The 101,927-nt window shown below is 69.4% G+C and carries 96 protein-coding genes, 1 tRNA gene and 1 pseudogene; 65 read left to right on the forward strand and 33 right to left on the reverse strand.

Annotated features, from left to right (window positions below):
* Positions 1-1,180: 1,180 nt before the first annotated feature.
* From BGN98_RS05570 to BGN98_RS05595, 7 genes and pseudogenes are all read right to left on the reverse strand, one after another.
* Positions 1,181-2,056, reverse strand: coding sequence for a hypothetical protein (locus tag BGN98_RS05570; protein ID WP_288120100.1), 876 nt, complete (start codon positions 2,054-2,056; stop codon positions 1,181-1,183).
* Positions 2,056-3,288, reverse strand: a complete 1,233-nt coding sequence (locus tag BGN98_RS05575; protein ID WP_288120102.1) for a glycosyltransferase family 4 protein — start codon at positions 3,286-3,288, stop codon at positions 2,056-2,058. Before BGN98_RS05575 ends, BGN98_RS05570 begins: the two co-directional genes overlap by 1 nt.
* Positions 3,288-3,656 carry a serine O-acetyltransferase gene (locus BGN98_RS05580; RefSeq protein ID WP_288120103.1) on the reverse strand — a complete coding sequence of 123 codons (369 nt, stop codon included), beginning with the start codon at positions 3,654-3,656 and terminating at the stop codon, positions 3,288-3,290. Before BGN98_RS05580 ends, BGN98_RS05575 begins: the two co-directional genes overlap by 1 nt.
* A 220-nt stretch (positions 3,657-3,876) precedes the next feature.
* Entirely contained in the window at positions 3,877-4,479 is a 603-nt protein-coding gene (locus tag BGN98_RS14745) for a glycosyltransferase (protein ID WP_353681701.1), read from the reverse strand.
* A 6-nt stretch (positions 4,480-4,485) separates the two neighbouring features.
* Positions 4,486-4,971, reverse strand: a pseudogene (locus BGN98_RS14750) (glycosyltransferase); the annotation flags it as partial.
* On the reverse strand, positions 4,968-6,071 hold the full coding sequence (locus BGN98_RS05590; protein WP_288120107.1) for a glycosyltransferase: 1,104 nt from the start codon (positions 6,069-6,071) through the stop codon (positions 4,968-4,970). The pseudogene BGN98_RS14750 and the gene BGN98_RS05590, both read right to left, overlap by 4 nt.
* A 14-nt stretch (positions 6,072-6,085) precedes the next feature.
* Positions 6,086-6,655, reverse strand: coding sequence for an LbetaH domain-containing protein (locus BGN98_RS05595; RefSeq protein ID WP_288120109.1), 570 nt, complete (start codon positions 6,653-6,655; stop codon positions 6,086-6,088).
* A gap of 54 nt (positions 6,656-6,709) precedes the next feature.
* Between BGN98_RS05595 and BGN98_RS05600 the strand changes: the two genes are divergently transcribed.
* The 4 genes from BGN98_RS05600 to BGN98_RS05615 are packed head-to-tail and all read left to right on the forward strand — an operon-like array spanning position 6,710 to position 10,300.
* The gene (locus tag BGN98_RS05600; RefSeq protein ID WP_288120111.1) at positions 6,710-7,969 is read left to right on the forward strand and encodes a glycosyltransferase; all 1,260 of its coding nucleotides are present in this window, start codon (positions 6,710-6,712) and stop codon (positions 7,967-7,969) included.
* A 36-nt stretch (positions 7,970-8,005) separates the two neighbouring features.
* Complete coding sequence (gmd, locus tag BGN98_RS05605) at positions 8,006-9,034, forward strand: GDP-mannose 4,6-dehydratase (RefSeq protein ID WP_288120113.1); 1,029 nt, start codon at positions 8,006-8,008, stop codon at positions 9,032-9,034.
* Positions 9,031-10,014 carry a GDP-L-fucose synthase family protein gene (locus BGN98_RS05610; RefSeq protein ID WP_288120115.1) on the forward strand — a complete coding sequence of 328 codons (984 nt, stop codon included), beginning with the start codon at positions 9,031-9,033 and terminating at the stop codon, positions 10,012-10,014. The genes gmd and BGN98_RS05610 overlap by 4 nt, the downstream gene beginning before the upstream one ends.
* Complete coding sequence (locus BGN98_RS05615; RefSeq protein ID WP_288120117.1) at positions 9,992-10,300, forward strand: Dabb family protein; 309 nt, start codon at positions 9,992-9,994, stop codon at positions 10,298-10,300. The genes BGN98_RS05610 and BGN98_RS05615 overlap by 23 nt, the downstream gene beginning before the upstream one ends.
* Here the strand turns inward: BGN98_RS05615 and BGN98_RS05620 are convergent.
* Together BGN98_RS05620 and BGN98_RS05625 are read right to left on the reverse strand one after the other, a co-directional pair.
* Positions 10,288-10,539 carry a hypothetical protein gene (locus tag BGN98_RS05620; RefSeq protein WP_288120119.1) on the reverse strand — a complete coding sequence of 84 codons (252 nt, stop codon included), beginning with the start codon at positions 10,537-10,539 and terminating at the stop codon, positions 10,288-10,290. The two genes, BGN98_RS05615 and BGN98_RS05620, sit on opposite strands and share 13 nt — an antisense overlap.
* A gap of 88 nt (positions 10,540-10,627) precedes the next feature.
* Complete coding sequence (locus BGN98_RS05625) at positions 10,628-11,122, reverse strand: DUF4916 domain-containing protein (protein WP_288120121.1); 495 nt, start codon at positions 11,120-11,122, stop codon at positions 10,628-10,630.
* 108 nt (positions 11,123-11,230) lie between these two features.
* On the opposite strand from BGN98_RS05625, the gene BGN98_RS05630 reads away from it, so the two are divergent.
* The 4 genes from BGN98_RS05630 to BGN98_RS05645 all read left to right on the forward strand — a co-directional run bounded on the left by BGN98_RS05630 (position 11,231) and on the right by BGN98_RS05645 (position 15,202).
* Positions 11,231-12,541, forward strand: coding sequence for a UDP-glucose dehydrogenase family protein (locus BGN98_RS05630; RefSeq protein WP_288120123.1), 1,311 nt, complete (start codon positions 11,231-11,233; stop codon positions 12,539-12,541).
* A gap of 3 nt (positions 12,542-12,544) precedes the next feature.
* On the forward strand, positions 12,545-12,934 hold the full coding sequence (locus BGN98_RS05635) for a hypothetical protein (RefSeq protein ID WP_288120125.1): 390 nt from the start codon (positions 12,545-12,547) through the stop codon (positions 12,932-12,934).
* Between the two features lie 76 nt (positions 12,935-13,010).
* Positions 13,011-13,805: a G5 domain-containing protein gene (locus BGN98_RS05640; RefSeq protein ID WP_288120126.1), complete on the forward strand. Its 795-nt coding sequence runs from the start codon at positions 13,011-13,013 to the stop codon at positions 13,803-13,805.
* Positions 13,806-13,891: 86 nt separating this feature from the next.
* On the forward strand, positions 13,892-15,202 hold the full coding sequence (locus BGN98_RS05645) for an HNH endonuclease signature motif containing protein (protein ID WP_288120128.1): 1,311 nt from the start codon (positions 13,892-13,894) through the stop codon (positions 15,200-15,202).
* A 67-nt stretch (positions 15,203-15,269) separates the two neighbouring features.
* On the opposite strand, the gene BGN98_RS05650 is transcribed toward BGN98_RS05645, so the two are convergent.
* Entirely contained in the window at positions 15,270-15,605 is a 336-nt protein-coding gene (locus BGN98_RS05650; RefSeq protein ID WP_288120129.1) for a DUF4406 domain-containing protein, read from the reverse strand.
* Between the two features lie 20 nt (positions 15,606-15,625).
* Here BGN98_RS05650 and BGN98_RS05655 point away from each other — a divergent pair, with 20 nt between their 5' ends.
* The 4 genes from BGN98_RS05655 to BGN98_RS05670 all read left to right on the forward strand — a co-directional run bounded on the left by BGN98_RS05655 (position 15,626) and on the right by BGN98_RS05670 (position 17,029).
* A complete protein-coding gene (locus BGN98_RS05655) occupies positions 15,626-15,880 on the forward strand; it encodes a DeoR/GlpR family DNA-binding transcription regulator (protein WP_288120131.1) in 255 nt (84 codons plus the stop codon).
* A gap of 330 nt (positions 15,881-16,210) precedes the next feature.
* A complete protein-coding gene (locus BGN98_RS05660; RefSeq protein WP_288120133.1) occupies positions 16,211-16,462 on the forward strand; it encodes a hypothetical protein in 252 nt (83 codons plus the stop codon).
* A complete protein-coding gene (locus BGN98_RS05665; protein ID WP_288120135.1) occupies positions 16,459-16,635 on the forward strand; it encodes a helix-turn-helix domain-containing protein in 177 nt (58 codons plus the stop codon). The genes BGN98_RS05660 and BGN98_RS05665 overlap by 4 nt, the downstream gene beginning before the upstream one ends.
* A 22-nt stretch (positions 16,636-16,657) precedes the next feature.
* Positions 16,658-17,029, forward strand: coding sequence for a hypothetical protein (locus BGN98_RS05670; RefSeq protein ID WP_288120137.1), 372 nt, complete (start codon positions 16,658-16,660; stop codon positions 17,027-17,029).
* On the opposite strand, the gene BGN98_RS05675 is transcribed toward BGN98_RS05670, so the two are convergent.
* Positions 17,015-17,881 (reverse strand): CPBP family intramembrane glutamic endopeptidase, encoded by an 867-nt coding sequence (locus BGN98_RS05675; protein ID WP_288120139.1) that lies wholly within the window; start codon positions 17,879-17,881, stop codon positions 17,015-17,017. The genes BGN98_RS05670 and BGN98_RS05675 overlap by 15 nt on opposite strands.
* Before the next feature lie 325 nt (positions 17,882-18,206).
* On the opposite strand from BGN98_RS05675, the gene BGN98_RS05680 reads away from it, so the two are divergent.
* Both BGN98_RS05680 and BGN98_RS05685 read left to right on the forward strand, forming a co-directional pair.
* Positions 18,207-18,464, forward strand: coding sequence for a hypothetical protein (locus BGN98_RS05680; protein WP_288120140.1), 258 nt, complete (start codon positions 18,207-18,209; stop codon positions 18,462-18,464).
* On the forward strand, positions 18,461-19,000 hold the full coding sequence (locus BGN98_RS05685) for a response regulator transcription factor (RefSeq protein ID WP_288120141.1): 540 nt from the start codon (positions 18,461-18,463) through the stop codon (positions 18,998-19,000). The genes BGN98_RS05680 and BGN98_RS05685 overlap by 4 nt, the downstream gene beginning before the upstream one ends.
* Before the next feature lie 151 nt (positions 19,001-19,151).
* Here the strand turns inward: BGN98_RS05685 and BGN98_RS05690 are convergent, their stop codons facing one another.
* On the reverse strand, positions 19,152-19,631 hold the full coding sequence (locus BGN98_RS05690) for a VanZ family protein (protein WP_288120143.1): 480 nt from the start codon (positions 19,629-19,631) through the stop codon (positions 19,152-19,154).
* A 134-nt stretch (positions 19,632-19,765) separates the two neighbouring features.
* On the opposite strand from BGN98_RS05690, the gene BGN98_RS05695 reads away from it, so the two are divergent.
* From BGN98_RS05695 to glmM, 5 genes are all read left to right on the forward strand, one after another.
* Complete coding sequence (locus tag BGN98_RS05695) at positions 19,766-21,463, forward strand: sensor histidine kinase (RefSeq protein ID WP_288120145.1); 1,698 nt, start codon at positions 19,766-19,768, stop codon at positions 21,461-21,463.
* A gap of 127 nt (positions 21,464-21,590) precedes the next feature.
* Positions 21,591-22,529: a UTP--glucose-1-phosphate uridylyltransferase gene (locus BGN98_RS05700; protein ID WP_288120146.1), complete on the forward strand. Its 939-nt coding sequence runs from the start codon at positions 21,591-21,593 to the stop codon at positions 22,527-22,529.
* Between the two features lie 392 nt (positions 22,530-22,921).
* Positions 22,922-23,368 carry a 50S ribosomal protein L13 gene (rplM, locus tag BGN98_RS05705; RefSeq protein ID WP_005050409.1) on the forward strand — a complete coding sequence of 149 codons (447 nt, stop codon included), beginning with the start codon at positions 22,922-22,924 and terminating at the stop codon, positions 23,366-23,368.
* Positions 23,369-23,395: 27 nt separating this feature from the next.
* Positions 23,396-23,893: a 30S ribosomal protein S9 gene (rpsI, locus tag BGN98_RS05710; protein ID WP_061682875.1), complete on the forward strand. Its 498-nt coding sequence runs from the start codon at positions 23,396-23,398 to the stop codon at positions 23,891-23,893.
* Between the two features lie 6 nt (positions 23,894-23,899).
* On the forward strand, positions 23,900-25,243 hold the full coding sequence (gene glmM / locus BGN98_RS05715; RefSeq protein WP_288120151.1) for a phosphoglucosamine mutase: 1,344 nt from the start codon (positions 23,900-23,902) through the stop codon (positions 25,241-25,243).
* 232 nt (positions 25,244-25,475) lie between these two features.
* Here glmM and BGN98_RS05720 read toward each other — a convergent pair whose 3' ends face one another.
* Complete coding sequence (locus tag BGN98_RS05720) at positions 25,476-26,417, reverse strand: Ppx/GppA phosphatase family protein (RefSeq protein WP_288120152.1); 942 nt, start codon at positions 26,415-26,417, stop codon at positions 25,476-25,478.
* 33 nt (positions 26,418-26,450) lie between these two features.
* Between BGN98_RS05720 and coaA the strand changes: the two genes are divergently transcribed.
* The 9 genes from coaA (at position 26,451) to BGN98_RS05765 (ending at position 34,219) form a co-directional block, all read left to right on the forward strand.
* Complete coding sequence (gene coaA, locus BGN98_RS05725) at positions 26,451-27,395, forward strand: type I pantothenate kinase (protein ID WP_288120153.1); 945 nt, start codon at positions 26,451-26,453, stop codon at positions 27,393-27,395.
* Positions 27,396-27,465: 70 nt separating this feature from the next.
* Positions 27,466-29,316 carry a glutamine--fructose-6-phosphate transaminase (isomerizing) gene (gene glmS, locus BGN98_RS05730; RefSeq protein ID WP_288120155.1) on the forward strand — a complete coding sequence of 617 codons (1,851 nt, stop codon included), beginning with the start codon at positions 27,466-27,468 and terminating at the stop codon, positions 29,314-29,316.
* A gap of 51 nt (positions 29,317-29,367) precedes the next feature.
* Positions 29,368-29,730, forward strand: a complete 363-nt coding sequence (locus BGN98_RS05735; RefSeq protein WP_005050400.1) for a holo-ACP synthase — start codon at positions 29,368-29,370, stop codon at positions 29,728-29,730.
* On the forward strand, positions 29,727-30,851 hold the full coding sequence (gene alr, locus BGN98_RS05740) for an alanine racemase (protein ID WP_288120157.1): 1,125 nt from the start codon (positions 29,727-29,729) through the stop codon (positions 30,849-30,851). The genes BGN98_RS05735 and alr overlap by 4 nt, the downstream gene beginning before the upstream one ends.
* Positions 30,852-30,944: 93 nt before the next feature.
* On the forward strand, positions 30,945-31,448 hold the full coding sequence (tsaE, locus tag BGN98_RS05745; protein ID WP_005050398.1) for a tRNA (adenosine(37)-N6)-threonylcarbamoyltransferase complex ATPase subunit type 1 TsaE: 504 nt from the start codon (positions 30,945-30,947) through the stop codon (positions 31,446-31,448).
* Positions 31,449-31,486: 38 nt separating this feature from the next.
* Positions 31,487-32,179 (forward strand): tRNA (adenosine(37)-N6)-threonylcarbamoyltransferase complex dimerization subunit type 1 TsaB, encoded by a 693-nt coding sequence (gene tsaB / locus BGN98_RS05750; RefSeq protein ID WP_288120158.1) that lies wholly within the window; start codon positions 31,487-31,489, stop codon positions 32,177-32,179.
* Positions 32,176-32,673, forward strand: coding sequence for a ribosomal protein S18-alanine N-acetyltransferase (gene rimI, locus BGN98_RS05755; protein ID WP_288120159.1), 498 nt, complete (start codon positions 32,176-32,178; stop codon positions 32,671-32,673). Before tsaB ends, rimI begins: the two co-directional genes overlap by 4 nt.
* Entirely contained in the window at positions 32,670-33,737 is a 1,068-nt protein-coding gene (tsaD, locus tag BGN98_RS05760; RefSeq protein WP_288120160.1) for a tRNA (adenosine(37)-N6)-threonylcarbamoyltransferase complex transferase subunit TsaD, read from the forward strand. The genes rimI and tsaD overlap by 4 nt, the downstream gene beginning before the upstream one ends.
* On the forward strand, positions 33,734-34,219 hold the full coding sequence (locus BGN98_RS05765) for a hypothetical protein (protein ID WP_288120161.1): 486 nt from the start codon (positions 33,734-33,736) through the stop codon (positions 34,217-34,219). The genes tsaD and BGN98_RS05765 overlap by 4 nt, the downstream gene beginning before the upstream one ends.
* 29 nt (positions 34,220-34,248) lie before the next feature.
* Here BGN98_RS05765 and BGN98_RS05770 read toward each other — a convergent pair whose 3' ends face one another.
* Positions 34,249-35,442: a class I SAM-dependent methyltransferase gene (locus BGN98_RS05770; RefSeq protein ID WP_288120162.1), complete on the reverse strand. Its 1,194-nt coding sequence runs from the start codon at positions 35,440-35,442 to the stop codon at positions 34,249-34,251.
* A gap of 220 nt (positions 35,443-35,662) precedes the next feature.
* On the opposite strand from BGN98_RS05770, the gene groES reads away from it, so the two are divergent.
* The 3 genes from groES to BGN98_RS05785 all read left to right on the forward strand — a co-directional run bounded on the left by groES (position 35,663) and on the right by BGN98_RS05785 (position 38,537).
* Complete coding sequence (gene groES / locus BGN98_RS05775; protein WP_005050391.1) at positions 35,663-35,959, forward strand: co-chaperone GroES; 297 nt, start codon at positions 35,663-35,665, stop codon at positions 35,957-35,959.
* A 140-nt stretch (positions 35,960-36,099) separates the two neighbouring features.
* On the forward strand, positions 36,100-37,032 hold the full coding sequence (rarD, locus tag BGN98_RS05780; protein WP_288120167.1) for an EamA family transporter RarD: 933 nt from the start codon (positions 36,100-36,102) through the stop codon (positions 37,030-37,032).
* A 170-nt stretch (positions 37,033-37,202) separates the two neighbouring features.
* Positions 37,203-38,537, forward strand: a complete 1,335-nt coding sequence (locus tag BGN98_RS05785) for an ABC transporter substrate-binding protein (protein ID WP_288120169.1) — start codon at positions 37,203-37,205, stop codon at positions 38,535-38,537.
* 256 nt (positions 38,538-38,793) lie between these two features.
* On the opposite strand, the gene BGN98_RS05790 is transcribed toward BGN98_RS05785, so the two are convergent.
* Genes BGN98_RS05790 through BGN98_RS05805 form a run of 4 tightly spaced genes read right to left on the reverse strand, consistent with a single transcriptional unit; the run spans position 38,794 to position 42,928 of the window.
* The gene (locus BGN98_RS05790) at positions 38,794-39,579 is read right to left on the reverse strand and encodes an ABC transporter ATP-binding protein (protein WP_016463528.1); all 786 of its coding nucleotides are present in this window, start codon (positions 39,577-39,579) and stop codon (positions 38,794-38,796) included.
* The gene (locus tag BGN98_RS05795; RefSeq protein WP_288120172.1) at positions 39,576-40,589 is read right to left on the reverse strand and encodes an ABC transporter ATP-binding protein; all 1,014 of its coding nucleotides are present in this window, start codon (positions 40,587-40,589) and stop codon (positions 39,576-39,578) included. Before BGN98_RS05795 ends, BGN98_RS05790 begins: the two co-directional genes overlap by 4 nt.
* Positions 40,582-41,577 (reverse strand): branched-chain amino acid ABC transporter permease, encoded by a 996-nt coding sequence (locus BGN98_RS05800; protein ID WP_036284236.1) that lies wholly within the window; start codon positions 41,575-41,577, stop codon positions 40,582-40,584. Before BGN98_RS05800 ends, BGN98_RS05795 begins: the two co-directional genes overlap by 8 nt.
* A 10-nt stretch (positions 41,578-41,587) precedes the next feature.
* Positions 41,588-42,928 (reverse strand): branched-chain amino acid ABC transporter permease, encoded by a 1,341-nt coding sequence (locus BGN98_RS05805; RefSeq protein WP_288120175.1) that lies wholly within the window; start codon positions 42,926-42,928, stop codon positions 41,588-41,590.
* A gap of 360 nt (positions 42,929-43,288) precedes the next feature.
* On the opposite strand from BGN98_RS05805, the gene guaB reads away from it, so the two are divergent.
* The 3 genes from guaB (at position 43,289) to BGN98_RS05820 (ending at position 47,772) form a co-directional block, all read left to right on the forward strand.
* Positions 43,289-44,791, forward strand: a complete 1,503-nt coding sequence (gene guaB, locus BGN98_RS05810; protein WP_288120177.1) for an IMP dehydrogenase — start codon at positions 43,289-43,291, stop codon at positions 44,789-44,791.
* A gap of 212 nt (positions 44,792-45,003) precedes the next feature.
* Positions 45,004-45,852 (forward strand): endonuclease domain-containing protein, encoded by an 849-nt coding sequence (locus BGN98_RS05815; RefSeq protein WP_288120179.1) that lies wholly within the window; start codon positions 45,004-45,006, stop codon positions 45,850-45,852.
* Between the two features lie 231 nt (positions 45,853-46,083).
* A complete protein-coding gene (locus BGN98_RS05820; RefSeq protein ID WP_288120181.1) occupies positions 46,084-47,772 on the forward strand; it encodes an ABC-F family ATP-binding cassette domain-containing protein in 1,689 nt (562 codons plus the stop codon).
* A 33-nt stretch (positions 47,773-47,805) separates the two neighbouring features.
* Here BGN98_RS05820 and BGN98_RS05825 read toward each other — a convergent pair whose 3' ends face one another.
* Positions 47,806-48,918: an FAD-dependent oxidoreductase gene (locus tag BGN98_RS05825; protein WP_288120182.1), complete on the reverse strand. Its 1,113-nt coding sequence runs from the start codon at positions 48,916-48,918 to the stop codon at positions 47,806-47,808.
* An 86-nt stretch (positions 48,919-49,004) separates the two neighbouring features.
* On the opposite strand from BGN98_RS05825, the gene BGN98_RS05830 reads away from it, so the two are divergent.
* Genes BGN98_RS05830 through guaA form a run of 4 tightly spaced genes read left to right on the forward strand, consistent with a single transcriptional unit; the run spans position 49,005 to position 53,008 of the window.
* Positions 49,005-50,126: a GuaB3 family IMP dehydrogenase-related protein gene (locus tag BGN98_RS05830; protein ID WP_016463524.1), complete on the forward strand. Its 1,122-nt coding sequence runs from the start codon at positions 49,005-49,007 to the stop codon at positions 50,124-50,126.
* Positions 50,123-50,947, forward strand: a complete 825-nt coding sequence (locus BGN98_RS05835; protein ID WP_288120184.1) for an SURF1 family protein — start codon at positions 50,123-50,125, stop codon at positions 50,945-50,947. Before BGN98_RS05830 ends, BGN98_RS05835 begins: the two co-directional genes overlap by 4 nt.
* 10 nt (positions 50,948-50,957) lie before the next feature.
* Positions 50,958-51,428 (forward strand): DUF3817 domain-containing protein, encoded by a 471-nt coding sequence (locus BGN98_RS05840; RefSeq protein ID WP_005050375.1) that lies wholly within the window; start codon positions 50,958-50,960, stop codon positions 51,426-51,428.
* Entirely contained in the window at positions 51,425-53,008 is a 1,584-nt protein-coding gene (gene guaA / locus BGN98_RS05845) for a glutamine-hydrolyzing GMP synthase (RefSeq protein WP_005050374.1), read from the forward strand. The genes BGN98_RS05840 and guaA overlap by 4 nt, the downstream gene beginning before the upstream one ends.
* 295 nt (positions 53,009-53,303) lie before the next feature.
* Here guaA and BGN98_RS05850 read toward each other — a convergent pair whose 3' ends face one another.
* A complete protein-coding gene (locus BGN98_RS05850) occupies positions 53,304-54,230 on the reverse strand; it encodes a Bax inhibitor-1/YccA family protein (RefSeq protein ID WP_005050373.1) in 927 nt (308 codons plus the stop codon).
* Between the two features lie 152 nt (positions 54,231-54,382).
* Here BGN98_RS05850 and BGN98_RS05855 point away from each other — a divergent pair, with 152 nt between their 5' ends.
* The 4 genes from BGN98_RS05855 to BGN98_RS05870 all read left to right on the forward strand — a co-directional run bounded on the left by BGN98_RS05855 (position 54,383) and on the right by BGN98_RS05870 (position 60,717).
* The gene (locus BGN98_RS05855) at positions 54,383-55,375 is read left to right on the forward strand and encodes a glycerophosphodiester phosphodiesterase family protein (RefSeq protein WP_288120186.1); all 993 of its coding nucleotides are present in this window, start codon (positions 54,383-54,385) and stop codon (positions 55,373-55,375) included.
* Positions 55,376-55,451: 76 nt separating this feature from the next.
* Entirely contained in the window at positions 55,452-56,384 is a 933-nt protein-coding gene (locus BGN98_RS05860) for an ABC transporter ATP-binding protein (RefSeq protein WP_204946580.1), read from the forward strand.
* Positions 56,381-57,466 carry an ABC transporter permease gene (locus BGN98_RS05865; protein WP_288120189.1) on the forward strand — a complete coding sequence of 362 codons (1,086 nt, stop codon included), beginning with the start codon at positions 56,381-56,383 and terminating at the stop codon, positions 57,464-57,466. Before BGN98_RS05860 ends, BGN98_RS05865 begins: the two co-directional genes overlap by 4 nt.
* A 128-nt stretch (positions 57,467-57,594) precedes the next feature.
* A complete protein-coding gene (locus BGN98_RS05870; protein ID WP_288120191.1) occupies positions 57,595-60,717 on the forward strand; it encodes a S8 family peptidase in 3,123 nt (1,040 codons plus the stop codon).
* A gap of 93 nt (positions 60,718-60,810) precedes the next feature.
* Here the strand turns inward: BGN98_RS05870 and BGN98_RS05875 are convergent, their stop codons facing one another.
* The 3 genes from BGN98_RS05875 to BGN98_RS05885 form a co-directional block, all read right to left on the reverse strand.
* A complete protein-coding gene (locus BGN98_RS05875) occupies positions 60,811-61,224 on the reverse strand; it encodes a DUF8738 domain-containing protein (protein WP_005050368.1) in 414 nt (137 codons plus the stop codon).
* A gap of 98 nt (positions 61,225-61,322) precedes the next feature.
* Positions 61,323-61,395: transfer RNA gene (locus BGN98_RS05880), tRNA-Met, on the reverse strand.
* 110 nt (positions 61,396-61,505) lie between these two features.
* Positions 61,506-61,904: a YccF domain-containing protein gene (locus tag BGN98_RS05885; RefSeq protein WP_005050364.1), complete on the reverse strand. Its 399-nt coding sequence runs from the start codon at positions 61,902-61,904 to the stop codon at positions 61,506-61,508.
* 97 nt (positions 61,905-62,001) lie between these two features.
* On the opposite strand from BGN98_RS05885, the gene BGN98_RS05890 reads away from it, so the two are divergent.
* From BGN98_RS05890 to BGN98_RS05910, 5 genes are all read left to right on the forward strand, one after another.
* Positions 62,002-64,425 carry an ATP-dependent helicase gene (locus BGN98_RS05890; protein ID WP_288120194.1) on the forward strand — a complete coding sequence of 808 codons (2,424 nt, stop codon included), beginning with the start codon at positions 62,002-62,004 and terminating at the stop codon, positions 64,423-64,425.
* Positions 64,426-64,553: 128 nt separating this feature from the next.
* A complete protein-coding gene (locus tag BGN98_RS05895; RefSeq protein WP_288120195.1) occupies positions 64,554-65,564 on the forward strand; it encodes an SseB family protein in 1,011 nt (336 codons plus the stop codon).
* A gap of 186 nt (positions 65,565-65,750) precedes the next feature.
* Positions 65,751-66,761, forward strand: a complete 1,011-nt coding sequence (ligD, locus tag BGN98_RS05900; protein ID WP_288120196.1) for a non-homologous end-joining DNA ligase — start codon at positions 65,751-65,753, stop codon at positions 66,759-66,761.
* Positions 66,762-66,863: 102 nt separating this feature from the next.
* Positions 66,864-67,238, forward strand: coding sequence for a hypothetical protein (locus BGN98_RS05905; protein ID WP_288120198.1), 375 nt, complete (start codon positions 66,864-66,866; stop codon positions 67,236-67,238).
* A 112-nt stretch (positions 67,239-67,350) separates the two neighbouring features.
* On the forward strand, positions 67,351-67,842 hold the full coding sequence (locus BGN98_RS05910; protein ID WP_288120200.1) for a type 1 periplasmic-binding domain-containing protein: 492 nt from the start codon (positions 67,351-67,353) through the stop codon (positions 67,840-67,842).
* Positions 67,843-67,854: 12 nt separating this feature from the next.
* Here BGN98_RS05910 and BGN98_RS05915 read toward each other — a convergent pair whose 3' ends face one another.
* From BGN98_RS05915 to BGN98_RS05925, 3 genes are all read right to left on the reverse strand, one after another.
* On the reverse strand, positions 67,855-69,021 hold the full coding sequence (locus tag BGN98_RS05915; protein ID WP_288120201.1) for an AI-2E family transporter: 1,167 nt from the start codon (positions 69,019-69,021) through the stop codon (positions 67,855-67,857).
* Between the two features lie 36 nt (positions 69,022-69,057).
* The gene (locus BGN98_RS05920) at positions 69,058-70,380 is read right to left on the reverse strand and encodes a threonine/serine exporter family protein (RefSeq protein WP_288120202.1); all 1,323 of its coding nucleotides are present in this window, start codon (positions 70,378-70,380) and stop codon (positions 69,058-69,060) included.
* A gap of 264 nt (positions 70,381-70,644) precedes the next feature.
* Positions 70,645-71,691, reverse strand: coding sequence for an ATP-dependent DNA ligase (locus BGN98_RS05925; RefSeq protein WP_204946593.1), 1,047 nt, complete (start codon positions 71,689-71,691; stop codon positions 70,645-70,647).
* A 152-nt stretch (positions 71,692-71,843) separates the two neighbouring features.
* Here BGN98_RS05925 and BGN98_RS05930 point away from each other — a divergent pair, with 152 nt between their 5' ends.
* Positions 71,844-73,571 carry an acyl-CoA dehydrogenase family protein gene (locus BGN98_RS05930; protein WP_288120203.1) on the forward strand — a complete coding sequence of 576 codons (1,728 nt, stop codon included), beginning with the start codon at positions 71,844-71,846 and terminating at the stop codon, positions 73,569-73,571.
* 146 nt (positions 73,572-73,717) lie between these two features.
* On the opposite strand, the gene BGN98_RS05935 is transcribed toward BGN98_RS05930, so the two are convergent.
* Positions 73,718-74,395 (reverse strand): TetR/AcrR family transcriptional regulator, encoded by a 678-nt coding sequence (locus BGN98_RS05935; RefSeq protein ID WP_061683905.1) that lies wholly within the window; start codon positions 74,393-74,395, stop codon positions 73,718-73,720.
* A gap of 190 nt (positions 74,396-74,585) precedes the next feature.
* On the opposite strand from BGN98_RS05935, the gene sucC reads away from it, so the two are divergent.
* Both sucC and sucD read left to right on the forward strand, forming a co-directional pair.
* The gene (sucC, locus tag BGN98_RS05940; protein WP_061683906.1) at positions 74,586-75,752 is read left to right on the forward strand and encodes an ADP-forming succinate--CoA ligase subunit beta; all 1,167 of its coding nucleotides are present in this window, start codon (positions 74,586-74,588) and stop codon (positions 75,750-75,752) included.
* A 30-nt stretch (positions 75,753-75,782) separates the two neighbouring features.
* Entirely contained in the window at positions 75,783-76,685 is a 903-nt protein-coding gene (gene sucD / locus BGN98_RS05945) for a succinate--CoA ligase subunit alpha (protein WP_039414217.1), read from the forward strand.
* A gap of 156 nt (positions 76,686-76,841) precedes the next feature.
* Here sucD and BGN98_RS05950 read toward each other — a convergent pair whose 3' ends face one another.
* Complete coding sequence (locus BGN98_RS05950) at positions 76,842-78,296, reverse strand: NCS2 family permease (RefSeq protein ID WP_061683907.1); 1,455 nt, start codon at positions 78,294-78,296, stop codon at positions 76,842-76,844.
* A gap of 95 nt (positions 78,297-78,391) precedes the next feature.
* On the opposite strand from BGN98_RS05950, the gene BGN98_RS05955 reads away from it, so the two are divergent.
* The 7 genes from BGN98_RS05955 to BGN98_RS05985 all read left to right on the forward strand — a co-directional run bounded on the left by BGN98_RS05955 (position 78,392) and on the right by BGN98_RS05985 (position 88,073).
* A complete protein-coding gene (locus BGN98_RS05955; protein ID WP_061683908.1) occupies positions 78,392-79,648 on the forward strand; it encodes a cell division protein PerM in 1,257 nt (418 codons plus the stop codon).
* Between the two features lie 4 nt (positions 79,649-79,652).
* The gene (gene purN / locus BGN98_RS05960; RefSeq protein ID WP_036285931.1) at positions 79,653-80,258 is read left to right on the forward strand and encodes a phosphoribosylglycinamide formyltransferase; all 606 of its coding nucleotides are present in this window, start codon (positions 79,653-79,655) and stop codon (positions 80,256-80,258) included.
* Positions 80,259-80,291: 33 nt separating this feature from the next.
* On the forward strand, positions 80,292-81,902 hold the full coding sequence (gene purH / locus BGN98_RS05965; protein WP_036285929.1) for a bifunctional phosphoribosylaminoimidazolecarboxamide formyltransferase/IMP cyclohydrolase: 1,611 nt from the start codon (positions 80,292-80,294) through the stop codon (positions 81,900-81,902).
* Positions 81,903-82,003: 101 nt separating this feature from the next.
* Positions 82,004-83,536: a DNA-3-methyladenine glycosylase 2 family protein gene (locus BGN98_RS05970; RefSeq protein ID WP_288120209.1), complete on the forward strand. Its 1,533-nt coding sequence runs from the start codon at positions 82,004-82,006 to the stop codon at positions 83,534-83,536.
* Positions 83,533-84,027, forward strand: coding sequence for a methylated-DNA--[protein]-cysteine S-methyltransferase (locus tag BGN98_RS05975; protein WP_288120210.1), 495 nt, complete (start codon positions 83,533-83,535; stop codon positions 84,025-84,027). The genes BGN98_RS05970 and BGN98_RS05975 overlap by 4 nt, the downstream gene beginning before the upstream one ends.
* 366 nt (positions 84,028-84,393) lie before the next feature.
* Positions 84,394-86,259, forward strand: coding sequence for an ABC transporter ATP-binding protein (locus BGN98_RS05980; protein ID WP_288120212.1), 1,866 nt, complete (start codon positions 84,394-84,396; stop codon positions 86,257-86,259).
* Positions 86,256-88,073 (forward strand): ABC transporter ATP-binding protein, encoded by a 1,818-nt coding sequence (locus BGN98_RS05985; protein ID WP_288120213.1) that lies wholly within the window; start codon positions 86,256-86,258, stop codon positions 88,071-88,073. The genes BGN98_RS05980 and BGN98_RS05985 overlap by 4 nt, the downstream gene beginning before the upstream one ends.
* Positions 88,074-88,210: 137 nt before the next feature.
* On the opposite strand, the gene BGN98_RS05990 is transcribed toward BGN98_RS05985, so the two are convergent.
* Positions 88,211-88,663: a GNAT family N-acetyltransferase gene (locus BGN98_RS05990; RefSeq protein ID WP_036291155.1), complete on the reverse strand. Its 453-nt coding sequence runs from the start codon at positions 88,661-88,663 to the stop codon at positions 88,211-88,213.
* A gap of 208 nt (positions 88,664-88,871) precedes the next feature.
* On the opposite strand from BGN98_RS05990, the gene BGN98_RS05995 reads away from it, so the two are divergent.
* Positions 88,872-91,088 carry an NADP-dependent isocitrate dehydrogenase gene (locus tag BGN98_RS05995; protein ID WP_288120215.1) on the forward strand — a complete coding sequence of 739 codons (2,217 nt, stop codon included), beginning with the start codon at positions 88,872-88,874 and terminating at the stop codon, positions 91,086-91,088.
* A 90-nt stretch (positions 91,089-91,178) separates the two neighbouring features.
* On the opposite strand, the gene BGN98_RS06000 is transcribed toward BGN98_RS05995, so the two are convergent.
* Positions 91,179-92,687: a L,D-transpeptidase family protein gene (locus BGN98_RS06000; RefSeq protein WP_036291151.1), complete on the reverse strand. Its 1,509-nt coding sequence runs from the start codon at positions 92,685-92,687 to the stop codon at positions 91,179-91,181.
* A gap of 106 nt (positions 92,688-92,793) precedes the next feature.
* The gene (locus BGN98_RS06005; protein ID WP_288120217.1) at positions 92,794-93,243 is read right to left on the reverse strand and encodes a hypothetical protein; all 450 of its coding nucleotides are present in this window, start codon (positions 93,241-93,243) and stop codon (positions 92,794-92,796) included.
* Positions 93,244-93,354: 111 nt separating this feature from the next.
* Here BGN98_RS06005 and BGN98_RS06010 point away from each other — a divergent pair, with 111 nt between their 5' ends.
* The 7 genes from BGN98_RS06010 to BGN98_RS06040 all read left to right on the forward strand — a co-directional run bounded on the left by BGN98_RS06010 (position 93,355) and on the right by BGN98_RS06040 (position 100,214).
* The gene (locus BGN98_RS06010; RefSeq protein ID WP_036289581.1) at positions 93,355-94,530 is read left to right on the forward strand and encodes an ROK family transcriptional regulator; all 1,176 of its coding nucleotides are present in this window, start codon (positions 93,355-93,357) and stop codon (positions 94,528-94,530) included.
* Positions 94,531-94,588: 58 nt separating this feature from the next.
* Complete coding sequence (locus BGN98_RS06015; protein ID WP_288120219.1) at positions 94,589-95,866, forward strand: extracellular solute-binding protein; 1,278 nt, start codon at positions 94,589-94,591, stop codon at positions 95,864-95,866.
* A gap of 135 nt (positions 95,867-96,001) precedes the next feature.
* Positions 96,002-96,928, forward strand: a complete 927-nt coding sequence (locus BGN98_RS06020) for a carbohydrate ABC transporter permease (RefSeq protein ID WP_036289584.1) — start codon at positions 96,002-96,004, stop codon at positions 96,926-96,928.
* The gene (locus BGN98_RS06025; RefSeq protein WP_288120220.1) at positions 96,928-97,767 is read left to right on the forward strand and encodes a carbohydrate ABC transporter permease; all 840 of its coding nucleotides are present in this window, start codon (positions 96,928-96,930) and stop codon (positions 97,765-97,767) included. The genes BGN98_RS06020 and BGN98_RS06025 overlap by 1 nt, the downstream gene beginning before the upstream one ends.
* Positions 97,767-98,723: an ROK family protein gene (locus BGN98_RS06030; RefSeq protein WP_288120221.1), complete on the forward strand. Its 957-nt coding sequence runs from the start codon at positions 97,767-97,769 to the stop codon at positions 98,721-98,723. The genes BGN98_RS06025 and BGN98_RS06030 overlap by 1 nt, the downstream gene beginning before the upstream one ends.
* Entirely contained in the window at positions 98,716-99,495 is a 780-nt protein-coding gene (locus BGN98_RS06035; RefSeq protein ID WP_288120223.1) for a glucosamine-6-phosphate deaminase, read from the forward strand. The genes BGN98_RS06030 and BGN98_RS06035 overlap by 8 nt, the downstream gene beginning before the upstream one ends.
* Positions 99,496-99,578: 83 nt before the next feature.
* Positions 99,579-100,214 (forward strand): hypothetical protein, encoded by a 636-nt coding sequence (locus BGN98_RS06040; protein WP_288120224.1) that lies wholly within the window; start codon positions 99,579-99,581, stop codon positions 100,212-100,214.
* Positions 100,215-100,224: 10 nt separating this feature from the next.
* Here the strand turns inward: BGN98_RS06040 and BGN98_RS06045 are convergent, their stop codons facing one another.
* Together BGN98_RS06045 and BGN98_RS06050 are read right to left on the reverse strand one after the other, a co-directional pair.
* Positions 100,225-101,586, reverse strand: coding sequence for an FAD-binding oxidoreductase (locus BGN98_RS06045; RefSeq protein WP_288120225.1), 1,362 nt, complete (start codon positions 101,584-101,586; stop codon positions 100,225-100,227).
* Positions 101,587-101,599: 13 nt separating this feature from the next.
* On the reverse strand, positions 101,600-101,920 hold the full coding sequence (locus BGN98_RS06050; protein WP_288120227.1) for a YrdB family protein: 321 nt from the start codon (positions 101,918-101,920) through the stop codon (positions 101,600-101,602).
* Positions 101,921-101,927: the final 7 nt, after the last annotated feature.

A 101,927-nucleotide genomic window follows, 5' to 3' on the forward strand; every position in this document is an offset into this window, starting at 1 on the left:
CTCACCCCATGACCCCCACCGAATGTCCGAAGAGCCGGATTAGGACGCCCGCAACGAGGACCACGAACGTCGTCGATGCGTCCCAGCGGGCAATCACGTCCCCACGACGGGCAGCTCGCCAGAAGCTCAGAATCATTGCGGAGGTTAGCGCTACAAACGCCGATGTTACAAATATCGGTTCCATAAGCGCCTCAAGCTCCCATTGGTTTTCTCATACTCTTGGGCCTGCCGCCCGGAGACACTGGGGCGAATGTGTGGACGGCTAATCGCGCGACGCTGTAGTCGCGGGCGGGCCGATTCTCCTCCCGGCAACTCCTCGCTGGGCGCGGCAAATCGATGCAAATCGTCATTGGTTCACAGAGGGTCGGTGTAACGCCGACCATTGGACCCCACCGGACTTGGTGCAGCCGGCAGTCGTCTCATTAGTCCGAAGATAACGCGGTCGGTCACGCGGGTGAGGGGCCGCGTCCAGCGTGAGCGCCGAGGTGAATATAGGGAACGCAAGCGTTCGCCCTCGTCGCTCCCGCTCCCGTTGGTTGTGATGCTGCTTCCGTGGATTCGGAAGGCGGCAACCTCGCCGCCCGCGTACAGGAGGCGCCCCTGTTTGCGTAGGCGCATGAACAAGTCCTGGTCCATGGCCGCGCGAAGCGACTCGTCGAGTGCTCCTGCGCCAATGATCGCCGTCCAACGAAAGAGGGAGCCAGGTTGAGGAACCAAATTCTTCCCTATCATCATGTAAGCCGGAGCCCAGCGTCCAGGACGCATGATCCAAAGAGTCTTGCCCGCTTCGTCTATGCTACGAACTTTTCCATATGCGGCAGGGGCTAGGCGCGATGACTCGAGTGCGGTGAGAGTGAGATGCAGCGATTCGGGGCTCAACAAATCATCATCGCCCAACCAAGCCACGTAGTCTGCATCGTGGGGACTGCTCCAGCCGTCATTTATCGCTGCTGATAGGCCGGGGCGATCGGAAACGAGCTGAGCTACGCTCGGGTTATCTCGGAAGAGCTGAGGATCCAGATTGACATTAGTCGGTGTGATGATCCGAATCAGAACATCAGCGTCGCAGTTTCTCGAGGAGAGGACAATCGAAGTGATGCTGGCGCGTAACCAATCCGGGCGGGTTCCAAGGGTGGGCACCGCCACGAGTACTCGCGGTCGGCGATCGCTTGGATTCTTATCAATTTTCATCTGTGGACTCCAGGTATGCATCTCGAGGAACCGTCAAGCGAAAGTGATCAAAAACAGCTTTGATGGCGGCGTCGTTTGCTCGATTATTGACGTTGACCTTGAAGAGTCCATCTTCTTGGGACGCACCGCTTGAAGGGTAGTCGCGACGAATAGGTACTCGCATGGAGGGGAAACCGGCCCTGATAGTGGCAGCCTTGAACCAGACATCATCGGCGGTTGGAGCGAGCTGAAGAGCGAGGCCTACATCCGCGACCGGAGGGGCCAAGGACCCGGATGGGTAAAGAATGCCGCCCCTGCCGGTGAGGAATGTGGCGAACGAAGGGGTATTGGCCGCAGCTTCAGGCCAGGACGAGTATGGACGGATATGACCCGAAGCGTCCGAGATCATCTCGTTCCCTCGAGTCCCAATTACAACGCCCGGATTATCCCTCGAAGCCTGAAGCAAGCGAGACAGCCACGTCGCATCGTAGAGCACGTCATCGTCCGCGGTGACAATAGTGCGTTCTCCATATTCCGCGAGCGCGGGCAAGAGTTTTTTATAGGAGCGGGTGTTCTGATTCACCCAGCGCAGAAGGACCAGGTTCGGGAAAGACTCCACGAGATGAGTCAGTCGTTTCGGCAAATTTTGGGTTCCTTGGGGGAAATCATCGGTCGCGAGATATAGGACAATCTTGGCTATATGCCTTTGCATCAGCAAGCTGATCACCGTTCGGTGAACGGTAGCAATCCGCGCCGGATACGTGGTTAGCGAAATAACGACGTCTTCGTCCAAATTGGGCGGATGCGGGCTCGGCTTTGCAAGGTGGACCCGCGTACGTGCTGCCAGACGATCCCATGCTCGCCCCAGACGCTTGTGCACAATCATTATTGCGCTTCGCCAAAATGCCGGTCCAGCGACTCGGAGAAGCGCTGCCAGGTAAAAGCGGAAGCTGCAGCTGCGGCTTGCTCCGACATCGCTCGATGGAGCTCAGGATTCTCAGCGATTATCGTGACACGATCTCTCATCTGATCAACATCGCGGGGATTAACGAGAAAGCCGTTCACCCCATCGACCACCGGACCCTCGCTGCCGTATACCGTATCCGACACCACCGCGGGCAGCCCACTTGCCAGCGCCTCGAGAGGTGTTTGCGCGAAGCCTTCGGCGAGTGAGGGAAAGATGAAGACACTTCCGGAGCGGTAAAGCTCCGCTAGTCGAGGGCGCGTTAGCGAGCCGACATAGGTGATTCTCTCATCCGCAGGGATAACACTCGGGTCTGGCGCGAAGCCTGCAATGGTCAAGTGATAATTCGTAGGTAAGGTTTGCATCAGTTGGAACAGGTAGCCGATTCCTTTGCGTTGCACGACTTGGCCGCTAAATATGAGATGGCGACGAGAGTCTCGCTCACTCCGCACTGTGTGTTTGAAAAGGCGAAGGTCCACACCTAGGGGAACCGTGATCAGTCGGCCGGGATCGACGCCAGCGTTGACAAATGACAGGCGATGCGGCTCCGATAGCGTGAGGACTCTATCGGCCGTTTGAATTTCCTCGTCAAGCTGCTTCCGCTCGTCAACAGACCGTACGTCACCGGCGAAAGTGTGAGCAAGTTGTGGGAAAGCGCGCGACTCTTCGCGAATGATTCGAGCCATCACATCGTGGTGAACGATTGGGTAGTCGAGAATGCCTTCACCCGAGCCCCTAACAGCCCGGAGCGTTTGGAGCCCGGCCGTTGAGCGCACGAGCACTCGTCCGACCTTGCCGTGTCGACGTACTCTCGCAGCAACGGCGGTGTCAAAGCGTTCGTTCCGTTGAGATAGCTGTCGTTTGGAGCCAGTGGGGGATACCCTGCGCGCTCGGAGGAACTGCAGCTCCTGAACGGTAGCGCATTGCCATCTCTCCTCCGCCTTCGAAAGATGATCCACCGACCGTGCACGCATCGACGCGCCGACGCGGCTCAACAGACTGACCTTCGAACCTTCCAACCGTGCAGAAGTTGCGGAGTTGATCGCGATCGGAGAAGCGAAGATGATGCGCCGATCGTTCGCAAGAGACCATTCTGCGAACTTCGTGAGTTCGGGAATAGATCCCGGATTGGAGATAACCGTGGTGGTATCCATTACTTGACTCTCTCGGGGCTCAAATTTCGCGCGGGATTGCCAACTGCAGTGTGCCCGGCCGGTACGTCCTTTATTACGACCGCACCCGCTCCGATTCTCGCTCCCTTTCCTATCGATATTGGGCCGATTATCACAGAAGTCGCCCCTATATCGACCCCGTCGCCAATTGTAGGACTACCACCAGCATCACCCTTGTTTCCGATGGTCACGTTCTGGCGGAGCGTGACATCTGATCCGATGACTGTGTCGACGTTGACGACTAATCCGTGTCCGTGCACTATCTTCAGCCGGCTGCCGACATTTGTCTTGACAGGAATCTCGATCGCTAGTATCCATTCTGAGATGAACTGATAGAGAAGTGTGATCATGCGGGAGAGCATGGATGGACTCTTGTCAAAGGGCCATCGGGCAGCTTGCGCCAATCGGAACAGGGTCAGGATAAGTCTAGTTCGCGGCCGGTAGCGATTGACTCTGTAGTCTTGAAAGATCCAGTCTTTCCGGAACGTTGGCGACCGGTGTTCATCTGCCATGCAAACTCCAGCTCTTTTGGATCGAAGGGGGAAATGACTGCACGCCTATTTGATCGCGTCAGTTCAGCAGTTTGTGAATTCCGCTGGCGAAGTTGCGCACCATGGCCTGAAGTGTAGGATAAGTCGCGGACGCTGCTCCCTGCCGATTCTGGGAGTTAACTACATCGACGATCGTGGCCGCGAAGGATTCCGGTTTTGGCTCTGTGAGGTAAAGGCTCTCACCCTCGGTTAGATACTCGATTTCTGGTGCGTGAAATGGCCATTTTGTCGACACCACCGGGACGCCTGCCACCAACGCGTCGACCGCCAGCAGACCGACTCTCCCCGGGTTCGCGATAGCCTTCGAGCATTTGAGGATCGCCGCTTTGGTCTTGCCTCCCACATGCCCCATCATGGTGGCCTGCCCTCGACGGACTGCGGGTTCGAGCAAGCTTGCGTCTTGACCTTGTCCCCCAACGATGAAGTGGATTTTTGGGTGTTCGGCCCAGAGGACCTCTAGCGCTCCAGCAAGCAGGTCAACTCTCTTGGAGGTGTCCAGCGCTCCCAGATACGCGACGAATGGCCCGTCTGGCAGCATTGTGTTGCGGCGGAATTGCTCCAGAGCAGCGGTGTCGAGCTGGTCGAGATCGTTCTTGAGTTGCGTCGTATCGATGGCGTTCATCACAGTGGTGACCTTCCCCGCGTCTGCGCCCGCAGCGATTGCGAAGTTTGCACCGCTTGGTGTGTACGCGAAAATGTGGTCTGCTCGGCGCAACTGCCACCTCTCGATTAGGGAGTCGATCGGGTTGGGGGTGGCGGTGTAGGACGCAATATGTCCCCATACACCGACTCTGAGTTGTGACTTCCGGCTAAGCGCCGAAAGTGCGTCGAATGAACTCCCCATGTGCGGAACTATTACCGCGTCGGCGGCTTGCCAGTACTTGCGGGTTGTGGTGAGGGTTGCACTCCGCCCGAGAGCGCTCACTCGTCGACCATCTACCTGAATCAGCCAAGGCGGTGAGACCGCATCTCCCCGTTCAGCTTGCGAGCGGTCGGGTCGTCCGGCCACGACGCGTAGGTTTACCCCCGATGCTTCGAGCGATGACCGCAGGCTCTCGAAGAATGCAACTCTGTATGCTGGGATGTATGGCTGAACCACCCAGATTTCGGTCATCCCCGTCCTCCAAGCATTGAGGCGTACGTCGACTCGAGCGCGTGGGCCACCATGGTGATGTCGAGTTCTGATCGAATGAAATCCAAGCCGCCTTGCCGCAAGCGAGCGCTTTCCCGCGGGTCGCTCAGGACCCGCTCTACGGCATTGGCAAGCTGCGTGGACGTGCCATCCGTGATGATGGCTGCGCCGTAGTGGTCGCATTTCGGCGCAATTCCGAGCGAATCAGTCGTCACGACAGGCGTACCGACGCGGAGAGCTTCCAGGATTGACATTGGAAACACTTCGTCGACAGCGGGAAGCACGTACACTCGGGCGGAGCTCAGGATCGTGTCGGTTGAATCTGGGGGTACGGCGCCAATCCATTCGAGTCGATCACCCATATCTGCGTCGCTGATGGCGCGTCGCACCGCTTCGCCTTGCCCCTCATCAGGACCCGCGAGGATGAACCTCGTCGAGGGCAGCCGATCGCGGAGTTGCGTGGCCATCTTCACGAACTCCAGCGGTCGCTTTCTGCTCGCGAGGCGCGCGAGGAACAATACCAAGTCTTCGCGGTTTTCATACGATCGAAGGTCGGTGACGCGGACCCCGTTGATGATCTTGCCCACTCTGGTGAGCGGCTGGATACCCGTCAGGTCGAGGGCTTCTTGATCCGTCAATGCAAGGGCCACAACCGCGTCGCGCAGCACTGGCTTGGTGAGCAAGGCGTCGAGTGGCCCTGAGAGAGGGTTGCGGGACGCGTCAATCATGCCGTGTGCCTGTAAAACATAGGGCACGTGGGAACGTCGAACGATGTGCGCTGCGGGCAACGTCACCAGGTCCCGCGCCAAATGGATGTGAGCCACGTCGAACTTAGTGATATCGGAGCGGAGCGCCGTCAACATCGACGGTGCGGCTAGTGACGCGAAGCCGCCTAGGGGTGCAAGCCGGCGCGCAGGGAACGTCCTCAGTGTGTAGCCGCCCCGGGCCACAGTTTGAGCGAGCCGAGGCGGTGCAGCCGCGTAAACAGTGACGTCGTGGCCGATCTCGGCCAGAGCTTCGGCTTGACCAAGCGCGACGCGCGTGGGGCCGCCGAAAGCTCCGTCCGGCGAGACATATGTCACGACGTGAGCGATTCTCATTTAGGTGCTTCCTGCGCGAACCGCACACCGATGGGGGTCGCGTCCGGGCCGTTGACGATGATGTTCGGCGGAATAACGCCTGAGACTACGGTCAAGGGCTTTGTGAGAGCGTTTCGGCCGATACTTGCTCCGCCTAAGATCACACATCGCGAGGTCACCCAAACACCCGCTTCGATTCGAATGGGGCGTGTCAGAAGGGCCATATCGCGTCGATGAGCGTGGCTTCCTGTCGTGAGGAATGTCTCTTGAGAGATCACGGCATCGTGACCGATGTAGATGTGATCTTGATTGTGGAACCACACTCCCTCTCCGATCCACGACCGGTCGCCGATGTGTAGCTTCCACGGGAATTTCACCCGGGTGCGTGGCCGGAAGATGACGCCGTTGCCGATCTCTGCGCCGAAGGCACGCAACACGCGGATACGCAGACCCGAGCTGATCTGCCACGCATTTGTTACGAAAAGCAACTCGCAGATGGCCCAGAGGTATACCTTCCACGCCGGCTGATCCCACGCGGCGCGCTCGCCCGGGGCCTTCGAGAGATCGATCACCGGAATGTCGCTCACGGCGTCCCTTTCTCGTAACTGTGTCGTAACGACGGCCGCTGTAAGGTCGGTGCCGTGCAGCAACGACCCTTGCGAACGCTCGTCTTCGGGCTCAACTACCCCCCGGAGACTACGGGGATTTCTCCCTACACAGGCGCCATGGCTGGGGGGTTGGCACGGCGCGGACGCGAGGTCCGCGCCATCACGGCGCACCCTCATTATCCAGATTGGAAGATCACCTCAGGTTACGGGCAGTGGTCGCGGAGCGAACAGATCGACGGTGTGCACGTCACGCGCCTGCGTCATTACGTGCCCTCGCAGCCGTCGCCGCTGCCGCGCGCGCTCTCGGAGGTGACCTTCGGCATCCGCCAGATTTTCGTCCGTTGGGGTCGACCAGCCGCGATCGTTGCCGTCTCCCCGGCGTTGCTGTCGTCTGCTCTCGTCCGACTTCGTTCGCGTCTCACACATCGCTCCACTCCGTTCGTCGTGTGGGTGCAGGATCTCTACGGGATCGGCATCTCCGAGACCGGGCAGGGCGGAGGGCTTGCGGCGCGCGTCATTCAGAAGGTCGAGGGCTGGTTGTTGCGCTCAGCCTCGACCGTCGTCGTGATTCATGACAGGTTCGCTGAGCGTGTGCATGATGACTTCGCTGTCCCGCGCGAGCGCATTGCCGTTGTTCGCAACTGGACGCATCTGCCGCCGTTGCCGCCTGTGGAAGTCCCAGCCGTGCGCGCGGCGCGCGGCTGGGCCGATGACGAGGTGGTTGTCGTCCACACGGGCAACATGGGCGTGAAGCAGGGTCTGCATCACGTGGTGGACGCGGGGCGGCTGGCGCACGACCGGGGAACACATGTTCGCTTTGTGCTCGTCGGTAACGGTTCGCAACGCGACGAGTTGCAGCAGCGCGCTGATGCACAACCGACGACGACGCAGTTTCTCCCGCCGCTCGGAGACCGTGATTTCACCGACATTCTTCAAGCAGCTGACATTCTGCTCGTCAACGAGCTTCCTGGTGTCGCCGAGATGGCTGTTCCGAGCAAGCTGACGTCGTACTTCGCGGCTGGCCGCCCGGTGCTCGCGGCAACCGATTCCACCGGAATCACAGCGCAGGAAGTGCGCGCGGCCGACGCGGGTCTCGTCGTCTCTGCGGGTGATCCATCCGCGCTGCTCGACGGCGTGTCAGCGCTCATGGCTGATCGTGCGGCCGCCGATCGTCTCGGTCAGAACGGCAAACGTTACAGAGAGACGGTGCTGGATGAAACATTCGCGATCGATCGGTTCGATAGTCTGCTCGCGGATCTGATCGCCACCGCCGCTGAGAAGCATCCTGCGTGACCTCCCCCCACCCACGATCAAGATAGGCAGAATCTCTTGACCAAGCGCGCACTCATCACCGGCATCACGGGCCAGGACGGCTCCTACCTCGCGGAGCTGCTGCTCGCGAAGGGCTACGAGGTTCACGGCCTCATCCGCCGAGCCTCGACGTTCAACACGCACCGCATCGACCATCTCTACGTCGACCCGCACGACTCCGAGGCGAAACTCTTCCTCCACTACGGTGACCTCTCCGACGGGGCGCGCATGGTCACCCTGATGTCGGAGATCAACCCCGACGAGGTCTACAACCTTGCCGCGCAGTCACACGTGAGGGTCTCGTTCGACGAGCCCGAGCACACGGCTGACACCACGGGTACGGGCACGATCCGTCTGCTCGAAGCGGTGCGACTCTCCGGCATCACGACCCGCTTCTACCAGGCGTCCACCTCCGAGCTCTACGGCGCGACCCCGCCACCGCAGAACGAGGAGACGCCCTTCTACCCGCGCTCGCCGTACGGGGTCGCGAAGCTCTACTCGTACTGGATCACCAAGAATTACCGCGAGGCATACGACATGTTCGCGGTGAACGGCATCCTCTTCAACCACGAGTCCCCCCGCCGCGGTGAGACGTTCGTCACTCGCAAGATCACGCGCGCCGTCGCCCGCATCAAGGCCGGCGTGCAGAAGGACATCTACCTCGGCAACCTCGAGTCGATTCGTGACTGGGGCTACGCCGCCGAATACGTCGAAGGCATGTGGCGCATGCTGCAGGCCGACGAGCCGGAAGACTTCGTGCTGGCGACGGGCGTCGGCTACACGATCAAGGACTTCCTCGAGACGGCGTTCGGACACGTGGGCCTCGACTGGCAGGAGTTCGTGAAGTTCGACGAGCGCTACCTGCGCCCGACCGAGGTCGACGCGCTCATCGGCGACCCGGCCAAGGCCGCGGACAAGCTCGGCTGGGTTCCCACGATCGACGGGAAGGAACTGGCCAAGCTCATGGTTGACGCCGACGTGGAAGCACTGGAAAAGGGCGCCGACTGGATCGACACGGTGAAGCTTGCGTCGTGGGGGACCCTGTGACGACGGCTGTTGACGGCGTGGAGTACACGCCGGGTGAGCTGGACCGCGACGCGACGTTCTACGTCGCGGGTCACCGCGGGCTCGTGGGGTCTGCGATCGTGCGCAGGCTCGAGTCGGCCGGCTTCGAGAACATCGTCGGCAAAACGTCGGCTGAGCTCGACCTCAAGGATCGGGACGCCGTCTTCTCGTACATGGGAGAGGTCAAGCCGAAGTACGTCGTCCTGGCAGCGGCGAAGGTGGGCGGCATCCTCGCCAACTCCACGTACCCGGTGGACTTCTTGAGCGACAACATGCGCATCCAGGTCAACGTCTTGGACGCTGCACTCGCGAACGACGTCGAGCGCGTTCTTTTCCTCGGGTCGTCGTGCATCTACCCGAAGTTCGCCGAGCAGCCGATCCGTGAGGACTCCCTGCTCACCGGGCACCTGGAGCCCACGAACGACGCCTACGCGATTGCGAAGATCGCCGGCATCCTGCAGACGCAGGCCGTGCGCCGCCAGTACGGCCTGCCGTGGATCAGTGCGATGCCGACGAACCTCTACGGGCCGAACGACAACTTCTCGCCGAAGGGCTCGCATGTGCTACCGGCGCTCATCCGTCGCTATGACGATGCGGCGAAGTCCGGAGCGCCGTCGGTCACCAACTGGGGAACCGGGACGCCGCGGCGTGAGTTCCTGCACGCCGACGACATGGCCGATGCCTGTCTCCACCTGTTGGAGCACTACGACGGCCCGGATCAGGTCAACGTCGGGACGGGCTCCGATGTCACGATCCGTGAGATCGCCGAGACGATCGCGGGCGTGACGGGTTTCACGGGGGAGACCGACTGGGACACCTCGAAGCCCGACGGCACGCCTCAGAAGCTGCTCGACGTCTCCAAGCTCGCCGAAGCGGGCTGGACGGCGAAGATCACGCTCGAAGAGGGGATGGAGCGCACCGTCGCCTGGTATCGCGACCATGTCGACAGCATCCGCGAGTAGCGCGCTGTTCCGGCATATCGTGCTCTTCCGAGTGCACGACGACATCAGCCATGACCGGGTGGAGGAGGCGATCGAACGTTTGCGATCGCTCGCCTCACTGCCCGGCGTGGTCGAGTGGCGCGTGGAACTCTCGCTCGACGCGCGAAAAGGGCGAGTGATCGTCGAAGATGCGACCTTCGTGGATCAGGACAGCTTCGAGCGGTTCCGCCTCGACCCACGCCACGTCCACGCAGCAGAAGCGATGTCCCACATCGCCGACTGGTGGAACGGCGATTACGCCGCCTGACGATACGCGGGCGCAGGTGCGCTGCGGATCGAGGACGTATGGTCTTGTACCTCCGAAGCCACCGGCGCCGATCCCACAAAGTCGCGGTCGCGGAACTCGTGAGCTATCGAGCAGTACGCATCGCGTCCGCTCCAGATAGCCTTCGCAGGCGACACACGGGAACCGCACTCGGCGCAGTTCACGCTCTCGATTCCCCAGATCAGCGCGTTGATGCGCTTCTTGACACGCTCGAGCATCATCCCCCCAGAGTGCTCACACAACCATTCCCCCCGGAATGGTGGGACGACTACGTCCAAGCGATGAAACTACGCCCAATCCCGGTAAAGATCAATTGGTAAGCGGCGCAAGCTTCAGGAGCGCGAACAACTCCCGGCATCCGGGCCAGAGGTTTGCGGGCAGTGCGCCTGGCGCGAAGTAGTCGAAGTCGAGACCCTCGTTGCGTGCTCGCGGCGCCCCCTCCACGTCGAGGACGAAGGAGAGACCGATCGCGTGCTTGCGTGGGTCGTCGCCCGACACCGTTCCGTCGGTCGGCGTCAGGTCGGGCGGGAACCACTCGTAGACATAGTCCGGCTGCGGATTCAGCGGAAGAGTCGGCTCGATGCCGATCGTCTCGCGGCTGTGTCTGCGGATGGCGCCGGCGATCGTCTCCCCGCGCTGAATGCGACCTCCGAGGTGGCACCACACCCGGCCATGAGGTGAGTCGCGGAGGATGAGGCCGAGCTGTCTGCGTCCGTTGCGTTCACGTACCAGGACGAAGTCGACGCAGGCGATCGGCATCGATTGCTCGATGAGGCGATAGGTGTCGGCGGGAAGGAACGTCACGTGACCTCTTTTACGACCGCGGTTTACAAGCCGGATACGCATCTCTGATAGGAACAGTCTTGCGTGTTCCACCTCCACTCGCGCACTGTCCCCCCACTTGGAGCTCCTATGAAGCTGTCCGTCATCGGTTGCGGTTACCTCGGCGCGGTACATGCTGCGGCTATGGCGTCCATCGGTCACGAGGTGGTCGGTATCGACGTCGACCAGCGCAAGATCGATGCGCTCTCCAAAGGTGAGGCGCCGTTCTTCGAGCCAGGACTGCAGGAGATCCTGACCGCGGGCATCGCGGCGGGCAACCTCCGGTTCACCACTGACATGGCTGAGGCCGCGGGCGCGAAGGTCCACTTCGTCGGTGTGGGAACTCCGCAGCAGAAGGACAGCTACGCCGCCGACCTCACGTACGTCAACGGCGCGTTCGACGGGCTGTTGCCGTACCTCGCGCCGGGTGACATCGTCGCCGGAAAGTCGACCGTCCCTGTCGGCACCGCGGCGAGCCTGGCGCCGCGGGTGTCGGAGACCGGTGCCACGCTCGTGTGGAACCCCGAGTTCCTTCGCGAGGGTTACGCGGTGCAAGACACTGTCGACCCCGACCGCCTCGTCGCGGGGGTGCCGGCGGGAGAAGAGGGTGAGATCGCGGCATCCGTGCTGCGTGAGGTCTACCACCCCTCCGTCGCAAAGGGCACGCCGTTCATCGTCACCGACTACGCGACCGCCGAACTGGTCAAGGTGTCGGCGAACGCCTTTCTCGCGACCAAGATCAGCTTCATCAACGCCATGGCAGAGATCGCCGAGGTCACCGGCGCCGACGTGACCCAGCTCGCCGACGCGATCGGCCATGACGCGCGCATCGGCCGGCGCTTCCTCGGTGCCGGGATCGGCTTCGGCGGTGGCTGTCTGCCGAAGGATATTCGCGCGTTCTCCGCCCGTGCGGAGGAGCTCGGGCGCGGTGAGTCCGTCGCGTTCCTGCGTCAGGTCGACGAGATCAACCTGCGACGCCGCGACCGCGCCGTGCAGCTCGTGGTCGACGGTCTCGGCGGCTCGGTCTATGAGAAGAAGGTGACGGTGCTCGGCGCGGCGTTCAAGCCGCACTCCGACGACATCCGTGACTCGCCCGCACTCGACGTCGCCGTGCGCCTGCACGGACTCGGAGCGATCGTCACAGTCACCGACCCGGCGGCGATCGAGAACGCCCGCCGCATCCACCCCCAGCTCACCTACGTCGAAGACCGTGACGAGGCCATTCGCGACGCGGACGCTCTCGTGCTCGTCACCGAATGGGACGAGTATCGTCGTCAGCTGCCTCCCGAGCACGCGTCGTCGCTCACGCGTGGACGCGTGGTCGTCGACGGGCGCAACGGGCTCGATGCGGCCGCGTGGCGCGCTGCAGGGTGGGCGTACTACGGGATGGGACGGCCGTAACCCATGGCGTTCATCGCCACGATCGTGCTGGCGTTAGCCTCGGTTCTCCTGGTCTTCGCTGACGGCCCGATCTCGCGACGACGCGACCGCGACAAGATCTCACCGCTCTCGCCCGTGCTCAGCGGGTTGTCGGCGGCCGCGTCGGTCGTCGCCCTCGTCGCTGCGGCGATCAGCATCGCGCGCGCCTTCGGCCCTGCCGCGCAGCCCGGTGATGACCTCGCGATCGCTGTGACGATCGTCGCGTTCGTCGCATTCGTCTGCGGCTTCGCTCCGGCGCTCGCCGCGGTGCGTCCCCGCAACCGTCAGACCTGGGGAACCTGGGCCGCGACGGTCGCGTTTCTCGCGTCGGGTGTCGTCCTGACGGTGGGCGCCGCGAGCGATCTTGCCGCCTGAGGATCATTCATGGTACCGCTCCCATTGCCGTGGTCACGCGGGTCGGAGTTCGTTCCGATCGAGCTGGGGAGAGTCGATGGCGAACGTGCAACAGGGGTGGTATCCCGACCCGAACAAGGCGGACACGGTCCGGTGGTGGGACGGCACGGCGTGGACCGCGCACGTCGCCGAGAAGACCGGGGTCGCGGCATCCGCAGACACCGTGGTGACCGCGGCCAAGCGTCCGGGACGGGGACTCTCTCGCCGCACGAGCATCATCGTCGGCGCGGCGGCGGTGCTCGGCATCGCGCTCGTCGGGGGAGCGGTCAACGCGGCCACGCTCGCCGCACGCTCGGCAGCGGAACAGAACGGTGCGGTCGCGTTCGTCGCGACGACCGGCACGGCAGCGGCATCCACCCCCACCCGCACGCCCACGCCGACGCACACGCCGGTCACCACCACCCGCGACGAGGCCGTCACCGAAGCCGTGCCGTTCGAGCGCACGTCGGTGGACGACTCCACGATGGTGCAGGGACAGAGCGCCGTCACGACCGCGGGACAGAACGGTGAACGCACGCGCACCTACCGCGTCACCCTCACCGACGGAAAGGAGACGAAGCGTGAACTCGTCTCCGACACCGTCACCGTGCCGCCCGTCACCGAGGTGACTTCCGTCGGCACGTATGTCGAGCCGGCCGCTCCTCCGCCCGCCGCCGCGCCCGGAGGCTGCGACCCGAACTACGCCGACGCCTGCGTGCCCATCGCCAGCGACGTCGACTGCGCGGGCGGAAAGGGCAACGGTCCCGCCTACTTCGACGGCGTCGCCCGCGTCGTCGGCCGCGACATCTACAAGCTCGACGGCGACGGAGACGGCTGGGCCTGCAACGGCTGACGCGTAACGGCGGGGGAGGAGGCGCGTGCCCTGCCCGGGCTCTCTTCATTCGAACAAATGTCCGAGGCTGTCGCTACCCTTGAGGCATGGAAGAGACCACGCCGATGAGCGAAGACAGCGACCAGCTGTCCGCGCTCGCGGCTCTGGTCGCCGAGACCGAGACGGTGCTGGCAGAGGTCTCGGCGGCCCAGGTGGCTGAGGTGCGGCTGCTCGCGCGGGCCGGCCAGCTCGCCGAGCGTCAGGCCGCCACCCAGCGGGGCTCGGTGCGCGTGCACGACATGGCGCTGCGTTCGATCGCCGCCGAGCTCGGCGGTGTCATGCGGGTGACCGACCGCACGGTGCAGCAGCGCATCGGAGAAGCACGCGAACTCGTCGAGAGCTACCCCGCCACCCTCGACGCGTGGGAGACCGGGCGCCTCACCCGCGCCCACGTACGGGTGATCATGGATGCCGGGGCGCCCGTGCCCGCCGATCGTCGCGCCGCGTTCGAGGCGGAGGCGATTCGGCTGTGCGCCGGCGACACACCCAACCGCGTACGTTCCGCGGTCGAGATCCTCGCCGAGCGTTGCGCCGAGCGCTCATTCACCGAACGCCACGCGGAGGCGAGCCGCGGCCGACGGGTACGCGTGGTGCCGGGCGCCCAGGGCATGTCCGACCTCATCGCGACGGTTCCAACCGTCATCGCGGAAGGGGTCATGGACCGCCTCACGCAGCAGGCGACGGTCATCATCGATGCGCGCACTCCCGACGACGATGACCCGCGCACGACCGATCAGGTGCGTGCCGACGTGCTCAGCGACCTGCTGCTGACGGGCGCGCCGGCGCTCGATCCGACCGCGTACGGCGACGGGCCGGGAACGCTCGGCGCCATCCGCGCCCAGGTGCAGGTCATCGTGCCCGCCCTCACCCTGCTCGGCGCCGACGAGGGGCCCGTAGACCTGGTCGGGCGCGCACCCATCGACGCCGCCACCGCGCGGTGCCTCGCTGCCGAGACCCACTCGCTCGCGCGCGTGCTCACCGATCCCGTCGACGGCACCGTCATCGCGGTCGACCGGTACCGCACCGCCGTACCGCAGCGGCGATTCCTGCGCGCCCGCGACCAGCACTGCCGTTTTCCCGGATGCCGCCGCGCGGCCATCCGCTGCGAGATCGACCACACCATCGACCATGCCCGGGGTGGACCTACCGCGCTGTGGAACCTCGCCCACCTGTGCCAGCGGCACCATTCGATGAAGCAGTTCACCGCGTGGAGGGTGCGACAACATCCCGGCGGCGTTCTGGAATGGACATCTCCGACCGGCCGCCTCTACCGCGAAGACGCACCCATCCCACCGGTCACGTTCGTCATGAGTCCCGCGCCACCGCCGGCGATGGCCGACACCGCACCGCCGTTCTAATCCGCACGCTGGCTGTCCGGCATGCCGTGCACCGGCGCGCGGTCGTCAGAACCGCGGCGCGGCGGCGTCACGACAGCGGTGCGGCGCCCTCCGACAGAGTCGACGCCGTCACGCCCGGAACGTCCTCGAGGGCGTAGTACACCGGCAGGCCGCGCGCCTCGGCGATCGCGACGTCCCGATCCGCACCGCGCGACGCTCCCGGCAGGCGCAGCACCGCATCGCAGCGCTGCAGCAGGCGCTCCGCCGTCGGGTACATCACCTCCGCCGCCAGCGGGTCGGTCGGGCCCGTCGCCCCCGCACTCTCGAGCACCGGAAGCGCCACCCATTCGCCGATCATCGGCACATGGCCGGCTCGAAACAGCGGCCACGCCGCCGTCTCGAGCCGTTTCAGGTTCTTCGCCATCAGCGCGGGGTCACTTCTTCGTGGGCGTCACCGGCATCCACCCCACCGCCGGCCTCACCACCGGCGACGCCGACGAAGCCGCCATGAAACGCGCGCTCGCCGCCCGCGCCGCCGACACCTACGTGCTCGGCAGCGACGAGAAGATCGGCCCCGCCTCTCGCTACGGCGTGCTCGCCCTCGACGCCGTCACCGCGATCATCGCCGACGTCGCCGACGCCGACCCGACCGCGCGCGAGCTCACCGCCCAGGGCGTCACCCTGCTTCACACGCGCTGACTCAGACGGCGATCATCACGAGGCTCGCGATCGTGCCGACCGGATGATCCGGCCGCACCGACAGCGTCGCCTGATTCGCCCGCACCGCATGGCGGGGGGGCGAACGCCGGGTCTCGCGTCGTCGGGCGGTGATCGTCCGCGCCCATGAGATGCGCCAGCTGGCGCCGTCGCTCCTCGTCCGTCGTCCGCGCCCCGCCGGGCGCCGCGCTGATCCCGGAACGGGCGGGCAATGATCGACATCGCGCTGCTCCGCCCCTTCGCCCACCCACGTCGTATACGGAATCGCGTTGCCCGCCGACGCCACGTGGTGCAGGATCTGCGGGCATCCTCGTGCTCTCCGCGTCGGACTCGATCAGCACCCTCCTGGAGGTTCCGGGCAGCGAGGCCGCCGGGTGGGGCTTTCTCTCCAAGAACTCCTCGCTGTCGGCATCCGCGCTCGTCTACGCCATCCGCGCCGTCGCCGCCGGGCGCACCGTGCTCGATCCCGCGATCCGCGCTCAACGCGAGATCCGCCGCAACAGCCCGCTCACCCGGCTCAGCCGGCGCCAGCGCGAAGTGGTCGCCCTCGTCGCCGAGGCGTGACCAACGCGGCGATCGCCGCCCGGTTGGGCATCTCGCCCCGCTCCGTCGACACGCACCTCAATGCGGCCTGCGGCCTGCTCGGCATTCCGGCCCGTCGCGAGCGCAACCCGCGTGTCGAGGCGGTACGCAGCTACCTGCAGCGCACGACGTCGCCCTGGACCTCGGCGGGATGACCCGGTCGGGCTCGCACCGGCCGTGCGTGCGCTCGTCGTGCGCCTGGCGCCGTCGGTGGCCGTCACGGCGCCCGACGACGCCGTCTTCTCGGCTTTTCAGAGCCGTCTCTCCCACGAAGCCCGCGTTCTGGTGGTGCGGGTCATCGAGGACGCCCTCTCCAACGCGCTTCGCCACGGCTCGGCCGACCACGTCGTCTTCTCGGCGCGCGAGAGCGGCGGCATCCTGCTCGTCGTGGTCGGCAACACCGGCTCCGCGCCGCCGGCGACACCGGCGCGGTCGGGGCTGGCGCGCCTTCGGCGACGAGCGCAGGTCCTCGGGGGAGAGCTCGTGCTCGAAACGCTCCACGGGGGCGCCCGCGCACCGGCGCCCGCCTCAAGCTCACGCTGCCGCTGAGCGAGGCGAGTGCCGGGGATGCCGCGGCATCCGCCTCCGCCACAGCAGCACCGCACACACCGCCCCCTGCACCATGACGACCGCGCTGATCGTCGACGCGATCACTCCCGCAGACTGATCTGCCGCGGTCAGCAGATCGAAGCCGGCGTGCCACAGCACCACGGGAACGATGCTCCACCGTGCGCCGGCCGTCATCCACGACAGGACGAACGATCCGAGCACCAGAGCCAGCATCCAGCCGACGATGCCGGCGCCCATGGCCTGATACGTCGGATTGAAGAAGAACGCCGGAGCGTGCCACACGATCCAGACCGCGGCGACCAGCACCGACGCCCAGAACACCGTGACGCGCTCCGCGAGCACGGGGAGCAGCCATCCGCGCCACCCGGCCTCCTCGCCGAGGCCGAACGTCGCCGCCCACACCAGCGCGACCAGCGGCCAGGGCAGGCCCGGCAGCTTTGCGGTGGTGCCGAAGGCGGCCGGGTCGGGCCAGCCGCCGGCGGCGAAAGCGGCGGTGAAGAAGCCGACAAGGTAGTACAGCGCCGGCATCCCCAGGGCGGCGAACCACCAGAAACCGCGGAACCGCAGCCGCAGGATGCGTCGTGCCCACCTCACCACGGCCGCCGGCCCCGCCGCGAACCAGGTCGCCGCTACGGCTCCGACCGCCGGTCCCGCCGACGCGACGAAGAAGGTGGCCGGCACGGTGTCGAGCGTGCCCGACGGCGCGGTGCGTGCGTCGACGAGAAGCGGCAGCCACAGCCCCCAGGTGACGGCGAAGGTGACGACCAGGAACACCGCCACGGTGCCGCGCCGCGCGGGCGCCGCGATCCCCGCCGGTGGGTACACGCTCATACCGTCGAGTCAACTCCGCCCCCCGCTGCGCAGCCAGCGGGGGAGGCCGTGACAATCTGCCGACGCGGGAACGCTCCCACCGCGACGGGCCGACCCTTGGTCGTCTGTCGGTCTACGTGCTTTCGCGTAAAACTCTCGTGAAATCGCGGATATCGGACGATGCGCTCTTTCGCGCCGCGACACAATGATGCTGCGTCCGGTCTTGGGGCCGGCGCGACCCACCCGTTTCTGGGAACGGAGCACTTTCTGCAGCGCTGCGCCTCCCTCGCCGGATGCGCCGGGCCTGCGGTCGGCGGGTCGCATCTTGGGGAAATGAGGAGTGACGATGAATCGAGCCGGCGACGCTCGCATTGTGGAGGTCTACGTCAACGCGCACTGGCAGCCCGCGCCCTCGCGCCGTTACCTCGACCCGCCCACGGCCCGCCAGCTGCGCGCCGAGGGCATCACGATGGTGCGCGTCGCTCCCAGCCTCTGGAGTCGCATTACCGGCCGCGCCGCCGGGGTCGCCGGCCGTGACATCTCCGTCGCCCGGTACCTCGCGACCACCACACACCGCGGCGGCGACGCCACCAGCCGGGCGTGACCGACCGGCCGCGCTCGGTGCGCGTCCTCGTCGTGGAAGGGGTTCCGCTCGGCGAAGCTCTGCGTGCCCGATCGAGCCGCCTCGGGATCGTCGTGCTCGCGGCGCCCGAGACGCGGGATCTTCTGCGCCGCGTGCCGGCGCAAGACGCGGCCGGCTGGGCCGTGCTCTCCAAGGACCTCTCGCTCACGTCCCCGGCTCTCGTGTACGCCCTCACGTCGGTCGCCGCCGGGCGCCGCGTGCTCGATCCCGCCATTCGGGCGGAGAGCGTCGAATGGCGCGAGAGCCCGCTGTGCCGCCTCAGCGCCCGCCAGCGCGAGGTGCTCTCCCTCGTCGCCGAGGGTCTCAGCAACACGGCGATCGCCCGGCGACTGGCCCTTTCGCCCCGCTCCGTCGAAGCGCACCTGCGGGCGGCGTACGCCGTGCTCGGCGTGGGGTCCGACCCCGCACGCAATGCCAGAGTCGATGCCGTGCGCGCCTATCTCGCGCACGGGGGAGCCGAGCGCGAGACCGCGATGGGTGAGATTCCTCTCATCTAGCCCCACGAGCCGCCCCGGGTGGTCGATGATGGGCGTGCCCCATCCCCATGCGGTGACGAACCCCAGATGTCACCAATGGAAGGCGGTCGCCCTGCCCCTGCCGGGGGGCTGGCGCGGGGCGACCGCATCCCTCCGTCCGACGGTCGAGCACTTACGTCGTCGGACGGTCCGTCCGCGCCCCGGCGAGCGTCTCCGCGAAGACCGCGAGCACGATGCCCAGGCAGGCCCCGGCCGTGTTCGCGATGATGTCGAGCACGCTCGGCGTCCGCGCGGACAGCGCGATGGCCTGTCCGGTCTCGATCGTGACGGTCGTGAGGAAAGCGATCGGCATCACAAGCCAGCGGTCGCGCGCGAGGATGAGCGTCAAGAGGAACCCCAAGGGCACGAACAGCAGGATGTTCGCGCCGAACTCGATCCGCGCGTAGGTCAGCAGCGGAAAGAGCCGCGTCACCGCTCGCAGCAGTGGCCCGGCCCCGGAGTCGACGGGAACCGGCCAGAATGCGATCAGCGCGAGCGCGATCACGTACGCTGACAACCACGCCCGGGCACTTCGACCCCACCCCGTCAGCCGCGTCTGCCAGGTCGGCGCGAGACGCCGACCGAAGGGGGCAGAACCGGCGTCTTTCGTCATCGGGCTTCCCTTCTACCGGGTCGCCCCGTCGCGACGAGAATACCGGCGGATTATAAGGAATTCCCTCTCCCCTCCATGTAGACGAATGGCTACACTGACTACTACTTGGGGGTAGGAATGGTGGGGTTGAGCTGATGGCCCGGCGTGAGCCGCGCGCGATCGACGTGGTGTCAGCGTATTGGGACACCGCCGGAAGTGGCCGCTTCTTCACGCGCTGGAGCGCGGTCGTGTCGCTGCCCGTTTCGGCGCTTCTGCTCGTCGCCATCGTGGAGGGCACCCGTGACGGCTATGTGCAAGGCATTGCCGCGGCTGTGCTCAGCTGGGTCGTCCTCGCCCTTCCCGTTCTCGCCGTGGCTGCCGCCGAACGCCGAATGCGCGATCACCGCTCTCGTGCGCTCCTGGTCACCGTCACGCTGCTGCTCGTCGCGACCGTGCGCCCGATACTCAACGAGACGTTCGTCCACGTCCTCTTCGGTGGCCGCTCCGGCGGCGTGTGGGCAGCGCGCATCGGCACCAACATCATCGTGGCGTTCGGGCTGTTCACCCTCGTCGCGATCATCACGACCCAGTATCAGCAGACTCGTGCAACCGCCGACCGTCTCGCCCACGCCCTGGGTCGCCTGGAAGCCGCGACGGGGCAGGTCGTCACCGACGATCGCGACGCCCGGCTCGTCATCCGTGGCATCGTCGCGGAGCTTCGTGCCGAACGTGACGCGATGCTGGCACGGGACGTCGACTTCGACGCCGTGCGCGACTTCTCCGAACGCGTGCGCGCCGCGAGTCACCGGCTGGAGGAGATGGCCGCGGGCAGTGCACCGGTTCCCGCACTGTGGGCGCCCCTCTCGCGCACGGCGCGACGCCGTCACGGGCTCGAGCGCCTCCAGCCGACGCCACTGCTGTGGGTCGGAGCGCTCTACCTCCTCATGAGCGCGCCGTATCTGCTGACGGTGGGAGACGTCTTCGACGTGGTCATCGCGGGCGTCGCCATCTTCCTGCTCGATCTCGCCGCCGGTGCCGTGCTTCGCGCATTGCCGGGCGACGTCCGCCGTGGCCGAGGAGCGATCTTCCTGCTCGTCTGGATGCTGGCCGGCATGACCGCCGCGGTCGTGGGGCGTCTCCTGCTGCCGGACACCGGAGCGCTGATGATCATCCCCGTGTTCGCGATGCCGCTGGCAGCCATCGTCCTCTCGCTCGCCATCGACACGTATCGGTGGGCACGCACCGACGAGGCCGATGCCACCCGAGAGCTCGCCCGCGCCGCGGGCGAGTTCGCCGACCGCGTGCGGCGAGCGCAGGCTCCGTTGCTGCATGCGGCATCCACTCTCCACGGGCGCGTGCAGGGGCTCTGCGTGATCTTCGCCGCTCGCGTCGACGAGAATCCGCCGACGGCCGACGACATCGCGCAGTTCCGTGTCGACACCGACCGGGCGCTCGACGAGGTGCTCGTGCCCGTGCCGACGTCGGAGATCGAGACGGTGGGCGCCTTGCGGCGGATGCTGGCGGGGTGGGAGCCGATCATGGTGCTGGAGACCCGCATCGACGACGCCGCGGCGTCGGCCGTGGACGGTGCCGAGGTCGCCCCCATCGTCTCGGAGGTCGTCAACGAGGCCCTCGTCAACGCGGTCAAGCACTCCGGTGCGCGCGCGGCACGGATCGACATCTCCACGGATGCCGGGGGAGACCTTCACGTGCGCGTCGCATCGGCCGGTGAGCTGCCTCGCGCGGTCATGCCCATGCGGCCCTTCGCGGGACGAACGCTCCTCTATCAGGACGGGCGCGAGGTCGTGCTCGAATCGACCGTGCCGACGACCCGGATCGCCGCCCCGGCCTGAGTCGGCACGTCATCTGGCCGTCGCCCGGCCGACACAGAGCGATCTTCTGCGGGCGCTATGCTCGCCGTACGCGCGCGTCGCTGCGCGCCTCGGAGCAGACCCCCCTTCACGCCCCGCAGGAGATCGCATGTCCCTTCGCTACAAGGCCGTCATCCCCGCTGCGGGCCTCGGCACGAGGTTCCTTCCCGCCACCAAGGCGATGCCCAAAGAGATGCTGCCCGTCGTCGACAAGCCGGCCATCCAGTACGTCGTCGAAGAGGCGGTGGCCGCCGGCATCCGCGACGTGCTCATCATCGTCGGCCGCAACAAGAACAACATCGCCAACCATTTCGACTCGGTCCCCGAGCTCGAGACGGCGCTGACGACGAAGGGCGACACCGCAAAGCTCGGCAAGGTCGCCCACTCGTCGCAGCTCGCCGACATCCACATCACCCGTCAGGGCGAACCGCGCGGGCTCGGGCACGCCGTGTCGCGAGCGGCCTCGTACGTCGGCGACTCCTCGTTCGTCGTCATGCTCGGCGACGACCTCATCGATGAGCGCGACCCGCTCCTTCCGACCATGCTCGCGGTCCACGAGCGCACCGGCGGTGCCGTCGTCGCGCTCATGGAGGTCGATCCCGAACAGGTCCATCTCTACGGTGTCGCCACCGTCGGAGCTCGCGGCGATGACGGATCGGTCCGCATCCTCGACCTCGTCGAGAAGCCCGCCCGCGAGGTTGCCCCCTCCAACCTCGCTGTCATCGGCCGCTACGTGCTGGGTCCGGAGGTGTTCGGAGTGCTCGCGCACACCGAGCCCGGCAAGGGCGGCGAGATCCAGCTCACCGATGCCCTCCGTGAACTCGCGGCCGATCCGGACGGGCCCGGCGTGTACGGCGTCGTCTTCGGCGGGCGCCGCTACGACACCGGCGACCGGGTCGACTACATCAAGGCGATCCTGCAGCTCGCCTGCGACCGCGACGACCTCGGGCCCGAGCTGCGTCCGTGGATCAAGCAGTTCGCCGCGGGCCTGGATTCCGTGACCGATTCTCCGGCGCAGCCTGTGGTGGAGACGGCCTCCGACCGGTAGTCTGGTGACCGACAACAAAGCAACAGCGGGCCTCGACTGCAACGCCTGTCCCCCCAACCCCCGGTAGTGTCCCCACACGACCGGTTGGCGGTCGCCGACCCCCCGCGTGCGGCCGCCGCGACCGAGGAGTCGGAGTATCCCTTCGGCTCCTCGGTCGCCCTTTTTTCACGGGACGTTGTGAACCATTCCGTCCGCGTCCTCTCGGCCGGTTTGGCTGTGATGAGCGCGTAGCGTAGACTCTCCCTTTGGTGCTCGTGCTGCCTGCGGCCGACGCCACGAACGTGAGCCCTCCACTGGCGTGTTCACCTGTCCGTATCTCGCGTGCGCGCAGCGAACCACCCCGGAGCGGGATTCACGAACCTCTCCGTTCGAATCAAGAAAGCAGCACTACTGTGACGCGCACCTACACCCCCAAGGCCGGTGAAGTGACCCGCGAGTGGGTCGTCATCGACGCGACCGACGTCGTTCTCGGACGCCTCGCCTCGCACGCCGCCGCCATCCTCCGCGGCAAGCACAAGCCCACCTTCGCGAACCACATGGACACCGGTGACTTCGTCATCGTCGTCAACGCCGAGAAGGTCGCCCTCACGGGTCAGAAGCTCCAGAAGAAGATGGCCTACCGCCACTCGGGCTACCCGGGCGGGCTCACGGCCACCTCCTACGCCGAGCTCCTCGAGAAGAACCCGGTCCGCGCCGTCGAGAAGGCGATCCGCGGCATGCTCCCCAAGAACAGCCTGGGTCGCCAGCAGCTGTCGAAGCTGAAGGTCTACGTGGGCGCCGAGCACCCGCACGCGGCCCAGCAGCCCACCCCGTACACCTTCGGCCAGGTCGCTCAGTAAGCGCGCCGAGAGATATAAGGACAACTCATGGCGAAGATCGCTGACTCCATCGAAGAGAACACCCTCGGCAACGCGGAGAGCTACACCACCGAGAGCGCTCCGGTCGAGGCCGCTGCCGCGCCCCGTCCGGTGCTGTCGGTTCCCGGTGCCGCCGTCGGCCGCCGCAAGCAGGCCATCGCGCGCGTCCGCCTCATCCCGGGCTCCGGCACCATCACGGTGAACGGCCGCACGCTCGAGGACTACTTCCCCAACAAGCTGCACCAGCAGCTCATCAACGACCCGTTCACGGTGCTCGACCTGGCCGGCGGCTACGACGTCATCGCCCGCATCTCCGGCGGTGGCCCCTCGGGTCAGGCCGGTGCGCTGCGCCTCGGCATCGCCCGCGCGCTGAACGAGATCGACGCCGAGAACAACCGCCCGACCCTCAAGAAGGCCGGCTTCCTCTCGCGCGACGCCCGCGTCAAGGAGCGCAAGAAGGCCGGTCTCAAGAAGGCCCGCAAGGCTCCGCAGTACTCGAAGCGCTAAAGCTTCATGGCGCTGTTCGGGACGGACGGTGTGCGGGGCCTGGCCAATGGCCCCCTCACCGCCGACCTCGCGCTCACCCTGGCCCAGGCGACTGCCGTCGTCCTGGGCCAGGGCCGTATCGCCGAGGCGCGCAAGGCCGCGGGCAAGCGGCTCACCGCCGTCATCGCGCGCGATCCTCGCGTGTCGGGGCACTTCCTTTCGGCTGCGGTCGAAGCGGGTCTGGCGTCCTCCGGCGTCGACGTACTCGACGCGGGCACGCTGCCGACGCCCGCGGCGGCCTACCTCATCGGTGACATCGATGCCGACTTCGGCGTCATGATCTCGGCATCCCACAATCCTGCCCCCGACAACGGCATCAAGATCTTCGCCCGCGGCGGCGTCAAGCTCCCCGACGAGGTCGAGCGACGCATCGAAGAGGCGATGGCGGGGGAGAAGCTGCGTCCCACCGGCGGCGACGTCGGTCGGGTGGTCCGCTTCTCGGATGCCGAGGACCGCTACGCGATCCACCTGCTCGCGTCCCTGCCCCATCGCCTTGACGGGCTGCACGTCGTGCTCGACTGCGCGCACGGCGCGGCATCCGGCGTCTCCCCGGAGACCTTCCGCAACGCGGGAGCGAAGGTCACCGTCATCGGCGCCGACCCCGACGGCATCAACATCAACGACGGGTACGGATCGACGCACCTCGAGAAGCTGTCTGCGGAGGTCGTGCGCACCGGCGCCGACGTCGGGATCGCCCACGACGGCGACGCCGACCGGTGCCTGGCGGTGGATGCCGAGGGGCGCGTGATCGACGGCGACCAGATCATGGCGATTCTCGCTGTCGCGATGAAACGCGACGGCCGGCTCAAGAACGACACGCTCGTCGCGACCGTCATGAGCAACCTCGGGCTGCACCGCGCGATGGCCGCGCAGGGCATCGCCGTGGCGCAGACCGCGGTCGGCGACCGCTACGTGCTGGAGCGGATGAACGAGGGCGGCTATTCGCTCGGCGGCGAGCAGAGCGGTCACGTCATCATGAGCCGCTACGCCACGACCGGCGACGGGGTGCTGACAGGACTGCACCTGTGTGCCGAGATGGCGCGGACCGGGCGCTCGCTGGCGGAGCTCGCGTCGGTCATGACGGTCTTCCCGCAGGTGCTCATCAACGTGCGCGGCGTCGAGCGCTCCCGCGCGACCGACGCCGACGTCCTCGCCGGAGTTCAGGTCGCCGAAGCGGCTCTCGGGGACAGCGGGCGGGTACTGCTGCGCCCGTCGGGGACCGAGCCGATGGTGCGGGTCATGGTCGAGGCGGCGTCGCACGACGACGCGCAGCGCATCGCCGAGGAGCTCGCAGACATCGTCCGCGGCTGACGCGGACGGCGGTGCAGATTACGCGCCGGTAAAACGTTGCCGGCGCCGTAGCGTGTTGCTCGCGCGGCGTCCTAGCCTGAGCCTGCACTCACCACCCATCCCCGGCCCCCGACCCGACAGGATCAGGGCTCCACGGGTGTGACGACTGGGGTGCGCGGCCCCTCCGTCAGCGTCCCCCCGCATCCCCCTACGACGGAGGGGCTGCCCCCGCCCACGCGGGTGACGACCTCGCTCAGGCCGGTTCCTGCCAGCTCAGCGATTCGATGTATCGCAACAGCACGCCTTCGCGCAGCGCCCAGGGGCTCACCTCGAGCTCGTCGACCTCGAGTGCCGTCATCGCCGTGTGCAGCACGACGGCGGCGGCGACGATCTGGAAGGTGCGGTCGGCCGTGATGCCCGGCAACTCCTGGCGGGCGGATGCCGGGATGCGCGCCAACCGCGGAATCCATGAACCGAGCGCACCGCGCGGCAGCAGCATGCGCTCACTCCCGCTCCACCCGGGCGCGGGGTAGCCCGCGAGCTTCGCCAGCGACCGGATCGCCTTCGACGAGCCCACGACGTGGTTCGGCCGGGGCTGACCGGCCATGCCTGCGGCCACGGGCGCGAGCACGCCGCGCGCGTGCTCGCGCAGCACCTCCACGGCCTCCTCGCCGGGCGGGTCGTGGGGGAGGAACTCCACGGTGGTCCGTCCCGCGCCGAGCGGCACCGACGCGGCGACGTCGGGGAGCTCGTCCGCGCCGGCGGCGATCTCCAGCGATCCCCCGCCGATGTCGAACAGCAGGATCTGCCCCGCCGACCACCCGAACCAGCGGCGCACCGCGAGGAACGTGAACCGCGCCTCCGACTCGCCGCCGAGCACCTGCAGCTCCTGGCCGAGCGCGGCCTCGATGCGCGCGATCACCTCGGCGCCGTTCGCGGCCTCGCGCACCGCGCTGGTCGCGGTCGCCAGCAGCTCCACGACGTTCTCCGCCTGGGCGACGGCACGGGCCTGGGCGACGGCATCCACGAGCGCCTGAACGCCCGCCTCGCTGATCGCGCCGTCGGGTCCGAGATAGCGCATGAGGCGCAGCACCGTGCGCTGGCTCGTCGTGGCCTGGGGACGTCCGCCGGGATGGACATCGGCGACGAGCAGGTGGACGGTGTTCGAGCCGATATCGAGGACTCCGAGACGCATGGGTTCAGAGTATCCACAGATAGAGTGGGCCCGATGTCCACCGAAGACGAGACGGCTATCGACTCGCTGTACCGCGAGATCGGGCGCGCAGACTGGGCACGCTTGGCTGCCGGCATTCCCGCCCCGCTCACCGAGACCGAGGTCGTGCAGCTGCGCGGCATCGGCGACCTGCTCGACCTCGCCGAGGTGCGCGAGGTGTATCTGCCGCTGAGCCGGCTGTTGAGCACCTACGCCGAGAACACCAAGCGGCTCGGCGCCGAGACGGCCGCCTTCCTCGGCGAACCCGACTCGACGACACCGTTCGTGGTCGCCGTCGCCGGTTCGGTCGCGGTCGGGAAGTCCACCATTGCGCGGTTGCTGCGGGAACTGATGAGCCGGTGGCCGGGAACGCCGCGTGTGGAGCTCGTCACCACCGACGGCTTCCTCTACACGAACGCCGAGCTCGAGCGCCGCGGCCTGATGGACCGCAAGGGCTTTCCGGAGTCGTACGACCGTCGCGCCCTGGTCAGCTTCCTCACCGAGGTCAAATCCGGCGCCGCGGAGGTGCGTGCCCCGTTCTACTCCCACGTGCGCTATGACATCGTCCCCGATGCGCACGTCACCGTCCGCCGCCCCGACGTCGTCATCGTGGAGGGGCTCAACGTGCTCTCGCCGCCGCCGACGCCCCACGACGTCGCCGTCAGCGACCTCTTCGACTTCTCGATCTATGTGGATGCCGACGAAGCCGACATCGCCCAGTGGTACGTCGACCGGTTCCTGGCCCTGCGCCGCGGTGCGTTCAGCAACCCGAGCTCGTTCTTCAACGTGTTCGCCGACCTCTCCGACGAGGAGGCCGTCACGACGGCCCTCGGCTACTGGAACGAGATCAACCTGCCCAACCTCCGCGAGAACGTCGCGCCCACGCGCCACCGCGCCACCCTCGTGCTGAAGAAGGCGGCGGCGCACGCGGTGGAGTCGGTGCGCCTGCGCAAGCTCTGACGGCGACATCCGCCGAATTCACGGCGTTTGTGAGGGCTCCGCGCAAATGGGCGCACCTAGCATGGAGCCCATGTGTGGAATCGTCGGATACGTGGGCCCTCGCGACAGCCAGGCCATCCTTCTCGCCGGGCTCGCCCGCCTGGAATACCGCGGCTACGACTCCGCCGGCATCGCCGTCATCGACGGTGCGGGGGAGCTGGACATGCGCAAGCGCGCCGGCAAGCTGCAGGTGCTGCGCGACGACCTCACCGCCCACCCGATGCCCGACGGCACCACCGGCATCGGTCACACGCGCTGGGCCACGCACGGCGGTCCGACCGACGCGAACGCGCACCCGCACCTTGCCGACGACGACAAGCTCGCCGTCATCCACAACGGCATCATCGAGAACTTCTCCGAGCTGAAGGCCGAGCTGCTCAGCGAGGGCTACACGTTCCGCTCCGAGACCGACACCGAGGTCGCCGCGGTGCTCCTCGGCCGCGAGTATCAGGCCTCCGGCGACCTCGTCGGCGCGTTCCGCACCGTCGTCTCGCGCCTGGACGGCGCTTTCACGCTCCTCGCGATGCACCGCGACCAGCCTGGACTGGTCGTCGGCGCCCGCCGCAACTCGCCCCTCGTGATCGGTCTCGGCGAGGGCGAGAACTTCCTCGGATCCGACGTCGCCGCCTTCGTCGAGCACACGCGCAACGCGCTCGCGATCGGACAGGACGAGATTGTCGCGATCACGCCCGCCGGCGTCGAGGTGACCGACTTCTCCGGCGCGCCGGTCGAGGTCGAGCCGTTCGAGGTCGTGTGGGACGCCTCGGCGGCTGAGAAGGGCGGCTGGTCTTCGTTCATGGCCAAGGAGGTCTCCGAGGAGCCCGAGGCCGTCGCGAACACGGTTCGCGGGCGCCTGCACGACGGCACGGTGACCATTCCCGAGCTCGACGGCATGGATGAGCTGTTCACCGGCATCCGTCGCATCGTCGTGATCGCGTGCGGCACCGCCGCCTACGCCGGTCAGACCGGCAAGTACGCGCTCGAGCAGTGGACCCGCATCCCCGTCGACGTGGAGCTCGCGCACGAGTTCCGCTACCGCGACCCGGTCATCGGCGAGGACACGCTGGTCGTCTCGATCAGCCAGTCGGGCGAGACCATGGACACGCTGATGGCCGTCAAGTACGCCCGCGAGCAGGGCGCCAAGACGCTGTCGATCTGCAACACGCAGGGCGCGACCATTCCCCGCGAGTCGGATGCCGTGATCTACACGCACGCAGGGCCCGAGGTGGCCGTGGCCTCCACGAAGGCCTTCGTCGCCCAGATCACCGCGCTGTACCTGCTGGCCCTCCACGTCGCGCGCCTGCGCGGCACGATCTCCGTGGGCGAGCAGGCGACGCACGTGCGCGAGCTCGAGGCGGTCCCCGCCAAGATCCAGCGCGTGCTCGAGGAGGAGCAGACGCACATCGAGCAGTTCTCGCACTGGATGGCCGACACCCAGTCGGTGCTGTTCCTGGGCCGTCACGTCGGCTACCCGATCGCCCTGGAGGGTGCGCTCAAACTCAAGGAGATCAGCTACATCCATGCGGAGGGCTTCGCCGCCGGTGAGCTCAAGCACGGCCCTATCGCGCTGATCGAACCCGGTCAGCCGGTGTTCGTCATCGTGCCTTCTCCCCGCGAGTCGGCCGAGCTGCACAAGAAGGTCGTCTCCAACATCCAGGAGATCCGCGCCCGCGGCGCGCGCGTCATCGCCGTCGCCGAAGAGGGCGATGCCGCCGTGCTGCCATTCGCCGACGAGGTGCTGCGCATCCCGCTGGCCGGCCCGCTGTTCGAGCCGCTGCTCGCGGTCGTGCCCTTGCACATCTTCGCCATGGGCCTCGCGACCGCGAAGGGCCTGGACGTCGACCAGCCGCGCAACCTCGCGAAGTCCGTCACCGTCGAGTAATCGCCGCCGCAGTAGGCTGGCGGGGGCGGGCGTGCGGAGGGGGTGGATGCCGTGATCATCGGAATCGGCGTCGATCTCGTCGACATCCCGCGCTTCGAGCGTTCGCTGCAGCGCACGCCCCGGCTGATCGAGCGTCTCTTCGCGCCGGGGGAGCGCGGCCTGAGGCCGCACTCCTTGGCCGCCCGCTACGCCGCCAAGGAGGCGCTGATCAAGGCGCTCGGCGGCTCGGACGGTGTGCACTGGACAGACATCGAGGTGGCGAGCGAGCCGTCGGGCCGGCCCGTCTTCGCGCTGAGCGGCGAGACGGCGGCCACGGTCGCCGCGCGCGGCATCGGCGCCCTGCATCTGTCCCTCAGTCACGACGCGGGTTTGGCGACCGCGTACGTCATTGCCGAATCGCAGGAGAGCGCATGAGCAGACTTCCCGAGGGCGTGCTGCGCGAAGCCGTCATCGACACCGCGGCGATCACGGCGAACGTGCGGCACCTGCGACAGCTGACGGCATCCGAGGTCATCGCCGTCGTCAAGGCCGACGGCTACGGGCACGGCGCCGTGCGTTCGGCCCGCGCGGCGCTCGAGGGGGGCGTCCGCCGCATCGGCGTCTCCGACATCGACGAGGCGCTGGCCCTGCGCCGCGCGGGCATCGACGCCCCCATCGTCGCCTGGCTCCACGCGCCCGCCGCCCGCTTCGCCGAGGCCGCCTCCCGTGGCATCGAGCTCGGTGTCTCCCGCATCGATCAGCTGCAGGCCGCCGCCGCGGCGGCGTCGGCCGATCGCCCCGTGGGCGTGCACCTGAAGATCGAGACGGGCCTCGGCCGCAACGGGCTCGCCCCCGCCGACTACGCGGTCGCCTTCGCCGAGGCCGCCCGTCTGGAGCGCATCGGGCGCCTGCGGGTCGTGGGCATCTTCAGCCATCTGTCGAACACGTCCGCCGCCGATGACCGCGCGGCGATCGAGCGTTTCAGCGACGGGCTCGCCCTCGCGGCATCCCATGGCCTCGCCCCGCAGCTGCGGCACATCGCCGCTTCGCACGCGGCCATCGCCCTGCCCGAATCGCGCTTCGGGTGCGTCCGGCTCGGCATTGCGATCTACGGGCTGTCGCCGTTCGCCGACCGCACCTCCGCCGATCTGGGCCTGCGACCCGCGATGACGCTTCGCGCCGCCGTCGCCGCTGTCCGGCGCGTGCCCGCCGGCCAGGGCGTCTCCTACGGCTACGGCTACCGCACGACGCGGGCGACCACACTCGCCCTGATCCCCGCGGGCTACGCCGACGGTGTGCCGCGCGCGGCATCCGGGGGCGCCGCCGTCCGTATCGGCGGGGAGGTCTTCCCGGTCGCCGGTCGCATCGCGATGGACCAGTTCGTCGTCGACGTCGGTGATCACCCCGTCGCGGTGGGCGACGAAGCCGTCCTGTTCGGCGACCCGACGCTGGGGGCGCCGCCGGTGGAGGTGTGGGCGGATGCCGCGGGCACCATCAACTACGAGATCGTCACCCGCATCGGTGCGCGCGTGCCGCGGCGCGAGGGCGCGGCGTGAGCTCACCGATGCGCGCTGCGCCCGCGTCCCGCGGGAATCCGCGACCTGTCCGCGGCGTTGCAGCGGGCGGAGAGAAGACGAAACGGTGATCGCATGAGCGGATTGGATGAGTTCGTCGGGCAGCGCGAGATCGCCTCGCCCGCAGAGATGGAAGAACTGGGGCGGGCTTTCGGCCGCGCGCTGGGCGCCGGTGATCTGGTCGTGCTGACGGGGCCCCTCGGCGCGGGTAAGACGACGTTGACGCGCGGTATCGCCGCCGAGCTGGGGGTGCGCGGCCGCGTGCAGAGCCCGACCTTCGTCATCGCCCGCACCCACCCCTCGCTCGCCGATGGTCCCGCCCTCGTGCACGTCGACGCCTACCGGCTCGGCACCGACGGAGAGCTCGACGATCTCGACATCGATTTCGCCCATGCGGTCGTCGTCGCCGAGTGGGCGGCGCCGTTCGCGGATGCCGTCGCCGACCGCTGGTGGGAGGTCGAGATCGACCGGGGCTGGAGCGGCACCGGCGTCGACAACGCCTGCGGCACCGCCGGCCCCCACATGGCCGCGATGGAGGACGCCGCACCGCGGCGCGTGCGCATCACCCGGCACGGGTGAGCGCTCCGGCGGGCGCTGAGCGCGATTACCCTGGAAACGTGATCCTCGGCATCGACACCTCGCTCGGCACCGCCGTCGGCATCGTCGATCCCGACGGCGCGGTTCGCGCCGACCGCACCAGCGACAACCCGCTCGGTCACGCCGAAGTGATCGGCGACCTCCTGCGCGACGCGCTCGCCGACGCGGCCCGGGGCCCGGTCGGACAGACCGGGGTGGCAGAGCCGGTCAGCCTCACACACGTCGCGGCCGGGATGGGCCCGGGCCCCTTCACGGGGCTGCGGGTGGGTATCGCGGCCGCGCGCGCCTTCGCTCTCGCCCGGAACCTTCCCGTCGTCGCCGTGCCCAGTCACGACGCGGCGGCGCTCGCGATCCTCCTGGACGATGCGATCGCCGATCCCTACGCCGAGGCGCGCCGGTTCGCCGTCGTCACCGACGCCCGCCGGCGTGAGGTCGCGTATTCGGTGTACGAGGGCTTGGATGCCGACGGTCTTCCGATCCGCGCGACGGGACCGGCCCTGGCCCTACGCGCCGAGATCGACGCGGTGCTGTCCGCACACGAGGCGGACCGCGTCGAGGCGACGACGATCAGCGCGGCCATGCTCGCCGTCGTCGCGGCCCGCGCCGTCGCCGCGGGACGCGAACTCGCCGGTCCGGAGCCGTTGTACCTGCGTGCTCCCGACGTGACGCTGCCGAAGAGCGTCATCCGCCCGGGCGTCGAGGGGCGCGCATGACGCTGCGCGCCGCCACCGTCGACGACCTCGCCGACATCATGGACCTCGAACGCACGTCGTTTCCGACCGACGCGTGGAGCGAGCCCATGATGCGCGAGGAGCTTCTCTCGCCGCACGCGCACTACCTCGTCGACGTCGAGGCGGGTCGCCTGCTCGGATACGGCGGGGTCCGCGCCGTCGCCCGCGCCGCAGACGCCGACATCCAGACGATCACGGTCGCCGCCTCCGCCCGGGGCCGGGGACGCGGGCGTACGCTGCTGCGGGCACTCCTCGAGGCGGCGCGGCAGCGCGGGGCGCGCGAAGTGTTCCTCGAGGTGCGTGCCGACAATCCGACCGCGTCCGCGCTGTACGTCTCGGAGGGATTCCTCGAGATCGCGCGTCGCCCCCGCTACTACCAGCCCGATGACGTGGATGCCGTCGTCATGAAGCTCGATCTCGTCGCCTGGGTCGCGGGCCACGGCGCGCAGACGCAGACCGGGGGAGTGTGCTCATGACCGCCAGCGAACCGCTCGTGCTCGGCATCGAGACCAGCTGCGACGAGACCGGCATCGGCATCGTCCGAGGCCGCACCCTCCTCAGCAACACCATCTCGAGCTCGATGGACGAGCACGCCCGCTTCGGCGGCGTCGTGCCCGAGGTCGCCGCCCGCGCGCACCTGGAGGCGCTGCAGCCGGCGATCGCCGCCGCCGTGGCCGAGGCCGGCATCGCCCTCACCGACGTGGATGCCGTCGCCGTCACGAGCGGGCCGGGGCTCGCCGGTGCGCTCATGGTCGGCATCGGCGCCGCCAAGGCCCTTGCGGTCGGTCTCGACAAGCCGCTGTACGCCGTCAACCATCTCGTCGGACACATCGCCGCCGACCTGCTCACCGGCGAGGACGTCGACTACCCGACGGTCGCGCTGCTGGTCAGCGGCGGACACACTTCGCTGCTTCTCGTGCGTGACCTCGTGAGCGACGTGGAGCTTCTCGGCGAGACCCTCGATGACGCCGCCGGAGAGGCCTTCGACAAGATCGCGCGCATCCTCGGGCTGCCCTACCCCGGCGGACCGGAGATCGACCGCGCCGCCGCGGGCGGCGACCCGTCGGCCATCCGCTTCCCGCGCGGGCTGTCCCGCGCGTCCGACATGGCGGCGCACCGCTACGATTTCTCCTTCTCCGGCCTGAAGACAGCCGTCGCTCGCTGGGTCGAGCAGGCCGACGCGTCGGGGCAGCAGGTCGCCGTGGCCGATGTCGCGGCATCCTTCCGCGAAGCGGTCGTCGATGTGCTCGTCACGAAGGCACTCGACGCCTGCGCGCACCACGGCGTGCCGCGACTGCTGCTCGGCGGCGGCGTCATCGCCAACCGGCGCCTGCGCGAGGTCGCGCTCGCGCGCGCGGCCGAGGCGGGGGTCGCCGTACGCATTCCGCCGCTGAGCCTGTGCACCGACAACGGAGCCATGATCGCCGCGCTCGCGTCCGAGCTCATCGCGAGCGGACGCCCGCCCTCGCGCCTCGCGTTCGGCGCGGATTCGACGTTGCCGGTGACGCAGATCCAGGTCGCCGGGGAGGCCGTGGGATGAGTGACGACCGCCCCGGCCCCGCGCCCGACGTGCCCGTCCCGCGCGTCGACACGCGGCTGGACGCACCGTCGACCGACGTCGCCCCCGCCGACAGTGCGGCGCTCCCCGGGGCGCACCGCGGCGGCTTCCAGCGCGAGTTCACCGAGCCGGTGCCGGTGGCGGCACCGGTGAATGTGGATGCCGCGGCCTCTGCGTCGTGGACGCCCGAGCCCGACGTGCGCTGGGCGCCGGCGCCGCCGGTGCTGCCCCGCAGCGCCCCGTGGGCCCTCACGTTCGCCGTCGTCGGGCTGATCGTGTCGCTCGTGGTCGGCTGGGGCTTTCTCATCGGCATCGTGGGAGCGGTCTTCGCCGTCGTCGCACTGCGCCGCCCATGGGAGAGCCGCGCTGTCGCGGTCTGGGCGCTGTGCCTGAGCCTGCTGTCGCTCGCCTACAGCGCAGGCTGGCTGTGGTGGGCGTCGACCCAGGGGCCGCTGTTCGGCTGAGCGGGCGCGCCGCGCCGACGCGATGCGCGTCAGCCGGTGACGCGCTCGGCGAGCAGGGCGATGCGCGAGGTTCCCGCGCGCGTGAGGATGAGCGTCGCGGTGCGCGGACCCTTCAGCTTCAGTTGGGTGCGGAATGTCGCGGGGTCGACATCGACGCCGCGCTTCTTGATCTCCAGCGTGCCGATCTCCCGCTCCCGGAGCGCCTGCCGGAGCGCCTTCAGATCGGTGGGCAGCTCCTCGAGGACGCGGAAGGACTGCACGAAGGGGCTCGTGATCTCGGTATCGGAGGTCAGATAGGCGATGCCGGGGGCGAGCATTCCGGCGTCGAGGCGGCGGGCCACCTCGCCGATCAGGCGTGCGCGGATGACGGCGCCCTCCGGCTCGTGGACGAAAGCGCCCAAGGGTCGGACCTCGGCATCCTCGGCGTCGGAGGGCGCCGTCAGTTCGGCCGCGCGGTCGGAGCGGACGACGAGCGCCGAGCGGCGGACACCGGCGCGGGCGAGCTTTCCGGTCCAGACGACGAGCTCGATGGTCGACCCGTCGACGCTGATCCACTGCGCCTCCGCAGCCTCCGGGATCCGCGCCCGGTCGAACGCCGGTCCGAGCTTGATGCCCGCGGGCATCCGCTCCGCGAGAGCGAAGACCCATTCCAGCGACGGCGACCAGTCGCCGGCGGCGACCCGCGCGGTCTCGGTGTGGCCGGCCGTACGTCGGGCCGGATCGAGCCACACCGCGTCGACGCCGTCGAGTGCGACGTCCTCGGCGCGGGCATGGCGCACCGTCGCGGTGTCGCCGAACGCGGCGAGGTTGTACGCGGCGAGCGCGGCGGTGGTCTCGTCGGCGTCGACGGCCAGCACGTCGACGCCGATCCCGGCGAAGGCGAGCGCATCGCCGCCGATGCCGCAGCCGAGGTCGGCGACGCGGTGCACGCCGGCGTCGCGGAACCGGCCCGCGTGGCGCGCGCCCACCGACAGGCGCGTGGCCTGTTCGAGGCCCGCGCGCGTGAACAGCATCCGGTCGGCGAACGCGCCGAACTTCGCCCGCGCGCGCGTCCGCAGCCGCGCCTGTCCGACGGCGGCGGAAACGAGTTCGGGTGACAGGCCCTGCGCCCGCAACCGCGACACGGTGCGCGCCACCTCATCGGAGGAGTCGATCGCGCCGAGCTCATCGACCAGCCGCAGCCCCTCGGAGGTGAGCAGGGCGGTGAGCTCGGCGCGTTCCATCCGGCCAGCCTATGCGGGGCGGGTCAGCACCCGCTCACCTTCGTCCAGCGCGACGCCGTCGTCTGCTGCAGGCTCGTGACCGTCGCATCGCCCTGCCCGAGGTAGAACTGGCACTCGCGTTGCACGAGTGCCAGCCGCGCTCTAGACTTCTGTTAGCACTCCACCCCTGTGGGTGCTAACGAGTCTTGAAGCATCACGCCCAGCAAGAAAGAGGTAGACCGTGTCGGTTTCCATCAAGCCGCTCGAGGACCGCATCGTCATCAAGCAGGTCGAGGCTGAGCAGGTCACGTCCAGTGGCCTCGTCATCCCTGACACCGCCAAGGAGAAGCCCCAGGAGGGCGAGGTCGTGGCCGTGGGCCCCGGCCGCATCGACGACAACGGCAACCGCGTGCCGCTCGACGTCGCCGTCGGCGACCGCGTCATCTACAGCAAGTACGGCGGCACCGAGGTGAAGTTCGGCGGCGACGAGTTCCTCGTCCTGTCGGCCCGTGACGTTCTGGCGGTCGTCGTCCGCTGACGATCGCATTCGACGATGGCCCCCGGGATATCCCGGGGGCCATCGTCGTTAACCGGATTGGCGGAACAGCGACCAGCAATGGCAGGATGCCGCGGCATCCGCCGGTCCGAACATGTCACGACCGTCGTAGGCTTTCTCTCATGACACCCGCCGAGACCGCACGTGAAGAGCGGCGCGGGGGGATCTACGCCTTCGCGGCGTACTTCCTCTGGGGCTTCATGCCCCTCTACTTCCTGCTGCTGGCGCCCATCGGGCCGTGGGAGATCGTCGTCTGGCGCATTCTCTTCTCCCTCGCGTTCTGCGCGGTCCTGCTCACCGTCACCCGCACGTGGGGCAAGCTCTTCGCGATCCTGCGCGATCGGCGGCTCGTGTTCTGGACGATCGTCGCGGGCCTGCTGATCTACGTGAACTGGCAGGTGTTCCTCATCGGCATCCTGACCGGTCACGTCATCGAGGGCAGCCTCGGCTACTTCATCAACCCGATCGTGACCGTGCTGCTGGGTGTGATCGTGCTGAAGGAGCGCCTCCGGCTGGCACAGTGGATCGCGATCGGCTTCGCGGGCCTGGCCGTGGTCGTCATCATCGTGGCCTACGGATCCTTCCCCTGGATCGCACTGACCCTGGCGGCGAGCTTCGGCACCTACGGTCTCGTGAAGAAGCAGATCGGTCCTCGGGTCGATGCCATCAGCGGACTCACTCTCGAATCGCTGTGGCTGACCCCCATCGCCCTGATCCAGCTCGTCGTGGTCGCCGCCACCACCGGCCTCGTCTTCGGCACCCAGGGCGTCGGGCACACCGTGCTGGTCACCCTCGCGGGCGTCGTCACCGCTGTTCCGCTGCTGCTGTTCGCCGCGGGGGCGCGCCGGGCGCCGCTCACCGTGATCGGCCTGCTGCAGTTCGTCGCCCCGATCCTGCAGTTCATCACCGGGGCGTGGATCCTGCACGAGCCGATGCCGCTCGAACGCTGGATCGGGTTCGCGCTCGTGTGGGTCGCGCTGGTCGTGCTGAGCGTCGATTCCGTGGTGTCGTCGCGGCGGTCCCGGAGCATCTCCGACGTCGCCGATCTGGTCTGAGACCCTCCCGGCGGTGCTCCCGCGCGCACGGCGAGGTTCATAACGATTGCGTCGCGGTGCTTTTCTTCGATGCGTGCGCGAAACATCCTGGTGACACAGCAGGTTTAGCGTTCAAGCCAGACCGCGGAGCCCGTGCGCCGCGCGATGTCATCGAAGAAAGGGAAGAACCCATGGTTCATCGCAACAAGGCGCTCATCGCCGCGTTTGCGCTCGCGGGCGCTGCGTCGCTCGCCCTCGCAGGGTGTTCGAGCTCGGGTGGGGGCGCCGCCACGACGGCTCCCACGGCAACCTCGACGGGGTCGGCGGACCCTGCCGCCGCCTGCAAGCCCGGCACGCCCTCGACCGGACCGTTCACGCTCGCGACGATCCTGCCGCAGACCGGCTCGCTGGCCTACCTCAACCCGCCCGCCGAGGCCGGCTACGGCCTGGCCGTCGAAGACATCGACGCCGCCGGCGGCGTGCTCGGTCAGCCCATCAAGGTCGCCCCGATCACCGACTCCGGCGCCTCGTCCGACCTGTCGGTCTCCACCGCCTCCGCCGCCCAGATCGCCTCCTCCGACGCGCAGGTCGTGCTCGGTGCCGAGTCCTCGAGCGTCAGCCTCAACTTCGTCGACACCATCGTCTCGAAGTGCAAGGTGCAGATCTCACCCGCCAACACCGCGACCGAGCTGTCGGGTTACTCCAGCTACTACTTCCGCACCGCTCCGCCGGACACGGTGCAGGGTTCGGCGCTGGGCAACCTCGTCATCGGTGACGGCGTCCAGAAGGTCGCTTTCATCGTCTTCAACGACGCCTACGGCACCGGCCTGCGCGATGTCGTCGAAGAGACCGTCACCAAGGCGGGAGGCGAAGTCGTCTACGGCGCCAAGGGCAAGGGTCAGGAGTTCGCTCCCGGTCAGAAGACGTTCTCGTCCGAGGTGTCGGCGGCTCTGGCCGCCAAGCCCGACGCGATCGTGATCCTCGCCTTCGACGAGACCAAGCAGATCGTCCCCGAGCTCAAGGCTCAGGGCTTCGACCTGTCGAAGACCTACCTCGTCGACGGCAACACGGCCGATTACAGCAAGGACTTCGAGGCGGGCACGCTCAACGGCGCCCAGGGCACCATTCCCGGCGCCCAGCCCGACCCCGAGTTCAAGCAGCGCCTCGTGGACTTCTACAAGAAGAGCGCGAACGCCGACCTGAAGGACTTCTCCTACGCTCCCGAGTCCTACGACGCCATCGTGCTCGCCGCACTGGCTGCCGAGAAGGGCAAGGGCACCGACGGTCCGACGATCCAGGCGAACCTCGCCGCGGTCTCGGGCACCACCAACGGTGAGAAGTGCTCCGACTACGCCTCGTGCCTCGCGCTCATCAAGAGCGGCAAGGACATCACGTACACGGGCAAGGCGGGCATCGGTCCCTTCAACTCCCAGAACGACCCGTCGAGCGCCTACATCGGCATCTATAAGTTCGACACCAACAACACTCCCGTCTTCCAGAAGTCCATCCAGGGCTCCGTGAACTGACACCCGCACGAAAGAAGGGGCGGATGCCGCGGCATCCGCCCCTTCTTTCGTGCCCTCGCGAGCCGCTTGAGCCCGCAACCTCACCCTCAACGGATGCGGATAGGGACAACGGATGCGGATGCCGCGCCGCCCCCGCATCCGCATCCGTTGCGCTCCTCCGCATCAGCTCTCGACCCAGGGGTCGGGCCGACGCGCGCTGCGCACTCACGCAGAAGGGCCTCGCCGTGGCGGCGAGGCCCTTCTTTCCCTCGAGCGGTCAGTCCGAGTGCGACGCCTCGACATCCGCGGCGAGCGTGCCGAGGTACAGCTCGATGACCTTCGGGTCCTTCGCGAGCTCGCGCCCCGCGCCCTCGTAGGCGTTGCGGCCCTGGTCGAGGACGTACGCGCGGTCGCAGATCTGCAGGCAGCGGCGGGCGTTCTGCTCCACCATGATGATGGTCACGCCGGTCTTGTTGATCTCCCGCGTACGGATGAAGGTCTCGTCCTGCCGAACGGGTGACAGGCCGGCGCTGGGCTCGTCCAGCAGCAGCACCTTCGGCTTCATCATGAGGGCGCGCGCCATGGCGACCGACTGGCGCTCGCCGCCGGAGAGCGAGCCGGCACGCTGCTTGCGACGCTCGCCCAGCACGGGGAACAGCTCCCAGATCTCGGCGACGCGGCTCTGGAACTCCTTGGGCCGCAGGAACATGCCCATCTGCATGTTCTCTTCGATCGTGAGGGACGGAAAGACGTTGTTCGTCTGCGGGACGAAGCCGATCCCGGCCTGCACCAGCTGGTTGGCCTTCTGGTTGGTGATGTCCTCGCCCTCCAGTGTGACGGCGCCGGAGCGGACGTTCACGAGCCCGAAGAGCGCCTTCAGCAGCGTCGACTTGCCGGCACCGTTGGGACCGATGATCCCGACGAGCTCACCGGGAAACGCCTCCAGCGTGCAGTCGTTGAGGATGTTGACGCCCGGCAGATACCCGGCGACGAGGCTGTCGGCTTTGACGACGGGCGTCGCCGTCTGCGCCTCGGGCGCCGCAGCGGCGGATGGCATGCTCATTTGTGGTCGTCCTCCTGCTCGGCCTCGGCTTCGACCTCGGCCTCGATCTGAGTGATGAGGCCCGTGTTCACGGCGGCATCGTCGCCGAGATCGGTGTCGTGATAGGCGCCCAGGTAGGCGTCGATCACGGCCGGGTTCTTCATGACGCGCTCCGGATCGCCCTCGGCGACCACCTCTCCCTGGGCCATGACGACGACCCAGTCGGAGATGTGGCGCACCATGTGCATGTCGTGCTCGACGAACAACACCGTCGTCCCGTCGTTGCGCAGCGCCTGGATGTGCTCGAGCAGGCTCTGCGTCAGCGCAGGGTTGACGCCGGCCATGGGCTCGTCGAGCATGATCATCTTCGGATCGCTCATGAGGGCCCGCGCCATCTCGAGGAGCTTCTTCTGCCCGCCCGAGAGGCTTCCGGCCATGTCGTCGCGCTTCATGTCGAGCTTGAAGCGCTGCAGCAGCTCCTCGGCCTTGGCGATGTTCGCCTTCTCGGCGCCGCCCCACAGCGGCTTGATGAGGCCGACCGCCAGGTTCTCGCCGGGGTTGTCCTTCGCGCCGATCAGCATGTTGTCCAGCACCGTCATGCGCGACAGCGCCTTCGTCAGCTGGAACGTGCGCACCATGCCGGCGCGGGCCACCTTGGATGCCGCGGTGTTGCCGAGCGTGCGCCCGTCGAACGACCACTTGGCAGCCTCGGCCGGTGAAGGCCCCCCGAAGAGCTTCTTCGCCGACGACGGCTTGTCGAAGCCGGTGATGAGGTTGAAGAACGTGGTCTTGCCGGCGCCGTTCGGGCCGATCAGCGCCGTGATCGCGCCGCGCTGCACCTCGAGGTGATCGACGTCGACGGCCGTCATCCCGCCGAAGCGTCGGACGATGTTGTCGACCACGAGGATGGGATCGGGCTTGGCCGAGCCGGGCGTCTCCGCGACGTTCAGCAGCGTGGAGCGGATGGCCTGTGTGATCGCGCCGGGCTCCTGCGAGACCGTAACGGCGCGGTCGGCGGTCTGGTCAGGCATTGAAGCTCAACTCCTTCTTATTGCCGAGGATGCCCTGTGGTCGGAAGATCACCAGCAGCATGAGAGCGATGCCGATCAGCACCCACGACAGCCACTGCGTCTGCTGCGTGTTGAGGATCGACGCCGGGATGTACTCGCCGGCGATCTGCACGATCGCGATGCGCACGACGAAGAAGATGATCGATCCCAGCAGCGGGCCGAAGATCGTGGCGGCGCCGCCCAGCAGCATGATCGTCCACAGGTTGAACGTGAGCGGGCGGCCGAAGCCGTCGGGCTGCACGGAGGCCGGCAGCACCACCAGGATGCCGGCGATGCCGCCGAGCACACCGCCGATGATGAGCGCCTGCATCTTGTAGGAGTACGAGCTCTTGCCGAGGCTGCGCACGGCGTCCTCGTCCTCGCGGATGCCCTTGAGCACGCGACCCCACGGGCTGCGCATGGCCAGCCAGGTGAACAGCAGGGCGATGGCGACGAGGGCCCAGGCGACCAGGCGCGTCCACCAGTCGTTGCCCGACCCCGGGTCGGTGTTGGGGTAGGAGAACCACAGGATCTGGGTGGTGCCCGGCGGCAGGATCGACAGGCTCGTGAACGCTCCGCGGTATTCGGGTCCGACGAGGCCCGTCGATCCGCCGGTCACGCCGGCGAGGGCGGACAGGCGTCCGACCATGCGCACGATCTCGGCCGCACAGATCGTGACGATTGCGAGGTAGTCGCCGCGCAGACGCAGGGTCGGGATGCCGAGCACGAACGCGAACACGACGCAGGCCACGATCGCGACGAGAACGCCGAGCCAGAAGCCGCCACCGTTGATGACGGTGATCGCGAACCCGTAGGCGCCGAGGAGCATGAAGCCCGCCTGCCCCATGTTCATGAGCCCCGTGTACCCGAAGTGGATGTTGAGGCCGATCGCCGCGATGACGTACGCGGCGGTGATCGGCGCGATCGCGGTCTCGGTGAGCTGCTGCAACAGCGTGATCCAGAAGTCCATGGCCCTCTCCTTAGCCGACTCGCTCGGCGCGGCCGAAGATGCCCTGCGGCCGGAACAGCAGGATGACGATGAGCAGTGCGAGCGCCGTGGCGTACTTCAGATCGCCCGGCAGCCAGATATTCGTGAGTTCGACGATGAGGCCGATGACCATTGCACCGGCGAAAGCGCCGAACGCGGTGCCGAGCCCGCCGAGGGTGACGGCTGCGAACAACAGCAGCAGCAGTTGGCCGCCGGTCTCCCAGCCGATGCCGTTGAGCACGAGACCGAGCAGCACGCCGGCCAAGCCCGCGAGGCCCGAGGCGAGGATCCACACGCCACGGATCACCTTGTCGACGTCGATGCCGGATGCCGAGGCCAGCGCCGGGTTGTCGGAGACCGCGCGGGTGGCGCGGCCGAAGCGCGTGTACATCAGGCCGAGCCCGACCGCCGCGATGGCGACGATCGCGATCCCCATCGCGACGTACGACTGGATGGTCAGGGTGACGCCGAAGATCGTCACCGTGGCCGGGTTCGACTTGTCGATGCGCACCGTTCCCGCGCCGATCCACAGCTGCACGACGTACTGCAGGGCGATCGACAGACCGATCGACACGATCATCATCTGGGTCAGACTCAGCCGGCGTCGGCGCAGCGGCTTCCACAGCCCGGCATCCTGCACCCATCCCAGCGCCGCCATGACGACGACGGCGAGGCCGCCACCGAGCCAGAGGTTGCCGGTGAGCGAGGTGAGGAACCAGGCGAGCACGCCGCCGATGGTGACGAGCTCGCCGTGGGCGAAGTTGCTGAGGCCCGTCGTGCCGAAGATGAGCGACAGCCCGAGCGAGGCGAGGGCCAGGAGCAGACCGAGACGGATGCCCTGCACCGCCTGCTGCCAGAACCGCGGCCAGTCGAACGCGCTCGCGCTGGCGGCGGCGCCGTCGGGGCTGTCGGAGAGCTTGAAGATCGCGGAGACGTCGGAGTGCAGCGTCACGCTGACCTCGCGGGAGTCGGCGCCGTCGAGGTACTGGCCTTGGGCGAGGGTCGCGGCATCCACCTTCACCGTGTAGGTGCCGTCCTTCGTCACGGCGAACACCCACCGCCCGGCGCTGTCGGTCGTCGTGGTCGGGCTGGCGCCGACGCCGGGACCCGAGATCGTCAGTCCCACGCCGACCGCCGGAGAACCGTCGCTCTGGCGGATCGTGCCCTGCACGCATGCGGTCGACGCGTCGGCCGAGCACGAGGGCGAGGCGGCCGCGGCGGGTTGCGCCGGCAGGAGCACCGCCAGCAGCGTGATCGCGGCGAACACAAGGGAGACGAGGAGGGCGACGCGTCGTCGCGGATGGACCTCGAGTCTCGCTGAGGACACGAGCATGGCACTCCACTCTGAAATCGACGGCGGCCATCCGGACGGTCGCTCGTTGGTGGGTCGAGGCTACGACCCGGATGTGTCGCGCGTGTTTCGCACAAGGACGTCGTCGCGTCGTCGTCGGAGCTTCGTCGGGGTGCGCATCGTCGCGTGAAGAAACGCTCCCTCAGATGCCGCCCCGCGTCAAGAGGCGAAACGTTCACGTGCACGTATCGAGATGTGACGTGCACGGCGGAACCGGATGAGCCGGGAGTATCGGCGGAATGCGCGCAGGCCGCCGCGACTTACAATCGGTACACCCGCCTTTCGCGCGCGCGAGACACACGCGAGCCGCGCGCGACGCACATGCCAGACACAGGAGAGCACGTGGAGCACAACGACCCGTTCGGTTTCGTCGGACTGACCTATGACGACGTGCTGCTGCTGCCCGGGCACACCGACGTCATCCCCTCCGAGGCCGACACGTCGTCGCGTGTCACCCGCCGCATCACGGTCGCCACCCCGCTGCTGTCGGCGGCGATGGACACCGTCAGCGAGGCGCGGATGGCCATCGCGATGGCCCGCGAGGGCGGACTCGGCATCCTGCACCGCAACCTCGCCATCGCCGAGCAGGCCGCCATGGTCGACCAGGTCAAGCGCAGCGAGTCGGGCATGATCACCGACCCGATCACGACGACCCCCGACGCGACGATCGAAGAGGTCGACACCTTGTGCGGCCAGTACCGCATCTCGGGGCTTCCCGTCGTGGACGAGGACGGTCGCCTCCTCGGCATCATCACCAACCGCGACATGCGCTTCGTCTCGGGCTTCGAGCGCCAGACGACCAAGGTGCGTGACGCCATGACGAGCGAGGGCCTCGTGACCGGGCGCGTCGGCATCGGCGCCAACGAGGTCATCGCCCTGTTCGCGCAGCACCGCGTCGAGAAGCTCCCGCTCATCGACGACGACGGCAAGCTCGCCGGTCTCATCACGATCAAGGACTTCGACAAGAGCGAGAAGTACCCCCTCGCCACGAAGGACGACCAGGGGCGTCTGCGCGTCGGCGCGGCGATCGGCTTCTTCGGCGACGCCTGGGAGCGCGCCGAGGCCCTGCGCGACGCGGGTGTCGACGTCATCGTCGTCGACACCGCCAACGGGCAGTCCCAGGGCGTCATCGACATGGTCCGTCGCCTGAAGGCCGACGAGTCGTTCGCGCACATCGACGTCATCGGCGGCAACGTCGCCACCCGCGAGGGTGCGCAGGCGCTCATCGACGCCGGGGTGGATGCCGTCAAGGTCGGCGTCGGCCCGGGCTCGATCTGCACGACGCGCATCGTCGCGGGCGTGGGCGTTCCTCAGGTGACCGCGATCTGGGAGGCTTACCAGGCCGCGCGCGAGGCCGGCATCCCCGTCATCGCCGACGGCGGCCTGCAGTACTCCGGCGACATCGCGAAGGCTCTCGTCGCCGGCGCCGACACCGTCATGCTGGGATCGCTCCTGGCCGGCACCGACGAGTCGCCGGGTGAGATCGTCTTCCAGGGCGGCAAGCAGTTCAAGCTGTACCGCGGCATGGGCTCGCTCGGGGCGATGCAGACGCGCGGCAAGAAGACGTCGTACTCGAAGGACCGCTACTTCCAGGCTGATATCCCGAGCGACGACAAGCTGATCCCCGAGGGCATCGAGGGTCAGGTCGCGTACCGCGGTCCCGTCTCGGCGGTGGCCTACCAGCTCGTCGGCGGCCTGCGCCAGTCGATGTTCTACGTCGGTGCGCGCACGATCGAGGAGCTCAAAGCTCGCGGCAAGTTCGTCCGCATCACGGCGGCCGGGCTCAAGGAGAGCCACCCCCACGACGTGCAGATCGTCGTCGAGGCCCCCAACTACAAGCGCTGAGCGCGGCCCGCCGCATCCGCGGCCGCCGCATCCGTGGTGTCACGAACTCCGCAGATTCGCACGAACTCCGCATCCATTCGCGTTATCGGGTGCGGAGTTCGTCACATTCTGCGGGGTTCGTGAACTCCTCCCCAACCGCCGTCGTGAGGCTTCTCGCAACAGATGGAGCCTGCGGCGCCCGGTCGGGCGCGGGAGCCGGTCAGGATGCCGGTATGCAGCTCGTGCCCATCTCGGACCGCCTCCGCGGCACGGCGGAGCACCGTCAGCAGCTGCGGGGTGAGGGGTACAGCGCCGAGCAGCTCCGCGCGGCGGTGCGGTCGGGAGCGGCAGAGCTCTTTCGCCGTGCGTGGTTCGTCGGTCGCGACGCGGCCAACGAGCTGCGCGAGGCCGCACGGTGGGGCGGGAGGATGACCTGCACCACGCTCGCGCGTCAGCGAGGGTGGTGGATGCCCGAGGGTATCGCGAACGAGCTGCACCTGCATTTCCCGCCGGGGTCGACGGGGCCCCGTGCCCCCTGGGACGGCGTCGCGCACTGGACGCAGCCGGTCGCGCCTCTCGGACGTTCGCTCGTGGCAACCGTCGAGGATGCGCTCGCACACATCGCCGTGTGCGTGCCGCCGGAGCAGGCGATCGTGCTCTGGGAGTCGGCCGCCGGCGTCGAGCGCCTGGCGCCGGAGGCGCTGCGCGCGATCCGCTGGCCGTCACGTGCGGCGACGGCGCTCGCCGCGGAGATCACGGGGCTGGCCGACTCCGGTCTCGAGGTGCTGGTGTGCCGTCCGTTGCGGCGGCTGCGGGTCCGCGTGCGCCAGCAGGTGTACCTCGCGGGCAGACCGGTCGACGTCCTGGTCGGCGAGTGGCTCGTCATCCAGATCGACGGCTGGGCGCATCACTCGTCGTCCACGCAGCGGTCGAAGGACATCTCCCACGACGTCGAGCTGCGTGTGCGCGGCTATACCGTGCTCCGCTTCTCCTACGCCCAGGTCGTGCACGACGCGGCCGCCGTCGAGCGCGCGATTCGCCGGGCGCTGGCCGCGGGCCTGCACGACATGCCCGCTCGGTAGCGGCGGCACCGGGATCGGCTCGGCTGCGGCATGCGCGGGGTCACGAACCCCGCAGATTCGCACGAACTCCGCATCCATTCGCGTTATCGGGTGCGGAGTTCGTCACATTCTGCGGGGTTCGTGAACCGGGCTCGCATCGGAGCCGGTCGGCCCGGTTCGCGCGGTCGGGGCGAGAACGGTTAGGCTGGTCGGCTCTGCGCCCGCACCGCGGCGAGGGCGGAAGGACCCGCTGTGGGCTACATCGACATCGCCGCCGTCTCTTTCGTGCTGCCGGACGGGCGCCCCCTGCTCGACGAGGTGACATTCCGGGTCGCCGACGGCAAGACGACGGCGCTCATCGGCCCCAACGGGGCCGGCAAGACCACACTCCTGCGTCTCATCCGCGGTGAGCTCGCCCCACAGTCGGGCGTCGTGACGATCGACGGCGGGCTCGGCGTCATGGACCAGTTCGTCGGTCACGGCACGGCTGACCAGTCCATCCACGACCTGCTCGTCTCGGTCGCCCCGGCGCGTGTGGGCGCGGCAGCGCGCGAGCTCGAGGATGCCGAGGCCGCCATCATCGACCGCGACGACCTCGACACGCAGATGCGGTACGCGAGCGCCCTGGCGGACTACGCCGAGGCGGGCGGCTACGAGTACGAGACCGTCTGGGACACCTGCACCATCGCCGCCCTCGGCATCCCCTTCGCCCGTGCCCGCTTCCGTGCGCTGACCAGCCTCTCGGGCGGCGAGCAGAAGCGTCTCGCGCTCGAAGCCCTGCTGCGCGGACCGGACGAGGTGCTGCTGCTCGACGAGCCCGACAACTACCTCGATGTGCCCGGCAAGCGCTGGCTCGAGGAGCGCCTGCGCGAGACGCCGAAGACCGTGCTGCTCGTCTCCCACGACCGCGAACTGCTGGCGCGTGCCGCCGACCGGATCGTGACGCTGGAACCGGGCGGAGCCGGCAGCAGCGCCTGGGTGCACGGCGGCGGCTTCGACGGCTACCACGCCGCGCGCGAAGACCGGATGGCCCGACTCGACGAGCTGCGCCGCCGCTGGGACGAGCAGCACCTCAAACTGCAGCGGTTCGTCGCCGACATGAAGGCGAAGGCAGCCGCCAGCGACGAGTTCGCCTCGCGGTACCGCGCCGCCCAGACGCGGCTGCGACGTTTCGAGGACGCCGGCCCGCCGGAGGAGCGTCCCCCCGCGCAGAACCTCGACCTGCGCCTGCGCGGCGCGCGCACCGGCAAGCGCGCCGTCGTCGCGGAACGCCTGGAGCTGACCGGCCTGATGAAGCCGTTCGATCTGGAGGTCTGGTTCGGTGATCGCATCGCCGTGCTGGGCTCGAACGGATCGGGCAAGTCGCACTTCCTGCGGCTGCTGGCCCGCGGCGGCACCGACCCCGACGCCCTCCTCGGGCACGTCACCGAGATCGGCGCCGCGCTCGAGCCGGTCGCCCACAGCGGGCGGGCCGTGCTCGGCGCCCGTGTGCGGCCCGGGTGGTTCGCCCAGACGCACCGCCACCCCGAGTACGCCGGACGTTCTCTGCTCGACATCCTCCATCGCGGCGACGACCGCAGAGCCGGGATGCCGAGGGATGCCGCAAGCTCCGCCCTCGACCGTTACGGCCTGGTCCGTCAGGCCGAGCAGAGCTTCGACAGCCTGTCGGGCGGGCAGCAGGCGCGCTTCCAGGTGCTGCTGCTGGAGCTGTCGGGTGCGACGCTGCTGCTGTTGGATGAGCCGACCGACAACCTCGACCTCGTCTCGGCGGAGGCCCTCGAAGAGGCGCTCGGACGGTTCGAGGGCACGGTGCTGGCGGTCACGCACGACCGCTGGTTCGCGCGCTCCTTCGACCGCTTCCTGGTCTTCGGCGCCGACGGCCGGGTCGTGGAGTCCGATGAGCCGGTCTGGGATGAGGCGCGGGTGGCGCGGGCGCGATAGCGCCGCACCCGAGCTCCGCACCCGCGCGGCCGGTCACCCGCGCGGCAGGCGGAACGGCTCCGCGGCGCGGGCGTCGGCATCGAGCACCAGATCGGCGAGGGTGGCGCCCACGCCCGGGGCGAACTTGAAGCCCTGCCCCGAGAACCCGGCGCCCACCACGAGCGGTCCGACCCGGTCGAGCACGAACGCCTCGGTCGGCGTCGTCGTGTAGGTGCAGGAGATCGGGACGGCCGTGTCGGCGTCGAGGCCGGGAAACCACTCCCGCACGTAGTCGCGCAGCTCGCGCTGGAGCACCGGGCGGTGCGGTCGCCGGTCGGGATCGATCTCGTCGCCGATGCCGTGGAAGCCGACCTTCACGCCCTCGCCCGGCGTCGGCATGCCGTAGACGTTCGCCGGCTGCGAGCCCGGAGCGACGAAGTGGTTGAACGACGGCCACGGGCCCGCGATGGTCGCCGTGAAATGCGCCGGGGTCTCCTCCGTCACCCGCAGCGGCGGCAGAGGGATGCCGAGGTCCGCGAGCAGTCCGGAGGTCCAGGCGCCGACGGTCACGACGACCGCGTCGGCGCGAAGCGTCTCGGCATCCGTCACCACGCTCGCCCCGTCGGCATCGGCAGCGACCGCACGCACACGCGTGTTCCACCGCACCTCGCCGCCCCCGCCGACGATGCGGCGCTCGAGCTCGCGCAGGGCCGCCGCCGCCCGGGCGACGCCGGCGTCGGGGGAGAACAGCACGGTGTCCTCGAAGCGCATCCCCGGCCAGCGCCGGCCGGCCGTGGCACCGTCGAGGATCTCCGCCGGGATGCCGCGGGCATGCAGCTCGCCCGCGATCGCCGACAGGTCGCGCGTCGTGGCGCTCCCGAGCGCGATGCCCGAGCCGTGCGAGACGAGGCCGTGCAACCGCAGCAGAGGGTCGCCCTCCACCTCGCCGAGTGCGTCCCAGCCTTCGCGCGCGCGGACGAGCAGATCGAGGTAGTGGGCGTCGCCGTACGCATTGTTGAAGTTGCGTGTCTCACCGTGCGAGGCGCCCTCGTGGTGCCCGCGGGCGAACCGCTCCAGCACGATCGGGCGCTCGCCGCGCCGCACGAGCTGCCACGCCGTCGCCAGCCCCATGACCCCGCCGCCCACGATGATGATGCGTTCCGACATGGCATCCCTTCTCCCGATGCACCCATCCTGCCGTGCGGGGGCCGCGGGGTGAGGGCGGGCACCGCGAGTAGGCTGAGGGGGTGACCATGGAGATCGAGCTCGGCCGCGCCAAGCGCGCCCGCCGTGCCTACGCGTTCGACGACATCGCGGTCGTGCCTTCGCGGCGCACCCGCAACCCCGAAGACGTGTCGACCGCCTGGTCGATCGACGCCTTCGGCTTCGAGATCCCGGTGCTGGGCGCCCCGATGGACTCCGTCATGAGCCCGCGCACCGCGGTCATGCTCGGTCAGCTCGGCGGCCTCGGTGTGCTCGACCTCGAGGGCGTGTGGACCCGCTACGACGACCCCGAGCCGCTGCTCGCCGAGATCGCGTCCTTGCCGGCATCCGAGGCGACGCGCCGTATGCAGGAGCTGTACGCCGAGCCGATCAAGCCCGAGCTGGTGCGCGACCGCCTCGCCGAGATCCGCGAGGCGGGCGTGACGGTCGCCGGATCGCTCACCCCACAGCGCACGCAGGAGCTGTACGAGACCGTCGTCGCCGCCGGCGTCGACCTCTTCGTCATCCGCGGGACCACGGTGTCGGCCGAGCACGTCTCCAGCGTCGATGCGCCCCTGAACCTCAAGAAGTTCATCTACGACCTCGACGTGCCCGTCATCGTCGGTGGCGCCTCCACCTACACCGCGGCGCTGCACCTCATGCGCACCGGAGCGGCCGGTGTGCTCGTCGGGTTCGGCGGGGGAGCGGCCTCGACCACTCGCGCGACCCTCGGCATCCATGCGCCGATGGCGACGGCCGTCGCCGATGTCGCCGGCGCGCGCCGCGACTACCTCGACGAGTCTGGCGGGCGCTACGTGCACGTCATCGCCGACGGCGGTGTCGGCACGTCCGGAGACATCGTCAAGGCGCTCGCGATGGGCGCGGATGCCGTCATGCTCGGCGTCGCGCTCGCGCGCGCGACCGACGCGCCCGGCCGCGGCTACCACTGGGGTCCCGAGGCGCACCACCCGAAGCTCCCGCGCGGCAAGCGCGTCGAGGTCGGACAGGTCGCCCCGCTGGAGGAGATCCTCTACGGCCCCGCTCCCGTCGCCGACGGCACCGCGAACCTCATCGGCGCGCTGAAGAAGTCGATGGCCACCACCGGATACTCCGACCTCAAGGAGTTCCAGCGCGTCGAGGTCGTCGTCGCGCCCTACATGGCAGGTCGATGACCGCGGAGCCGTTCCCGCCCACGCTGCGCGAAGTCATGCTGCGCCCCTGGTGGCTCGGCATGCTCGTGTTCGCCCTCGTCGTCGCGGCGATGTTCGCCTGGCTCGGCCAGTGGCAGCTGGGCCGCGCCATCGACACCTCGCCGCAGGCGCCCGGCGCCACCGAACAGGTGCGCCCGATCGACGACGTGACCGCCCCCGGCGCCTACCTGCCCGAGCCGCTCGTCGGCCAGCGTGTCGAGGTCTCCGGGTCCTTCGTCCCCGGCGATTTCCTCGTCGTCTCCTCGCGCTTCAACGACGCTCAGCAGGGGTACTGGGTCACCGGGCAGTTCCGCACCGACGCGGCGACCCCCACCTCCCTGGCGGTCGCGGTCGGCTGGAGCGCCGACCGGGCGGTCGCGGATGCCGCGGCATCCACCCTCAACGCCGACCCGGGCGGCGCGCTCACCCTCACAGGTCGGCTGATCGCCGACGAGGGGCCCGTCGCACCCCCACGCGGGGCCGCGGCCACCGAGATGACGCGGATGTCGCCGGCCGCGCTGCTGAGCTGGTGGCACGACACCGACGAGCTGGCGGTGTACCGTTCCTACCTCGTCGCCGACGCCGGCGAACCCCTCGTCGGCGGGCTCGTCGCGATCGACTCGCCCGCGCCGGCGGAGGGCTCCAGCGTCAACTGGCTGAACATCTTCTACGCCGTCGAGTGGGCCATCTTCGCGGGCTTCGCGTTCTACATGTGGTACCGGCTCGCACGCGACGCGTGGGAGAAGGAGGTCGAGGCGCTGGAGGAGGCGCAAGCCGCCAGAGCGGCCGCCCACGCCGACTAGACTTGACGGCATGCCTCAGCCCAAACTCGCCAGTTTTCCGGCGATCCGCGGGGCGCTCAGGTTCTACCAGATCGCCTCGGTGATCACGGGTGTGATGCTCCTGTCGCTGTGCGCCGAGATGATCGTGAAGTACGCATTCGGCTACGAGCTGTTCGCCGGCGGCTCCGGGGGCGCGCTGTGGCTCCACCCCGTCGCCCTCGACGGGGGCGCTGACCTCACCGGCGGAGCGATCAACCTCTCCACCGGCATCCTCATCGCGCACGGCTGGTTCTACGTCGTCTACCTCTTCGCGTGCTTCCGCGTCTGGAGCCTCATGCGCTGGGGTTTCGTGCGCTTCATCGTGCTCGCACTCGGCGGCATCGTGCCGCTGCTGTCGTTCTTCATGGAGGCGCGCGTCGCGCGCGAGGTGCGGGCCTACCTCGCCCAGCGTGAAGCCGACGAATCCTCCGCCCCGATCCCCGCCACGGAAGGCAGCCGGTGACCACCCAGACCGAGACCGCTCAGCGTCCCGTCCTCGTCGTCGACTTCGGAGCCCAGTACGCGCAGCTCATCGCGCGTCGGGTGCGCGAGGCGGGTGTGTACAGCGAGCTCGTGCCGCACACCGTCACCGCCGCCGAGGTCGAGGCCAAGAACCCCGTCGCGATCATCCTCTCCGGCGGTCCGTCGTCGGTCTACGAGCCCGGGGCGCCTTCCCTCGACCCCGACGTGCTGCAGCTCGGCGTGCCGACGCTCGGCATCTGCTACGGCTTCCAGGTGATGGCTCAGCAGCTCGGCGGCGAGGTCGCCAACACGGGCCTGCGCGAGTACGGAGCGACGGATGCCGTCATCGTGAACGACGGCGGCGTGCTCCTCGGCGGGCAGCCGGCCGAGCAGAACGTCTGGATGAGCCACGGCGACCAGGTTGCCACGGCACCGGCCGGTTTCGAGGTGCTCGCCTCGACGGCCGCGACACCGGTGGCGGCGTTCGGCAACGCCGAGAAGTGCTTCTACGGCGTGCAGTGGCACCCCGAGGTCAAGCACTCCGACTACGGCCAGGACGTCCTGACCAACTTCCTCCACAAGGCGGCGGGGCTCGCCGCCGACTGGAACAGCGGCAACGTCATCGCCGAACAGGTCGATCGCATCCGCGCGCAGGTCGGCTCCGGCCGCGTGCTGTCGGCGCTGTCGGGCGGGGTCGACTCGGCCGTATCGACGGCGCTCGTGCACAAGGCCGTCGGCGACCAGCTCGTCGCCGTGTTCGTCGACCATGGCCTGCTCCGCAAGGGCGAGCGCGAACAGGTCGAGAACGACTACGTCGCCTCCACGGGCGTGCGCCTGATCACCGTCGATGCGCGCGAGACGTTCCTGAACGCGCTCGCCGGTGTCAGCGACCCCGAGCAGAAGCGCAAGATCATCGGCCGCGAGTTCATCCGCGCCTTCGAGAAGGTGCAGGCCGACCTGGTCGCCGAAGCGGCCGCCGAGGGCGAGCCCATCCGCTTCCTCGTGCAGGGGACGCTGTACCCGGACGTGGTCGAGTCCGGCGGCGGAGCCGGCACCGCGAACATCAAGAGCCACCACAACGTCGGTGGCCTTCCGGAGGACCTGCAGTTCGAGCTCGTCGAGCCGCTGCGCACCCTCTTCAAGGACGAGGTGCGCGCCATCGGCCGGGAGCTCGGCCTTCCCGAGGCGATCGTCGGTCGCCAGCCCTTTCCGGGGCCCGGCCTCGGCATCCGCATCGTGGGTGAGGTCACCGCTGACCGTCTCGAGATCCTGCGTGACGCCGACGCCATCGCCCGTGAGGAGCTGACCAAGGCGGGCCTGGACGGCGAGATCTGGCAGTGCCCGGTCGTGCTCTTGGCCGACGTGCGCTCGGTGGGCGTGCAGGGCGACGGCCGCACCTACGGGCACCCGATCGTGTTGCGCCCCGTCTCCAGCGAAGACGCCATGACCGCCGACTGGACGCGCCTGCCCTACGACGTACTGTCCAAGATCAGCAACCGCATCACCAACGAGGTCCGCGAGGTCAACCGGGTCGTGCTCGACGTCACGTCGAAGCCCCCGGGGACCATCGAGTGGGAGTGATCTGACCGGATGCCGGGATCGCGGGGAGTGCCCCCGGTCCCGGCATCCGTCGTTGCGGGGTGCATCGCCGGCCCATGACGCCGGGGTGCGATGTTCCGTATTCAGTCTCGGCGGAGTTTCTGCGACACCGCTCCCGGGTGGTGGCGCGGCCGACACCGGGATGCCGCCGCGCGCAGACTGAGTACGGAACGGCCGGGGGCGGGGTCGGGAAGCCGGGCCCGTGCGGATGCCGAGGCATGCGAAAGGCCCGCCCGGCGGGAGCCGGACGGGCCTTCGTGCGCGGATGCGTCGCGCGCTAGTTGTTGCCGCGGAGGATCGCGATCATGCGAAGGATCTCGACGTAGAGCCAGACGACCGTGACCATGATGCCGAAGCCGCCGAGCCAGCCGAACTCGCGGGGAGCGCCGTTGCGGACGCCCTGCTGGATCTGGTCGAAGTCGAGCACCAGCGAGTAAGCGGCCATGATGACCACCAGCACGCCGATGATCAGGCCGAGCGGGATGCCGGCGATCTTGACGTTGCTGTAGAGGCCGAAGGCGCCGCCGGTTCCGGCTGCGCCGAACATCATGAGCACGACGTTCAGCAGGCCGAAGACCAGGTAGCCGATCATCGCGACCATGAAGATCTTCGTCGCGCGGGCGCTCGCGCGCACCTTGCCGCTCGCGAACAGCGCCAGCGTGACGCCCACGACCGACAGCGTGGCGAGGGTCGCCTGCATGACGATGCCGGGCCAGATGAACTCGAAGTACGCCGAGATGCCGCCGACGAACAGGCCCTCGAAGGCCGCGTAGCCGAAGATCAGCGCGGGGCGGATCTTCTTGCGCGACGTGAACGAGACGACCATCGCCAGCACGAAGCCGCCGAGCATGCCGATGATCCACGGCACGATCGTGATCTGCGAGGAACGTGCGACGTCGGTGGGCGAGAAGGCGCCGCCCAGCGTCCACACCCAGCCGATGACGGCCGTGACGAGGAGGATCGCGAACAGGCCCACCGTCTTGGCGACGGTGTCCTCGACGGTCATGCGGCCGGTCTGGTGCGACGCGGCGGCGGGGGCGGCGAAAGCGCCCTCGAGCTGGGCGTTCACCGCGGCATCCGTCACCTGGTGCGACGTCGCGGCGTAGCCGGTCGAGGCGCCGGGCTGCGGCGCGGCGGGCGGCGTGAGGCCGGGACGCTGCTCTTGGAAGGCGGGGTTGTTGAAGGCGAAGTTGCCGGAGGCCATGGTCTCTTTCCACTCCCTAGGGTGCACCGGTCGGGTGCACAGCGAGGTGCTGTGGATAACAGGCTATCGGACGGTCGTGCCGCATCGTCGGGCGCCGGCTGTGTCGCTGCTGTGAAGCCGCTCAGACGAACCTCGATCGGTAGCCTGGAGCCATGCCTCGTGCCCGCCCGTTGGTGATCGGTCACCGTGGTGCCCCCGGATACCGCCCCGAGCACACCCGCTCCTCCTACGAGCTGGCGCTGGCGATGGGAGTGGATGCCGTCGAACCGGATGTCGTCTTCACGAAGGACGCGGTGGCCGTCGTCCGGCATGAGAACGAGATCTCGGGGACGACCGACGTCGCCGACCGCCCCGAGTTCGCGCACCGCCGCACGACGAAGCCGGTCGACGGCGTGCCGCAGACGGGCTGGTTCACGGAGGACTTCACCTGGGCGGAGCTGTCGACGCTGCGCTGTCGCGAACGGCTGCCGCACCTGCGCCGCGGCAGCGCGGCCTTCGACGACACGGAGCCGCCGCTGCGCCTGCGCGACCTGCTCGATCTCGTCGCGGCGGCCTCACATCAGCAGGGGCGCGACATCGGCATCGTCCTGGAGATCAAGCACGCCACCTACTTCGGGTCGCGGGGGTTCGATGTCGCGGCGCTCATCGCCGCGGAACTGCGCGCCGCGGGGTGGGCGGAGGGAGCGCGCTCGCTGTTCGTGGAGTCGTTCGAGCTCGCCGTGCTGCGCGAGCTGCGTGCCCGCGGCATCCGCGCGACATACGTCTACCTCGTCGAGGCCGACGGCGCGCCGTTCGATCTCGTCGCGGCCCACGGCGCGGCGGCAACGCCGTATCGCGACCAGGTCAGCGCCGACGGGCTGGCGCGGCTGGCGGACGAGGTGGACGGCATCAGCGTCGACAAGGCGATGCTGCTGGGTCCGGCGCTGCGGGGGGCCGAGCTGGTCGCCGACGCCCACGCGGAGGGGCTCGCGGTGTTCACGTGGACGTGTCGTCCCGAGAACGCGTTCCTGACGCCCGCCTTCCGCCGCGGAGGCGACGACGCTGCCTTCGGCGATTACGCCGCCGAGTGGGGCGTGATTCGGGATGCCGGCCTCGACGGCGTCTTCGTCGATCACGCCGACCTCGGGGTGGCGTTCTTCCGCTGACCAGCCCTCACCACGGCCGCTGAGTGTTCACCGTGCGCTTCGCAGCCCCGGCACAGCTCTCGCATAGGGTGAGGGCATGACCCTCCCCGGCATCGTCGTCACCGGAGTGCGCCGCTCGTTCGGACACGTGCATGCCGTGCGCGATGTCTCGTTGGAGGCGCGGGCGGGCGCCGTCACCGGCCTCGTCGGACCGAACGGCTCGGGCAAGACCACGCTCATGCTCATGCTGGCCTCGCTCCTCGCCCCCGACGCGGGCACCATCCGCATCGGCGGCGTCGACCCCCTCGCCGAGCCCGCCGCCGCCCGCGCGCTGCTCGGCTGGATGCCCGACGCCCTCGGCGCATGGCCGACCCTCACCGCCCGCGAGACGCTCGTCATGACCGGCCGCCTCTACGGCTTGGATGCCGAGGCCGCCCGGGCGGGCGCCGCACGGCTGCTCGACGAGGTGGGGCTCGGGACGCTGTCCGATGCGCCGGCACGCGTGCTGTCGCGGGGACAGAAGCAGCGCCTCGGTCTCGCGCGCGCCCTCGTGCACGATCCCCGCGTACTGCTGCTGGATGAGCCGGCCTCGGGCCTGGATCCGCAGGCGCGCATCGACCTGCGCGTGCTGCTGCGCCGCCTCGCCGCCGAGGGGCGCACGATCCTCATCTCCAGTCACATCCTCTCCGAGCTCGAGGAAGTCGTCGACGAGGCGGTGTTCCTCGTCGACGGCACCACGGTGAGCAGTGAGCGGGTCGCGGCGGCGGCGACACGCCTGCGGACGTGGCGCATCCGCCTCGCCGACCGTGATGCGACGGCGGCGGCGCTGCCGGTCGCCCAGACACTGGGCCTGGACGCCGCCCTCGTCCCGATCGATCGGCGCGACCTGCTGGTCTCGTTCGCGAGCGATGACGACGCGGCATCCGCTCTCGCCGCCCTCGTCGGGGCCGGCCTGCCGGTCGCGGAGTTCGCGGCGGCGACGGGACTTCTGGAACACACGTTCCTCGACCTCCGGGGAGAACGCTCATGAACGCCGCGCGTCTGTGGACGATCGCCCGCCTCGAGCTGCTCCAGCGGGTGCGCACCGTGTCGTGGTACGTGCTGCTCGGCGTCTTCGCGCTGCTGCTCGTCGGCGTGACCGCGCTGGCCTACCTCGCCTATGGCGGCTGGGGTCAGAGCGGCCCCGGGATCTATTCCGTCGTCGTCTGCGTCACCCTGCTGCTGGTGCTGCTCGTCTCGCCCACCCTCAGCGGCAACAGCATCAACGGCGACCGGGATGCCGCGACGCTCGCTCCCGTGCAGGTGACGCTCGTCACGACGGGGGAGATCCTCCTCGGCAAGTTCATCGCCGGCTGGATCACCGGATTGGCGTTCGCCGCGGTGGCGGCGCCGTTCCTGGTGATCGCCACCTTCGCGGGTGGCGTCGACCCGCTCACCGTGGTCGTCTCGCTCGTCGTGCTCGTGGTCGAGACCGGTGTCGTCGCCGCGATCGGCGTGGCGCTGTCGGGCCTGCTCGCGCGTCCGCTGTTCTCGGTCGCCACGACCTACCTCGTCGTCGCCGCGCTGACCGTCGGAACGCCGCTCGGGTTCGGGCTGATCGGCGCCGCGGTCGCCAGCGAAGGCACCTCGATCACCCGCTCCTACGAGACCGGTCCCGACGGAGCGCCGCTGTGTCAGGACGGTGTCCGCTTCTGCGGCGACACCCCCGACAGCTTCGTCTGCGGGGAGTGGCAGACCGGCACCTACCGGGTGCCGCGCTTCGACTACGTGTGGTGGCTGCTGTCGGCCAACCCCTTCGTGATCCTCGGCGACGCCACGCCCACACGGTTCACCGAGTACGGCTACCCCGACGACCTCTTCGGCTCGCTGAAGCTGTCGGTGCGGTCGGCGCAGCTGCCTCCGTCGCTCGAGCAGCGCTGGGACGACTGTGCGCCGGGAGTCCACCTCGACTCGACGCAGCCCACCCCGCGCGAGATCATCGACGAGACCGTCCCGAGCTGGTTCGTGGGCCTCGCCGTCCAGGTGCTGCTGGCGGGCCTGCTGCTGTGGGGTGCGTGGGCCCGCACCCGCACGCCGGCGCGCTCGCTGCCCCCGGGAACGCGCATCGCGTAGACCTTCGGATGAACTCGGATGAGGATCCTCTCATCCGTCTTTCGCCTCGTGCAGGGGATGCATAGCCTCCATACAGCCGCGTCCTACCCCGATGTGGCACACCCCCCTGCACGAAAGGCGGTCTTCCCTTGCAACGACCACGGCAACGACGCATCCTCGCCACGGCAGGTGCGATAGCACTGCTGCTCCCCTCCACGACCGCATTCGCCGCGACCGCCGACGACGCCGACCCGTCGTCGCGGTTCCTCGCCGCGGCATCCGCCGGAAAGATCTCGACGTCGTTCACGTCGGCGGCCATCGACGCCAACGGACTCGTGAGCGTCGTCGTCGAGATGACGGGCGATCCCGTCGCCGTCGTGGAAGCCGAGCAGGGCCGGGAGCTCAGCGACGGTGAGCGCGGCGACGTGAAGAACCGCCTCAAGGATGCGCAGGAGCCGGTGAGCTCGGCCATCGAGGACAAGGGCGGCTCGGTGCAGGCCGAGATGCAGTCGGCGTACAACGGCGTGCAGGCGAAGGTGCCGGCGGCCGAGCTCGACACGATCGCCGCGCTGCCGAACGTCGTCGCCATCCATCCCGTGCGCAAGTACACCGTCGACAACGCCGTCTCGGTTCCCTTCCTCGGCGTCCCGCAGGTGTGGGAGAGCACCGGTTACACGGGGCAGAACGTCAAGGTCGCCATCATCGACACCGGCATCGACTACACCCACGCGACGTTCGGCGGTCCCGGCACGGTGGCGGCTTTCGACGCGGCGAAGGCCGCCTCCGACCAGCCCGCCGATCCCTCCCTGTACGGCCCGGATGCTCCCCGCGTCAAGGGCGGCATCGACCTCGTCGGCGACGATTACAACGCCGACCCGAACAGCGCCTCCTACCAGCCGGTGCCCCACCCCGACGACAATCCGCTCGACTGCAACGGCCACGGCTCGCACGTCGCCGGCACCGCGGGCGGCTCGGGTGTGCTCGCCGACGGCACCACCTACCGCGGCCCGTACGACTCGACGACCCCCTCGAACCAGTTCCGCGTCGGACCGGGTGTCGCCCCGCAGGTCGACCTGTACGCCGTGCGGGTCTTCGGGTGCGAGGGTTCGACCGATGTGGTCGTGCCCGCCCTCGACTGGGCGGTCGATCACGGCATGGACGTCGTGAACATGTCACTCGGCTCGTCGTTCGGACGTGCCGACGACCCGGATGCCGTGGCGGCCGCCAACGCGGTCGGTGCCGGTGTCGTCGTGGTCGCCTCCTCCGGTAACGCGGGTCACAACCCGTACCTGACCGGCTCGCCGGGCACCGGTGACGGTGTGATCTCGGTATCGGCCGTCGACAGCGCCGAGGGTTTCCCGGGCGCGACGATCACGGTCGGCGGCACCCCCGTCGAGGCGATCAACGCCAACGGTGCCTCGCTCGACGGCATCGGCGATCTGACGGTCGTGCGCCTCACCGGCGACAACGCGCTCGGATGCTCGCCGGCGGCATTCACCGCCGCGGGAGTCGTCCCGGGTGGACAGCAGATCGCGGTCGTCGACCGCGGGTCGTGCGCCCGTGTCGCCAAGGCCATCTACGGCCAGCAGGCGGGAGCGGCGGCGGTGGTCATGGTGAACAACACCGATGACCTGCCCCCGTTCGAAGGCGTCGTGACGGCCAACGCCGACACCGGTGAGCCGTTCAACCTGACGATCCCGTTCCTCGGCGTGCGCTCCTCGAGCGGCCCCGCGTTCGTCGCCGGCGCCACGGCGAGCCTCGTGGCCACGCAGATCGCCAACCCCGGCTTCCGCGGCTACGCGTCGTTCAGCTCGTCGGGTCCGCGGTCCGGTGACAGTGCCATCAGCCCGGACGTGGCCGCCCCCGGCGTCTCGATCTCGTCGGCCGCGGTGGGCTCGGGCAACGGTGCGGCGATCCTGTCGGGCACCTCGATGGCCGCCCCGCACGTGGCGGGTGTGGCGGCGCTGTCCGCCGAAGCGCACCCGTCGTGGACGGCTCCGCAGATCGCGGCATCCGTGGTGTCCACCGCCGACCCCGACAAGGTCGCCGGCCAGAGCCTGACGCTCGGCGGCGTGGGTCTCGTCGATGCCGCTCAGGCAGTGGCGACGACGGTGACGGCGACGGGTGACGCGTTCCGGACGGAGAGCGGTTGGGCGCGCGAGTCGGCGCTCAGCTTCGGCTTCCAGGAGTCGCCGCTCGGCTTCGGTGGCGTGAAGACCGTGACGGTGCGCAACGACGGGCCGACCGCGGTGCGCTACGACGTCTCGACGACCCCGTCGGCGCAGTCGAAGAAGGCGCGCATCCTGCTCTCGAACCGCTCGATCACCGTCCCGGCGCATGGCTCGGCGAAGGTGCTGGTGATCGTCGCGGCCGCCGCGAAGGACGTGCCCAGCTCGGTCGGCGCCGACGACCAGTTCGCGTTCTCCGAGATCTCCGGTGACATCGTGCTCACGTCGTCCGACTCCACGCTGCGCGTGCCCTACCTGCTCGTGCCCCGCGCCGACAGCACGGTGCGCGCGACGATGAACGGCCCGTGGTTCAGCGGCAAGCAGAAGGTCGCCGACGGCACCAAGAAGCTGACGCTGCGCAACCTCGCCGGCGCCCTGCCGGCCGGTGCCGACGTGTACACGTGGGGCCTGTCCGACCCGCAGGACGCCAGCAAGACCTTGGCCGACACCGGGTACGACATCCGCGCGGTCGGGGTGCAGTCCTTCCCCGATGGCGACGACACGCTGATGGTGTTCGCGATGAACATGCACCACCGCTGGTCGAACGCGGCCGCGAACGAGTACGACATCGTGATCGACAGTGATCGCGACGGCACCCCCGACTGGATCGTCCTGTCGGCCGACTCGGGCGGGGTCCGCAACGGCGACACCAATGGTCTGTCCGAGGTGTTCATCGTCAACGCCAAGACGAAGGAGACGGCCGCCGCGGGCTTCCTCACGCAGGCGCCGACCGACAGCAGCACACTGCTGATGCCGGTGCGGGCGAGCGATCTGGGCATCACGGGGGCGTTCTCGTACACGGCCCAGACCTTCGCGTCCAACGACGCGTCGGACGCGGTGGACGGGTGGGCGACGTATGACCCGACCGCGCCGGCGATCACCAACGGTCAGTTCGTCACGGTGCCGCAGCGCGGTTCGGCGAGCGTCGAGGTCGGCTTCAACGCGAAGCAGATCGAGGCGCAGAAGCCGCTCGGCTCGATGGTGGTCGTGATGGACAACGCGTCCGGCGCCGATGAGGCGCTGCTGCTGCCGCTGAAGAAGTAGCCCCGGCGAGACGGAGGAGGGGGTGGATGCCGCGGCATCCACCCCCTCCTCCTGTGTTTGCGCTGTCGCGTCGTCGCGTGTGCTGTCGCGAGGTCAGGCGCAGAGCCTGGGCTCGGCGCCCTGACCGAACCGGTAGTCGTAAGTCTTGCCATCGACCGAGACGACCACGCGCATGCCGTCGATCTGCGCTTGCGTGTAGGACTGACCCGGAGACGGGCAGCCGAGCGAGCCGTCGTTGAACGTCACCGCTTCGGAGGACACGAGCGCGGGGGTGCCCGTCACGCCCCGCTTCGTGAGGTCGGCGACGAGGGCGTCCCAGCGACTCTGGGGTACGGCGATCGCGGGACCGGACGGACCGACCGGGCCGGGCGTCGTCGTCTGCAGCGGCGGGCGCGTCGACGGGGAGACGCCCGGCAGCTCCGCAGCGGGATCGGTGCCGCCGGAGCTGCACGAGGTGAGCGCGAGCGCCGCCAGGGCGATCACGGTCAGGATCGGGGTTCTGCGCATGGGGGCCTCCTCGCGCCGACGGATGCGGTGTGCCGGATGAAGTGAGGGTAGGCCCTGCGCCTGCGAATGCGCGGAGAGAACGGGGAAGTCCTGCGTCGACGCGACGGCGGGAGTCGAACCCGCAACGCACCCGGTTATGAGCCGGTGCCCGGGTCCGCCCGGATCGCCGCGATGCCCCGGTGAGGGGACGCCCCCACGCTAACCCGCCGCGACCGCCGGGAGTAGGTGTGTGACCTGTGGTTGCGATATGTGTCCGCGCGTGACACGGGCGATCGTCGGGGTCACAGCGTCCGATCGAACGCGCCCTGGCGCGTGGAGACGATCTCTTTGCCGAGGGGCACGAGAGAGATCGGGATCATCTTGAAGTCCGCGATCGCCATCGGGATGCCGATGATCGTGACGCACAGCGCGATGCCGCTGACCAGGTGCCCGAGCGCGAGCCACCACCCGGCGAGGATCACCCAGACGACGTTGCCGAGGAACGAGCCCACGCCCGCCGTCGGCTTCGGCACGATCGTGCGCCCGAACGGCCAGATGACGTAACCGGCGGTGCGGAACGAGGCGATCGCCCAGGGGATCGTGATGATCGGAATGCACAGCACCACACCGGCGACCACGTAGCCGACGAACAACCAGAATCCGGCGAAGATGATCCAGACGATGTTGAGGATCGTGCGCATGCGTCCATTCTCCCGGCCGCGCGGGGCTACGCGCGACGCCGGGTCGCCGCGGCATCCCGTCGGCGGTGTCAGAGCCGCGACCTAGACTTGACGGGTTATGAGCGACCCGATCAAGCCCGTCATCGTCGGCATGCCCACGGACGCCGCGCGCGGCTCGGGAGGCCGGGCCGACGAGGACCTTCTGGTCGGTCTCAACCCGCAGCAGCGAGAAGCGGTGACCTATCGCGGACAGGCGCTGCTGATCGTCGCCGGTGCGGGTTCGGGAAAGACGAGCGTGCTCACGCGCCGCATCGCATCGCTGCTGCGCGCACGCGAGGCGTGGCCGAGTCAGATCCTCGCGATCACCTTCACCAACAAGGCCGCCGGCGAGATGCGCGAACGCGTGCAGCAGCTCATCGGCGACACCGCGCAGGGCATGTGGATCTCGACGTTCCACTCGGCGTGCGTGCGCATCCTGCGCCGTGAGGCCGACCAGTTCGGCTTCACCAAGAGCTTCACGATCTACGACTCCGGCGACTCGCGCGCTCTCATCAAGCGACTCGTCAAGCAGTACGAGGCCGACGCGTTCGGGTTGACCCCGGCATCCGTCCAGGGGCGCATCTCGAAGCTGAAGAATGAGCTCGCGGATGCCGAGTCGTTCGCGCGCACGGCCAACATGAGCGACCCCGCCGAGCGCCTGTTCGCAGAGATCTTCGCCGACTATCAGCGTTCGCTTCAGCGCGCGAACGCGTTCGACTTCGACGACCTCATCGCGCAGACCGTCTATCTCTTCCGTGCGTTCCCGCACGTCGCCGACACCTACCGCCGACGCTTCCGCCACATCCTCGTCGACGAGTATCAGGACACCAACCACGCCCAGTACGCGCTGATCCATGAACTCACGCGGCCCATCGAAGACGTGGGCGCTCTGCTCGACGAGACCGACGGAGCGTCGCTGACCGTCGTCGGCGACTCCGACCAGTCGATCTACGCGTTCCGCGGCGCCGACATCCGCAACATCACCGAGTTCGAGCGCGACTACCCGGGTGCGAAGGTCGTGCTGCTCGAGCAGAACTACCGCTCGACCCAGAACATCCTGACGGCGGCCAACGCCGTCATCAGCAATAACTTCGACCGCAAGGACAAGAAGCTCTGGACCGACGTCGGCGCGGGAGACAAGATCGTCGGCTTCACCGGGTACTCGCAGCACGACGAAGCCCAGTTCGTCGCCGACGAGGTCGAGGCGCTCCACCGCGCCGGTCTGCCGTACGGCGAGATGGCCGTGTTCTACCGCACCAACTCGCAGTCCCGCGCGCTGGAGGAGATCTTCATCCGCGCCGCCGTGCCGTACAAGATCATGGGCGGCACGAAGTTCTACGAGCGCGCCGAGATCAAAGACGCGATGGCCTACCTCATCGCCGTCGCGAACCCCGCCGACGAGCTGAGCGTCCGCCGCATCCTGAACAAGCCCCGCCGCGGCATCGGCGACGTCACGGAGACCTCGATCGCCCATTACGCCGCCGACCAGGACATCACCTTCCGCGATGCGCTCGCCAACGCGTCGGCGCTGGGAGTCGGCCCCAAGATCCAGGCCGCGATCGCCCAGCTCGACGCCGTGCTCGCCGAGGCGACGGCCATCATGCTGCCCCCCTCGGGCGAGGCACCGCCGCCGACCTCGGTCGCCGAAGGCCTCACCCTGCTCCTCAACAAGAGCGGCTATCTCGACGCCCTGCGCATGTCGAAGGACCCGCAGGACGAGGCGCGCGTCGAGAACCTCGACGAGCTCGTGGCCGTCACCCGCGAGTTCGCCCGCAACAACCCCGACGGCACGATCCTCGACTTCCTCACCGAGGTGGCGTTGGTCTCGGATGCCGATGACCTCGCCGACGCCTCGGGCTCGGTATCGCTGATGACGATGCACACGGCGAAGGGTCTCGAATACGACGCGGTTTTCGTCACGGGCGTCGAGGAGGATCTCATTCCGCACCGGATCTCCGCGGGAGAGCCGGGCGGTCCGCAGGAGGAACGCCGCCTGTTCTACGTCGCGCTCACGCGCGCCCGCAAGCGCCTGCACCTCTCGCTCGCCATGACCCGCGCCCAGTTCGGTGAGGTGTCGGTCGCGATGCCGTCGCGGTTCCTGCAGGAGATCCCCCACGAGCTCATCGACTGGCGCCAGTCGCCCGGCGACATCAACTCGCGAGGTCAGGGAGGATCGCGTGCACTGAACGGGCGCAGGTCGGGCGGGTTCGGCGGTTCGGGTGGTTCGGGCGGCTCGCGTTACGGCGACGACCTCGTTCCGCTGCCGCGGCGGGAAAAGCCCGCGGGCGACCTCGCGAAGTTCGCCAACCGCATCCCCGCGAAGGTGCGCGACAACGGTGAGATGGAGCTGGTCCCTGGCGACCGCATCCGCCACGACGACTTCGGCGAGGGCCGCGTCGACATGGTCACGGGCGAAGGCGCCAAGCGCGTGGCCCACGTGCGTTTCGACCGCGCCGGGCAGAAGAAGCTGCTCATCAAGATCGCCCCGATCGAGAAGCTGTAGCCCGGCGGTTCGCGCTGTCGAATCCGGCACGCGCGATGCGTGTTTCGGTAGCGCGAGACGGAAGGGAGCGCGTGAGGCGGATGCCGCCCCGCCGCGGGCCGGTGGCGGTCACGGCTAGGCTCGGACCCATGGCACTCTTCTCGCGTCGCGACCGTTCCGACAAGGGCGACGGCGCCCCGGCATCCGAGGTCGAGTCCGTCGACACCGTCGCGGAGACGGACGAATCCGCCGAAGCGCCATCCGTCGCGGCCGAGGGGGTGCCGCAGGTCGGCATCTCGGTCTCCACCTTCGGCGCCGACCCGACGGCTCCGGCGCCCGCAGCGCCGACGCGCCCCGCGGCGACCGCGCCGGCTCCGCGCGAGATCGTGCCCGGTCTGGTCGACAACGCGCTGCTGCAAGGCGCCTTGGCGGGCCTGTCGGCGGAGCCGCAGAACACAGAGATCATGAACGTGATGCGCCAGGCGCTGCAGGGGCAGCTGTTCCTGCGGGCGCAGGGCGACGTTCAGGCGCTGATCGCTGCGGGCCAGCAGATCAACCTCGCGATCGCCTCCGTGGAGGGAAGGCGTTTCCTCCTCGCCTTCAGTGGCGGCGCCGCACTGCAGGCCAGCGTCGACTCCGAAGGCGGGGCGGCCACCTCGGTCATCGGGCAGCCCGCCATCGAGGTGCTGCGCAACGCGGTGGCCGGGGGATACGACGGCATCTACCTCGACCACGCCACCGCCGGCGCCCGCGTCATCCTGCCCAAGGAGCTCATCGCCCGCGCCGTCGAGGAGAGCGAGCCCACGTTCGAGATCAAGACGCTGCTGTCGGCGCCGCGCGATGAGAGCACGGCCGCACGCGTCGCCGACGCCCTCTCGCGCCTTCCCGTCTGGGTGGCTGGCAACAGCGACGCCGAGGGGCGCATGGGCCTCGCCGAGGCGCGCACCCCCGACGGTCAGCGCCGCATGGAGGTGTTCTCGCACCCGTTGGAGGTCGTGGCTCTCGGCCGTGGCGACAGCCCCCTGCCGGTGCAGCCCGAGCAGCTCGGCCGCGCCCTGGCATCCGAGCCGGGCCTCACCGGCGTCGTCGTCGACTCGGGCGGCCCCTGGATCGAGCTCGACCGCGACGCGCTGGCCGGTGTCATGGCGCTCGCCGGCTGACGCGCGGACTGATACTCGCGGACGGACACGCGCCGCAGGCCCCGCAGATTCGGATGAATGCAGCGGATTCGGATGCCGCGCGGCATCCGAATCCGCATCCGTTGCCGGCCACCGAATCTGTGGCGACCCGCGCGAGCGCGGGATCGCCCCCTGTCGCGACCGGCGCCCGGCCCGTAGGGTCGGGGCATGGCCTCGGAGCGCATCACCCTCGACGTCGCCGGGCGGGACGTCTCGCTGTCCAGCCCGCACCGCGTGATCTGGCCGGAGCTCGGCATCACGAAGCAGGAGCTCGCCGAGTACGTGATCGCCGCGGCCGAGCCGTTCCTGCGGGCCAACGGCCACCGCCCCGTCTCGCTCGAGCGCTTCCCCGACACCGTCGACGGCGAGCGCTTCTTCTCCAAGAACCCGCCACGCGGTGCCCCCGACTACGTCCACGAGGTGATGTGCACCTACAACAGCGGGCGCCGTCACCCTCAGGTGGTGCTCGACGAGGCCGCGGCCATCGTCTGGGCAGTGCAGATGAACACCGTCGTGTTCCACCCGTGGGCCTCGCTCGCCGCCGACACCGACAATCCCGTCGAACTGCGCATCGACCTCGACCCGCAGCCCGGCACCGATTTCGCGGATGCCGCCGCCGTCGCACCCGTGCTGCGCGAGGTGCTGCGCGAGGCCGGGCTCGAACCGTGGCTGAAGACCAGCGGCAATCGCGGCATCCATGTGTTCTGCCCCATCGAGCCGACGCACGAGTTCCTCGACGTCCGCCACGCCGTCATCGCGGCCGGGCGAGAGCTCGCGCGACGGCTGCCGGATGCCGTGACGGTCGACTGGTGGAAGGAGGAGCGCGGACGGCGCATCTTCGTCGACTTCAACCAGGCCAACCGCGACCGCACCATGGCCGGTGCCTACAGCCCGCGCGCCCTGCCGTCGGCGACCGTCGCGACGCCCATCACGTGGGCGGAGCTGGCCGACGGCGTCGACCCGGCTGCGTTCACCGTGCGCACGGTGCCGCGGCGACTCGCCGAGGTCGGCGACCCCTGGGAGGGTCTGCAGGAGAACCCCGGTCGTATCGATGTGCTGCTCGAGTGGTGGCAGCGCGACCGCGAGGCGCGTTTGGGTGAGCTGCCGTTCCCGCCCGAGTTCCCCAAGATGCCCGGCGAGCCGCCGCGCGTCCAACCCAGTCGCGCCAAGAAGGACTGAGCGGGTTCACCGCGCGGTCGCCTGACGGCATCCCCTCCGTCACCGGCGCCTCTGAGGCTCGGCACTCGTCGCCGGCCGGGTGACGGACAGGAGAGCATCGGCATGGGCACGAGGACCTTCGCACGCGTCGCCGCCGGTGTGTGCCTCACTGCCGCGACGGCTCTCGGCCCCGTCGGCGTCGCCGGAGCCGCCTCCGCGACCGCGCCCGACGACGGCTCCTCGGCCGGGCCGCAGGCAACCTCGCAGATGGTCATCCAGGTCGTCTTCCCGCCGCACGAGCGCGGACCCGCGAGTCCCCGTCCCCATCCCTCCGCCGTTCCGGGGCTCTCGAACGCACGCCCCGTCGATGGGAGTGCGCTCGACGGTCGGCTTGCTCCGACGGGAGACCAGCTCACCGGAGCGCTCGTGTTCACCGCCGCCGCTGCTGCCCTGCTCGGCGCGGGGGCCCTTCTTCGCCGCCGCGCCGCACGGCACTGAATCGCGTACGGCGCCCTCCCGCCTCCCACGCTGCGCCCACCCTGCGCCCACCCTGATCGCCGCCGCCGATGCCGGCTTCCTTCCGCCGACCCCCCTGGCCCCGGCGGCGACGATGACCCCGAGTCCGGGATCGTGGGTCGGGGCGCGCCCGACGGCGGGGCTGCGCGTGGTCCTGCTCACGATGGGCGACGAGGCGGCGACCGAGACGATGACCGACGCGGTGCGCATCTGGGCACGCGAGGTGGGTGCCGACCTGCGCGAGGTGAGGGCCGGGGCCGACCCCATTCCCTCGATCACCCAGGCCATCGACATGCACGCCGATGTCATCATGTCCACCGGCGACGGGCTCGTGGATCCCCTCGCGATCGTCACCGCGAGTCACCTCGACCAACCCTTCCTCGTCCTGGGCGGCGAACTGGCCGAGCCGACGCAGAATGTGCTCGCCGTCGACTGGGCCGGAGCCGGCTTCCGCGGCGAGGATCTCGGTCAGGCCACCCATCACGACCCGGCGAGCTTCACGCCCGAGCGCTGCCGCGACGCCGTGGCGGCAGGCGTTGCGGCGCTGCTCAGCGGACAGAACGGCGTCGTCGTCTGGATCCCCTGACGCCGCCGCGGGTCAGTCGGTGCGGGTGATCGCCTCGCGGCGATGCGGGCGGGCCCACCTCGCCGGGGTGTGCGGTCCGTCCCACACCTGAACGATCCCCCACGCGACCGCGGTGATCGGCACGGCGAGCACGGCACCGACGATGCCGCCCAGCACGGTGCCCGCGGTCAGAGCGATGAGGATCACGAAGGCGTGCAGTTGCATCGAGCGTCCCATCAGCACGGGCTGCAGCAGGTTGCCCTCCAGCTGGTTGACGAGCACGACCACGCCCACCACGAGCAGGGCCACGACCCACCCGTTGGCCACGAGGGCCACCAGTGCGGCGAGGATGCCGGCGAGGGTCGCGCCGACGATCGGGATGAACGCGAGCAGGAACACCAGCACCGCCAGCGGCAGGGCCAACGGCACCTGCAGGATCAGCAGCCCGATCAGGATGCCAACGGCATCGACCGCGGCGACGGTCGCCGTGCCGCGCACGTACGAACCGAGCACCGTCACGGTCTTGTCGCCGACCCGCAGCGCGCGCTGGTACGGCTCGCCGCGGAACGGCCGCAGCAGGAAGGCCCACATCTGCGGACCGTCCTTGAGGAAGAAGAACAGCATCACGACCATCAGCACGAGGCCGGTGATGAAGTTCGCCACGGCGCTGACGCCGGCGAGGGCGCCGCTGCCGAACTGCGCGCTCGTCACGAAATCGGTGAGGGCTGTCAGCCACCCGTCGATCTGGGCGTGATCGATCTGGAAGGGCAGGGTGCCCGCCCAGGCCATCAGATCGGTGAAACCGCCCTGCGCCTGCGTCGCCAGCTCGTCCCACTGGTCGCGCACGGCCCAGACGATCAGCCAGCCCACCGCGGTGAGCACGAGGGCGATCGCGAACAGGGTGATCAGCGTCGCCACGAAGGAGGGGATGCCGCGCCCGCGCAGCCAGGCCATGAGCGGCGCGAACGCCGAGGCCAGGATCAGCGCGATCACGAGCGGGATCGTCACGACGGTCAGCTGGCGGATGCCCCAGATGATCCCCGCGGCGAGGGCCACAACCACGATGATCTGCACCGCCCGGATCGCGAGGGCGCCGAAGGCATCCGCCCAGAGGCTCCACGGTCTGCCCACGGCGCGCACGTGGACGCCGTCCGTGCCGTGCTGGTCGATGCGGACGGTGCGGTCACGGAACAGTCCCATGCCTCGACCGTAGACGACCGGTCGCCTCCGATCCGGTCACCGGGCCGGAAGCGACCACTCCCGCTCGGTGAGCACCCGTGCCACGGTGAGGCCGATCGCGAGGGCCACGACGACGAACACCGCGGTCGTCGCATTCTGGATCGCCGCGACCGTGTCGCCGCCGATGACACCGGCGATCGAGCGGTAGGCGGCGGCCCCGGGCACCATGATCAGCACGGCCGGCACGGTCAGGGTCACGCGTGCGGCGCGCAGCCGATCACCGAAGAGGTAGGCGCCGAGTCCCACGGCCAGGGCGGCGGCAGCGGCGGCGACGGCGGGATTGACGTGGGCGTCGACGAGCGCCAAGCGCCCGACGTTCGCGACGGCGCCGAGACTCGATGCCGTCAGAGCGATCGCCCAGGGCGTGCCGAACAGCAGAGCGAAACCGAGTACCCCGACGAAGCCGGCGGCGAGTCGGACGAGCGACAGGAACGGCTCGGCGAACTCGGGGGCGGCGACCTGCGTGACGGTCGCGTCGAAGACGGTCGCGACTCCCCAGACGGCGGTGCCGGTGGCCAGCAGCACCAGGACGGCATAGGTGACCCGGGCGATGCCGGCGTTGAGATCCAGTCGGGCGAGGTCGAGGGCGCCGGTCACGAGCGGGAAGCCGGGAACGAGATAGAGCACGGCGCTGGTCAGTGCCGCGTCGTGCTGTCCGCCGGGAACGCCGAGGGCGACGAACACCTGCGCGGCGGCCAGGTACACCAGCAGGGCCGTCATCGCCGAGGCGAACACGAGCAGGAACTCGTTCGTGCGGAGGCGGTGGATGAGCATCCGCACCCACTGGCCCGCCGCCGCCGCGATCCCGACGGCGACGAACTCCTGCCACCCACCGTTGTTCAGCAGCGCGAAGGCCGCACACGCCAGCGCGGCCGCCAGCACGCGCGTCAGATCGGAGTAGCGCCGCGGCATCCGCTCGACTTCGCGCAGCTCGCCCTGCAGGTGAGCCGGCGTCGTGCCCGGCTGCAGACGCGCCGTCAGACGTTTCAGGGCCGTCATGCGGTCGGCGTCGACGGTCGGACGAGGAACTTCCGCCACGCGTGTGCGGAACATCTGACCGCGCCCGGCGGTGAGCACGATGTCGGTCATGCCGACGCGGCAGTGCACGTCGTCGATTCCCACCGCTTCCGCGGCCCGCACCATGCTGTCGCGCACCCGCGCGGAGGAGGCACCCGCCCCCAGCATGAGCGATCCCAGGCGCAGCACCGCGTCCGTGCGGGCGATGAACTGCACCGGCTCGAGGGCGAGCTCCTGCGTCACCGTGGGTTCCAAGGTCTCGGACGGCGCAGCGGACGGCTCGTCGGGCGGGGCGGGGACCATGGTCCGATCCTCGCACCGGCGCCGCCGCAGGGCGAGGATCACGAGCCGGAACAACGGATGCCGATATTCACGGTCGCCGACCGATCAGCGGTCCTTCGCGCGCCCGTAGGCTCGGGATCACGGAGGAGGGGAGAGCGCCCCTCACCATCCGCACCAACGGATCGCATGTCCGGCCGCCGGAACCCGGCGCCGATGCGGGCGTGGGCGGGAGAGCCGGATCCGGCCCGTGCGGTGCTGCGCGGGTCGGATCCGTGCGCCGCGGCTTCAGTCCAGGACGTCCGCCAGGTCGTATGCGCGCACCTGTTCCAGCTGGGCGAAGGTGCACGAGCGCGGGTCGCGGTCGGGCCGCCACCGCTCGAACTGCACCGTGTGGCGAAAGCGTGCGCCCTCGAGCTGGTCGTAGCGCACCTCGAGCACGCGCTCCGGCCGCAGCCGGACGAACGAGGTGTCCTTCGTCGCCGAGAAGCGCGAACGGTCGGTCTGTCCGGTCATGGCGGTGCCCTCGGCATCCGTGACGACGAGAGGCGCCAGCTCGTCGACGAGCTCACGTCTGCGCACATCGCTGAAGGCCGACGCTCCGCCGACGTTGCGGAGATCGCCGTTCTCGTCGTACAGCCCCAGCAGCAGCGAGCCGACACCGTGGCCGCTCTTGTGCACGCGGTAGCCGAGCAGCACGACGTCGGCCGTGCGGGCGTGTTTGATCTTGAACATCGTCCGCTTTCCGGGCGCGTAGGGCAGGGCGAGCGGTTTGGCGATCACCCCGTCCAGCCCGGCGCCTTCGAAGCGGGCGAGCCACTGCGTCGCCAGGTCGTGGTCACCCGTCGTGCGCGTCACGTGCACCGGGGCGGGGACCGTCCGCAGGAGGTCTTCGAGTTCTGCGCGGCGCGTCGAGAACGGCTCCTGCTGGAGATCGCGCTCGCCGCGGGCGAGGAGGTCGAAGGCGATGAACATCGCGGGCGTCTCCCTGCTCAGCAGGGCGATGCGTGAGGCGGCGGGGTGGATGCGCTGTGACAGCGCCTCCCATGACAGCCGCCGACGCCCGTCGGATCCGTCGAGCGCCACCACGATCTCCCCGTCGAGCAGGCACGGCTCGGGCAGCAGGGCGGTGCACGCGGCGACGAGTTCGGGGAAGTAGCGGGTGAGCGGCTTTGCCCCGCGCGAGCCGATCTCGACGTCGGTGCCGTCCCACGACAGCAGGGCGCGAAATCCGTCCCATTTCGGCTCGAACGCGAGGCCCCCGGGGGTGCGGGCGGGGTCGGGAACGGCGCTGACGGCCTTCGCCAGCATCGGTGCGGGGATGTCGTACGGCATGGCTCTCATCATGACGGCGGGGGCACGCGGGCGACAGGGGGCATCCGACGACTCGCGATGAGACTGAGTATCACTTATGATGGTCCGCAGTCTCATTCGCATTCTTCATCGGGATCGATCACCGAGACGCCGCGAGCATCCGAGGAGTTCCCATGGCCGCTGAGTACCAGGCCCCCACCGCCGACTACGCCTTCCTGTTCGGCGAGGCGTTCGGTCTCGACATCGTCGCCCGCGCGACCGGCGGCGAGCTCACCGCCGCCGACGGCGCGGATGTGATCGCCGGAGCCGGTGAGTTCGCGGCGTCCGTCCTCGCGCCGCTGCAGAGCATCGGCGATCGCGAGGGCGCTCGTCTCGTCGACGGCCAGGTGCGTTTGCCCGCCGGCTTCGCCGAGGCCTACGCCGCGTTCGTGGAGGCGGGGTGGATCAGCGCGGAGGCGCCGACCTCCGCGGGCGGCGACGGGCTTCCCGGGGCGATCCGAGCGGGCCTCGGCGAGATCTGGAACGCCTCGAACGCCGCGTTCGCGCTGTGCTGGCTGCTCACCGCCGGACAGATCCATGCGCTGGATGCCGCGGCATCCGATCAGATCCGCGAGACGTACCTGACGAAGCTGGTCTCGGGCCAGTGGACGGGCACGATGAACCTCACCGAGCCGGCGGCGGGCACCGACCTCGGCGCCATCCGCACGATCGCCACACCCCGCGGGGACGGCACGTACGCGATCCGCGGGCAGAAGATCTTCATCACCTGGGGCGATCACGACGTCGCCGAGAACATCGTTCACCTCGTTCTCGCACGCACGCCCGGCGCCCCCGATGGGGCCAAGGGGCTGTCACTGTTCGTCGCGCCCAAGTACCTCGTCAACACGGACGGCTCGCTCGGCGATCGCAATGCCGTCACGACCGTCGCCGTCGAGCACAAGCTCGGCATCCACGGCAGCCCCACCTGCGTGCTCTCCTACGAGGACGCCACCGGGTACCTCGTCGGCGAGGTCGGCGGGGGACTGGCCGGCATGTTCGTGATGATGAATTCCGCCCGCATCGCGATGGGGTTCCAGGCGACCGGCATCGCCGACCGCGCGCTGCAGCAGGCCACGGCCTATGCCGCTGATCGGGTACAGGGACGCGTCCTCGGCCGCGAGGGCACCGCGCCGATCGCGGAGCACCCCGACGTGCGCCGGCTGCTGCTGTCGATGCGCAGCGAAGTCTTCGCGATGCGCGCTCTGGGCGTCTACGTCGCCGACCTGTTCGACCGGGCGGAGCAGACCGACGATGCCGCCGTGCTCGCGATGGCCGAGTTCTTCGTGCCGATTCTGAAGGGCTGGTCGACGGAGGATGCCGTGGCGCTGACGAGCGACGCCATCCAGGTGCACGGGGGCATGGGCTTCATCGAGGAGACCGGTGCGGCTCAGCACTACCGCGACGCCCGCATCATGCCGATCTACGAAGGCACCACCGCGATCCAGTCCAACGACCTCATCGGACGCAAGGTCATCCGAAACCAGGGGGCGACCGCCGAGGCGCTCTTCGCCGACATCACCGGCACCGTCGCGGCACTGCGCGCGGCGGGCGGCGACGTCGCGGCGCGCACGGCCGCACGCCTCGAGCGGGCCGTGGATGCCGCGCGTCGCGCAACCGCCGATCTCATCGGCTTCGCCGACGCGCCGCGGGATGCGCACGCCGTCAGCGTGCCTTATCTGATGCTCCTCGGCGTCCTTGCCGGCGGTTGGATGCACGCGCTGGCGGTCGTCGCGGTCGCGGCCCACGCCGCCCCGGAGGAGGCCGACGCGCAGCGGCTGACCGCGGCGGACTTCTACGGCGCGCACCACCTGCCGCGCGTGCACGCGCTCGCCGAGACCGTCGCCTCGGGGGAGACGGTCTGAGGGCGGACCGCCGCCCTGCCGGGCCGCCGCCGCCCTCGGCATCCCGCGCCGCAACTGCAAGGCCCGTCGGGCGACACGCCGCGCGGGATGCCGTGATCCCGGCGTGCCGTCCGCGAACCCTTGCAGTTCGGTCGGGCAGCGCGCGCTCAGAGCTCGTCGCGCAGGCGCCGCACGACCTCGGCCATCGGCATCCGACGGGGGAAGGTCGCCACGACGACGTCGTCGTTCTGCGCCTGCTCGCCGTCCGGGTGCACGCCGAAGCGGTGCATGAGCTCGTCGTAGGCGTCGGTCAGCACCGACTCGGGGATGTCCTCGGTGCCGCGCAGCAGGCGGCGCAGGACGTGGTTGTGCACCGCGGTCACGGCGGCAGAGAACGCCACGGCGTCGATCGGGTCGAGGCCCGGGAGCGCGGAGCGCAGGTAGTCGTCGAAGAGCCGCTCGTACTGGAAGACGGTCACGATCTCGCGGTCGCGCAGCGCCGGCACCTGGCGCACCACCGCGTAACGGCGGCGGGCGAGTTCGGGCTCGGCGGCGAAGTGGCGGAAGACGTCGACCGATGCCGCGCACGCCGCGGCCCACGGGTTCTGTCCGGCGCTTTCGCCGCCGGCCGTCAGCTTCTGACGCAGGTGCGCGAGGAGCACGTCGTGGTCGCTGAACACGACGTCGTCCTTGCCGCCGAACTGACGGAAGAAGGTCGACCGGGAGACTCCGGCGGCCTGCGCGATCTGCTCCACCGAGGTCGCTTCGAACCCGTGCGCGGCGAAGAGGTCCAGCGCAGCGGCGACGACGGCGTTGCGGGAGGAGGTGGGAGACGCTTCGGCCATGCCCGTGAGCCTAACGCGACCCGGACGCCCGTGCCGCTGCGCGGGGCGGGCGACGGTCGGACCGTTGCGGTGCGTCTACTAAGCTGGGGGATCGGTCGATCTCTCGATATCGAGATTGTTTGAGCACTTTTGTTCCGATACCGAGAACCCTTCGGCACGACACCCACTGACGCCCAGCGAAGGATTGCACGTGGATCTGTACGAGTACCAGGCACGAGACCTGTTCGAGAAGTACGAGGTGCCGGTGCTCCCCGGCATCATCGCCGACACTCCTGAGGAGGCGAAGGCGGCGGCCGAGAAGCTCGGCGGCGTCGTCGTCGTCAAAGCCCAGGTCAAGACCGGAGGCCGCGGCAAGGCCGGCGGCGTCAAGGTCGCCAAGACCCCCGATGACGCCTATGAGGCGGCGAAGGCCATCCTGGGCCTGGACATCAAGGGGCACGTCGTCAAGCGCGTCATGGTCGCCGCGGGCGCCCAGATCGAGAAGGAGTTCTACTTCTCGGTGCTGCTGGACCGCGCCAACCGCTCATACCTGAGCCTGTGCTCGGTCGAGGGCGGCATGGAGATCGAGCAGCTCGCCGTCGAGAAGCCCGAGGCCCTCGCCAAGGTCGAGGTCGACCCGCTGACCGGCATCGACGCCGCCAAGGCGCTCGAGATCGCCAAGGCCGGTGGCTTCGACGACGAACTGGCCCCCAAGGTCGCCGACGTCTTCGTCAAGCTCTACAACGTCTACACCGGTGAGGGCGCCACCCTCGTCGAGGTGAACCCCCTCATCCAGGATGCCGCGGGCAACATCATCGCCCTCGACGGCAAGGTGTCGCTCGACGACAACGCCACCGAGGTGCGCCACCCCGAGCACGAGGAGCTCGAGGACAAGGACGCCGCCGACCCGCTCGAGGCGAAGGCCAAGGCATCCGGCCTGAACTACGTCAAGCTCGACGGCCAGGTCGGCATCATCGGCAACGGCGCGGGTCTGGTCATGTCGACCCTCGACGTCGTCGCCTACGCCGGTGAGAACCATGGCGGCGTCAAGCCCGCCAACTTCCTCGACATCGGCGGCGGCGCTTCGGCGACCGTCATGGCCGCGGGGCTGGACGTCATCCTCGGCGACCCGCAGGTGAAGTCGGTGTTCGTCAACGTCTTCGGCGGCATCACGTCGTGCGTCGCCGTCGCGGAGGGCATCGTCAAGGCGCTCGAGATCCTCGGCGACGCCGCCACCAAGCCGCTCGTGGTCCGCCTCGATGGCAACCAGGTCGAAGAGGGCCGCGCCATCCTCGCCGCCGCCAACAACCCGCTCGTCACCCTCGCCGCCGGCATGGACGAGGGCGCCGACAAGGCCGCCGAGCTGGCGAACGCCTGAGCCGCGGCATCGGAACAAGGAACTAGGACTATGTCGATCTACCTCAACAAGGACTCCAAGGTCATCGTCCAGGGCATCACCGGCGGTGAGGGCACCAAGCACACCGCGCTGATGCTGAAGGCGGGCACCAACGTCGTCGGCGGTGTCAACGCGCGCAAGGCCGGCACCACCGTCTCGCACGTCGACAAGGACGGCAACCCCGTCGAGCTGCCCGTGTTCGCCTCGGTCGCCGAGGCCATCGCCGCCACCGGCGCCGATGTGTCGATCGCGTTCGTGCCCCCGGCGTTCACGAAGGACGCGATGGTCGAGGCCATCGACACCGAGATCCCGCTCCTCGTCGTCATCACCGAGGGCGTCCCCGTCGGCGACACGGCCGAGGCGTGGGCGTACGCGAAGAGCAAGGGCAACAAGACCCGCATCATCGGTCCGAACTGCCCCGGCATCATCACGCCCGGTGAGGCGCTCGTGGGCATCACTCCCGCGAACATCACCGGCAAGGGACCGATCGGCCTCGTGTCGAAGTCGGGCACCCTGACCTACCAGATGATGTTCGAGCTGCGCGACCTCGGCTTCTCGACGGCCATCGGCATCGGCGGCGACCCCATCATCGGGACGACGCACATCGACGCCCTCGCCGCGTTCGAGGCCGACCCCGAGACCAAGGCGATCGTGATGATCGGCGAGATCGGCGGCGACGCCGAGGAGCGTGCGGCCGAGTTCATCAAGGCGAACGTCACGAAGCCCGTCGTCGGCTACGTCGCGGGCTTCACGGCACCCGAGGGCAAGACGATGGGCCACGCCGGCGCGATCGTGTCCGGCTCGGCGGGCACCGCGCAGGCCAAGAAGGAGGCCCTCGAGGCTGCCGGTGTCAAGGTCGGCAAGACGCCGTCCGAGACGGCTGCCCTCATGCGGGAGATCATCGAGACGCTCTGACGTCCGACGCTCGCCGCGAGAGAGGGGGTGGATGCCGCGGCATCCACCCCCTCTCTCCATCTGCCCCCGTGCCGAGCCGCTACGAATCCGCCGAGCCGCCACGAACGGGCGTGGCGGCTCGCGCGGAACGTAGCGGCTCGCGGGAGGGGGCGCGGGTCAGGCTCCCAGCAGGGACTGGATGGGGCCGCGGGCGAAGTAGATCAGGAAGCCGACGGCCACCACCCACAACAGCGGGCTGATCTGCCGCGCCTTTCCGGAGAGCGAGCGCACGACCACCCAGCTGATGAAGCCGGCGCCGATGCCGTTGGCGATCGAGTACGTCATCGGCATGACCGAGACCGTCAGGAACACCGGCAGCAGCACGCTGAAGTCGCTGAGGTCGATGTGCTTGACCTGCGCCATCATCATCGCGCCGACGATGACGAGGGCCGCCGCGGCGACCTCGGTGGGAACGATCGAGGTGAGCGGCGTGAAGAACATCGCCAGCAGGAACACCACACCGGTCACCACGTTGGCGAGGCCCGTGCGGGCGCCCTCGCCGATGCCCGAGCCCGACTCGATGAACACCGTGGCCGAGGACGACGAGGTCGCCCCTCCCACGACGGCGCCGACACCCTCGACGACCAGGGCGGACGTGATGCGCGGGAAATCGCCCTTCTCGTCGGCGAGCCCCGCCTCTTTCGCCAGACCGGTCATCGTGCCCATCGCGTCGAAGAAGTTCGAGAACACGAGCGTGAACACGAGCATGATCAGCGCCACGATGCCGACCTTGCCGATGTCGAAGCCGAAGTCGACGGCGCCGAGCAGGCTCAGGTCGGGAATGCTGACGGGCGAGCCGGTCAGGGCCGGGATCGTCAGGCTCCATCCGCCCGGGTGATCGGTCGCCGAGCCGAGGTGCCAGATGGCCTCCACGATCACCGACACGACGGTGCCGCCGACGAGGCCGATCAGCATGCCGCCTTTCACCTTGCGGGCGACGAGCACCCCGGTCACCAGCAGCGTCAGGACGAACATGAGCGTCGGGACCGACGCGACCGAGCCGCCGATGCCGAGGCCGACCGGCGGTGAGTTCGATCCGGTCGCGGTCACGAAGCCGGAGTTGACGAACCCGATGAAGGCGATGAAGAGGCCGATCGCGACGGTGATGGCGAGCTTCAGCTGCACCGGCACGGCGTCGAAGATGAGCTTGCGCAGCCCCGTGGCCGCCAGCAGCACGATGATGACGCCGTTGATCATCACGAGGGCCATCGCCTCGGGCCAGGTGACCTCGTGGATGACGCTGAAGGCGAGGAACGCGTTGATGCCGAGTCCCGCCGCGAAGGCGAACGGCAGTCGGGTCACCAGGCCGAACAGGATCGTCATGACCCCGGCGGTCAGTGCGGTGGCGGCCCCCACGGCGGAGAACGCCAGCTCGTTGCCGGCGATGTCCGCCTTGCCCGACAGGATGATCGGGTTGAGGATCACGATGTACGCCATCGTGACGAAGGTGACCAGTCCGCCGCGGATCTCGCCGCCGATCGTCGAGCCGCGACGGCTGATCTCGAAGAAGCGGTCGAGCGCCCCGAGCGGGGCGTCGGCGGAACGGGTGGCGGACGTGGGTGTAGCGGGCATGGATCCTCCATCCAGAACCGTAGTGGATGCCGCGGCGTCGGCGCCCCGCGCGCCCCGCGCTCGCTCATCACCCGGGTAGGTAGGGTCGAACCCGCATGAACCGCCTGCTCGTCCTCCTCCTCGCCGCCGTCGATGCCCTCATCGCGGTGGCCGTCGGTGTCGCCGTCGTGCTCGCACCCCTCACGCTCTTCTGGGTGATGGCGTTGGGGGGTACGGCCGACTGGGGTGCGCTGTGGCCCGCGGCCGTGCGCATCTGGCAGCTCGGTCAGTTCGTGCCGCTGCACATCACGCTCGGCGACGACTACCTCGTCGCCGCCGGCATCGCGCCGCAGGCGGCGTCGTTCGTCGTCTCGCTGGCTCCGCTCGCGCTCGCCGTCTTCACCGCCCTCTTCGCGGCGCGCTCCGGCGCCCGCGCCGCCCGCTCCGGGGCGTGGGCGGTGGGAGTGGCTGCCGGCACGCTCGTCACGCTTCTGCTGGCCGCCGCCCTCTGGGCCACCTCGCGCACGCCCGTCGCCGCCGTCTACGGATGGCAGGCGCTCCTGCTGCCCACTCTCGTCTTCGCCGTCCCCGCTCTGGCGGGCGCCGTCGTCGAAGCGTGGCGGATCGGAGACGACGGTCTCATCGATGGCCTCCGCGACCGGATCGACGGCGTCGATGCACGCCGGGGTCACCCGTGGGTGAGTGCCGTCTCGGCGGCAGCCCGGGGTCTCGCTGCCGCCGTCGCCGGGCTGGTCGGCGTCGGTGCGCTCGTCGTCGCCGTGGCCGCGGTGCTGCGCGGAGGGCAGGTCGTCGCCCTCTTCGAGGCGGCGCACGTCGATGTGCTCGGCGGCGCGGTGCTCTCCCTCGGGCAGCTGGTCTACCTGCCGACCCTCATCGTGTGGGGCGCCTCGTTCGCCGCCGGGCCGGGCTTCGCGGTCGGCGCCGGCACTGCCGTGTCGCCCGCCGGGACGACTCTCGGGGTCCTTCCCGGCATCCCGTCTCTCGGCCTCATCCCCGACAACCCCTCGCCGTGGCTGTTCGCGCTCGTCCTGCTGGTCGTCGCCGTCGGCTTCGTCGCCGGAGCGACCGCCCGCACCCGCCTCGCGTCCGCTGACGAGCTCGGCGCGCCGCGGGAGTCGACCACGGCTGTGCGCCTGTTCGTCTTCGGTGTGATCGTCGTGCTCGGAGCCGCCGCGGCGGCGCTGCTGGGCGTTGTCGCATCGGGCGCGGTCGGGCCCGGACGCCTCAGCACCGTCGGGCCCGCCGCCGGTCCGTTCGCGTTCTGCGTGGGTGTCGAGCTCGCCGTCGGAGCCGCGATCGCGCTGTTCTCCCCGGCGCACACCAGAGACCCCGCCGGCGCGCCGGTAGACTGACCGGGTGCTGACGGTCGCCGTACTCATCTCGGGCACCGGCTCCAATCTCCGAGCCCTCCTCGAGGCTGCCGCCGACCCCGCATTCCCGGCACGCATCGTCGTCGTCGGCGCCGATCGCCAGGCGGACGGCTTCGCCCACGCCGAAGCCTTCGGCATCCCGACCTTCCTCGTGCCGTTCCGCGAGTTCGAGACGCGCGAGCAGTGGGGAGAGGAGCTCGACCGCCAGCTGCGGGTGTGGAACCCCGATCTCGTGGTGCTGAGCGGTCTCATGCGGCTGCTTCCGGCGTCGGTCGTCGACGCCTGGGCGCCCCGCATCATCAACACTCACCCCGCCTACCTGCCCGAGTTCCCCGGCGCCCACGGCGTCCGCGACGCCCTCGCGGCCGGCGTGACCCAGACCGGGGCGAGTGTCATCGTCGTCGACAACGGGGTCGACTCCGGGCCGGTCCTGGCCCAGGAGCGCGTCGCCGTGCTGCCCGATGACACCGAGCAGAGCCTGCATGAGCGCATCAAGCCCGTCGAACGGCGCCTGCTCATCGATGTCGTCCGCGCAGTCGCGTCCGGAGAGCTCCAGCTGTCCGCCGTCGCCTCCGACGCGCCTGCGTCCTGAAGAACCGATCCACCTCGAACACTGGAGCCCCGCATGGCCGGTCCTGCCGTCGATCCCGCCCTCTACCGATCCCGTGACCTCGTGCCCGTCCGCCGGGCGCTCGTCTCGGTGAGCGACAAGACCGACCTGCTGCCGCTCGCTCAGGCCCTGGATGCCGCGGGCGTCGAGATCGTGTCGACCGGCGGGTCCGCCGCGCTCCTGCGCGACGCGGGCCTCGCCGTCAAGGATGTGGCCGAGATCACCGGGTTCCCCGAGTCGCTGGGCGGGCGCGTGAAGACGCTGCACCCCAGCGTGCACGCGGGCCTTCTGGCCGACCTCCGGCTCGAAGACCACGAGACGCAGCTGGATGCCCTCGGCATCCTGCCCTTCGAACTCGTCGTGGTGAACCTCTACCCGTTCGTCGAGACCGTCGCCTCCGGTGCCGTCGGAGACGCGGTCGTGGAACAGATCGACATCGGCGGGCCGGCCATGGTGCGCGCCTCGGCCAAGAACTTCGCGAACGTCGCCATCGCGGTCTCGCCCGAGTCCTACCCCGCGATCATCGAGGCGCTCGGCTCCGGGGGCACCTCGCTCGCCCAGCGCCGCGAGCTCGCCGCGCGCGCCTTCGCGCACACCGCCGCCTACGACCGTGCCGTCGCCACCTGGTTCGCGCAGGAGACCCTCGAGGCGGAGGGCGACCTGCCCCAGCACCTCACGATCAAGGCCGAGCGGCTGAGCACGCTCCGCTACGGCGAGAACTCGCACCAGCGCGCCGCGATCTACACGCGCGCCGGCGCCCACGGCATCGCCCAGGCCGAGCAGATCCAGGGCAAGGAGATGTCGTACAACAACTACGTCGACGCCGACGCGGCCCTGCGCGCAGCTTTCGACATGGTCAAGCCGGCGGTGGCGATCATCAAGCACGCCAACCCCTGCGGCATCGCGGTCGCGGCGCCCAACGCGCTCGACCCCATCGCGTCGGCGCATCTGCGCGCCCACGAGTGCGACCCCGTCTCGGCGTTCGGCGGCGTGATCGCCGCGAACCGCACGGTCACCCTGAAGATGGCCGAAAACCTGCGTGACATCTTCACCGAGGTCATCGTCGCCCCCGACTTCGAGCCGGAGGCGCTGGAAGTCTTCGCCCTGAAGAAGAATCTGCGCGTGCTCCGCCTTCCCGCCGACTGGCGGCAGGAGCCGATGGACGTGCGTCTGCTGTCCGGCGGGCTCCTGCTGCAGGATGCCGACCGCTTCCCCGATGACATCGAGTCGGTCGCGAAGGACTGGGAGCTCGTCTCCGGCGAGCGCCCCGACAGCGCGGAGGAGATGGAGAACCTCATCTTCGCGTGGAAGGCCTGCCGCGCCGTCAAGTCCAACGCGATCGTGCTCGCTCAGGGGCTCGCGACCGTCGGCATCGGCATGGGGCAGGTCAACCGCGTCGACTCGTGCCGCCTCGCCGTCGAGCGCGCCGGAGACCGCGCGGCGGGCTCGGTGGCCGCATCCGACGCGTTCTTCCCCTTCGCCGACGGCCCGCAGGTGCTGATCGACGCCGGCATCCGCACCATCGTGCAGCCGGGAGGCTCGGTGCGCGATCAGGAGGTCATCGACGCGGCGCGCGCCGCGGGCGTGACGATGTTCTTCACGGGAGAGCGTCACTTCTTCCACTGATCAGGCTGACGCGGCGGCATCCACGGGGCAGGGTGGATGCCGCGCGCTGCCGTGTCCGATTTCCGCGAGCGGGTGGCGCGCAGCCGTGTCAGGCTGGACGCATGCCCCACGTCGACGCCACCGCCGCGATGACGTTCGACGAGCGCTACCGCGCCATCGACGCCCGTGACGTGCGCTTCGACGGTCAGTTCGTCACGGCCGTCCGTTCGACCGGCATCTACTGCCGTCCCAGCTGTCCCGCGCGCACGCCCAAGCCTGCCAACGTCACGTTCTATCCCACGTCGGCCGCGGCCCACGAGGCGGGGTACCGGGCCTGCAAGCGGTGCCTGCCGGAAGCCGCGCCCGGCTCGCCCGCATGGGACCTGCGCGGTGACATCGCCGGACGTGCGATGCGGCTCATCGCCGACGGCGTCGTCGAGCGTGAGGGCGTTCCGGGGCTCGCGCGCCGCCTCGGCTACTCGGCCCGCCACCTCGCGCGCCTGCTGACCGCCGAGCTCGGCGCTGGCCCCCTCGCCCTCGCCCGCGCTCAGCGGGCCCACACCGCGCGGATGCTCCTCGTATCCACCGACCTGCCGGCCGCGGACGTCGCCTTCTCCGCCGGATTCGCGAGCGTCCGTCAGTTCAACGACACGGTGCGCGAGGTGTTCGGCCTCTCGCCGAGCGATCTGCGTGCGCGCCGACCGGCGGCGGCGCGCACGGTGAGCGCCCCGGCCGCCGGGACGATCGATCTCGTCCTGCCCTACCGTGCGCCCTTCGACGCCGCCGGGTTGTTCGCCTGGATGCGCGCCCGCGCCGTCGCGGGCGTCGAAGATGCCGGTGCCGACTCCTTCGCCCGCGTCCTGCGTCTGCCCGGCGGTCCGGTGTGGTTCGCGATCCGGCTCGACGGGGCTGGGAAGCTGCGGCTGAGCGCCCGGTTGACCCACCTCGGCGATCTTCCTGTGCTGGTGAGCCGCGTACGGCGGCTGTTCGACCTCGACGCCGACCCGACGGCGGTGGATGCCGCGTTGTCGGCGCATCCTGCCGTCGCGCCGCTGGTCGCCGCGACCGGCGGCATCCGGGTGCCCGGCGCCGCCGACCCGCACGAGATGCTCATCCGCGCGATGATCGGTCAGCAGATCACGGTCGCCGCAGCACGTACGGCCCTGACCGCCCTGACCGACGCGCTGGGGGAGCGCGTGGCGTCGCACGACGGCCTGGACCGCCTGTTCCCCACGATGGCCGCCATCGCCGCGCACGGCGCCGAGGTGCTGCGCGGCCCTGCCGCGCGCATCCGTGCGGTCACCGGCGCGGCCGCGGCGCTCGCCTCCGGCGAGCTCGACCTGGGGCCGGGTGATGACAGTCTCGCGCAGCGCGCGGCCCTGCTGGCGCTGCCGGGTATCGGCCCCTGGACCGCCGACTACGTGCGCATGCGCGTGCTGGGTGACCCCGACATCACGCTGCCCGGCGACGTCGCCGTCCGCGCCGGAGCGGCAGCCGCCGGCATCCCCGCCGATCCGCGCGGGTACGAGGCCTGGGCCGTCCGCACCGCGCCGTGGCGCAGCTACCTCACCGCTCACCTCTGGCGCGCCGCGCCGTTCACCGTGTCCCGCGCGCCCCGCGCGCACACCGCACCCCGCGAACGGAGCCCCCGATGACCGCGACGATCCAGACGATCCCCACCCCCGACGGACCCTTCACCCTGCTCGTCGACGATCACGCTCGGGTGCTGGCAAGCGGATGGAGTGCCGATCCCGCGGCCATCGTCGGACGCATCGCTCCCGCGCCCGCGGACATCCGTGAAGGCGACACGGATGCCGCGTCCGCCGTGGACGCGTACTACGCGGGTGACCTGACGGCGATCGACACGGTCGCCGTCGCCCAGACCGGCACCGCTCTGCAACTCGAAGGGTGGGCGGCGTTGCGCCGCATCGCCGCGGGCCACCCCCTCACGTACGCAGAGTTCGCCGCCGCGCTGGGACGGCCCGCGGCCGTGCGCGTCGCGGCATCGATCTGCGCTCGAAACGCCCCGGCGCTGTTCGTGCCGTGCCATCGCGTGCTGCGCACCGGCGGCGCCCTCGGCGGATTCGCCTGGGGGCTCGAGGTCAAGCGCGCCTTGCTCGCGCGGGAGTCGGTCGCGCGCGCCTGACGCGCCACGGTGAAAAAACCCTTGCCCTGCGCGAAGCCAGCGGCATAGGCTGGAGGGCTGTCGCGCCCGTGTGAGAAACCGCGTGGGTCGCAGTCCCCGTTCACCGACTCCTTGGAGGAAGCCATGTCCACGGCCATCGTCATCACGAAGCCCGCCTTCCTCCGTCCGTCGAACGCCGCCCCGGCCGCGTTCGAGGCCGCCGGAATCGGTCGGGGATAACGCGCCGCGCGTCCTCCTTCGGCGGCATCGTCCCGCCGCGCGTTAACTCCGACAGGGCCTCCTCGTCCTGCCGCGCCTTCGTGCGCCCACTCGTCACCTCCGCCGGCCGCGTGACCCCGGCATCCGTTCCACCCCTCCGCAAGGATCATGACCTCCTCCTCAACGCCCTCCGAGCTCACCCCTCCCGTCGAGCGCCTGTCGACGGTGCGCGCGCTCGCGCGTCTCTACCCCCTCGCCCGGTCCGTTCTGCCCCGGCTCGTGCTGGGCGCCGTCAGCGCGCTCGTAGCGAGCCTGCTCGCTCTGTCCATCCCGCTCGTGCTCGAAGTGCTCGTGCAGGGCCCGATCGCCGCGGGCGCCAGCGCCGCGGGCGATCGCAGCCAGCTCGTGTGGGGCGCCGCGCTCATCCTCGTGCTCGGGCTTCTCGAAGCCGTCATGGTGTGGCTGCGGCGCTGGTTCGTGCTCGCACCGTCGACCAAGGTCGAATACGACCTGCGCACGAGCTTCTACGAGCGCCTTCAGCGCCTGCCGGTCGCGTTCCACGACCGCTGGCAGTCGGGCCAGCTGCTCTCGCGCATGATGCAGGACATCAGCATGCTGCGACGCTGGATGGCCTTCGGCATCGTGCTGCTCGTCGTCAACCTGCTGACGATCCTCGTCGGCATGGCGCTGCTGTTCCGCTGGCACTGGGCGCTCGGCGTCACCTTCCTGATCGTCTGCGCCCCGCTCTGGTACGCCGGCTACCGGTTCGAGAAGACCTACGGCACGCTCGCGCGCCAGAGCCAGGACCAGGCCGGAGACCTCGCGACCAGTGTGGAGGAGAGCGTCCACGGCATCCGGGTGCTCAAGGCGTTCGGGCGCGGAAAGCACGCCCTGCTCAAGTTCACCCGTCAGGCCGAGACCCTCCGCGAGACCGAGCTGAGCAAAGCGCGCGCCGTCGGCTGGATCTGGTTCTGGCTCGTGCTGCTGCCCGAGATCGCGTTCGCCCTGTGTCTCGGCGTCGGCATCGTGCTGCAGCAGCTCGGCCAGCTCGGCATCGCCGAGCTCGTCGCGTTCTTCGCGATGGCCACTGTGCTGCGCTGGCCGATGGAGTCCATCGGCTTCCTCTTCTCGTTCCTGCTGGATGCCCGCACCGCCAGCGACCGCATCTTCGAGGTGTTCGACGAACAGAACACGATCACCGATCCCGCAGCGCCCGTCGCGCTGGGCAGCTCGCGCGGTGCACTCGCGTTCGAGGGTGTGCACTTCCGCTACCAGGATGCCGGGGACGGCGAACGGGATCTGCTCGACGGCATCGATCTGATGCTCGTCCCGGGCGAGACGATGGCGCTCGTCGGACTCACCGGATCGGGAAAGACGACCCTGACCACTCTGCCCGCACGTCTGTACGACGTCACCGCCGGGCGGGTGACGATCGATGGCGTGGACGTGCGCGATCTCACTCTGAAAGAGCTGCGCACCCACGTCGGCATGGCCTTCGAGGATTCGACGCTGTTCTCCCAGACGGTGCGCGAGAACGTGCTGCTCGGTCGCGAAGACCTGGTGCCGGGCAGCGCGCAGGCCGAGGACGTGCTGCGTGAGGCGCTCGCCGTCGCACAGGCCGGTTTCGTGGACGAGCTGCCCGACGGGGTCGACACGATCATCGGCGAAGAGGGGCTGTCGCTCTCGGGCGGCCAGCGCCAGCGTCTGGCGCTGGCGCGCGCGGTCGCGGCGCGCCCTGCCGTGCTCGTGCTCGACGACCCGCTGTCGGCGCTCGATGTCGACACCGAGGCGCTCGTGGAGGACGCCCTGCGCGAGGTGATGGCCGACACGACGACCCTCGTGATCGCGCACCGTCCCTCGACCGTCACGCTCGCCGACCGGGTGGCGCTGCTCGAAGAGGGGCGCATCACCGCCGTCGGCACCCACGCCGAGCTGCTGCGCACCAGCGAGCACTACCGGCACGTCATCTCGAGCCTCGAGGATGCCGAAGCAGAAGAGAACGCCCGCCTGCGGGAGACGGAGGTGAACCTGTGAGCACGGCATCCGTCGCCGGAACCACCGGTGAAGATCGCTCGGACTACACGCGCGACGAATCGCGCGCCATCCGGCAGCGTTCGCTGCGACTGCTGGGATCGCTCGTCGATCCGCTGCGGTGGCAGCTCGTGCTGGCCCTCGTCGTGCTCGTGGTCTCCACCGCGCTGCGCGTGGCCGGCCCTGCCCTGATCGCCTACGGACTGAACACCGCGTTGCCGCAGGCGATGCAGGACGCCGACTGGATGCCGACCATCGTGATCGTCGTCGTGTACCTCATCGCCGGCGTTGGCGGTGCCGCGCTCATCGGCTGGTACGCGGTGGTCGCCGCGCGCCTGACGCAGGCCGTCATGCTCGATCTGCGCACCCGGATCTTCCTGCACACGCAGCGACTCAGTCTCGAGTTCCACGAGTCGTACACCTCGGGGCGCATCATCTCGCGTCAGACGAGCGACCTCGACTCCATCCGCGAGCTGCTCGACGGGGGCCTGAACGAGCTCGTCTCCGGCGTGCTCTACGGGGCGTTCACCCTGATCGCGCTGCTGCTGCTGGATTGGCACTCGGGCGTCATCCTCGCGATCGCCGGCATTCCGCTGTACCTGCTGATGCGCTGGTTCTACCGCAACTCGCAGCGCGCATACCGCGAGTCGCGGGTGGTCAGCGCCAAGGTCATCGTCAAGTTCGTCGAGACGATGACCGGCATCCGCGCCGTCAAGGCATTCCGCAAGGAGCCGCGCAACGACGAGGAGTTCGGTGATCTGTCGGGTCAATACCGTGACGTCAACATGCGCTCGCTGCGTCTGTTCGGCACCTTCGAGCCGGGGATGATGGCGGTCTCGGCCTTCGCCGTGGCCGGTGTGCTGCTGTGGGGCGGGCTGCGTGTGGTCGACGGTGCGCTGCTGGTGGGAACGCTGCTGGCCGCCGTGCTGTACGTCCGCAACTTCTTCTCGCCCCTCCAGGAAGTCGCGATGTTCCTGAACTCGTACCAGTCGGCGACCGCCGCGCTGGAGAAGGTCTCGGGTGTGCTGGAGGAGCGGCCCACCGTGCCCGACCCGGCACGGCCGGTCGACCTGTGGAAGGCCGCCGGGCACGTCGAGTTCCGGGACGTCGTCTTCGGCTACTCCGACGAGCGCACGATTCTGCCGCACTTCTCGCTCGACATCCCCGCCGGTCAGACCATCGCCCTGGTGGGAACGACCGGGGCCGGCAAGTCGACGCTCGCCAAGCTCGTGTCACGGTTCTACGACCCGTCGCGAGGCGCCGTGACACTCGATGGCGTCGATCTGCGGGAGCTGCACCCCAAGGACCTCCGTCGCGCCATCGTGATGGTCACGCAGGAGGCGTACCTGTTCAGCGGCACGGTCGCCGACAATATCGCGCTCGGAAAGCCCGACGCGACGTTCGAGGAGATCCGCGCGGCTGCCCGTGCCGTCGGCGCGGACACCTTCATCGAGCGGCTGCCGGACGGGTACGACACCGACGTGAACAAGCGCGGCGGTCGCGTGTCGGCGGGACAGCGCCAGCTGATCTCCTTCGCCCGCGCCTTCCTCGCCGACCCCGCGGTGCTCATCCTCGATGAGGCGACGGCGTCGCTGGACATCCCCAGCGAGCGGCAGATCCAGGCGGCGCTGCAGACGCTGCTCGCCGACCGCACCGCGATCATCATCGCGCACCGGCTGTCGACCGTGTCGATCGCCGACCGCGTGCTGGTGATGGAGCACGGCCGCATCATCGAGGACGACACCCCCGCCAGCCTCATCGCCGGAACGGGCAAGTTCGCGCAGCTGCACAGTGCGTGGAAGCAGTCGCTCGTCTGACGCTGCCGACGCGGCCATCTCCGCAACCGCAGATTCGATCACGATAGAGCGCGCGGCGTCGCCGACGCAAGAGTTTTGTCGAGATTGGCAACAAACAGGATCGTCGGGCGGTTCCCTGGCGCCCGGCTCGGCTGTTCCTACAGACGGACTTCGGCGACGACCTCGCCGAACTCGGTCTCGCCGACGGGGGTGAACCCGACCCTGCGGAAGAACGCATCGGGGCCGCCCTGCCCCTCCTCGTAGATCACGTGGACGTGGTCCATGCCGCGGCTGCGGGCCTCTTCCAGGAGCTGCTCGACGGCGAACCGGCCGACCCCGCGGCCCTGGTCGTCGGCGTCGACGTTGATGCGCCACAGCACGGAGCGGAAGTGCTCGTGCAGGGCGTCGGGATCGAAGTTCGCGCTCACGAAACCGACGACCTCGTCACCGTCGAGCACCACGCGCTGCCACGCGGTGCTGGGGTTTGCCACCGTGCCGGCGACGGCATAGCTGGTGGGGGCGAGATACTGCTCCTGCCCCGGTTTGAGCGACATCGTGTTGACGGCGACGATCGTCGCGGCGGACAGTTCCTCGAGGCGCAGCTCGGTCATGCCCTCAGGCTACCCCGGGCGAAAGCGCGGGGGCACCCTCCGAATGGTGAGAAAACCCCCAGCGCTGCGCGTGCGCAAGAGGATGCCGAGGAGCGGGGCGAGAATTATCTTGACGTCAAGATAGTTTCCGTCGATGCGATAGCCTGGAGGCGACCCCGCGACGCTCACCACGACGCCCACGACGACGCTCACGACGGAGAGATCACACGTGCCCGAGTCCACCATCATCTACACCCACACCGACGAAGCGCCTGCCCTGGCGACGGCATCGTTCCTGCCGATCGTGAAGGCCTTCGCCGGGCAGGCGGGCGTCGAGATCGACACCCGCGACATCTCGCTGGCCGGCCGCATCCTCGCCGCTTTCCCGCAGCGCCTCGCGCCCGAGCAGCAGGTCGGCGACGCCCTGGCCGAGCTCGGTGGACTCGCCACCCTTCCCGAGGCCAACATCATCAAGCTGCCGAACATCTCGGCATCCATCCCGCAGATGAAGGCCGCGATCGCGGAACTGCAGTCGCAGGGCTACGACATCCCCGACTATCCCGACGACGCGTCCACGGTCGAGGAGAAGGACATCCGCGCCCGCTACGACCGCATCAAGGGCTCCGCGGTGAACCCCGTGCTGCGCGAGGGCAACAGCGACCGCCGCGCACCGCTCGCGGTCAAGAACTACGCCAAGAAGCACCCGCACCGCAACAAGCCCTTTGCGGCCGGGTCCAAGACCCGCGTCGCCACCATGGGGCACGACGACTTCAAGAGCAACGAGAAGAGCTGGATCGCCGCGCACGACGACGTCCTGAGCATCCGTCACACCGCCGCCGACGGCACGGTCACGGTTCTCAAGGAGGGGCTGAAGGTCCTGCCGCGCGAGGTCGTCGACGCCACGTTCCTCTCGGCGAAGGCGCTCGACGCGTTCCTCGCCGACACGATCGCGCAGGCCAAGGCGGAGGACGTGCTGTACTCCGTGCACCTGAAGGCCACGATGATGAAGGTCAGCGACCCGATCATCTTCGGCCACGTCGTCCGCGCGTTCTTCGCCGACGTCTTCGACGCGTACGGAGAGCAGCTCGCCGCGGCGGGTCTCAACGGCAACAACGGACTCGGCTCGATCCTCGCCGGTCTCGGCGAGCTCGCCGACGGCGAGGCGATCTCCGCCCGCATCGCACAGGACCTCGAGACCGGCCCCCGCCTCAGCTACGTCAACAGCGACAAGGGCATCACGAACCTGCACGTGCCCTCCGACGTCATCGTCGACGCCTCGATGCCGGCGCTCGTTCGCAACGGCGGCAAGCTGTGGGGCGCCGACGGCGCCGAGGACGACACCATCGCGGTCATTCCCGACTCGTCGTACGCCGGCGTCTACCAGGCCGTGATCGACGACGTCATCGCCAACGGCCCCCTCGACCCGGCGACGATCGGCACGGTGCCGAACGTCGGCCTCATGGCCCAGGCCGCCGAGGAGTACGGCAGCCACGACAAGACCTTCGAGATCCCGGCCGACGGTGTCGTCGAAGTGCTCGACTCCGCCGGCACGGTGCTCATCGAGCACCACGTCGAGAAGGGTGACATCTGGCGGGCGACCCAGGCCAAGCACATCGCGATCATGGACTGGGTGCGCCTCGCCGTCACGCGGGCCCGCGCGACCGGCGTTCCCGCCGTCTTCTGGCTCGACGTCAACCGCGCCCACGACGCCCAGCTCATCGGCAAGGTGCACCAGGCGCTCGCGACGCTCGACACCGGCGACATCACGATCGTGATCCTCCCGCCCGAGGAGGCGACGCGGTACACGCTGGCGCGCCTGCGCAAGGGTGAGGACACCATCTCAGTCACCGGCAACGTGCTCCGCGACTACCTCACCGACCTCTTCCCGATCCTCGAGGTCGGCACGTCGGCGAAGATGCTCTCGATCGTCCCGCTCCTGGCCGGCGGCGGCCTCTTCGAGACGGGCGCGGGCGGTTCCGCGCCGAAGCATGTGCAGCAGCTGCTCGAGGAGGACTACCTGCGATGGGACTCGCTCGGCGAGTTCTTCGCGCTGGCGGCATCCTTGGAGCACCTCGCCGAGTTCACCGGCAACGCGAAGGCCAAGATCCTCGCCGACACGCTGGATGCCGCGACCGGCACCTTCCTCGAGGAGGACCGCTCGCCCGGCCGCTCGCTCGGAACGATCGACAACCGCGGCAGCCATTTCTACCTCGGCCTCTACTGGGCTCAGGAGCTGGCCCGCCAGACGGCGGACGCCGACCTCGCCGCCGCGTTCGCGCCGGTGGCGGAGAAGCTGGCGGCCGCGGAGCAGCAGATCGTGGCAGAGCTGAACGGCGTGCAGGGACACCCGGTCGACATCGGCGGGTACTACCACCCCGACGTGGCCAAGGTCGCCGCGGTGATGCGCCCCTCCGGGACGCTCAACGCGGTCATCGACGCGCTCTGATCCACAGGCGAATACGAGAAGACGGCCCGGGGTGATACCCGGGCCGTTCTCGTTGCGGCGTGCGCGGCGAGCCGAAACGCGTCGCGAGCGTCAGTCGTGGATCCAGACGTCGACTCCCGTCGGCGACCAGTCGTAGATCTGCTTTGCGCGGTAGTTCGGCATGCCCACGCAGCCGTGGCTCTGCGGCGTGCCGAAGTTGTTGTGCCAGTAGACCCCGTGGAACGCCTCATCGCCGTTGAAGTACATGACCCACTCGACGTTGGGCACGTCGTAGTTCCAGTACGGGTTGTTCGGATCGGTGCTCGTCATCGTCTGCGAGCGGATGTGGCTGTTGATGCGGAAATGGCCCGTGTACGTCGGAGACTGCGCGACGCCGCTGGAGATCGGCCACGAGTCGACGACGCCGCCGTTCTCCTTCAGATACAGCATCTGCTCGCTGAGGTTCACCTCGAGCAGGCGCTGCAGCGTGACGGTGGATGCCGGGGTCAAGGTCACCGGCAGGACGAAAGCGGCCCTGCCTGCCGTCAGCTGCGCGGCGAACTCCTTCGCCACCGCGCTCGTGTCGCCGAGCGTGCGGCCATCGGCGCCGGGGACGCTGGTCTCGAGCACCGTTCCGTCGGAGTTGGTGATGACGGTGCCGTTGGCGGGGGCGCGGTTGACGGCCGCGGGCAGTGCATCGACGGAAGCCTGGATCTTGGCGGCATCCGCGCTGATGGAGAACGTTCCCGATGCGTCGGGCGTGATCTTCAGCCACGACGCGGCCGTGGCCGGGTCGACCGGCACGGTGCGCTCCTCGCCGACGTAGAAGCCGATCGTCTGCAGCATGGCGTTGAGCTGATCGGCTGCCGACTGGGCTCGTTCGCTCGTCGCTGGCGCGGCGACCGGCACGCTCGCGGCCGAGACCGTGACGGTGCTCTTTCCCGCGACGAAGGCGTCGTGCACCGCGGCGGCGATCGCGTCGAGGTCGAGTCCGGTGCCGGCCACCGCCGGCGTCACGGTGTACGCGGTGCCGGTGAACGACACCTGCGCGGGCACGGGGGCGGTGAAGGCCGAGGGCAATGCCGCACGCAGGGCGGCCTCTGCGCGGTCGGCGTCCAGCGTGACGGGGGCGTCGAGCCCGTCGCCGAACCACTGGGTCACGTTCCACATCGGCCGCGCAGCGAACGCGCGGTCCGCGAGGCCGTGGGCATCGACGGTGGCGCCCAGCTGTGCGGCCGTGACGGTCGGTCCTCCTTCGCCGAGAACCACGGTGGTCGCGCCCAGCCGCTGAGAGATCGCGTCGGTGGCTGCTCCCGCCGTGAGGAAGCCGACGGGAACGCCCGCGATCGCGGTGCCGGGGGCGATGAGGACGAGTGAGGCCGTAACGGCGCCTGCGGCGACGACGGCCGCGGGAACGCCGATCCACAGCCAGAGGCGCTTCTTCTTGCGCGGCGGTTCCGCGGGTGCCCACTGCAGCGGCGGGACCTGCGCGGGGGCAACGGCGGCGTCGTCGATCGTCTCGATCGGGCCGTCGAGCACGGCGGTCGCGGCGGTCGGAGGGCTCGCCGAGGAGGCGTCGGGCGAACCCTCTGCCTCTCGTTCGGTTGCAGGATCGGTCACCTAAACACCCCCGTGTTCTGCGCGGCCGCGCCCTCCCATGGTACGGGATGCGCCTCGTTCGCCGTCAGAGGCCGCCATCGGGGTGCGCCCGCGCTCCTGTCGAGGATCAGGAAGCGGGACAGGCGGCGGCGAACGCGCTCAGTGCCGACTGGATCTGCGCGGCGGCGCTCTGCAGCGACGCCAGGCGGGAGAGGTCGCCGCCCGCGATGGCGGACAGGTCGGCGGATGCCGTCGTGAAGCCCGATCGCAGCGGCGGCAGCAGATCGGCGACGCTGCGGTTGCCCACCGCTTGCGCGGCGTCGTCGAGGCGGGCGGCGACCTCGTCGAAGGCCGTCACCGCCGACGACGGGTCGCCGGGGTCGAGGCGTTGCACCTGGGCGGCGGCGTCCTGGACACTCGCGCGGACCGTCTCGCACGCCTGGCTCGTCGTCTGGGTGTCGCCGCCCGACGGCGCGGGGCCCGTCCCGCCGTCGGCGGCGCACCCGACGAGGCCGGCGAACGCTACGGCGGTCAGGAGGATCGCGGCGAGGCGGCGGGTCCGTGTCGTGACGGTCAACAAGCTCTCTCCTCTGGGCGGGCGTCGCGCAATGTAACAGTTTTGTAAATCGTCCTTCCGAATCCGCGTCGACGCTTGCGGATGCGGCTTTCGTAAGGTCTACTAACAAACATGTCCGGATCTGATCTCCCGCGCGGCGCCGTCGAGGCGACATCGCCGGCCCGCTCCATCGTGGCGGGTCGCGCACTGCGCCACGCAGCGAAGGTGCTGCCGGAGCATGCGCGGGCGCACAATCGCGCGCTCGTGCTGCAGACCCTCTTCCACCAGGGTGCCATGAGTCGCGCGGACCTTTCCCGTGAGACGGGTCTGACCCGGGTGACGATCTCCGATCTGGTCGCCGAGCTCATCGACGACGGCTACGTGGCCGAGCGCGGGATGCGCGAGGTGACGGGGCCGGGAAAGCCCGCGATCCTCGTCGACCTCGATCGGGAGGGCCACCGCATCGTCGGGCTGGACCTCTCGGGCACCGACCGATTCCTCGGCGCGATCCTCACGCTCGACGGAGAGATCGTCGCGCGTCGGGACGTGACGGTACCGGCGGACCCCGCCGACATCCTCGGCGCCGTCATGGAGCTCGCGCGTGGCCTCGTGGCCGACGCGCACGCGCCGGTCCTCGGCGTCGGCGTCGGCAGCCCCGGCATCGTGGACGATCGCGGCGTCGTTCTCACGGCGCCGAACTTCGGATGGCAGGGCGTCGACCTGGAAGGCGCTCTGCGTGCCGACCTGGGGCTGCCGGTGCTCGTCGCCAACGACGCCAATGCGGCCGTGCTGGCGGAGTACACCTTCGGCGGAGCCGCCGACGACGTGCTGTTGGTGCGCGTGGGTCGAGGCGTCGGGTCAGGCCTGCTCGCGGGTGGTCAGCCCATGGCCGGCAGTCGGTTCGCCGCCGGAGAGATCGGTCACGTCACCGTCGGCACGGACGGCGGCCCGCGATGCGTGTGCGGAAAGGTCGGCTGCCTCGAGGCGTGGCTGTCGGTTCCGGCGCTGGAGGCGCGCGTGGCCGAGCCCGGCGCCGACCGCGACGCGGTGCTGCGCGACGCCGGGGCTCGTCTCGGCATCGCCCTCGCCCCGATCGTGGGCGTCCTCGATCTGTCGGAGATCGTCCTCTCCGGCCGGCCCGATCTTCTCGACGCAACCCTCGCGACCGCGACCGTCGAGACCCTGCGCGCCCGGACGCTCGCCTCGTTCCACGACGGCGTCCAGGTGCGGATGACGGCGCAGGGGGAGGACATCGTCCTCCGCGGCGCGGCCGTCATGGTCCTGTCCGGACAACTCGGGGTGTCCTGACCCCATCACCGCGGGGCACAGCGCCCCGACACCACCAAGAGAGACAAAGGAAGACACCATGAACAAGAAGCTCGGCGCCTTCGCGCTCCTCGGCGTTTCGGCTGTCGTTCTCGCCGGCTGCGCGGCCGGAGACTCGGGCGGCAACGACGCCTCCGGCACTCCGGCGCCGGCCCAGCTGCGCGTGTGGTTGAACGGCACCGACACGCCGCAGGATGCCCGCGACTATCTCGTGAAGACCTTCGAAGCCCAGAATCCGGGCTCGACGCTCGTCATCGAGGAGCAGCAGTGGACGGGCCTGGTCGACAAGCTCACCACGAGCCTGTCGTCCAACGACACGCCCGACATCGTCGAGATGGGCAACACCCAGTCGCCCGCGTTCACCTCCAGCGGAGCACTGCTGGACATCTCCGACATCAAGGACACCATCGGCGGCGACGACCTGCTGCCCGGCTTCGTGGAGGCCGGCTCGTGGGACGGCAAGCTGTACGCCGCGCCGTACTACTCCGGCGCCCGCATCGTGTTCTACAACACGGCCCAGTACGCCACCGCCGGCGTGCAGGTGCCCACGACCCTCGACGAGTACGTGGCCAGCGGCGAGAAGCTCGCGCAGGCCCTGCCCGGGGTCTCGGGGGTCTACTTCCCGGGCAAGGACTGGTACAACGCGCTGCCCTTCATCTGGGAGAACGGCGGCGAGGTCGCCGTGCAGAAGGACGGCAAGTGGGAGGCGCAGATGTCCAGCGACGCCTCGGTCAAGGGCATCGAGCAGGTGCAGCAGCTGATGACCACGGCCTCGCTCGCCCCGAAGGACGGCGACGAGACCGAAGCCTGGGTTCCGTTCCGCACCGAGAAGGCGGCCACCCTGTCGGCGCCCAGCTGGGCGTACTGGTCGATCGTCGCCGATGAGAACAAGGCCGACACCGCCCTGACCAAGACCGTGGGCTTCTACGCGCTGCCGGGCAAGAACGGAGGCGCCGCGCAGGTGTTCGCGGGCGGCTCCAACATCGGCATCTCCGCCAAGTCGGCCCACCCCGAGCTTGCCAAGAGCGCGCTGGAGATCATGCTCAGCGACGACTACCAGACGCTGCTGGCCAAGGCCGGCCTCGTGCCCGCCAAGAAGGCCCTCGGCAGCCAGGTCGCCGCGGCGACTCCGGAACTCGCGAAGATCATCTCGGATGCCGCCGCGAACGCGAAGCTGACGCCGGCCTCGCCGAAGTGGGCGGACGTGGAGGCGAAGGGCCTGCTGCAGGACTTCTTCGTCCAGGTCGCGGCCGGCGGTGACGTCAAGACGCTCGCCACGGCTCTCGACGAGCGGATCGACTCCATCCTCAACGGCTGAGCCCGCTCGACCCGTCTGCGTGTCGACTCGTCGCTACGCTCCTCGCTCAACGATCGGCGGTGGTATCGCCTCCCCGGTCGTTGAGCGGGCGCCGCGAGTCGAGATGCCCCCGACACCCACGAAAGGAGAGCCGACATGACCACCGCTCACGCGCCCGCGGCATCTCCGCGTCGGCGGCGCCGCGACCGCACGCCGCTGGTCCTGTTGCTGCCCGCCCTGGCGATGCTGCTGGTCTTCATCGGCTGGCCCCTCGTGCAGCTGATCGTCATGTCGTTCCAGAAGTACGGGCGCGAGCAGGTCTTCGGCAAGCCGCCCACCTTCGTCTGGTTCGACAACTACGTGCGTGTGCTGACCGACTCCGAGTTCTGGGTCGTCCTGGCCCGCAGCTTCGGTCTGATGGTGGTCTGTGCCGCCGCCACCATGGTGCTCGGGGTTGCGATCGCGCTGATGATGACCTCACTCGGCCGCGTGATGCGCACCGTCGTCTCGGTGGGGCTGCTGCTGGCCTGGGCGATGCCCGCGCTCACCGGCACCATCGTGTGGGGCTGGATCTTCGACACGTCCTACGGCCTCGTCAACTACGCGCTGACGCGGATCACCGGGCAGAACTGGATCGGACACAGCTGGCTGTCCGACCCCCTCAGCTTCTTCGGCGTCGCGGCGATCATCATCACGTGGGGCGCGATCCCGTTCGTCGCGTTCTCCACCTATGCCGGGCTCTCGCAGGTGCCTGACGAGGTGCTCGAGGCGGCATCCCTCGACGGGTCGGGCGCGTGGCAGCGGTTCCGCTTCATCGTCGTGCCCTACATCCGCTCGATCCTCGTCGTGCTGCTCATCCTGCAGGTGATCTGGGACCTGCGCGTGTTCGCACAGATCTATGCGCTGCAGACCGTCGGCGGCATCCGCGCCGACACGAACACCATCGGCGTCTACATCTACAGCGTCTCGATGGCCACCGGCGATCTCGGTTCGGGAGGCGCGATCTCGGTGATCCTCGTCGTCGTGCTGCTCGCCATCTCCGCCTACTACATCCGCACCATGCTGACCTCGGAGGACGACTGATGAGCGCCCGCACGAGACGCGCCACCGGGCGTGTGCTCCTCAACCTCGCCGCCGTCGTCGTCTTCGTCTGCTCGGTCTTCCCGGTCTACTGGATGGTCAACACCGCCTTCCTGCCCGGCTCGGCCGTCAAGAGCGAGACGCCGCACTTCTGGCCCGACCAGTTCACCCTGCAGAGCTTCCGCGCGGCCTGGGACGGCGGGTTCATGCCGGCGCTGTGGGTCTCGCTCGCCGTCACCGTGCTGACCGTCGCTGCGGCTCTGGTCTTCGCCTTCCTCGCCGCCATCGCGGTCTCGCGCTACCGCTTCCGTTCCCGCAAGAGCTTCATCGTCGCGATCCTCGTGATCCAGATGATCCCCGCCGAGGCGATGATCATCTCGACCTTCCGGGTGCTCGACGGCTGGCACCTGCTGAACACCGTGATCGGTCTGTCGGCGGTCTACATCGCCATGGTGCTGCCCTTCACGATCTGGACCCTGCGCGGGTTCGTCAACGGCATCCCCGCCGACCTCGAGGAGGCGGCGATGATCGACGGGTGCAGCAGGGCACAGGCCTTCTGGCGCGTGACCTTCCCGCTGCTCGCGCCGGGACTGGTCTCCACCGGGATCTTCGCGTTCATCCAAGCGTGGAACGAGTTCATCTTCGCCCTCGTGATCATGACCCGCCCCGAGGCGCAGACGCTTCCCATCTGGCTGCGCAGCTTCGTCCAGGCGACGAAGGCGACCGACTGGGCCGTCGTCATGGCCGGCTCGACCCTCATGGCCATTCCGGTGATCATCTTCTTCCTCATCGTGCAGGGCAAGATGACCAGCGGTCTCGTGTCGGGAGCGGTGAAGGGCTGATGCGACTCGGATTCGACGTCGGGGGCACCAAGACCGACGCCGTGGTTGTCGCGTCATCCGACCCGCGCGGCGGCGACGCGTCGGATCAGCGGATCCTCGCTCGTGTGCGCCGGGCGACCGGGTGGGGCGCGGATGCCGTGATCACGACGATCCTCGACGCGGTGGACGAGCTGGCTGCCGCCGTCGCCATGCCCCCTGCCGCCTTCACCTCGCTCGGCGTCGGGATGCCGGGGCAGGTCGCTCCGGGAGGCGCGGTGGTCGCCCATGCGGTGAACCTCGGCATCGACGAGCTCGATCTGGCCCTCGCACTCGGGCCGCGCCTGGGCATTCCGGTGCGGGCCGAGAACGACGTCAAGGCCGCTGCCGTCGGTGCCTCGGTGCTGCGCGGTGCGGACACGCTGCCGTCGATGGCGTACCTCAATCTCGGCACCGGCATCGCCGCCGGCTTCGTGCACGGCGGCCGACTCTGGCGGGGCGTCCACGGAGCCGCGGGGGAGGTCGGACATATCTCCGTCGATCCGACGGGACCCCTCTGCCGCTGCGGACAGCGCGGCTGCATCGAGGCCTTCAGCGGGGGAGCCGCCGTCGCGGAGCGATGGGGCCGGCCCGCGGCGCTGCCCGTGCGCGACGTGTTCGACGCCGCCGACGCCGGCGACCCGCTCGCCGTGGAGCTGCGCCGCGGGCTCGCGTACGGCGTCGCGTCGGCGGTCCGCGTGATCGTGCTGTCTACCGATGTCGACGCCGTGGTGCTCGGGGGAGGCGTCACGGCGCTCGGCGACCGTATGCTGAGGCCCGTGCTCGCCGAACTGGACACCAGCGCCGCGGCATCCCCGTTCCTGCGGTCGCTGCGGCTCAGCGAGCGCGTCGATCTGCTGCCGCCGGGATCGCCCGCGGCGGCACTGGGCGCCGCCATCCTCGGCGCCGAATCCGAGCAGGAGGCTGTTTTCCATGGCTGAAGTCGTCATCGTCCCCTCGGCCGCGGATGCCGGGGCGCTCGTCGCCGACGAGATCGTCCGCCTCATCGCGGCACGCCCGGACGCGGTGCTGGGGCTGGCGACCGGGTCGACTCCGCTCCCCGTCTACGAGGCGCTGCGGCCCCGGCTCGCCGGCACCGACGTGTCGCGGGTGCGCGGGTTCGCCCTGGACGAGTACGTGGGCATCGACCCGCGGCATCCGCAGAGTTACCGCTCCGTCATCACGACGGAGGTGGTCGAGCCGCTCGGCCTCGATCCCGAGCGCATCCACACGCCGAACGGTGATCTGGCGAGCATCGCGCACGCCGGAGAGGACTACGAGCGGGCCATCGCCGACGCGGGCGGCATCGACCTGCAGATCCTCGGGATCGGCACCTCCGGTCACATCGGCTTCAACGAGCCCGGGTCCTCCTTCGCGTCGCGGACGCGCGTGAAGACGCTCATCGAGCAGACCCGACGCGACAACGCCCGCTTCTTCGACTCGATCGACGACGTGCCGATGCACTGCATCACGCAGGGGCTCGGAACGATCCTGTCGGCCCGTCACCTGTTCCTCCTCGCCTTCGGCGAAGGCAAGGCCGCGGCCGTCGCGGGCGCCGTCGAAGGCCCCGTGACGTCGTCGCTGCCGGGGTCGGCGATCCAGCTGCACCCCCACGTGACCGTGGTGGTCGACGAGGCCGCGGCGTCGCGCCTGGAGCATGCCGACTACTATCGCTACGCCTACGCCAACAAGCCGGCCTGGCAGGGCCTCTGACGGCGCTCATCCGTCCCCTCTCGCCGGTAGGCGTCGGCGAAAGCGACATGACGGGACGGATGAGCCGCGGTAGGGTCGGGGCCATGACGGATGCCGAGATCCGAAAGCCCGTGCCCGCATGGATCTGGGGCGGTGCGCTGCTCGCCGCCAGTGCGGTGGTGCCGACGGCGGTGCGGGCGGTGGCGCCGGGAGGCTTCGGCTCGGGCGTCGCGATCGTGACGGCGGTGCTGTTCGCGGCATCCCTCCTCGTCTTCGCCTTCGGGCTGCGCGGGCAGGGATCGATCGTCGCACGGCGTCCTTCGGGAATGGCGGCGCTGCTCGTGCTCGCGGTCCTCCCGCCGATCGTCGAGCTGGCGCTGTCGGCCCTGGCGACCGAGCAGGACATCTCGCTCCTGCAGATCGTGTCGTTCGCGCAGCTGGCCGTCAACGCCGCCGCGGCGCTGGTCGCTGTCGTCGCGATCGGGCGCGCCGCCGTCGTGCCGCGACCGTGGCAGTGGGCGCCCGCTTGGGGGCTCGCGGTGATCGTCGCCACCTCGGCGCTGCCCCAGATCGTGCTCGTCGGGGCGTCGGGTCAGGACCCGCAGGGGCTCCTGTGGCTGTTCGCGCTCGGATCCCTCGTGATCCTCACCGTGCCGCTGGCGCTGGGAATCCTCGCCATGGTGCTCGGCGCGCGCGGACAGGCCGCTCCGAGCCCGCAGATCTACCCGCCGGCCGTCTGAGCGCTCCAACTCAGTCGGTGAAGACCTTGCCCGGATTGAGGATGCCGAGGGGGTCGAAAACCCGGGTGATCTCGCGCTGCAGCTGCCACTGATCCTCGCCGAGCTCGTCGACAAGCCAGCGGCGCTTGAGCACGCCCACCCCGTGCTCGCCGGTGAGGGTGCCGCCGAGGCGCAGCGCCGAGCGGAACAGCTCGTCGGCGGCGCGCCACACGATCTCGGGCACCTCATCGCCGTCGAAGACGAAGTTGGGGTGCAGGTTGCCGTCGCCCGCGTGGCAGACGGTCGGGATCACGAGGTCGTAGGCGCGCTCGATGCGCGCGATCTCGTCGAACATCGCGGGCAGGGCGCTGCGGGGAACCGACACGTCCTCGATCAGGGTCGTGCCCATCGCCTCCATGGCCGGGTGCATCGAGCGGCGGATGGTCCACAGCAGCTCGGCCTCGGCGTCGTCGCGCGCCGCGCGCACGGCGCCTCCGGCCGCCTCCAGGACCGCGCAGATCGCCTCGGCGTCGACGGATGCCGACGGGCCGTCGGTCTGCACGGTCAGCTGCGCGGCGCCCGGCGGGGGAGCGGGCAGATCGAGAAGGCGGTGCACGGCCGCGAGGCAGGCGGCATCCATCAGCTCCATGATCGCGGGCTGGGCGCCCGACGCGGTCACGGCGGCCGCTGCGGCGGCGCCGGCGCGAACGTCGGGGAAGAGGGCCGTGAGGGTGCGTGCCCGTCCGGGGACGAGGCGCCGCAGCTTCAGCGTTGCGCCGACGACGACGCCGAGCGTGCCCTCCGAACCGATGACGAGAGACGTCAGATCCAGGCCCGTCACGCCTTTGACGCTGCGGTGTCCGAGGCGCAGCAGCCGGCCGTCGGCGAGCACGAGGTCGACCCCGAGGACGGCGTCGCGGACGACACCGTACTTCGCGCACAGCAGGCCGCCGGCGCCCGTCGCGATGTTGCCGCCGACCGTCGAGATGGCACGACTGGCAGGGTCGGGCGCCCACCACAGCCCGTGCACGACGAGGGTGTCGTTGAGGTCGGCGTTGAGGATGCCGGGCTCGACAACCGCCAGCAGGTCGTCGGCGCGCACCTCCAGGATGCGGTTCATTCTGCGCATCGACAGCACGATCTCGCCGGCACCGGCGTTCGCGCCGCCCGCCAGCCCCGTGCCCGCGCCGCGGATCACGACGGGCGTGCCCGTCGCGGACGCGATGCGCATCGTCGCCTGGACGTCGGCGACGGATGCCGCGTGCACGATCGCGATCGGCGGCCCGGCGGCTGCGTGCCCGGACTTGTCCGCGCGTGCGGCGTCGAGGGCGGTGGGGTCGGTGTCGATGCGATCGGCGAGCTCGGCGGTGAGCAGGTCGAGGACGGCGCTCATGATCTGGAGTGCCTCAGGCGGCGAGTCGGCGTCGGCCAGAGACCAGTCCGCCGGCCACGGCGACGACCGCGTACGCCAGGCCGATCCAGGCATTGCCGCTGGTCCACCAGACGATCGTCGCGGAAGCGTAGACGAGGAGCTCGACGAGGGCCCGCACGAACGGGTGCACGGCGAAGACGGCACGGGGCGAGACGAACAGTGCCCACAGCAGGATCGCGATCAACGGAGCGCCGATTCCGGCGACGATGTTCCAGGGGAACGGCCAGGCGGTGAAGCCCCAGACCGCGAGGGTGGCGAAGGCGAACAGTTCGCAGAGGAACGCGAGCAGATCCACCGCATCC

Origin of the sequence: Microbacterium sp. 69-7, from assembly GCF_001897985.1 — a bacterium.
In the GTDB taxonomy this organism is placed as follows: Bacteria; Actinomycetota; Actinomycetes; order Actinomycetales; family Microbacteriaceae; genus Microbacterium; species Microbacterium laevaniformans.

Bases quoted from the DNA above. Each gene is read 5' to 3' on its own strand.
- BGN98_RS05825 (WP_288120182.1), bottom strand. From the start codon at position 48,918: ATGTCGGAACGCATCATCATCGTGGGCGGCGGGGTCATGGGGCTGGCG.
- BGN98_RS05895 (WP_288120195.1), top strand. From the start codon at position 64,554: ATGGCACTCTTCTCGCGTCGCGACCGTTCCGACAAGGGCGACGGCGCC.
- rarD (WP_288120167.1), top strand. From the start codon at position 36,100: ATGACACCCGCCGAGACCGCACGTGAAGAGCGGCGCGGGGGGATCTAC.
- BGN98_RS05840 (WP_005050375.1), top strand. From the start codon at position 50,958: ATGCCTCAGCCCAAACTCGCCAGTTTTCCGGCGATCCGCGGGGCGCTC.
- BGN98_RS05915 (WP_288120201.1), bottom strand. From the start codon at position 69,021: ATGGGACTGTTCCGTGACCGCACCGTCCGCATCGACCAGCACGGCACG.
- BGN98_RS05640 (WP_288120126.1), top strand. From the start codon at position 13,011: ATGGCGAACGTGCAACAGGGGTGGTATCCCGACCCGAACAAGGCGGAC.
- BGN98_RS05765 (WP_288120161.1), top strand. From the start codon at position 33,734: ATGAGTGACGACCGCCCCGGCCCCGCGCCCGACGTGCCCGTCCCGCGC.
- BGN98_RS14745 (WP_353681701.1), bottom strand. From the start codon at position 4,479: ATGAACGCCATCGATACGACGCAACTCAAGAACGATCTCGACCAGCTC.
- glmS (WP_288120155.1), top strand. From the start codon at position 27,466: ATGTGTGGAATCGTCGGATACGTGGGCCCTCGCGACAGCCAGGCCATC.
- BGN98_RS05620 (WP_288120119.1), bottom strand. From the start codon at position 10,539: ATGATGCTCGAGCGTGTCAAGAAGCGCATCAACGCGCTGATCTGGGGA.
- BGN98_RS06025 (WP_288120220.1), top strand. From the start codon at position 96,928: ATGAGCGCCCGCACGAGACGCGCCACCGGGCGTGTGCTCCTCAACCTC.
- BGN98_RS05630 (WP_288120123.1), top strand. From the start codon at position 11,231: ATGAAGCTGTCCGTCATCGGTTGCGGTTACCTCGGCGCGGTACATGCT.
- BGN98_RS05645 (WP_288120128.1), top strand. From the start codon at position 13,892: ATGGAAGAGACCACGCCGATGAGCGAAGACAGCGACCAGCTGTCCGCG.
- BGN98_RS05790 (WP_016463528.1), bottom strand. From the start codon at position 39,579: ATGAGCATGCCATCCGCCGCTGCGGCGCCCGAGGCGCAGACGGCGACG.
- BGN98_RS05695 (WP_288120145.1), top strand. From the start codon at position 19,766: ATGGCCCGGCGTGAGCCGCGCGCGATCGACGTGGTGTCAGCGTATTGG.
- BGN98_RS05795 (WP_288120172.1), bottom strand. From the start codon at position 40,589: ATGCCTGACCAGACCGCCGACCGCGCCGTTACGGTCTCGCAGGAGCCC.
- BGN98_RS05805 (WP_288120175.1), bottom strand. From the start codon at position 42,928: ATGCTCGTGTCCTCAGCGAGACTCGAGGTCCATCCGCGACGACGCGTC.
- BGN98_RS05875 (WP_005050368.1), bottom strand. From the start codon at position 61,224: ATGCGCAGAACCCCGATCCTGACCGTGATCGCCCTGGCGGCGCTCGCG.
- BGN98_RS05615 (WP_288120117.1), top strand. From the start codon at position 9,992: ATGTCGACAGCATCCGCGAGTAGCGCGCTGTTCCGGCATATCGTGCTC.
- BGN98_RS05785 (WP_288120169.1), top strand. From the start codon at position 37,203: ATGGTTCATCGCAACAAGGCGCTCATCGCCGCGTTTGCGCTCGCGGGC.
- BGN98_RS05835 (WP_288120184.1), top strand. From the start codon at position 50,123: ATGACCGCGGAGCCGTTCCCGCCCACGCTGCGCGAAGTCATGCTGCGC.
- BGN98_RS05850 (WP_005050373.1), bottom strand. From the start codon at position 54,230: ATGGCCTCCGGCAACTTCGCCTTCAACAACCCCGCCTTCCAAGAGCAG.
- BGN98_RS05815 (WP_288120179.1), top strand. From the start codon at position 45,004: ATGCAGCTCGTGCCCATCTCGGACCGCCTCCGCGGCACGGCGGAGCAC.
- BGN98_RS05890 (WP_288120194.1), top strand. From the start codon at position 62,002: ATGAGCGACCCGATCAAGCCCGTCATCGTCGGCATGCCCACGGACGCC.
- glmM (WP_288120151.1), top strand. From the start codon at position 23,900: ATGGCGCTGTTCGGGACGGACGGTGTGCGGGGCCTGGCCAATGGCCCC.
- BGN98_RS05980 (WP_288120212.1), top strand. From the start codon at position 84,394: ATGACCTCCTCCTCAACGCCCTCCGAGCTCACCCCTCCCGTCGAGCGC.
- sucD (WP_039414217.1), top strand. From the start codon at position 75,783: ATGTCGATCTACCTCAACAAGGACTCCAAGGTCATCGTCCAGGGCATC.
- tsaE (WP_005050398.1), top strand. From the start codon at position 30,945: ATGAGCGGATTGGATGAGTTCGTCGGGCAGCGCGAGATCGCCTCGCCC.
- BGN98_RS05830 (WP_016463524.1), top strand. From the start codon at position 49,005: ATGGAGATCGAGCTCGGCCGCGCCAAGCGCGCCCGCCGTGCCTACGCG.
- BGN98_RS05970 (WP_288120209.1), top strand. From the start codon at position 82,004: ATGCCCCACGTCGACGCCACCGCCGCGATGACGTTCGACGAGCGCTAC.
- BGN98_RS05690 (WP_288120143.1), bottom strand. From the start codon at position 19,631: ATGACGAAAGACGCCGGTTCTGCCCCCTTCGGTCGGCGTCTCGCGCCG.
- BGN98_RS05930 (WP_288120203.1), top strand. From the start codon at position 71,844: ATGGCCGCTGAGTACCAGGCCCCCACCGCCGACTACGCCTTCCTGTTC.
- BGN98_RS05860 (WP_204946580.1), top strand. From the start codon at position 55,452: ATGACCCTCCCCGGCATCGTCGTCACCGGAGTGCGCCGCTCGTTCGGA.
- rpsI (WP_061682875.1), top strand. From the start codon at position 23,396: ATGGCGAAGATCGCTGACTCCATCGAAGAGAACACCCTCGGCAACGCG.
- BGN98_RS05905 (WP_288120198.1), top strand. From the start codon at position 66,864: ATGGGCACGAGGACCTTCGCACGCGTCGCCGCCGGTGTGTGCCTCACT.
- alr (WP_288120157.1), top strand. From the start codon at position 29,727: ATGAGCAGACTTCCCGAGGGCGTGCTGCGCGAAGCCGTCATCGACACC.
- BGN98_RS06040 (WP_288120224.1), top strand. From the start codon at position 99,579: ATGACGGATGCCGAGATCCGAAAGCCCGTGCCCGCATGGATCTGGGGC.
- BGN98_RS05650 (WP_288120129.1), bottom strand. From the start codon at position 15,605: ATGGCGAAGAACCTGAAACGGCTCGAGACGGCGGCGTGGCCGCTGTTT.
- BGN98_RS06035 (WP_288120223.1), top strand. From the start codon at position 98,716: ATGGCTGAAGTCGTCATCGTCCCCTCGGCCGCGGATGCCGGGGCGCTC.
- BGN98_RS05935 (WP_061683905.1), bottom strand. From the start codon at position 74,395: ATGGCCGAAGCGTCTCCCACCTCCTCCCGCAACGCCGTCGTCGCCGCT.
- purH (WP_036285929.1), top strand. From the start codon at position 80,292: ATGGCCGGTCCTGCCGTCGATCCCGCCCTCTACCGATCCCGTGACCTC.
- BGN98_RS05990 (WP_036291155.1), bottom strand. From the start codon at position 88,663: ATGACCGAGCTGCGCCTCGAGGAACTGTCCGCCGCGACGATCGTCGCC.
- BGN98_RS05800 (WP_036284236.1), bottom strand. From the start codon at position 41,577: ATGGACTTCTGGATCACGCTGTTGCAGCAGCTCACCGAGACCGCGATC.
- BGN98_RS05955 (WP_061683908.1), top strand. From the start codon at position 78,392: ATGAACCGCCTGCTCGTCCTCCTCCTCGCCGCCGTCGATGCCCTCATC.
- BGN98_RS05910 (WP_288120200.1), top strand. From the start codon at position 67,351: ATGACCCCGAGTCCGGGATCGTGGGTCGGGGCGCGCCCGACGGCGGGG.
- BGN98_RS05920 (WP_288120202.1), bottom strand. From the start codon at position 70,380: ATGGTCCCCGCCCCGCCCGACGAGCCGTCCGCTGCGCCGTCCGAGACC.
- BGN98_RS05675 (WP_288120139.1), bottom strand. From the start codon at position 17,881: ATGAGCGTGTACCCACCGGCGGGGATCGCGGCGCCCGCGCGGCGCGGC.
- BGN98_RS06015 (WP_288120219.1), top strand. From the start codon at position 94,589: ATGAACAAGAAGCTCGGCGCCTTCGCGCTCCTCGGCGTTTCGGCTGTC.
- BGN98_RS05855 (WP_288120186.1), top strand. From the start codon at position 54,383: ATGCCTCGTGCCCGCCCGTTGGTGATCGGTCACCGTGGTGCCCCCGGA.
- BGN98_RS05975 (WP_288120210.1), top strand. From the start codon at position 83,533: ATGACCGCGACGATCCAGACGATCCCCACCCCCGACGGACCCTTCACC.
- BGN98_RS06020 (WP_036289584.1), top strand. From the start codon at position 96,002: ATGACCACCGCTCACGCGCCCGCGGCATCTCCGCGTCGGCGGCGCCGC.
- coaA (WP_288120153.1), top strand. From the start codon at position 26,451: ATGTCCACCGAAGACGAGACGGCTATCGACTCGCTGTACCGCGAGATC.
- BGN98_RS05770 (WP_288120162.1), bottom strand. From the start codon at position 35,442: ATGGAACGCGCCGAGCTCACCGCCCTGCTCACCTCCGAGGGGCTGCGG.
- BGN98_RS05635 (WP_288120125.1), top strand. From the start codon at position 12,545: ATGGCGTTCATCGCCACGATCGTGCTGGCGTTAGCCTCGGTTCTCCTG.
- BGN98_RS06010 (WP_036289581.1), top strand. From the start codon at position 93,355: ATGTCCGGATCTGATCTCCCGCGCGGCGCCGTCGAGGCGACATCGCCG.
- BGN98_RS06030 (WP_288120221.1), top strand. From the start codon at position 97,767: ATGCGACTCGGATTCGACGTCGGGGGCACCAAGACCGACGCCGTGGTT.
- BGN98_RS05885 (WP_005050364.1), bottom strand. From the start codon at position 61,904: ATGCGCACGATCCTCAACATCGTCTGGATCATCTTCGCCGGATTCTGG.
- BGN98_RS05865 (WP_288120189.1), top strand. From the start codon at position 56,381: ATGAACGCCGCGCGTCTGTGGACGATCGCCCGCCTCGAGCTGCTCCAG.
- BGN98_RS05575 (WP_288120102.1), bottom strand. From the start codon at position 3,288: ATGGATACCACCACGGTTATCTCCAATCCGGGATCTATTCCCGAACTC.
- BGN98_RS05925 (WP_204946593.1), bottom strand. From the start codon at position 71,691: ATGCCGTACGACATCCCCGCACCGATGCTGGCGAAGGCCGTCAGCGCC.
- tsaD (WP_288120160.1), top strand. From the start codon at position 32,670: ATGACCGCCAGCGAACCGCTCGTGCTCGGCATCGAGACCAGCTGCGAC.
- BGN98_RS05950 (WP_061683907.1), bottom strand. From the start codon at position 78,296: ATGCCCGCTACACCCACGTCCGCCACCCGTTCCGCCGACGCCCCGCTC.
- BGN98_RS05700 (WP_288120146.1), top strand. From the start codon at position 21,591: ATGTCCCTTCGCTACAAGGCCGTCATCCCCGCTGCGGGCCTCGGCACG.
- rimI (WP_288120159.1), top strand. From the start codon at position 32,176: ATGACGCTGCGCGCCGCCACCGTCGACGACCTCGCCGACATCATGGAC.
- BGN98_RS05570 (WP_288120100.1), bottom strand. From the start codon at position 2,056: ATGATTGTGCACAAGCGTCTGGGGCGAGCATGGGATCGTCTGGCAGCA.
- BGN98_RS05680 (WP_288120140.1), top strand. From the start codon at position 18,207: ATGAATCGAGCCGGCGACGCTCGCATTGTGGAGGTCTACGTCAACGCG.
- ligD (WP_288120196.1), top strand. From the start codon at position 65,751: ATGGCCTCGGAGCGCATCACCCTCGACGTCGCCGGGCGGGACGTCTCG.
- BGN98_RS05580 (WP_288120103.1), bottom strand. From the start codon at position 3,656: ATGATCACACTTCTCTATCAGTTCATCTCAGAATGGATACTAGCGATC.
- BGN98_RS06045 (WP_288120225.1), bottom strand. From the start codon at position 101,586: ATGAGCGCCGTCCTCGACCTGCTCACCGCCGAGCTCGCCGATCGCATC.
- BGN98_RS05720 (WP_288120152.1), bottom strand. From the start codon at position 26,417: ATGCGTCTCGGAGTCCTCGATATCGGCTCGAACACCGTCCACCTGCTC.